The organism is Glaciimonas sp. GNP009 (assembly GCF_054343755.1).
In genome coordinates this window covers 115,344-230,686 of the sequence record NZ_JBTGUV010000001.1, presented here as the reverse complement: position 1 = coordinate 230,686, position 115,343 = coordinate 115,344, and the positions used below count along the sequence as shown (strand labels likewise).

The window sequence follows — 115,343 nt, the reverse complement described above, 5'->3', positions numbered from 1 at the left end:
TGCGCCCTTCACCCCAACTCTGCAGAGTATAGAAATGTGCATTGAAAAGAGAACAATTCAGGCCCTCAACGGCTCTATTTATTAACCCGGATTGGTACACTTTTAACGCGCCATTTGGTACATCTTTACTCCGGCATTGACATCGCCGTCTTCGCGCACCAGCAAATTGACTAACGTGTCCTGATCGGGGTTGCCGATTTCATGGAGTTTGCGCATCGTGTCGGCCAGCACATCGCGGCTATAGGCACACCATTGTTCTTCACTGGCGTCAATTTGCGGCCGTAGACAACAGTAAATTCGTCCAAATTTTTCACCCTGCTTTCATAGGAGAGTGCTCACACATTTGGACAAATTTACTTTTTAAATTGTGTGGGCAAATTTGTCCTTTGGCAGCATGAGAAAGTAAATCTGTCCTTACGCAGCTTGAAAAGCCTAAAAAGTATTCTATGCTGTTGAATTCATGGACAATTTTTCGCGATATCGCTCTGCGATGTTATCAAAAAGGTCGCGTGACGAACGTTTGATCGAAGCGTGCAGCCCGAAACTGGGTCGCCGCTTACAGTGTTTTGGCGAGCATGCCTTTAAACAATGGTTGCGTCTGGAATCCGATCCTGTCGTGCAGACGTTTTGCGAGCGACCTGCGATGATCGATTTTGCTGGCAAGTATCGCGTCGCTGATTATTGGGTGCGTCAAGCCGATGCTGAAATGTTTCTGATCGTTGGCGAAGAGCATGCATCTTCATCGGTGATGGTCGGTGATACCAGCGTAGTAGTGCGTGCAATTCCGTTGGCGGAACTCGCTGCAGCACGGATGTGGGTTAGCAACTGGGAGTTGATGATAGTGAGCATCGTTTCGTGTCAGCGATTGATTACAGAACCGCTCATCCGTTCGGTACTGCGGTGTGTAACGGAACCGATGCAGTTGTCCCGCATAGAACGTGAATTAGTGGTGGGTGACCCGACCTTGGTGCGTGCAACCGTGTATCACTTATTGCATCAAGGGCGATTAACAGCACCGCAGTTAATGCTGGAACCGTTATCATTTTTGACGCCCTTCGAACCTGTGTGAGTTTCCTATGATTCCTCGTCGATACACTCTGCAGGGGATGGATATCGATACGTGGTCGAGCATTGATGTGAATGCTCTTTCAGAAGACAAGCGCAAGGTATTTCAAGCGCGCCATCAAGCGATCGTGTTGTATGCAGGTGGGGAATTGCTGCATAAAATCCATGCCCAAACAGGCATTAGTGGTCGCCAACTCTATCATCTGATTCAGCGTTGTTTGAGCGTGGATGACGATGGCAGAATCTTTGGTTTGCGTGGGCTGCTCAAGCACCAACGCATCGGATCGTATATGCGAACCGCCGCATTGGCACCGGGTTGTAGCGTAACAGGCCAGGGTTTTGTGGGCGCGTTCAGTGCTCTGCTAGAACGCTATCCGGCACTCATGCAATGGTTACACAAACAGATTGATGAGCATGCTGTTGTTCTGAACCAGATCAGCACTGATGAGGGTTTAAAAACGCGCTTGAGCGGGATCGTCGCATTACAGGAATCATTCCTACGGCAATGTCGCAGAGCCGGCATCACCGCAATGGAATATCCTTTAAATACTGATCGCATGGGCATTCGCTCCCTCTCTGCCTATGTCAAGTCAGAAATACTCAAGAATTTCGGTGCTGCTGCGCGTGCTGCCGGTGCGCATCACCTCAAAGGCTTACCAACTTCACTCGCATCAGCTACGGCGATTGTGCGTCCATTCCAGTCAGTTGAATTTGATGGGCATCGACTGGACCTGCGCTTAAAAATTGTGATTCGCGATCCGCTCGGCTATGAACAAGAACTGGAGATCGAACGCATATGGTTGCTGGTGATTCTGGACGTGTGTACCCGCGCCGTACTCGGTTATCACCTGGTGATTGCGCGAGAATATAGTCGCTACGATGTGATCAAAACCATCGAGCAAGCATTGACACCGCACCAGCCACGCAGTTTTACCTTGCAGGGTGTGGGCTATGGCGGCGCTGGCGGATTTCCGTCGGGGAAGTTGCCAGAACTTGGCTATGCCATCTGGCAACGGATTAAACTCGATAACGCCAAAGCCAATCTCGCCAATGAAACCATCGCTGCGCTCTGTGAATTTATTGGTTGTGCCGTGGATGCCGGACCACCGTACCATCCCGATGACCGACCGTATATCGAGCGCTTCTTTGGCACGATCGCCAACGCGGTATCGTCACGCTTGCCCGGTTACACCGGGTCCGGGCCGGACGATGTGCGACGTGCATTAAGTTCTGCGAAAGGCGACCTGCGGTTATTCCTGTCGCTTGCTGAGTTGGAAGAATTGATGGAGGCGTCGCTGGCGACCTACAATGCCACGCCGCATTCCGGCTTAAATGGCCGCACGCCACTGGAAGCGATGACCTATCACGTGCGCGGCAAAGCCGCCATGATCTCCTGGTTACCGGAAGCGAAACGGCGCACGCTGTGCCTGATGCAAGAGGCGCGTCGCTGCCCAGTGCGCGGTTATCTGCAACAAGGCACACGTCCGCATATCAATTTGTTTCAGGTGCGCTATACCAGCGCGGTGCTGGCCAGCAGCGGCTCTTTGTTGGGAAGTCATTTACGCGTGTATTACAACAGCGATGATTTACGCACCGTGCGTGCATTTCTGGCCGATGGGTCTGAGCTCGGCATACTCAAAGCCCAGGGAGCATGGGGCGAGGTCAGCCACGATATCACTCTGCGGCGCGAGATCATGAAGAAGCGCGGTAACAAGCGCCTCAAGGTCACAATCGATCATGTGTTTATTGATGATTTTATTGCGGATAAAAAAATCAAAGCCAAGCGCAGTCGGCGTGCGGCCAGTGATCTGGAAAGAACCATGCGCATACTGGCGAAAGCCCCGACTTCCGCGACGCCGCCTGGACCACCGTGCGAGCATGGTAGCGCCCCAATCAAAACTGAGGCTCTATGCAATTTAGGTGAAGCAACAACCACAACACCGACGATACCGACCGACATCAACAAAAAAATCGTCCCGATACCACTCACCATCGGCAGTGGATATGGACCCAGTATTTAGCAAGTCGAATGCTGATTTTTTGCATCAAGGAGAGATCCTTTGTCTAGCCATAACAACCGCCTGACCCGTCCCATCAGCGAGGAATTACATCCACTCGCTACCGGCCAGTACCGGATCGCTACCCCGGCCATCCAGGCGTTTTACGAACTTATTTCTCGCTGTTTACGCTACCGCATTACCGGTGCATTAATTTATGGTCCACCGCGAATAGGCAAGACTAAAGCGATTGAATACATCCGCTTGTTACTCGCTGAAAAAGTGCCGACCATCACCACCTATCATGTGCAAGCTGAACATAAGCCGCGCCATGCAGAAGGCCCGTTCTTCGCCAATCTGCTGGAAGCCGTTGGTTACCCTGATGCGTCAGGCGGATCGAATTCTGCCAAGCGGCAACGCCTGATCAATAAAATTCGCGAAGCCTGTATCAAGGCCGGGCGCGGTACCGTCATCTTGTTTTGCGATGAAGCCCAGCGCTTCGATGAAAACGAATATGAGTGGTTACGCGACATTCACGATCATCTGGATCGCATGGAAATCAAGCTGTTCACATTTCTAGTCGGCCAGCAGGATTTGCTGTCGATTAAAACTAATTTCCAGCGTAGCGGCAAGATGCAAATTGTGGCCCGTCTGATGGTCGAAGAGCTGGCATTTTATGGCGTGCGCGATGTAAATGAAGTGGCCACCTGCCTGGCGGGATACGGCCAGACCTTCTATCCACGCGGCTCGGAATGGAGTTTTACCCGATTCTATTTGCAGCAAGCGGTGGATGCTGGCTATGTCCTCACTGATGATGCGCAGTTAATTTGGACAACCTTCGAGAACATCCATAACAAAGCCGGATTCAGCGGGGCGATGGATATTCCGATGGAATCGTTTACCCGCGCCGTCGAGATCGTCCTTAAGGACGCAGCGATTCATGATGCACCGGCTTATCGGCCACCGCCTGCGCTCTGGGAACAAGCAATACGACACTCCGGTTATACCCAAATCAGGATCGCTACCAGTCGTCTTAAACTGGCGCTGCGGGAGGCTTAGTGCGAGAGCGCGGCGAGATCAAGATTCCCGCGTTTGCTGCGTATCCGATTATGCTGGTCGATACGCATGCCCTAACCCCTGCACTGGGATACGTCTTTAATTCGACGTGGCTGGATCCGCAGGAATCTATCGTATCCATGCTCTGGAAGTTTGCGCGGATGAATCTGATCGCTGGCCATCTCATTGCAGGGCAAATTTCCAGAACGGTGGTAGATCCCTATGAGGGAATTAATCCCAGTAGCAGTGAAGTTGACATCCGGCGCGTACATCAGATGCTGTGCTTGCCATCGAAGCTGATTCGCAATGCATTGCTGCCAGATGGGTTGGGTTGCCCCGACTTTCGCTATTGTCCACGCTGCATGCGCCGCGGCTATCACAGTGTGGTGCATCAGATAGCGCTGGTCACGCACTGTCCGATACATGGCAACGCCTTGCAAAACGCATGCGTTCGCTGCGACAGCAAAACGCTATATCGGCTCAATGCCATTCTGTTGGATGCGCCATTTCGATGCGGATATTGCCAAAGCTATTACGGCACCTGTCATCCACGTTTTTTAGAAAGAACGCCACTAAATTTAAAGGCGCGGGTCGCCATCACGCGCATGCGGTTGCATTATTTCGCACATTGAATTGTTCATTTCGGTGAATTTTTATCAAAAAAACAGCTAAAACAGATGGACGAATTTGCTTTCCGCAATGCGCGAAATTAATTTTGGACAAATTTACTTTCTAAAACCGATAACGCATTGAATTTATTGGATAAATTTCTGATGCTTCAGAAAAAATCAGGATTTGGACAAATTTACCGTCACAATTTGGACAAATTTGCTTTCGTCTACGAATTTGTCCAATTTTTTACCCTCCTTTCATAGCTAAGCCTTCGCGCATTTGGACGAATTTACTTTCTTATTTATGAGTGCAGTTAAAACCGGAGGCAGCCGCCATCACCATCGTCAATTCGTGCCTCGATGATCATCCGCATGACAATCTCCACAATCGATCGTGAGGCAACAAATATATTGTGAAATCTGCCTTATCGGCTGCCTCCGGTTTTAACTGCACTCTACTGCCGCTGTGTCGAGGGAGTGTTAAAAAGGCTAGGGTTTTATGCCACCCGCTAGGCGTAGGCCCTTCAGAAATTGTGTTGTATGTTCTGGATACCCCAGCCTTTTTAACAGTCCCCTTTAGCACGACAGCCAAGTAGGAAATAGAGCCTCAATTCTGACTCTCGATGAGATCGAAAAGTCATAGGGTGGCGCTATCCTGAGACCGCCCATCAATTAGTTTGTGGTGGGCGATTATTTTCTGCGCTGGAAGCGTCCCTGGTTACAGCAATATGGATCCGGTCAGATGCATCGGCAGCACTAAAGCACGGCGTTAACGTATGAATATCGGTGTCCTCCATACCGGCTTCCTTGAATACATGACGCCAACGCGAAACTACTTCCCGCACTTTATGAATGATGTTCTGCGCTTCTTGCGTAGTCAGAAGAAACCGACCACATTGGGAAAGAGCGTTACGCATTGTGCTAGCGGCACCTTGGGCTCCTACTCCAATAGCCTGCGGCAGCGACATGGCGTCCATGTGCGGTACGATGTCGAATGCCGGTGACAAGACGAATTTCCCCTGCCTGGTCATCAGGAATGCATGATTGCGCATATGATCATCGACGTTGCCGACCAAGATGTTCAGTACCATGCGCCGAAACAGTTCGTGACTATCAGCCACGCCTTGCTTGCTCCGCGGCCGCATGGTTTCTGCAATGCCAGCGTAAGAATATTTAGTCTTGTATTCGCGCTGGTCTGAGCTCAGGACGTCGATATTGATTAATGACTTGGCGCTCATGTAGTGCAGCCGGTGACCGTCCTTAGTACGGTCAAACCGCTCAATCAAGAGCACCGACTTGTCCGCAATTTTTAGCAGCTCGAAATTAGGCACATTGATGCCGGCCTGGAAGGCGAGTTGCATAGTGGCATACTCAGCAGTGGGAACATCGAACTTGTCGTCCGCGCGGCTGAACTTGGCGATATGCTCAAAGCCATCGTTCATGACAACGGTTTTTGGGCGCACCCCACCTAAGCTTGCGCCCGGCTGCATAAGTCTCACGGCCTCTTCATCGAGGTCTGTGTCAATCTTTACGGCCAATTGACTGATGGTCGAAAGAAGCCGCTGGCTAAGAACATTAACAGGCGCCGCAAGCACGCCGATATCCGGATGAATGTCGCTCGACACAGAAAAACCCAGACAACCAGAGCCATAATGCCAGGACTGCAGAAACCATTCGACTGGTGTCGTGGGCAGCGGCTTATTTTCTTTGCGTAAAATGCTGCTGGTGAGCCGCACACCCCAGGCATTCGGACCGGCATCCGAAAGCACCCCATAAGAGCCATCCTGATGCCGAAGGATCATTTGCTGCTTGGCATCTAAAGGCAGATGCAACGGATCAATCGAAAATGCATCTTCGCGTTCAATGTAACGCAGACCGTAACCGAAGTGCCCATCCCCATTGACGTCTAAGCCAAAACTCGCAATGGGGATAGGTTTAGCTGGATCCTCGCAAATGAAAACCACGCACTCTGTCAAAGGGCCCATTAAAAATCCCGTTTCAAAATAGGGGGAGAAGCGACACGTTGATGCTTTGGCTTGTCGGGCTGACTTAAAATTAACTCCACGTCGCTTAGTTCTTGCAACGATTCAAGCACTGTTAGAAATACGCCTAGTGATACACCTGGTTCACCGCGCTCCAAGCGGCTTAATGTCGTGCGGTGGATACGGCAATTTTTTTCCAACTGCACAAGAGATAATTTCTGAGCCTTCCGTGTGTTGCGAATGCGTTCGCCCAAGCGTTCAGCTGTCTCCAATACAGGAAATGGCGTAAAGCTTTTATCATGTCGCATAGATGCATCCTTTTAAGGATAATGGTGGATATATACATCCTATACGAAATCAATTTAATAAATAGAAGGAAGATCGCAATCGCTGTAATTGTATAGGCATTTGTCAATAATATGTCGCATAGATACATCATTTATAAAATATATGATGTATCTATGCAGCTATTAATCGCTTGAAGTACCGCTATGATGATGTCAAGTAGACTACGGTTGCCGCCGCAATTGCGCGGCGGTTTAACCGCGGTTGAATTTTCTATGCGCGCCCCGCTAATTCTCCAGACAGACTTCATTGCGATTTTCTCCGATAATTTAGTAATACATTTTTTGCGATCGACACCTCATCGCAAATCAGCCAAGCCATCACGTATAAAACGATCATATGTCGTGATCTCTATTGTCCGTATGGAACCAGTCTTAACTGGTCGTTATCTGGTCTGGTAAGCAATTGCGCCATCGATCGGTTTTGCAACGCAAAATGGCTTAACCTGCGCAAAATTCCATTTCGTATGTCTTGTCTCCATGGAGCACTAAATTTCAGGGGAATCTCAAGTCGGCTTAACCCGGTTTCTCGTTCCGCTGCATATCAGATCCCCTTTACAACCTCATTGTTATTATTTCCAATAATGAAATAGTTAATTATAAATTACGCTGTTTATTGTTAAAGACGAATCCCGTAAACTTAGCTTCATCGATGGACGCAACACACAAACAGCCTCACATCAGCCCTCAGAACTGCCAATGTGCCGCAAGTGCCCGTTCACCGAGGCAGGACCCGACGGGCTGCATTTCGCCTATTCCGCCGAGCCCGGTGCTATCCCTAACTTTTTGGAGCAATATCATGAACACCAAACAATTGATCGCTGGTCTGATTGTCTTAGCCGCTGCTGGCAGCGCTTTCGCTGAAGCCCCATACCCGGCCGACGATCATTTCGTCTCAACCAAGACCCGTGCGCAAGTGATCGCCGAATTGGCCGATGCGCGCGCACAAGGCTTGATGAATTATAGCGATGCCACCTATCCAATTCTTGTGGCACAAAAAAGCAACTTGACCCGCGCGCAAGTGACACAGCAAGTACAGAACGAGCTGGACAACACTGTTTATAACGGCGTCTAATAGACAGTAACCATGCAATAAGGGACTGAGGTGTAGTGAAACAGTTATGGGGCTTCCGATAACTATTTCACTGCACCTCAGCCCCTCTTTTCTTGTGGTGATCACTTTTTGCTTCGCGCTCCCTATGAAAACGGCGATGTTACGCATTTACGCAGCGATCCTTACGGTAACGTAATCGTCTCAACGCCAGAAATTCTGGATTCTGATGCAGAATAAACACTCGCCAATCACCATCAATCTGAACACTCCGGAGCGTGCGCAAAGTGCTGCGCGGTACGAATTCCATCCAAGTTGAACAAAAACGGCTTGCAGAGGATTTGGAGCATGCGGGCTACCACGTAAAGTAAGTCCATCGATGGGCAACGAATGCGGTAGTCGTCAATCGAAGTAAATCTGGAAACAAACCAAAATCCGTAAGTCCCTGAATTTACAGGCCTAGCTTTTCTTTTGTTTGTACTTTTGCTTCGGCGATGTGCGAAGTAAAGTTGATACATCCTGGAAATTCGAAGTAAAACTGCTAAAATGTAAAAAAATAAGCCGAGAACCGCATCATTCCTCACTTTGTGCCACCACGTTTCACTTTTTCGATCGATAGCGCTCAGTCGAAAAGGCATCGTATTTCGCTGTGTGAGCACCCCAACAGGTGTAACAGGCGCAGCGCGTTAAACGAACAAAAGTTAGCGCTATCATTACATCGTATTGAAAGCGCATTTTGGGCGGACCTCTGAAATTTTTTCAGCCGCTTCTGGGTGAGCAGTTACGCTTGTGTCAGATTCGGCTTTCATTTCAATTTGCATCAGCTAAGACCATTATCAATGTAATTTTGCCGTCGCTGCGTGACGACGTTTCTGGCGGAAGTGTCACCCACAGTCGCTCTGCTGGCATCAGCGCATGACATGGTAAGGATGTATCAACCCTTACCTGCTTCGCCGCATTCATGGCCTGCCCTTTTATAGCATCGCTGAAGAGGAGGCTGCACAATAAGTTAATGAGTTTGACGAACTGATTTATCTGCATTTGAAGAGGCGCTGGAAGAGTCATGGCGCGAATGGCTGGTGTGCATCGATTTGCTCGGCGTAGAGATTTTAGAACGGGTTCCATGGCGCTTGCGCATCCGTCCGGCTGCCTACATTAATTTAGCTAGAAAGAAATAAAAACGCACCATCAACTATTTTGCATAATTACTTCGCAAAGTGCCGTAAGTATTTGTTTTAAAAAGAGGTGAGTCTTGAAAAACGACAGGGCGTCAACTTGTTACCACTTTTGCTTCGTTTTTTTATCACCTTTACTTCGGTTGACGTCCCCGCAAGGGCCGGTGATGAAATCGGCGGGGTGAACCGGAAAGACTAAAGGGTTCTCTCGACGGCATCAGATGTGCCAAAGTGGAGTTTCGAAGCTCACCAAACCATTAATCAGATGGCCAGCAATCAGATGCATCCGCGTAAGCTTCCATAGGATCGAGACGATGAATTATTGTGGATCCAGCGATGGGGGTGCGGCGTCAACACCTAAACACCTGGGTGAAAAATATCCACAGGCGATCAATAGTAAGTGATCCATTTTCAGCGCAACTTTACGCTATTGCTCTTTTTGTCGGTGCGGCATTACTGGAAAAATTTTTAACTCTGAATTCGTCTTAGCTGAAATTTTAAGCGGTGTGAAATATGCCTTAAAACAACTCAGAAAACCAAGCGGTGAGGTAACTACCGGTGATGATGCTATCGAAATCATGCCTGTTAGTCGGCATAGGGACCCGCTACGGCTCAGGCTGTACTAGCGGCCATGGTGTAAGCGGGCTGTCCAGGCGCTCACCCCGCTCCATCGTGGCTACTGTTGCCTTCATGTTTGCCGGGTTTGCGACAGTCTTTATCGCACGCCACGTTCTTGGTTAAAGGGAGTATGTATGACAATCTTTTCAGCTCTGTTGGCGGGCTTGTTGTTCGGAATTGGACTCATCGTTTCTGGTATGTCTGATCCGTCCAAGGTACTTGGGTTTCTGGACCTGGCAGGAAAATGGGATCCGTCACTTGCGTTCGTAATGGGCGGGGCGATCATTATTGGTTCCCTGGTTTTCCCTTTCGCAACCCAACGGAACAAATCAGTTTTGGGAAGCCCCATGCGCCTGCCGACGGCTACAACGATTGACCGTCGCCTTGTCTTGGGCGGATTGACGTTCGGTGTGGGGTGGGGACTAGCTGGCTACTGCCCGGGCCCGGCACTGGCATCGGTCACGCACGGTGGCGCTAAGCCTTGGGTATTCGTTGTCGCGATGCTTGGCGGAATGGCGTTGTTCGAACTTTCCGAGAGGTTGAAAGTTAAGGCCGAATTGAAGGCAACGTAGCGAACAGGGAACGCAATGGTACTTAGTCTTGCTTTAGGCGTTGTGGTAGGCATCATCATGGGATTGACTGGAGCCGGTGGCGGCATTCTGGCCGTACCGCTGCTGGTTTTTGGCTTGCACATGTCGGTCGCGCAAGCGGGGCCAATTGGTCTTCTCGCTGTCGGAATTTCAGCTACGCTCGGCGCCCTGATTGGCCTAAAAAACAGCATTGTTCGTTATCGCGCGGCCATGCTCATCGCCGGTACCGGGATCTTGGTGGCGCCGCTAGGGGTATGGCTGGCGCAACGACTCAACACAAACGTATTAAGTATTCTCTTCGCCGCTGTACTGGCGTGGGTGGCTTACAAGACATTGAAGGAAGCGAGGGCCCTGGACACAGGTAGCCAACAAATTCCTCTGGCGCCGCCTTGCTTGCGGGACGCGCAGGGAGGGAGATTTGTTTGGACATCTAAATGTGCCCAGGTCCTCACGCTGTCTGGCGCGATTGCAGGCTTCCTCTCTGGGCTGTTAGGCGTCGGCGGCGGTTTCGTAATGGTGCCTGCCCTACAACGGTACACCGACCTGACGACACGATCCGTGGTCGCCACTTCTTTGGCCGTTATCGCACTTGTCTCGCTCGCCGGGGTTGGCAGCAGCATCGCAACAGGGAAGCTAGACCTCGCAGTGGCACTGCCATTCGCGGTCGGTGGTGCAGTGGGGATGGGCGCAGGGACACTGCTGTCTACACGGCTGTCGCAAAAAAGCCTAAAACTTTCATTCGCAGCTATTTGCGTCGTGGTCGCAATAGGCATGGTCATAAAGTCAGTTGGCGCCATGATTAGGTAACCAGCTGGTGCCCTGGCAACCAGGCGTTTCGGGACTGGCATATCGCCATTCAGCGCTCGCTGTTGATTTTTGGAGTAATTTTTGGATGCGATTCAGTTAGGGCCACTTGTCGTGCCCATGCAGGTAGCCATACTGGTTGTGAGTGTACTGCTCGCTAACCTAGTTGCAGCCTGGTTTCATCGGTCCCGCGGTCTTGATCCTGGTCCCATTCTGTGGAAAATGACACTGATCGGTTTTGCAGTGGCCAGGCTTATTTTCGTATTGCGCCATAACGATGTCTACTTCAAAGTTCCCATGTCGATAATGGATTTACGCGACGGGGGATTTGATAGCTTAGCCGGTTTTGCCACTGCATTCGTAGTTGGGGCCGAGTTGACCAGGCGCACCCCGGTGTTACGTAGGCCACTAACAATTGCAACATTGTTCGGGTGCGTGGTCTTCTTCGGGGGTGCTTTGATTAACCAGGCACTCACGCCTATGGAGGCACCTATTCCGCCTGTGGAAGTCCGGCGGCTTGACGGGTCGACTCTATCCCTCAGTAGTCTCGTCGGTCGTCCATTGGTCGTCAATATGTGGGCCACGTGGTGCCCCCCATGCCGCAGGGAGATGCCCGTATTGAAGTCTGCGCAGCAAGCACATCCGGAAATCGAATTTGTGTTTGTGAATCAAGGTGAGTCCGCCGAGACCGTGGAACGCTACCTTGCAGCTCATGGATTACAGATGCGAAACGTCGTCATCGATCCCGCCAAGCAGCTCAGCGCTCGTACCGGTTCTTCCGGTTACCCAACTACCCTGTTTTATGATGCAAAAGGGCGCTTGGCGATGCGGCACATGGGTGAGCTATCCGCCGCAACACTGGAAGATAAAATCAATCACCTGCGCGACGCTCGCTAAGTATCGAATGATCGTACCCCGATGAGGTGCAAGGCCTGTATTCGAACCGATTTAGGGACGCTTGGAATTGCGTTTATTAACGCGAGGAGTGACCTGTTGGTGGCTCCGGCAGGTACCTTTTCCCTGCCTGCGAGCCACAATGGTTTATTCCTAATTCCACAATAATAAAATGCCCGTCAGCTTTCTCTCGAACGACCAGCGCGAAAACTACGGCCGCTACTTGGGCCCGCCGTCGCCCCACGACCTTGCCCGGTATTTTCACTTGGACGACACAGATCATGCGCTGATCGCGCAAAAGCGCGGCGCGCACAATCGGCTGGGCTTCGCCGTCCAGCTCGGGACGGTGCGTTACCTGGGTACGTTTCTGGAAGACCCTCTGGCCGTGCCCCAACCCGTGCTGTGGGCGCTGGCCAAGCAGCTACGCATTGAGGCGCTGGAGAGGGCAAGCGCCTACAGTGTCGGCGAGCAGCGCTGGCAGCACGCGACGGAGATTCGCGCGTCGTATGGGTATGTGGAGTTCACGGAACCCCTGATCGCGTTCCGCCTGACAAGATGGCTGTACGCCCTTTGCTGGACTGGCACCGACCGGCCAAGCGTGCTGTTCGAGCGGGCCACGACATGGCTGGTGACGCACAAAGTGCTGCTACCTGGCTGTACGACGCTCGAACGGTACGTTGCTCGCCTGCGCAGCCGCGTCGAGGAGCGCTTATGGCGCTCGCTTGGCAATGGGATCAGCCTGGAGCAGCAAACGCGCCTGGAAGGCCTCCTGGTATCTTCTGGCGGCACGCGGAACTCGCCGCTTGATCGCCTGCGTAACGGTCCGGTGGTGGCCAGTAGCCGGTCAATGAGCCTGGCGCTGATGCGACTGCAAGCCGTCCGTGAGCTTGGCATCCGGCTGCCGCCAGCCACGCGCATCCCCGCCACACGGGTCGCGGCGCTGGCGCGGTTCGCCGGCGCCGCCAAGGCCAGCGCGATCCTCCGTCTGCCTGTGCTGCGCCGCCTGGCCACCCTGGTGGCGTTCGTACACTGTCTCGAAGCAACGGCACAGGACGCCACTGCGATCGAGGAGCGCCACGCTGGCCAACTGCTCGCGCGCGACGAACGTATCAACGCATTGACCACAGATTTCGCCCGCAAAGAAACCGAATACGCGGCAAGAATCACCGAACTTGACGGCATACGTAAGCATACCTTGTTGCAAATTGACGAAGCACGGGTTGAGTCGCGTCACTGGAAAGCCGAATTTGATCGCGTCGATACCGAGAATAAATCCAGCGTTGTCACATATCGTCAGCGCGCGTCTGCACTCGATGCCGAGCTCGCGGGTGTCCGTGGGCGCCTCGGTGCCGTGGAAGAGTCTTTCGCTGCCTCACGGTTACGATGCGCACAACTGGAAGCCGCGGCTATGACTGCGCATCCGGCGATTGCTACGGCTCCCACGCTATCGCGCAAAGTGCGCCCTGGGGGCTTAATCAAGCGACGCCAATAATACGGTGCGAAAGCCTCACACTATGAGGCGACGATATCGAATTTTCTGCGTTAAAAGTAGTGAAAGGTTGCATTTTGATGTAATATAAAACCTTCGCTAAGGGGGTATTTATGGCAATAGCATTGAAGTTATCAGACGAATTGATTGACCTTGCAAAGCTTTATGCTACTGCAGAGCATCGTTCTGTCCCTAAACAAATAGAGTATTGGGCACGACTTGGGAAGGCTGTAGATGACAATCCAGAATTGCCATTTCAGTTCATCAAAGATACGTTGCTGTCCGTTGCTGAGGCAAACGCCGGGCAACTATTTGAATACAAGTTTGGCTCGTAATGCCGCTTAAAATCAGCGTCACGCCTTCGTTTAATCGTGTTGTCAAAAAAATTCATGCGAAAGACAAAACAGTTGTTGATGCAGCTGTGCGCGCAATAGCGACTGATCCAACGATCGGCGATGAAAAAAAGGGCGATCTGGTGGGTATATTCGTCTACAAATTCAAGCTCAACAAGCAGGAGATATTGTTGGCCTACCGGTTGGAACCAGATAAGTTTAAGCCGCAAGAAGTTGTTTTGATGGCGCTTGGTTCACATGAGTATTTTTATACCACCATCAAACACTAGGGAAACGCAGATCAATTCAATTTCTGCGGGTTGAGCGGTTTTGTCGCAATACGGCAGCCATGTTAGGCTTGTTCGATGCGCACTGATCAAAAACCGATGAACCAAACTCTGTGCCGTGTTTTCAAGCGGCTGCACTATCCGATTGAAGTGATGCTGGTTTGCGTGCGCTGGTACGTGGCGTACCCGCTGAGCTTGCGACATCTGGAAGAGATGATGGCCGAACGTGGCGTAGCGGTCGATCATTCGACCATTCACCGGTGAGCCATCAAAATGCTGCCCGTGCTCGCCGCTATTTGCCGTCGGCGCAAGCGTCTGGTCGGCACGAGCTGGAGAATGGACGAAACTTACATAAAGGTCGCGGGTCAGTGGAACTACCTTTACCGGGCCGTTGACAAGACCGGCGACACCGTTGATTTTCTGCTGCGCGCCAAGCGCGATCATACCGCAGCCAGGGCATTCTTCGAACGCGCCATCGGCCTGCACGGCATGCCCTAGAAAATAGCCATCGACAAGAGCGGCTCCAACACGGCCGCCATCGTCAGCATCTAGGCCGATAGCGGTCTGACCATCGTGGTGCGCCAATCAAAGTACCTCAACAATATCGTCGAGCAAGACCACCGGGCCGTCAAACGCGTCACGCGACCGATGCTCGGCTTCAAGACCTTTCGCTGCGCCCGAATTATCATCGCGGAGATTGAAACCATGCATATGATTCGCAAGGGTCAACTCGCAGACATCAAAGACCCAACTTCGTCGGCAGCCACTCAGTTCTACTCACTGGCATTCTGATCGCCGCCGATCCCGTACAGATATTTCGTCTCATTGCGCTATCGCGACAAAACCACATCAACACCGTGCCGCTGTGTGGTATCTTTGAGACCCGACTTATCAGAACAGCAATCTTCGACGACCGCCAGTTTTACCTGCTCGGAATATTTCCCCATAAAAACATCCTAAAATTTGATGTCTAACTTTTGGGGTGCAGTTCACAATCATCTGAATGGTCCGGCGCGCGGTGAATGGGCTAGTTCCTGTCGGGAGGATGTACGTCACCCATTTCAGTAAAAGAGACATCAGCATGAAAATTCTCGTGGTTGGCAGTTGGCCTGTATTTAGAGAAAAAGTTGTTTTTAGATTTTCTGATCAGCGGCTTTTTGCGAGAAAATTTTGAAACGAACACTAGTCTCATGTGGAAATGAACAGTACGGTCTCATCAATCTACTCCCAAGCGCGCACGACACCTGGCGGGGTAATCCCCCCAAGAAAATAGAGCGTTTAAAAGTTGGATGTCCTCAAATGCAATTTTAGGATTTTTTTACATGAAGACATCACGCTTTACCGATACCCAGATCTTGCAGATTGAAACAGGACTAGGCGGGCACACCTGCACCCGAACTATGCACTGCATAAGTACCGCTGCCTTCTATCGTTGCCTTCGAAACGTGTGATCCGGGCCTTTGATCAAATCATCGAGTGGCATTGGCAATCCCAAAGCGATCCGCTCTGATAACGGCCCAGAATATATCAGTGCCGTCATTTCAGGATGGCCGCCAAGCGGGCATCCAAATCCATTTCATTCAACCTGGCAATCCGCAGAGAACGCGTCTGTCGAACGTTATAATCAGATAGTGTGATATGACTGGCTGGGCCATGATCCGATTGATTCGATTGATGAAATTCAAAATTTTGCCACCAGCTAGCTATGGACTTACAATCATGACCGGCGCCACGTGGGCCTAGACGGCGTCACACCAAAACAAAAACTGGCCTTGGCCGCTTAACCTCTACTTTTATTGCATCTTAAATTCGGGGATTACCGGCGCTTTCGCCAATAAGCTCAGCGAGGACGAGCAGCAGCAGATTCTCTGATGGCTATCAATACTGAATTTGTCACCAGTCCGCCAAGTCAGATGGTGCCTTCGCTGGTGGACTGGGGTGAATATCTCGCATCGGATTTACCATCTTCCGGATATTGAAAGTGAAGGAGTAATAGCATATCGGGGGACGTGCCAAAGAGTCATGACAAGCTACTGCGCAACTGCGACGAACCGTTTGTGGGCGTGGGATATACCTTGGCTGTCGACAAGTGTAAAAGGCCTGTATTTTTGTAGGTATGTGCTCCACATTTACAGTCACAAGATTGTCGAACCCGAAGCACGTTTTAGGCTATTTTGAAACCGATTCCGTCGTTTAGCTTAGCAATTAAAAATATTATGGTCATTTCACTCCTGCTCCCGCTCCATAAAATTTCGATATTACGTTATTTAGGTCTTGCTCTGACGCCATGACCGGATCAATCCTAAAGTCCGTATAAAACGCCAACATGTGTAAAGCGTCCGACGCTAATGGATTTTTCATCGCGACCACTAAGCGCGAATCGATCAGATATAAAGGTATCAGGCTGTACTTACGTAAAAGCTCTTCCGGGATAGTCTTAACTAGGGCGAGGTCAAACTCGAATTTAGAAAGTGAAATAAATGGAATTCCAAGCTTTTGTACCAATATCCTGTCCATTTTTTCTTGATTGACTAAGCCCATGTTACAAAGGATTTCGCCCAGATGCATTTCCGCGTTCGTAACCTGGAGCTGGAGTGCTCGGACCAATTGTTCTTTAATGATGAGCTTCTCCTGAATCAATGTTTCTCCTAGCCTAAGATGGGGCATCGATTTTTGTTTCTGCAGGTCTATCTCAACCTGTTGTTTTGTAACGGGATGCCATAACTTGATAATATGCATTAACTTCTATCTTTTAATGTTTAAATAAAATTTGAATTCAATTTCAGGGTCTGTCGCATTAGCAGAGATAAATCGGACTGCTGGTAAGCTTTTGATTTACCTTCACACTGAACGTATTTCTACGGCCATACAATAAAATTAGTCGGCGAACGACACCGTATTCTCTGCTGTAACGATCATCTGTCCTTTGAAAATCATGAGCATTTAGTTTGATGTCGGCCAGTACGTTTGCGGCGGGTCGAAATGACTTAAAATCGAGCATGGGTTTAGTCGCGCGTTTCATAGCTCGGCAGTCCTGCTCAATGACACTGTCGAGCTATTTGATCTGCCAATGACGATCGGGATTTCTTTGCCGGCACTGATCTCATCGATCGCCGCTATGTTGGCGTTCTTTTTATCCAACGTGACTTTTGTAGGAAACTGCATGGCTTGTCGAAAAACGTTTCGCAGCCACTATGTCCCGCATGGTCGTCCATAGATATTCGGTCGTGTTACCTCCCTTGTACGCAGCCCTATAGAGAAACTTTTAGACGTCTTTGGCTTTGATATAGGGTCTTCTCCATTAGCCAGCTTGCGCCACCGGGACGCTTGTCTCTAAAATCTGATCGCCCAGCAATTGATCGATGAGTGATCGAAAACCACAACGCGTTTGTCCATCATCGCTTTCACGTGTCAGCAACTCAATGGGTCGGCTGCGTACCAGCGCATGCAGACTAAAATCACGTCGATCGGAAATCGCATCCGTTTAAAATTGACCATATGGATCAGTCCATTAGTCAGGGATGCAACTGCCTTCCCGACTGGTCCGTCGGTTTGGCTAACGCGACAAAATCTCTGCAATCAATTTGTCCGTAGAAATGAAAAAAAGATGGAAAGGGAGGTTCATATAGAAGGTCAACTTTTAGAAAATCATCGGTTCTGATTATTCTTCGCATAGAATCCCGGGCTACATCCCATATTTTTACGAAACACTTTACCAAAGTATCCAGACTCATCAAACCCAGATCGTTCGCCAATTTTAGCGACAGGAACATTAGAAAAATTTCTATCTTTTAACATACGAATCGCGGCTTTTATTCTCATTTTTTGCAACGTTCCTAGAAATGTCGAACCACCTGAAGACATTGAAAATTGACGATGGACCTCTCGTATTGATACATGAAATTGATTCGGTGGGAAAGACATTGCACATATTCTTACCTGCATATCGATTTGTAGCACCTACCATAACATACCGAAACGGAAGGCAGTATGACGATGAAGCCATAATTTACGGTAAATATGAGACGGAAATTTTAATGTAGTCGTACTTCGCCTCGCTTTAATAAGACGTGCTCTCTGGTGATCCCTCATTTTTAAGATGCGCTAAAAGTCGAGAGCGTTCCCCGAAGTCTAATTCTCCATAGGTGACGTAAACTAACGTTGCATTGGAAAGAAACAGAAATGACTAAATACCAAAACACGCATATACGATTGAGTTCAAAAACCTTGCGGGGAAGCGCTCGTCTGATGGATAAGCGGTTTCGTAGGTGGTCAAAGAATGAGGCTTGAGCGACCAGATATGGTTCTAATGGAATGGACGCCCTCTTTCGAACGGCATCAACGTGCCAAAATAGGAGTGGTATTTTCCTAAACGAAAGGAGCGTCCAAAATGAAGAATCTGCTTCCCTCGATATTTCGTCTGCCATGAGGTGAATTTTATGCGGCTATTTTTTTTTCTTCTGTTCACTTTCCCAACATTTCAAATACTGAATTGGTGATCGGTAGCCGAGCGTCGAATGTAGCCGCTGACGATTATAAAAAACTTCAATGTATTCAAAGCTGGCACCCTTCATGTCGGCGTGAGTCAGGTAGCGCAGGCCATGATACCGTTCGTTCTTAAAGCTATTAAACCAGCTTTCCGGTAAGCGTATTCCCACGGCCGTCTCGATAAATTCCGGCAGAGAAATTCAATCGGCAAGAATTAGCGGGCTATCGCCATCGTAGATGTGAAGTTCCACGGCAGGAAGTCATGGACCTGATTGACCGGGTGGTCGGCGATATGGGTGAGAACGTGGCGTAGCCAGGCTTCAGGATCAATACCGTTTAATTTCGCTGTGCCGATCATTGAATAAACAGCGGCAGCCCGCTCTCCACCGCTGTCGGCACCCGCGAAGAGATAATTACGACGTCCGATAGCGACGCCACGCAAGGAGCGCTCCGCTGCGGGATTATCGATTTCAATGCATCCATCGTCACAATAACGTTTTAGCGCAGGCCATAGATTGAGGCTATACATGATGGCAGCGGTCGTGTCTGACTTGCGCGATAGCAGCAGAAGCGTCGCCCGTAACCAGAATTCGAAGTCTTCGATAAGCGCGAGCGATTGTGCTTGTCGGGCTGCGCGACGTTGGTCCGGTGGTTGGCCGCGAATCTCAGCTTCAATCACATACAGTTCGCCGATCCGGCGCAAGGCTTCAGTGGTGACCGCAGATGGTCGGGCCACATGCAAATCATAAAATTTACGGCGTGCATGCGCCCAGCAAGCGGCTTCCACGACCTGGCCGCTTTCATAAATGGCGTTAAATCCAGCGTAGGCATCCGCTTGCAACACGCCACTAAAAGAGGCCAGATGTGTTTGTGGATGGATGCCTTTACGGTCCGGAGTATAGGCAAACCAGACTGCTGCTGGTTCAACAGATCCGGAAGGACGGTCATCCCGCACATAGGTCCATAGTCGCGCTGTCTTGGTCTTGCCATTACCCGGTGCCAGAACGGGTATGGGTGTGTCGTCGGCATGCAGTTTCGTGGCAGCCAGCACATGGCGTCGAATCGCGTCCACCAGTGGTCGCAGCAAACTGCTGGCAGCACCGACCCAGTCAGCCAATAATCCCCGATCCAGTTCGACACCTTCACGGGCATACATGACAGATTGCCGATAGAGCGGCAGGTGATCGGCATATTTACTGACCAGTACATGGGCCAGTAATCCGGGACCTGCCAGACCGCGTGTAATCGGACGACTGGGCGCGGCAGCTTGCAGGATGGTATCGCAGCACTTGCAGGCCAGCTTCGGACGAATGTGTCGGATGACTCTGAAGCTGGCGGGAATGAATTCGAGTTGTTCAGCAACGTCTTCGCCCAGTTGCCGCAGGCCACCACCGCAATCCGGACAGGCATTTTGTTCGGGCAAATAAATCTTCTCATCACGGGGTAAATGAAGGGGCAGCGGTTTGCGCGGTGCACTCTGGCGTGGCTTTCTGGTCGGAGGTTCTTCCATGGCAACAGCACTCTCATCGGCCTGCAAATCTTCCAGTCGCAGTTCAAGTTGTTCGATCTGGTGATCGAGCTTCTCGGATTTGCGGCCGAACTGCATGCGTCTGAGCTTGGCGATAAGAAGCTTGAGGTGTTCGATTTCGATCCCGCGCGTGGAAAGCTCTTCCCGCAACTGCGCCAGCGTTTCACTTTGCGCGGCAAGGGCGACGTCACGCTCCAGGATCATGGCCTGCAAGGTCGCGATATCGTCAGGAAGAGTGGTGTGCGTTGGCATGGTGCCAGTTTACGCATGTGTGGCGATGTTTACAAGCCTGATGAGGGCCGATTCGTGCGTTCCGGACGCCGCCAGTCGATCCCTTCCAATAGCATCGACAACTGCGCTTGCGAGAGCGATACCGATCCTTCCGTTGCCTGCGGCCAGATGAAACGGCCGCGTTCGAGGCGCTTGGCCAGCAGGCACAGGCCATCGCCGGTCTACCACAGAATTTTAAGGATATCTCCACGCCGTCCCCGAAAGACGAAGACATGACCGCTGAACGGATCTTCGCCCAATGCCGTCTGCACCTTGGCTGCCAGGCCATTAAAACCACAGCGCATATCGGTCATACCCGCTGCCATCCAGATACGTGTGCCTGCCGGCAGACCAATCATGCGAGCAACCGTTCCAGAACAAGGGCAAGCATGGCAGAGTCGACGACGCCTTCGAGTCGAAGCCGGGCTTTGCCTACTTCCAGAATAATGACCCCGGGGGAAACAGCGGTACTGGTAAAGACCGGTTGTGTATCTACCGGCAGGGGATCGCTGAGCACAACCGGCAATAATGTACTCTGCGGGCCCGAGGCAGTTTCAAAGGCTCCCACATGAAATAGCTTGCGCCATGCAAAAACCTGATTGGCATTGAGGTCATGCGCACGCGCCACCCGCGATACCGAAGTTCCTGGCACCAGAGATTCTTCGGCGACCCTGCGTTTAAATTCCGTTGAATGCTGGCGATAAGCGCCGCGCTTTGCTCGCGAAACCGTCCCAATATTTGTGTCCATAATGTGAATTTGTGGGCACAATTAATTTGTGCCTTCCCATTCAAATCATGCAGAAATTTGGTGTTTATTGGTAGAGGGTACTGAGGGAACGCTTACGGATATTACGTGGATGCCGGCAGCGATCAACGGACAGTATTTTTACTGGTACATGATGCTCGACGTGTTCAGCCGGAAGATCGTCGGACACGAAGTGCATGTGGCGGAATCGGCTGAACTGGCGGCAATGCTGATGCGCCGGGCCAGTCTGGCCGAGGGTCTTGCCGGTCGTCCGTTAGTGCTGCATTCGGACAATGGCAGTCCGATGAAGGGAGCGACGATGCTGGCGACATTGGAGCAACTGGGCGTGGCACCATGGTTTAGCAGGCCACGGGTATCGAACGATAATGCCTTCGCCGAGGCGCTCTTCCGTACTTGCAAATACCGGCCCGACTATCCTTGCAAGGCATTTACCACGGTCGATGCGGCACGTAGCTGGACGACGCACTTTGTGCGCTGGTACAACCATCAGCACAAGCATAGTAGATTGAAACTCGTCACGCCAGCACAACGGCATGATGGAAAGGCACAAACGGGATTGCAGCAACGTGAAAACGTCTATGAGGCCGCGAAAAAACGGACGCCCAAAAGGTGGTCAGGTGCCACCAGAAACTGGTCACTGCAAGACCGGGTATGGCTCAATCCGGAACGCAGTGAACCGGAATTAGTAAAGAGTGCTGCTTGAAATGACGCGACAGGTGACTTGACGGTTACCGTTATCAAAAAAAGATCAGTATTAAGTCACATATTTGATGTTGTTTTTGCGTAATTTTCATACCACATCCGATTTTTGGATGTTAACGTACAAAGTTGAAAATTAGGGTACTAAAATGTGTGCTTCAAACTTCGAAGACATTTTTATGTCTGAAAAATTTTTTTTTGAAAATTGGGCTGGCACCTTTCATAAAAAAGTGAATCCGATCTATTTGGATAGCAGCGATCGTGAAAAGTTTAACGGGTATGCGAGTATCCGTTCATTGGGAGATGCGACGTATGGCCTTTCTTTTGGTGGTGGTGGCATTATCAAAGCCGTAAGAAATACGTATCATATTGCAGAAGCAGAAAGTCACTTCTTTAATCTTATCGTTCGGCGCAGTGGCCGTAGTAGGGTCCTACAAGCAGGACGCGAGATAAATTACGGCCCTGGTGAATTCCTATTGATTGATACAAAACAAGAGCTAGTATTCGAAATGGCCGATGTAAATTTCTCTTATGTATCCATTCCTGATGACTTAATGAGAGCCTGGATTCCAAATCCCGAGGATTGTGTTGCTAAGGTATTATCGGGAGATAGAGGATGGGCAGCCGTTTTATTGAACTACTTTAGTACCTTAGAACTTGCTGTTATTGCTGAAATGACTAAAACGCAACACATGCAAATGCTGGAACACATTTTATCGCTTTATTCCTTTGCCCTAAAAGAAGTTGGTATCATTCCACAAATGGACCCTTTTATTGCTGCATATAAACAAACAAAGTTGTATGGCGTGATGTACGACTGGATGACTGAACATTATATGGATTCGGAACTGTCAGCCGGATATATGGCCAGTAAATTTCGTATATCGATACGAGAAGTTCATCGTCAATTTTCATTGTCTTCAAACGGTTCGACGTTCCTAGGGACGTTACACGCAATGAGAATGAGAGCCGCTATTCGTATGTTAAAAGATAAGAATTTTGCTAAGCTATCTATGGCCGAGATAGGTGGAAGATCAGGGTTCAATAAGTCAGCATACTTTGGTAAAGTATTTCGAAAAAATATGGGATGTAGTCCAGGAACCTATGCAAAAATTTACCAAAGAAAATAAGATGGCATAGATTTAGAGGCTGTACGTTATCCAATGTAAATGGAATAACGTCTGAGGCTGTACATAATTCTGTGTAACTGTCCGGCTTCAAATAAACGGTTTCATCCGTTCTTCAAACTGAATAATAAACCGACTCATGGCCAATCGCGGATCGGCATGGTCCATTTTTTTGCTGCTGCGTCGACCGCCAAATAAATGACCTTTCGCACTGAGTCATCAGTGGAAAAGACCTTGCGCTTGTTGATGGCGGGGCGAATCACGCTATTGAGCGATTCAATCGCATTCGTGGTGTAAATCGCCTTGGAAATTTCGGTCGGATAGGCGAATAGCGTATTGAGGTTATGCCAGTTGCTTGGCCACGATTTACTGATCTGTGGGTATTGTGGATTCCACTGCTGGACAAACTGTTCCAGCGCCAACAGCGCCTGTTCTTCGGTCGTCGACTGGTAAATCGTCCTCAAGCCTGCCGTGACCGCTTTGTAGTGCTTCCAGCTGACATATTTGAGGGAGTTACGGACCATATGAATAATGCAAAGCTGGATTTGTGTCTGCGGATAGACTGTCGCAATCGCATCAGGAAAGCCCTTTAAACCATCGACGCAGGCAATGAGGATGTCTTGCAAGCCACGATTTTTCAGCTCCGTGAGGACGCCTAACCAGAATTTTTCCCCTTCATTTTAAGCCAGCCACATGCCCAATAGTTCTTTTTTCCCTTGCAAATTCACGCCCAGCGCCAGGAAGACCGCCTTGTTAATGACTTGGTTATCTTGCCGACTTTGACCACCAGGCAGTCGGTAACCGTCAAGTCACCTGTCGCGTCATTTCAAGCAGCACTCTTTACTAATTCCGGTTCACTGCGTTCCGGATTGAGCCATACCCGGTCTTGCAGTGACCAGTTTCTGGTGGCACCTGACCACCTTTTGGGCGTCCGTTTTTTCGCGGCCTCATAGACGTTTTCACGTTGCTGCAATCCCGTTTGTGCCTTTCCATCATGCCGTTGTGCTGGCGTGACGAGTTTCAATCTACTATGCTTGTGCTGATGGTTGTACCAGCGCACAAAGTGCGTCGTCCAGCTACGTGCCGCATCGACCGTGGTAAATGCCTTGCAAGGATAGTCGGGCCGGTATTTGCAAGTACGGAAGAGCGCCTCGGCGAAGGCATTATCGTTCGATACCCGTGGCCTGCTAAACCATGGTGCCACGCCCAGTTGCTCCAATGTCGCCAGCATCGTCGCTCCCTTCATCGGACTGCCATTGTCCGAATGCAGCACTAACGGACGACCGGCAAGACCCTCGGCCAGACTGGCCCGGCGCATCAGCATTGCCGTCAGTTCAGCCGATTCCGCCACATGCACTTCGTGTCCGACGGTAATCCCCCCATTTTTAAGATGCGCTAAAAGTAGAGGTTAAGCGGCCAAGGCCAGTTTCTGTTTTGGTGTGATGCCGCCCAGGCCCATATGAGGCCGATCATGATTGTAAGTCCATAGCCAGCTGGTAGCAAAATTTTGTACCTCATCAATCGATTCAAACAAATGATGGGCCAGCCAGTCATAGCGTACGGTCCTGTTATAACGTTCGACGTACGCGTTTTGCTGCGGATTGCCAGGCTGGATGAACTCGATGCTGATGCCCCGCTTGGCAGCCCACGCCGATGTGACGGCACTGACATATTCCGGCCCGTTATCACAGCGGATGGCCCTGGGCTTGCCGCGCCACTCGATGACCTGATCCAGCGCCCGGATCACCCGTTCCGAAGGCAACGAGAAATCGACTTCAATACATAGCCCTTCACGGTTGAAGTCATCAATTACGTTAAACAACCGAATACTGGGTCCGTCAGCGAGCTGGTCATGCATGAAGTCCATTGACCACATGTCATTGATCTTGGTGGGCACTGCCAATGCCAGCGGCACGTCGCGCACGATCCGCTGGCGCGGCTTGATGCGCAGATTCAGTGCCAGAACCCGGTAAATTCGGTAGACCCTTTTATGGTTCCATTTGAAGCCTTTGACGTTGCGTAAATACAGAAAGCACAAACCGAAACCCCAATTACGTTGACTGGTGGTCAAACACACGAGCCAGTCGGCAATGACCGTGTTCTCAGAGGATAGCTTGGCGCAATAACGGTAACAGGTCTCGCTGATGCCAAAGGCCTGACATGCCACGCGAATCGTGACCAATCTGTTTACCACGGACCACTGCGCAATCTCTCTTCGTTTGGAGGGCGCTACCACTTTTTTGTGAGCGCTTCAGTAACGATATCCGCCTTCAACCGTTCCTCTGCGTACATCTTTTTTAGTCGCCGGTTCTCATCTTCCAGCTCCTTCATCCGCGTCATCAGGGATGCATCCATGCCGCCAAATTTGGAGCGCCACTTATAGAAAGTGGCAGTGCTGATGCCATGTTCGCGGCACAGGTCCGGTGCAGGACTGCCAGCTTCAGCCTGTTTCAAAATCTGCAGGATCTGGCTATCGGTAAAGCGTGATGTCTTCATGTAAAAAATCCTTAAATTGCATTTGAGGAAATTCTACTTTTAAACGCTATCTTTTGGTGGGGGGATTACCGCGACACTATTCATAAATTCGCAACTTACCTCATACCTCCTACCTCTGACTTGATATGTAGATATTTCGGTCACAATAATTTACAATTTTTGCCTAAAAAATACACATAAATGTGAATAATTTTATATCGTTAAAGATGGCATTCCGACTATATTGTGTCAGGTTTTAATTTGCTAAAAAAAATATATATTTGATGTGGAGTATCCATGCAAAATAATTACGATTCGGTTGTCGATAGTTATTTTTTACCAAAAAAAAATAAATTTGAATATTGTGTTGATGCTATAAAAAAATCCTCGAATCCTTTTAATATTACGAGCGACGAGAGTGAAAATTTTGACGCAAAAGTAAGTATTAAAAAATTGGGTGAAACACGCTATTTTTTATCGGAAGGCAGCAGTCCAGTGACTGCATGGAGGACCGGCAAGGATATTGCTCTTGTAGATGATCATCCTTTTCATTTAATAATGCCATTGACTAATTTTTGCGTCTTTACACAGCGCAAAACCGATGCGGAATTAGCCTTGGGTGATTTTGTATTAATTGATACCAAGCAAGAGTTTAAAGCCACTATGAGTGGCACTCAAGGGATTTTTTTATCAATCCCCGCATCCATCATTCGAACCTGGATTCCAAATCCAGAGAATTACGTTGCACACGCTTTGCGAGGTGATAAGGGTTGGTCCGGTCAACTTTCTTCGTATTTTCGTAATCTGAATGCTCTGATTTCCGGGAACGCAGACCGCCGCACACAAATTACTATGATTGAACATATTTTATCTATTCTTATGTTTGCATTGGAGGAGTCGCATTGTTTTTTTTCGCCAGGAGTAGGTATCTATTCGAAAAATAAAGGCCTCTATAAACTTATGCATAGCTGGTTGCGAGCAAATTATATGGATACAGAAATTACGACTTCTGGTCTTGCCAGCCGTTTCAACATTTCTACCAAAGAGTTGCATCGACAATTTCGAAACACTGAAGAAAAGTCGAGTTTTTTTAGTATTTTAAGTTCAATGCGTTTAACTGCGGCGATAGCTATGCTGAAGGACCCTAGTTTTTCTAAGCTCACCATCTCGGAGATCGGCTTTAGAGTGGGATTTATTGACTCCGCATATTTTGGTCGTGTTTTCAAGAAATTTTTAAAATGTTCACCGGGTAAATTTACGATGCAACTTACAAAAAATACTATTCTGTAAATTAATTTTGGTAGGCCTTTATATTTGTCCGTGATTAATTCATTAACTGAGTATTTAGGAAAAATCAAGCAGCTTAGATGTCCAGTCCCGTTTGATCATAAACACGTTTTAAAAACAGACTCGGCTTCTCCTGCTGCCATTTTTTTAGAGCCTGAATCGGCGTTTTTCCATCAATCGCCCGTTGAGGGATATGGTGGTTGTAGAGCTTCAGATAACTGTATAAAGTGGTTTCCAGTTTGGCGGCGTTGGCGAAATAAGTTTGCCGGATCAGCTCGCTGATACGACCGTTGAAGCGTTCCACCATGCCGTTCGTTTGTGGGGGGCGCGGCGGCGATAGTCGATGTTTAATGACTAACTCGGTACAGGCGATGTCGAAGGCATGCTTGTCGGTGCGTTTCTTGTCTCTTGCGGTAAAACGATCGGTAAACTGGGAACCATTGTCAGTGAACAGTTTGATGATCTTGATGGGCGAAGCAAGCTTGAGCCGGCGCAGGAAATCGACACACCTTTTCTCGCTCTGGTCATTGTAGATATGCATGAACACCCAGCGCGTGGCGCGGTCGATGGCAACAAACAGCTAACGGCGCGATGATTCATCGACCATCTGCGACAGGTATTTGATGTCAACGTGGACGAAGCCCGGTTCGTCGCTCTAGAAGGTTTTTTTGCGCTGGACTATCTCGTCCCCGGTCTTAAGAATGACGTCCTCCAGACGCGCCATACCGTTGCGCTTGAGGCAGCGTGCCAGTCCGGAACGCGACACCGCCGCGTTGATATATTCACGGGTGATGTAAAGCAAATCGTCGAGCGGAAGATAGAGCGTTTCACGCAGCGACAAGACAATGGCTTCCTGCGCCTCGGTCAGCGTGGTGTGTAACGTGTTGGCGCGGTGCCAGCAGTCCTGCATGTCATCGCGTCCCATCCACTTCGCCGCCGTGGCACGGGTGATGTTGAACACACGGGCCGCCTCGCGTTCGGACAGGCCCGAATGCTTGATTTCCTGTTGAATTTTAGAGGTTGTGCGTGCTTGTGGATGGATGGTAGAGCCCATGTTGTTATCTCCCGTGAGAGCAGTATCCGGTGCCAAATTATCGCACCGAAAACCGCTGATCAGGCCATCCAACAGAGCTTTTGCTCTGAAGTAAGGCCAACTGCGAATCGGAATATGATCGCCCGGTACTAAACACTTAGATACGCGAATATTTTTTCAATATTTTTTAAAAAATAGAAATTGAATTCACAAAAATAGCATAAATAACAATCGCAGTCCGTGCGAATTTTAGTCATCTTTTAAGTTTAAGATATTTTCACCAATAGCTCTTCGAGTAATTGCAAACAAGAAAAAATATTGTGCGTCAAGTGGAAAATTAAAATCGTTACAGGGACCATTGAATGTTCCTGGGCGTGAAGTAGAAGAATGTCGGAGAAGAGGATAAAAGGGAGCCCAGATCCCAGAAGTTCCTAATAGTTATTTTTTACCTTCTCATGATCAGACTGCTAGATCCTGCATAAAATTATCCAGTAGATAAAGTGAATAGTTAACCCCGATAGCTGTGGCCAGATCACATCGACGCTACGGAGGTAGGCTAGGCATGAAATCGAAAGTAGGGTTCTGCAGAGGCTAACTAAACGAACATTATTCAAAATTTATAGTTATCTTGCTGGGAATATGTAGTCCAATTTAATTGGTTTTCTACTTTAAAAGCTCGCCGGGCAGTTAGTCTTGGTACGCCATTTCTCTACTCTTCATATTCGTTGCGTGACTGTCAGCTATCTAAGCATGAGAAAACACACACTAGAAAAGTGTTGAAAAGCATCTTTGTCATTTTGTTCTGCATAGAAGGAAAATTTTTCAGAGGCTTTTAAACACATGTTGCAAGTCACTAAAGTCGGCGGATGTAATTTTTTGTTGATGGATATCAATACTGAAGTCGGTCCGAACATCAAAAAATTTGTACCGTTATCACCTAGGTGCCTGCTAAGTGTGACCTTGCCGACCGGAGTAAAAAAATAATTATTATCAGGTACCAAGCCTCTGTGGTTAATCCTCATACGTTTAATTCTCAAAGATTTATAGCGGCGCACTATTGGCAAATTAAGCCTTTATATGACGCCGCTTAGAAAACCTTACTTAAAAAATAAGTAGAATTTTCTTGTTTAGTTATGGTGCACCTAATTTGATGTCAGAAGGTTTGTGAATGAATCTTTTGGTTCTCTTTTTTTATACCAAATGCCTTATATCCATTAATCGTTAAAATAGAAAACTCATGAATCATACCTTTCGTCTCGTTTGGAATCGCAATATCGGCATGTTTGTAGCTGTCTCTGAGCTTGCGCGCTCATGCGGAAAAAAAACGGGTGGAAAAGCGCTAACGCGACCAAAAAAGGTAGCTCTTGAGAAAAAATCTAAATTTGGAACCGCCTTAAAGACGGTCTCGGTTGGTGTCGCCTTAGCGTTTTCTGCCCAGCTTGGTAATGCAACAACGCTGAATGTTTTATGGTACGGAGACTCCAGTTACAATACCACGATCGGTGCCTTATTTAGTCCAGGAACCGGTGATCCTTCGACAACCGCGTGGACAATAACCAACGATAATTCCCCCAGTTCGGCTCTGCCCGCCGCCGCGTCCAGTTACAACGTTATTCTCGTCGGCAGCGATATGGCAGTCGGGCCATTAACCAGCAGCATGTTTGGAAATCGTCTTTTTATAACCGGCCAAGATGCAGATTATCACTTGGATTATGGACCGGGACCCGCGTCGTTTGACGGGCCGCGTGGCTTTTTGCGAGATGCAGTGAATTGGGCAGGAGCGGGAATGGGAACGGGATTTGTGTTTCTGACCCCCGCAATGGGCACCTTGTCATCATTAGGACTCACTTCCTTGGGAGCAATGGGTGGCGGGAGTAATTCAGTTGCTATTCCAAGTGCGTATGCCGCTTATCCAATCAACACCAATCTAGACACAACCGGACTTAGTAATTGGAACTCGTCCTCACATGCAAGCTGGAGTGGATTTGATACTAGTATTTGGACCGGAATTAATACACTAGGAGGGAGTACAACCAGCTTTGTAACGCTTGTTTCCGCTGGTTCCGCTGGCGGTAGTGCAGCTGGCATTTCTACGCCACCTGTGGTCACTTCAACCCCGATTGATACAGCGGCGAGCTATTATTTCGCAAGTAACCTTGGTAGTACGGTTACCCCGACATTCCAGGGGGGAACCCTACGCGTCGATATGCCTTCGACAACCGTTACACAAAATTTCACTATTGATCGTACCGGGGGCACGATTGATGGGTTTGGCACAAACGCAATATTTTCAAGTGCTATTTCAGACTCAGCAGCGGGTGTCCACGGCGCGCTAACAATTGCAAACAGCGCTGGTACCCCAGCTATCGTTACGCTATCGGGCGCGAACACCTACAGTGGCAGCACAACCGTCAATAGCGGTGCCACATTGGCCTTGACCGGTGCCGGCAGTATCGTGAATTCCAGTAGTTTGATCGATAATGGTACTTTTGATATCACCGGTACTTCGGGCGCAACTATTCAGCGTCTGTCGGGCGCCGGTGCTGTGACCTTAGGTAATCAGACATTAACCCTAGCCAGCGCCGCCGATAACTTCAGCGGTAGTGTCAGCGGTACGGGTGGGTTGACAGTAGCCGGTGGTGCCGAGACGCTTTCCAGTGTTAACCGTTTTACAGGGTCTGCATCCATTAATAGCGGTGCGACATTGGCATTGTCCGGTCCCGGCAGTATTGCCAGTGCGAGCAGTGTGATCGACAACGGTACTTTTGATATCACCGGTACTTCGGGTGCAACCATTCAAAGTCTGTCTGGCGCCGGTGCTGTGGCCCTAGGTAATCAGACATTGACTCTAGCCATCGCCGCCGATAACTTCAGCGGTAGTGTCAGCGGTACGGGTGGGTTGACAGTAGCCGGTGGTACCGAGACGCTTTCCGGTGTCAACCGTTTTACGGGGTCTGCATCTATCAATAGCGGTGCGACATTGGCATTGTCCGGTCCCGGCAGTATTGCCGGTGCGAGCAGCGTGACCGACAACGGCACCTTCGATATCACCGGTACGGCTTCGGGTGCAACCATTCAGCGTCTGTCGGGCGCTGGTGCTGTGACCTTAGGTAATCAGACATTGACTCTAGCCAGCGCCGCCGATAACTTCAGCGGTAGTGTCAGCGGTACGGGTGGGTTGACAGTAGCCGGTGGTACCGAGACGCTTTCCAGTATCAACCGTTTTACAGGGTCTGCATCCATTAATAGCGGTGCGACATTGGCATTGTCCGGTCCCGGCAGTATTGCCGGTGCGAGCAGCGTGATCGACAACGGCACCTTCGATATCACCGGTACGGCTTCGGGTGCAACCATTCAGCGTCTGTCGGGCGCTGGTGCTGTGACCTTAGGTAATCAGACATTAACCCTAGCCATCGCCGCCGATAACTTCAGCGGTAGTGTCAGCGGTACGGGTGGGTTGACAGTAGCCGGTGGTACCGAGACGCTTTCCGGTGTTAACCGTTTTACAGGGTCTGCATCCATTAATAGCGGTGCGACATTGGCATTGTCCGGTCCCGGCAGTATTGCCGGTGCGAGCAGCGTGACCGACAACGGCACCTTCGATATCACCGGTACGGCTTCGGGTGCAACCATTCAGCGTCTGTCTGGCGCTGGTGCTGTGACCTTAGGTAATCAGACATTGACTCTAGCCAGCGCCGCCGATAACTTCAGCGGTAGTGTCAGCGGTACGGGTGGGTTGACAGTAGCCGGTGGTACCGAGACGCTTTCCGGTGTCAACCGTTTTACAGGGTCTGCATCCATTAATAGCGGTGCGACATTGGCATTGTCCGGTCCCGGCAGTATTGCCGGTGCGAGCAGCGTGACCGACAACGGCACCTTCGATATCACCGGTACTTCGGGTGCAACCATTCAAAGTCTGTCTGGCGCCGGTGCTGTGGCCCTAGGTAATCAGACATTGACTCTAGCCAGCGCCGCCGATAACTTCAGCGGTAGTGTCAGCGGTACGGGTGGGTTGACAGTAGCCGGTGGTACCGAGACGCTTTCCGGTGTTAACCGTTTTACAGGGTCTGCATCTATCAATAGCGGTGCGACATTGGCATTGTCCGGTCCCGGCAGTATTGCCGGTGCGAGCAGCGTGACCGACAACGGCACCTTCGATATCACCGGTACGGCTTCGGGTGCAACCATTCAGCGTCTGTCTGGCGCTGGTGCTGTGACCTTAGGTAATCAGACATTGACTCTAGCCAGCGCCGCCGATAACTTCAGCGGTAGTGTCAGCGGTACGGGTGGGTTGACAGTAGCCGGTGGTACCGAGACGCTTTCCGGTGTTAACCGTTTTACAGGGTCTGCATCCATTAATAGCGGTGCGACATTGGCATTGTCCGGTCCCGGCAGTATTGCCGGTGCGAGCAGCGTGACCGACAACGGCACCTTCGATATCACCGGTACTTCGGGTGCAACCATTCAAAGTCTGTCTGGCGCCGGTGCTGTGGCCCTAGGTAATCAGACATTGACTCTAGCCAGCGCCGCCGATAACTTCAGCGGTAGTGTCAGCGGTACGGGTGGGTTGACAGTAGCCGGTGGTACCGAGACGCTTTCCGGTGTTAACCGTTTTACAGGGTCTGCATCTATCAATAGCGGTGCGACATTGGCATTGTCCGGTCCCGGCAGTATTGCCGGTGCGAGCAGCGTGACCGACAACGGCACCTTCGATATCACCGGTACGGCTTCGGGTGCAACCATTCAGCGTCTGTCGGGCGCCGGTGCTGTGACCTTAGGTAATCAGACATTGACTCTAGCCAGCGCCGCCGATAACTTCAGCGGTAGTGTCAGCGGTACGGGTGGGTTGACAGTAGCCGGTGGTACCGAGACGCTTTCCAGTATCAACCGTTTTACAGGGTCTGCATCCATTAATAGCGGTGCGACATTGGCATTGTCCGGTCCCGGCAGTATTGCCGGTGCGAGCAGCGTGATCGACAACGGTACTTTTGATATCACCGGTACTTCGGGTGCAACCATTCAAAGTCTGTCTGGCGCCGGTGCTGTGGCCCTAGGTAATCAGACATTGACTCTAGCCAGCGCCGCCGATAACTTCAGCGGTAGTGTCAGCGGTACGGGTGGGTTGACAGTAGCCGGTGGTACCGAGACGCTTTCCGGTGTTAACCGTTTTACAGGGTCTGCATCCATTAATAGCGGTGCGACATTGGCATTGTCCGGTCCCGGCAGTATTGCCGGTGCGAGCAGCGTGACCGACAACGGCACCTTCGATATCACCGGTACGGCTTCGGGTGCAACCATTCAGCGTCTGTCGGGCGCTGGTGCTGTGACCTTAGGTAATCAGACATTGACTCTAGCCAGCGCCGCCGATAACTTCAGCGGTAGTGTCAGCGGTACGGGTGGGTTGACAGTAGCCGGTGGTACCGAGACGCTTTCCAGTATCAACCGTTTTACAGGGTCTGCATCCATTAATAGCGGTGCGACATTGGCATTGTCCGGTCCCGGCAGTATTGCCGGTGCGAGCAGCGTGACCGACAACGGCACCTTCGATATCACAGGTACTTCGGGTGCAACCATTCAAAGTCTGTCTGGCGCCGGTGCTGTGGCCCTAGGTAATCAGACATTGACTCTAGCCAGCGCCGCCGATAACTTCAGCGGTAGTGTCAGCGGTACGGGTGGGTTGACAGTAGCCGGTGGTGCCGAGACGCTTTCCAGTGTTAACCGTTTTACAGGGTCTGCATCCATTAATAGCGGTGCGACATTGGCATTGTCCGGTCCCGGCAGTATTGCCGGTGCGAGCAGCGTGATCGACAACGGTACTTTTGATATCACCGGTACTTCGGGTGCAACCATTCAAAGTCTGTCTGGCGCCGGTGCTGTGGCCCTAGGTAATCAGACATTGACTCTAGCCAGCGCCGCCGATAACTTCAGCGGTAGTGTCAGCGGTACGGGTGGGTTGACAGTAGCCGGTGGTACCGAGACGCTTTCCGGTGTTAACCGTTTTACAGGGTCTGCATCCATTAATAGCGGTGCGACATTGGCATTGTCCGGTCCCGGCAGTATTGCCGGTGCGAGCAGCGTGACCGACAACGGCACCTTCGATATCACCGGTACGGCTTCGGGTGCAACCATTCAGCGTCTGTCGGGCGCTGGTGCTGTGACCTTAGGTAATCAGACATTGACTCTAGCCAGCGCCGCCGATAACTTCAGCGGTAGTGTCAGCGGTACGGGTGGGTTGACAGTAGCCGGTGGTACCGAGACGCTTTCCAGTATCAACCGTTTTACAGGGTCTGCATCCATTAATAGCGGTGCGACATTGGCATTGTCCGGTCCCGGCAGTATTGCCGGTGCGAGCAGCGTGACCGACAACGGCACCTTCGATATCACAGGTACTTCGGGTGCAACCATTCAAAGTCTGTCTGGCGCCGGTGCTGTGGCCCTAGGTAATCAGACATTGACTCTAGCCAGCGCCGCCGATAACTTCAGCGGTAGTGTCAGCGGTACGGGTGGGTTGACAGTAGCCGGTGGTGCCGAGACGCTTTCCAGTGTTAACCGTTTTACAGGGTCTGCATCCATTAATAGCGGTGCGACATTGGCATTGTCCGGTCCCGGCAGTATTGCCAGTGCGAGCAGTGTGATCGACAACGGTACTTTTGATATCACCGGTACTTCGGGTGCAACCATTCAAAGTCTGTCTGGCGCCGGTGCTGTGGCCCTAGGTAATCAGACATTGACTCTAGCCAGCGCCGCCGATAACTTCAGCGGTAGTGTCAGCGGTACGGGTGGGTTGACAGTAGCCGGTGGTACCGAGACGCTTTCCGGTGTTAACCGTTTTACAGGGTCTGCATCCATTAATAGCGGTGCGACATTGGCATTGTCCGGTCCCGGCAGTATTGCCGGTGCGAGCAGCGTGACCGACAACGGCACCTTCGATATCACCGGTACGGCTTCGGGTGCAACCATTCAGCGTCTGTCGGGCGCTGGTGCTGTGACCTTAGGTAATCAGACATTGACTCTAGCCAGCGCCGCCGATAACTTCAGCGGTAGTGTCAGCGGTACGGGTGGGTTGACAGTAGCCGGTGGTACCGAGACGCTTTCCGGTGTCAACCGTTTTACAGGGTCTGCATCCATTAATAGCGGTGCGACATTGGCATTGTCCGGTCCCGGCAGTATTGCCAGTGCGAGCAGTGTGATCGACAACGGTACTTTTGATATCACCGGTACTTCGGGTGCAACCATTCAAAGTCTGTCGGGCGCTGGTACTGTGACCTTAGGTAATCAGACATTGACTCTAGCCAGCGCCGCCGATAACTTCAGCGGTAGTGTCAGCGGTACGGGTGGGTTGACAGCAGCCGGTGGTACCGAGACGCTTTCCGGTGTTAACCGTTTTACAGGGTCTGCATCCATTAATAGCGGTGCGACATTGGCATTGTCCGGTCCCGGCAGTATTGCCGGTGCGAGCAGCGTGACCGACAACGGCACCTTCGATATCACCGGTACGGCTTCGGGTGCAACCATTAAGCGTCTGTCGGGCGCTGGTGCTGTGACCTTAGGTAATCAGACATTGACTCTAGCCAGCGCCGCCGATAACTTCAGCGGTAGTGTCAGCGGTACGGGTGGGTTGACAGTAGCCGGTGGTACCGAGACGCTTTCCAGTATCAACCGTTTTACAGGGTCTGCATCCATTAATAGCGGTGCGACATTGGCATTGTCCGGTCCCGGCAGTATTGCCGGTGCGAGCAGCGTGACCGACAACGGCACCTTCGATATCACCGGTACTTCGGGTGCAACCATTCAAAGTCTGTCTGGCGCCGGTGCTGTGGCCCTAGGTAATCAGACATTGACTCTAGCCAGCGCCGCCGATAACTTCAGCGGTAGTGTCAGCGGTACGGGTGGGTTGACAGTAGCCGGTGGTACCGAGACGCTTTCCGGTGTTAACCGTTTTACAGGGTCTGCATCCATTAATAGCGGTGCGACATTGGCATTGTCCGGAGCGGGCAGTATTGCTAATTCCAGTCTTGTAATTGATAACGGCACTTTGGATATTACTGGCACATTGGGTTCAACGATCAAGTCCCTGGCGGGAACTGGCGCTGTGACCTTGGGCAGTAAAACGCTTAACCTGAGTAATGCAGCCGGTACTTTCTCGGGTGCTATCGGCGGCACGGGCGGCTTGACGTTAGCGGGTGGTACCGAAACCCTGTCGGGCACCAATACTTACACAGGTGCCACTATAGTCGGCAGCGGCAGTACGCTTCAAGTCGGATCGAATGCCAGTTTGGGGAATACTAGCAATAGCTTAATTCTCAACGGTGGAACGTTGCAAACCACAGCATCATTTAGTACAGCGCATAACACCATCCTGACTGGTAACAGTTTCTTCAGTACGGCTAGTGGTACGACGCTGACTGATAGCGGGAACATATCCGGCAGCGGTAGTTTGGCCAAAAACGGTGTCGGTACGCTTCTGGTCAATGGTGCGGCTTCGTATTCGGGTACAACTACTGTCAACAGCGGAACGTTGAACTTCGGCGGAATCAATCGCATTACCGGCGCCACCACAGTAAGCAGTGGTGCGACGTTGGCTTTGACTGGCGTCGGAAGTATTGCCGCCTCAAGCCTGGTGACAGATAACGGTATCGTCGATATTAGTGGCACATCTGGTGCCACTATCACTACGCTGGCTGGAAGCGGCACCGTCGCTTTAGGCAGTCAAACGCTTGCTTTAAGCAACGCAGCCAATACCTTTTCCGGTACCATCGGCGGCGCTGGCGGCGTGACGGTAGCCGGGGGTACTGAGACGCTGACCGGCAACAGCACATACACTGGAACCACAGCAATCACCACCGGCGGTATCCTCCGAGTGGCTGCAAATGCCAACCTCGGTAGCGCCAACAATAGTATTATACTAAATGACGGTACGCTTCAAACTACCGCTTCGTTTGCCACGGCCCGAGATATGGCTTTGGCTGGTATCGCAAGTGTGAACATCGCAAGCGGCACGACTCTCACCGACACGGGCACAATAACGGGGACAGGGCGCATGTATAAAGAAGGTACGGGTTCCTTAGTCTTGTCCGGCAATAACATTGGCTGGACCGGCGGCGCGACGATCAATGCTGGCTTGGTCCAAGTGACATCGTCTACGGGTTTGGGGACCGGAGATGTGTTGTTGAACGGCGGGATGCTCGAAACCACCGTATCGCTTATGACTAATCAAACAATCAGAATAGCTGGTAATACGACTTTCTATACCGATCCGAATACTACAGCGACCTTTTCGGGAAACATCATTGGTGTGGCATCAAGCCCGAATTCTTGTTTAACGAAGTCCGGCACCGGCACTTTGAATCTGACAGGAAACGCAACCATGGGCCAAGGCACCTGTATTACGCAAGGTACGGTGCGCGTTAATGGAGTTCTGAACAGCAATTTTTTGGCTGTAAATGCGGGTTCCATGCTACGCGGAACCGGTTTGATTAACGCTCCAATATACGTCGGAGGAAGGCTGGCTCCCGGCAATTCCCCGGGTACTCTGTCAACTACTGGCAGTGTGACGATGGCAGTCGGTAGTACCTATCAGGAAGATATCAATGGTCTTGGAACTGGTGCCGGTCCGGGTAACTATTCTCGGTTGTTTATCACCGGAGCAGGCAACCAGTTTATAGCAGGGGGCGCTAATTTGGTGGCGAATCTAACAAACGTTATCGGTACCGCAACTTACACGCCGTATGTACCTGCAATTGGTGATGGCTTCCGAATTATTACAGCGAAGGGTGGTATCGTGGGGCGATTTGCAACATTAGTTCAACCTGCTGGCTTAGCCGATGGCACGCGTATAGCTGCCTTTTATAATGTCAATGGCGAGAATAGTGTCGATTTGCGCGTGTTGCCGATTTCTTATGCTCGTTACATTGGGCTCAGCAGCACAAATATCAACAACCAAATGCTTGGAAAAGCTCTGGACCAAATTTCGAATGCTGATCAAGCTGGTACCGGAACTGCCCTTGACAGTAGTTTGCTTTACGCCCTGTCAGGGCTTACAGCGACGCAAATCGCGACTGCCGTAACCGCCCTCGATGGCGAGATTCACGGTGCACTGGCTGCCGTGGCGCCTATCGCAGGACAAGCGCTCCGGGGCGTAGTCGAACGCCGCATGAGTAGCGGTCCGGTAGGACAGGCAGCAACGGGGACACCATCCCTGACGAAGGACCATGCGTTATGGGTTGACCTCGCTGCCAATCGCAGTAGTTGGAGTGGCGATTCGACAGCGTCAGGCTTTACTACTAACCGTACCCAGCTCGTTCTCGGGATGGACATATTGCGGGGGACGTCGACTCTTTTGGGAGGGGGTATATCTCATTCTTCGACTAATGTGTCTGCTTTAGCCGGCTCCGGATCTGTCGATGACAACATGGTGTTCTTGTACGGTGAACAGGCGGTTGATAAAATTGTTCTGGATGGCATTGTTGGTTATGGCCGCAGTTCATGGGATAGCCAGCGTGGCGACCCACTCGGTATCAGCAAGTCGCTTGACAACAGCATTCATGGGAAAAGCACGCTGGTAAGCGCTGGCGTTCATACTCCATTATCTATAAGTGGCATTGTGATATCACCGTTTATCCGTGCACTATGGCAGAAAGTCGGACGCGATAGCTTCAATGAAGGTACGACAACTCCGGCCGCTTTGACGCTCTCGAACTACTCGGCGACCGGGACGCGAACGCTGATGGGTTTATCGGGCACCTCGGCGGTGAGTGATCCTTTGGCGACTTCCTACACCTATCAGTACAGTCTGGGTGTCGGTCGGGATAGCGGTGATTTGGTGCACCCGATTTTGAATGCGACGCTGGCTGGGGCTGGCACAACCATCCTGACGCCACAAATCAGTCGTTCTTTTGTCCAGGCAAATTTCTATGGAACAGCACGTATGAGCAAACAGATGTACGCTTATTACGGAGTATCCAGCGAATTGCGCAAAGAAAAGACCGATCTTGGCTTGACGGGTGGGGTACGGTTAATCTTCTAAAGATAATCCGATGGAGTACTATGTTTTCCCTGAAATTTCGTTCTCCATGGATGACGTAAAATAATGTTACATTTGGAAGAAACTGAAAGGGCTAAAATACTAAAACAGGCATATATGATCGACTTCAAAGAACTGGTCGTGAACCGGGTGGCTGCTGGGGAAGCTATTTCGCAAGTTGTCAAAGAACCAGGCTTGAGCGACCAGACCTTGCCCAACTGGATTAAAGCTTCTGCGATAGGTAAGTTTAAAGGTACCGGCAACAAAGTGGTCACGCCACAAGCGATGGAGTTGTCCCGGTTCTAATGGAATGGACGCCCTCTTTCAAACGGCATCAACGTGCCAAAATGGGAGTGGTACCCCCTGAACGAAAGGAGCGTCCAAAATGAAGATTACTACGATTGGAATCGATTTAGCAAAAAATGTATTTCAAGTTCATGGCGTCGATGATCATGGAAATGCCGTGCTTCGAAAGAAACTAGATCGCGTAAAAATGGCTGAGTTCTTTATTAAACTGGAACCGTGTTTGATTGGAATGGAAGCGTGTGGCAGCGCACATTACTGGGGCAGGAAACTGACCGCGATGGGGCATACTGTGAAACTGATTGCTCCTTAATTTGTAAAGGCCTATGTCAAGACCAATAAAAATGACATGGCCGATGCAGAAGCAATTTGTGAGGCCGTTTCTCGGCCTAATATGCGCTTCGTTCCAATAAAAACGGACGAACAACAAGCTGCTCTGTCATTGCACCGGGTGCGTCAGTCTTTTATCAAAGTGAGAACAGCTCAAGCAAACCAAATTCGCGGATTGCTGTCCGAGTTCGGCATAATTATTCCGCAAGCAATTGCGAACATCGCCAGGCGCCTCCAGGAAATCAGGGAAAAATCAAATTTGCCGGCAAGCTTTCGAGATCTACGGTAATCCCCCCACCAAAAGATAGCGTTTAAAAGTAGAATTTCCTCAAATGCAATTTAAGGATTTTTTACATGAAGACATCACGCTTTACCGATAGCCAGATCCTGCAGATTTTGAAACAGGCTGAAGCTGGCAGTCCTGCACCGGACCTGTGCCGCGAACATGGCATCAGCACTGCCACTTTCTATAAGTGGCGCTCCAAATTTGGCGGCATGGATGCATCCCTGATGACGCGGATGAAGGAGCTGGAAGATGAGAACCGGCGACTAAAAAAGATGTACGCAGAGGAACGGTTGAAGGCGGATATCGTTACTGAAGCGCTCACAAAAAAGTGGTAGCGCCCTCCAAACGAAGAGAGATTGCGCAGTGGTCCGTGGTAAACAGATTGGTCACGATTCGCGTGGCATGTCAGGCCTTTGGCATCAGCGAGACCTGTTACCGTTATTGCGCCAAGCTATCCTCTGAGAACACGGTCATTGCCGACTGGCTCGTGTGTTTGACCACCAGTCAACGTAATTGGGGTTTCGGTTTGTGCTTTCTGTATTTACGCAACGTCAAAGGCTTCAAATGGAACCATAAAAGGGTCTACCGAATTTACCGGGTTCTGGCACTGAATCTGCGCATCAAGCCGCGCCAGCGGATCGTGCGCGACGTGCCGCTGGCATTGGCAGTGCCCACCAAGATCAATGACATGTGGTCAATGGACTTCATGCATGACCAGCTCGCTGACGGACCCAGTATTCGGTTGTTTAACGTAATTGATGACTTCAACCGTGAAGGGCTATGTATTGAAGTCGATTTCTCGTTGCCTTCGGAACGGGTGATCCGGGCGCTGGATCAGGTCATCGAGTGGCGCGGCAAGCCCAGGGCCATCCGCTGTGATAACGGGCCGGAATATGTCAGTGCCGTCACATCGGCGTGGGCTGCCAAGCGGGGCATCAGCATCGAGTTCATCCAGCCTGGCAATCCGCAGCAAAACGCGTACGTCGAACGTTATAACAGGACCGTACGCTATGACTGGCTGGCCCATCATTTGTTTGAATCGATTGATGAGGTACAAAATTTTGCTACCAGCTGGCTATGGACTTACAATCATGATCGGCCTCATATGGGCCTGGGCGGCATCACACCAAAACAGAAACTGGCCTTGGCCGCTTAACCTCTACTTTTAGCGCATCTTAAAAATGGGGGGATTACCGAAACACTTAACAGCGCAAGCCATTCATACGGTAGACATTGCGCGTCACTGGACGAAGCAATTTGTACGTTTGTCCACCATCAATACAAGAACTGCGGTCTAATATTCTTCACACCGGGCTCCCCAATAAGGCACGCATTTCAATGAATGTTATGCCGAAAGTTTCATGAATACGTATCATCACTTCACCACTTATCTTAATCCTGCCATGCCGGACCTTACTGATTAAGGGAGCAGGAAGCTTTAATAAACGACATAATGCCGCATCGTTTTTTAGGGCCTTGAGATTAAGTAGTGCATCGAGCAAACGACTTTGATCATAGCCTCTACTATTATTTTTATCTTTTAAGATCATTTTAAAATCCCGGTTGATTGATATAACTTTGAAACGTTCGGTTCTTTAATATAAATATATTCCATCGTAATATTGTAGGGAAGCGCTGATCAATTGATGATCTTGATCATGGCGTCAGTTTTAAAAATAAAATTTTCACCCACGGTTGAGTTTCTGCAACCATGAGCGCAACAAACGTTTTTTTGAGTAAATATGGCGCTCTTATCGTCCCTTGCTTCACTCAGGATGGTTTTCGGGTGTTATTGATCACAAAGCGCCTGCCAGCGAGTACCAGATTGGCAAATCCGAACAGCGAGAACAACTGCGCAGTGTTCTTGGCCAGGCCCCGATAGCGCGTTTTACGATGCCGAAACAGGTTCTTGATGACATGAAACGGATGCTCCACTTTTGCCCTGACGCTGGCTTTGAGATACTCCAGTTTCTCGCGCATGCGCCCGAGTTTATTTTTCGGCAGCGCCTTGCGTTTGGAGCGGCGCATTGCGGCGTGCCAGGTAACGGAGGCGGTTTTATGTTCTTCGCGTTTTTCCACCCCTTTATATCCAGCACCACCCAACGCTGCAATCTCATCGCCATGCAGCAATGCATGCGCTTGCGTCACGTCAGACACATTGCCAGCCGTTCCGATCACGGTGTGTACCAGCCCAGAGGCAGCATCAACGCCGATATGGGCTTTCATGCCAGAGTGCCAGTCATTGCCTTTCTTCGACTGATGCATGTCCGGGTCGCGAGTCTTATCCTTGTTTTTAGTCGAGGGTGGCGCAGCAATCAAGGTGGCATCCACTATGGTCCCTTCACGCATAAGCAAACCTTTGGCGGCCAAATGCGCATTGATCACCTCAAAAATCCTGCGGGTCAGGTCATGCTTTTCCAGCAGACGGCGAAATTTCAACAGTGTCGTGGCATCCGGTGCCGACTCCCGGTTCAGATCGATACCGACAAAACCGCGGATCGCCTGACTGTCGCAAATCGCATCCTTAATGCCCTCGTCAGACAAACCAAAACACTGCTGTGCGACATACATCCGAAGCATCCGTGCAAGACCAATCGGCGGGCGACCAGGGCTTTGGCCTTTCGGATAAAACGGTTCAATTTCGTTATACGGTGCCGCCCAGGGCTTCGCTGTATCGATCTCGCTCAGGAAACGGCACGCCGTGTGCGTTTCTTTTTGCCGCGTACTCAAGGTCAGAGAAGATTTTTTGCATAAACGATTCGTCAATCAAAAGGGATACATTATTGTTTCAGCTTCTGTAAATCACCGAAACCATTTCTGTCGAATAAATCAGCGCTTCCTTAACGAGATCCTTAATCCGACCCGTTTTAACTCCATCGAGTAGCTGAAATCGACCTTAAGAAATTACCTGAAATCTATAACAATAAGATTCCTCAGCGCAGCTTAAATAACGCAACACCGAATCAGGCGATAAAAAAATGGTACGAGAGAAAAATCGAATTATTTGATAGACACTTCTATAGCCCAACGGTTCTCGACATGTAAGGAGCGCTCTTACATTTAATGTAACCATCGCATCTTTTCTCTTTATTTACGTTTTCGCCGTAAAAATGACTGTGCCAATACGAAATTTCTTACGGCGGTCTCCCATAAGATTGCGTAATTCGCTGATAGTCAATCCGGTGGCATCATGCATACGAATCAAGACTGATGAACTCAACGGTACTTTACGGTGGCGAATTCTACTAACAAGAGCAGGAGGGATTTCTAGCGCGCGCGCTAACGCAGCATCATTTTTCAAACGCAGGGTTCTAATTAAGGCATCGAGCAGCCTTGCCGGATTGTAAGAGATCAGGTGATCCATGCCATTAATATTTGAAACATTGTTGATATCGTCAGAAGGCATTATTGATTTATTTCGGCAACAGGTTTGAGGTTTCGGGTCCGCAACTCCAAACAGTGAGCGAGTACGAAGCTACATGTACTGGCTAAAAATTTACGAACTCATAAAAATTAATTTTTGATCAACTAATATATTATCTAACATTAATTTTATCTATGCGATCCATCGTATTTTAGGTAGATACAAAATATAAAGCAATTCAATCAATTTTAAATATGAAAATAATGGTTGATGATGTTAAATTTGCGCATGGAACGCGCGTCGCTCCGGTAACCGTCAAGTCACCTGTCGCGTCATTTCAAGCAGCACTCTTTACTAATTCCGGTTCACTGCGTTCCGGATTGAGCCATACCCGGTCTTGCAGTGACCAGTTTCTGGTGGCACCTGACCACCTTTTGGGCGTCCGTTTTTTCGCGGCCTCATAGACGTTTTCACGTTGCTGCAATCTCGTTTGTGCCTTTCCATCATGCCGTTGTGCTGGCGTGACGAGTTTCAATCTACTATGCTTGTGCTGATGGTTGTACCAGCGCACAAAGTGCGTCGTCCAGCTACGTGCCGCATCGACCGTGGTAAATGCCTTGCAAGGATAGTCGGGCCGGTATTTGCAAGTACGGAAGAGCGCCTCGGCGAAGGCATTATCGTTCGATACCCGTGGCCTGCTAAACCATGGTGCCACGCCCAGTTGCTCCAATGTCGCCAGCATCGTCCTCCCTTCATCGGACTGCCATTGTCCGAATGCAGCACTAACGGACGACCGGCAAGACCCTCGGCCAGACTGGCCCGGCGCATCAGCATTGCCGTCAGTTCAGCCGATTCCGCCACATGCACTTCGTGTCCGACGGTAATCCCCCCATTTTTAAGATGCGCTAAAAGTAGAGGTTAAGCGGCCAAGGCCAGTTTCTGTTTTGGTGTGATGCCGCCCAGGCCCATATGAGGCCGATCATGATTGTAAGTCCATAGCCAGCTGGTAGCAAAATTTTGTACCTCATCAATCGATTCAAACAAATGATGGGCCAGCCAGTCATAGCGTACGGTCCTGTTATAACGTTCGACGTACGCGTTTTGCTGCGGATTGCCAGGCTGGATGAACTCGATGCTGATGCCCCGCTTGGCAGCCCACGCCGATGTGACGGCACTGACATATTCCGGCCCGTTATCACAGCGGATGGCCCTGGGCTTGCCGCGCCACTCGATGACCTGATCCAGCGCCCGGATCACCCGTTCCGAAGGCAACGAGAAATCGACTTCAATACATAGCCCTTCACGGTTGAAGTCATCAATTACGTTAAACAACCGAATACTGGGTCCGTCAGCGAGCTGGTCATGCATGAAGTCCATTGACCACATGTCATTGATCTTGGTGGGCACTGCCAATGCCAGCGGCACGTCGCGCACGATCCGCTGGCGCGGCTTGATGCGCAGATTCAGTGCCAGAACCCGGTAAATTCGGTAGACCCTTTTATGGTTCCATTTGAAGCCTTTGACGTTGCGTAAATACAGAAAGCACAAACCGAAACCCCAATTACGTTGACTGGTGGTCAAACACACGAGCCAGTCGGCAATGACCGTGTTCTCAGAGGATAGCTTGGCGCAATAACGGTAACAGGTCTCGCTGATGCCAAAGGCCTGACATGCCACGCGAATCGTGACCAATCTGTTTACCACGGACCACTGCGCAATCTCTCTTCGTTTGGAGGGCGCTACCACTTTTTTGTGAGCGCTTCAGTAACGATATCCGCCTTCAACCGTTCCTCTGCGTACATCTTTTTTAGTCGCCGGTTCTCATCTTCCAGCTCCTTCATCCGCGTCATCAGGGATGCATCCATGCCGCCAAATTTGGAGCGCCACTTATAGAAAGTGGCAGTGCTGATGCCATGTTCGCGGCACAGGTCCGGTGCAGGACTGCCAGCTTCAGCCTGTTTCAAAATCTGCAGGATCTGGCTATCGGTAAAGCGTGATGTCTTCATGTAAAAAATCCTTAAATTGCATTTGAGGAAATTCTACTTTTAAACGCTATCTTTTGGTGGGGGGATTACCGTAGATCTTGGCATATAAGCCAGGAGAGTAATTAGTTTTTTCTTTAAACACGCGACCAAAATACGCTGGATCCAAAAAACCTGATCTATAACCAATTTCTGAAATTGTCAGTTCTAAAAAATTAGGGTCCTTTAGCATCTTCATAGCAGCCCCCAATCGCATGCTCTGCAAGGTTTCTAGGAATGTGCGTTCAGAATTTGCTAATTTAAATTGCCGGTAAACTTCGCGCGTCGAAACTCCGAACTCGTTTGCAATTTTATCTGCAGAAATTTCCGTGTCCATATAATTTAAACTTAACCAAGTATGAATCTGGTCGTGTAAATTATTTTTTTTGTAAAAGTAAAATTTATCACGCTCCCCATCTTTCAAATCAAGTTGATCGAGTGCCATCACATAAATAGAAAGAATATTTTCTATAATTAAATTATAGTGGGGCGAATACGTTTCGGATATATTTTTTGGAGTCAACTGGCGTATGTACGAAACTAACGTTGAAGCCCACCCTTTATCGCTGTGCATTGTATGAGCTACATAATTTTCCGGACATGGAATCCACGTATGAATTAAAGTTGCAGGGATTGTAAGAATTATAAATTTTGAGTCTTCCATCTGACTAAACAGTTCTTGTTTAGTATCGATCAAAGTCACGTCCCTCATGTGTAAATTTGCTTCAAATCCTCCTTGTCTAATTTTCCCTTTCCCTCCTAATTTTACAATCAAATGGTAGGGGTGATTTTCTGCTTGTGCAATTTGTTGGGTAGTTAGGTGGGCTGCGAAAGGGCTAGATCCTGTGGAGAGGGCATAAGTTACATTATGCATGTGGTAAAAAATTAAATCAGCTTGAAAATTTTTATCTTCGACACTAGTAATCTCAAATGGATTTGTGAGCCTGCTGATGATACTCTCCCAATATTGAAAGCGTTCGCATGCAGGCACATGGTTAGCGCAATATTTTGAGTATAGCGGGTGTTTAGCTAAAATTAGAGACCGATTTTGTATATTCATAATTTATTCTCAATATAAATTTACATGTTGATAAATTGAATTGATAAGTAATTTTTGAATCTTGTAAAATAAAAGACGTTTGAGGTTTCCTCAATATTTTGTTTGCCAGGAGGTGACTTTTATGCTGCTAATTTTTGCTGTTCCTGCTAACTCGCCCATATTTTCAAATGCTGGATTGGTGAGCAATAGCCGAGTGTCAAATGTGGCCGTATACGATTATAAAAAAAACTTTAATGTATTCAAAGCTGGCTGCCTTCATGTCGGCATGGTCTGGGTAGTGCAGACCACGATACCGTTCGTTCTTGGAGCTGTTGAACCAGCTCTCCGTCGGGGCTTTGTCCCAGCAATTTCCTTCCCGACTCATCGAACAGATCATCCCAAATTCTTTCAGATTTTCCTGAAATGCATAGCTGGCGTGCTGACTGCTACGATCCGAATAATGCATCACGCCTGATGCCGGCCTCCTGCGAAACCATGCCATATTAAGTGCGTCCATCATGATATCGGTTGTCCTACGGAGCTTGATTGACCAGCCAATTACTTGCCGATTGAACAGGTCAAGAACAACCCCCGGATACAACCATTCCTCATCGGTCCACAGATAGGTAAAATCGGATGTCCACACTTCCCTCGCAAAGTACGCCGCTGCCTTTTTTATGATGTCATTCTCTCGTTTCGGACGAGCGACTTTAGCGCGCAGACGGGAAAACTCCATAGCTTCTGGCCTGACCACTTTGCTGCCGGCACCTTTAAACTTACCTGTTGCAGAAGTTTTAATCCAGTCGCGCAAGGTCTGGTCGCTCAAACCTGGTTCTTTGACAACTTGCGAAACAGCTTACCCAGCAGCCACCCGGTTCACGACTGGTTCTTTGAACTCGATCGTATATACCTGTTTTGGTATTTTAGTCATTTCAATTTCTTCCAAATGTAACGTTATTTTATGTCACCCATGGAGAACGAGATTTCAAGGAAAGCGCAATTCGGTGTCAAGCTGAAAACCCAAAGCGGCTATTTTTACATCCGCACAACTTTATTTCCTCTATGTAATATAGGCCAAATATTTTCATAAGGAAAGACATTTTTAACTACCAATTTCCACGTGACCGGCTGCGTGCGGTCGGTGTCTGTCAACGTAGTTGGTAAGATTTGAGGTTTAGTCGCGATAGCGCAATGAGACGAAATATCTGTACGGGATCGGCGGCGATCAGAATGCCAGTGAGTAGAACTGAGTGGCTGCCGACGAAGTTGGGTCTTTGATGTCTGCGAGTTGACCCTTGCGAATCATATGCATGGTTTCAATCCCCGCGATGATAATTCGGGCGCAGCGAAAGGTCTTGAAACCGAGTATCGGTCGCGTGACGCGTTTGACGGCCCGGTGGTCTTGCTCGACGATATTGTTGAGGTACTTCGATTGGCACACCACGATGGTCAGACCGCTATCGGCCTGGATGCTGACCATGGCGGCCGTGTTGGAGCCGCTCTTGTCGATGGCTATTTTCTAGGGCATGCCGTGCAGGCCGATGGCGCGTTCGAAGAATGCCCTGGCTGCGGTATGATCGCGCTTGGCGCGCAGCGGAAAATCAACGGTGTCGCCGGTCTTGTCAACGGCCCGGTAAAGGTATTTCCACTGACCCGCGACCTTTGTCGGGTAGCCAGGCGCGGTTACCCGCGTCCAGCCCCCTAAGAACCGTGCATGCGGGTTTCCTTGCACACGGCTCAAGCCTCTGCAAAGGCATCTTGCGACACCCGATGACACAACTGTATTTTTCTGGCGTACTAACGATTTCCATGGCAACTGAAATGGTGCATAAGAAGGTTGCTCGCTGCATCCGACCCGCCTTCAGCTTTTTTCACAATATGGCGAACGCCCCAAGGAGTGCGCTTTGCGATTGGCTTATGACAGGCAGAACACATGCCATCTTGCCTTCGCCAGACACGGTAAAGCTTACCGCGACCTCTCGCCGAGTTCAGCATTTTCTTGCCCCATCGGGATTAGAAATACGGTTTTGTCGCAATAACGTCACTAGTTTAGAATTTGTATTTTGACAGACGACAAATATCTGCAATGAACCTATCTGTAATATCTAATGACGAGCTGATTCCTGAAATGACAACGGCATTGAAACGATTGCATTATCCGTTGGAAATAATGTTGATGTGCGTGCGTTGGTATGTTGCGTATCCGTTGAGCCTGCGCCATCTGGAACAGATGATGGCTGAGCGCGGCATCGAAGTAGATCATTCGACAGTGCATCGGTGGGCGCTCAAACTGTTGCCGATATTTGAAAAAAAGTTTCGCAAACTGAAGCGCCGAGTGGGTGCCAGCTGGCGTATGGACGAAACTTATATAAAGGTCAAAGGTAACTGGAAATATCTGTATCGTGCGGTAGACAAAGACGGTCAAACTGTTGATTCTCTATTGACAGCAAAGCGCGATAAGCAAGCCGCTATGCGCTTCTTTCGCAAAGCCATGCTCGACAATGGCATTCCTGAAAAAGTGGTGATGGACAAGAGCGGTGCCAATAAAGCAGCCATTGATACGATCAACATCAGCCATGGAAATGCCATCATCGTGCGCCAGGTGAAGTATCTCAACAACATCGTTGAACAAGATCATCGCGCCGTTAAACGCATCACCAAACCGATGATGGGATTCAAATCTTTTCGGGCTGCTAAAATCATACTTGCTGGTATTGAGATCATGCACATGATACGCAAAGGAAAACTAATGCACAGTGGCTTCCAGAAAATAACAGCAGCGCAACAATTTTATGCACTCGTTGGATCAGGCCGTCCAGCATAGGGGCGGGCAGACCATCCACGGCTTCACTTCAGCTTTTTTCCTTAATGCGACACAACCCACAATATAGCCTCAATTTATGCTCCAGCCTTTTTTCGAGATGAGAGGACCCAAGCGCTATCTAATACGCAACTAAATCAGTGGCTTAAGAGGGATAAGTTCGTCGAGCTTAACGTTAAATTAGATACATGCAAACAGTCTGATTTATCTTTTCCTAGAGTATCGAATTTCTTAGCGTCCGATACAACGGCAAACGCTTCCCTGAACGCAAAATCTGTGCGAAAGCTTCGGCGGAAAGGGGCTTGCTGAAGAAATAACCTTGCATTTCATCGCAGCCGTTGCGGCGCAAATAATTGAGTTGCTGGAGGGTTTCGACGCCTTCCGCAATAACCCTCAGTTTAAGGGCATGCGCTAGCGTGATAATCGATGTGACAATATAGGCGTCATCGCCATCTCCTGCACCAATGTCAGAAACGAACGTGCGGTCAATTTTTAGCATATCGATTGGCAGGAGTTTAAGATAGGATAGGCTCGAATAGCCGGTTCCGAAATCGTCAACTGATATTGCCACGCCGAGCGCCTTGATGTCGCGCAGTACAGCGATAGCCTGATCGACGTTGCTCATGATAAGGCTTTCGGTAAGCTCCAACTCGAGCTCCTTCGGTGAAAGCCCGATGTCGTCTAGTATTTCAGCGAAAGACTGGGCCAGATTTTGTTGTGTGAATTGACGTAAGGAGAGGTTAACCGCCACCTTAATGGAAGGAAGGCCTTCTTCTTGCCATTGCTTATTTTGTGTACAAGCCGCGCGCAGCACCCAGGCGCCAATCGGAATGATCAGCCCTGTCTCCTCTGCGATATCGATGAAGTCGGCGGGATACAGTAATCCCTGTTTCGGGTGCTGCCAGCGGATAAGTGCTTCCATCCCGTTAATGAAGCCCGAGCCTAGGTCTACCTGAGGCTGGTAATGAAGAACAAATTCTTCCCGTTCAATAGCCAGGCGCAAGTCGGCCTCAATGCGAAGCCGCTTGAGCGCCAGTTTGCTCATATCTACGGTATGAAATTGAAAATCATTGTCGCCTTTGCGTTTTGCATGGTGCGCCGCGATGTCAGCGCGATCAAGCAGCATGTCCACATGTTCGCCATCTTGCGGATACCGCGTCACCCCCATACTACAGTTGAGAAAAAATTCCTGCCCACCAAAAACGATAGCGCGATTGACAACCGCTATCATTCTCTGTAGTACCGCTATTGCTAACTTGCCAGCCGGTTTCTCTGGCATGACAATAACGAATTCGTCGTCTCCCCAACGCGCTAGAGTATCTGATTCCCGAATAGCATCCCGCAGTCGATGCGCAATAATCATTAGGACGCTGTCGCTGCCCTTATGGCCAAAGCTGTGGTTTACGGTTTTAAATCGGTTTAGGCTAATGAATAGCACCCATACCTGACTACTGTAACGCGCTGCTAATGCGAGGGCCTGCAGCAATCTATCCCGCAACAGTGCACGATTCGGTAAGCCGGTGAGTTCGTCGTGATACGCCATGCGCATCAGCTTAGCTTCGTTATTTTTGGCGACAGTGATGTCGTAGTGCGATGCGACGAAATGCGTCACAATTCCTTGGTTGTTGCTTACCGGTGCCACATAAAGATGATTCCAGAATATGCTTCCGTCCTTGCGATAATTTCGCAGGACTGAATTGCCTTCGCGCTGTTCTCGTAACGCAGCCCGGATTTCTTCCAATTCCGGCTGATTTTGGTCGGTTCCTTGCAAGAACTTGCAATTTTTACCGATCACTTCAGCGTTCCAATAACCAGTGATTCTTTCGAAAGCGGGATTCACGTATTCGATATTGAAATCCGGGGCGATGGCGCTGGTGACAATCATTGGATGAGCGCTTGCTTCGATTGCACTGTGGCGAAGCGTTAATGCGAAATTTAATTTCTCGAGAGAAATAATTATTCCAGGAAGTGAAAATGCATTTTTCTCCGACAGAACTTCGTTTTGCACTCCTTGAATGGTGCGCAAATTAGGCCGTGATATCGAAGCGCCCGTATTTTTTGCCATACTGAACCTTATTATTTATCCAAAGAAAGTAGTTCGAATAAAATGCACGCATATTTTTAAATTGGGATCGCGGTGTCGTAATGGGCATACCGGAGACCCCTCGCACAACGAACGATCTTTAGAATATGGTAGCGCTCATATTCGGCATCTTTTTTTCTATTCCAAAATATTTTTCCATCTTCAATCTGTCATTTTCTTCATCGAGTGGTCATGATTATTAGAACCTCTGTATTTCAAGAAGCTAGCGCAATTAAACGCATCAACAACGTCCTCAAAGCGCAAAATCGCAGAACGGTAAATTTTTAAAAATATTAAGTTGCATCTATTCGCTTTAATACAGCGTCAACCTTCAGGAGTTCCTCTCATTGGTAAGAATAAGCATGATTGTTAGTTGGTTTTTCGAACCGACTTCGAACTTGGTAGATTTGTCCCGACGAGTAGGCGGCGTAATCGCGAATGCCCCAGAACTGCATCGCTTTGAGATTAAGCATCTTAGTTACGTCTGTTCGTCAGTGTTAGTAAGTTATTTGAGCGAATTGATGACTTTACTGAATGCGACATATATGGATCCACTCAGTTTGCCAAGCATTCAATCGATGATGAGCATAAGGGTAAGATTGCAGCCATATATTCGGACTTTCATTGAGGTTTGCGCCTCTGTCCCTGATGGAATATGCTGGCCAGGTCCTAATCAGAACCACGCGCTCGAACCGCATGTCGCATTACAGGTTTTCCTGACCACGGTCTAACCTGGTTTGCCATCACTTCATCTTGCCTGCACAACCTGTGGAAGGTTTCTTCTTCCTGCATAAATGGTGTTATTTATTTCAATTATTTCCTGGATTTTTCTGGCCAGATTTGATTATGCACCAGCCAGACCTGGGCAATAATCAGATCGGAACCTTTGTTCTTCACGTGTCAATAACGCCCATACTACCCTCGCATTTTTATTTGCCAGAGCGACCGCAGCAACATTCTTATTTCGTCGACTGAGTAACTTATTGAACCAGGTAGTAGATGGTTTATTGTCGGCAAATCGAATCACCGCTCGTGCTTCATGAATCAATAGCGTACGTAAATAAGTGTCACCGCGTTTACTGATGCCTAAAAGCACGGATTTGCCACCACTGGAATGCTGTCGGGGAACCAGTCCTAACCAAGCAGCTAGTTGACGCCCGCTCACAAAATTCTTAGCATCTCCAATTGATGCCACTAATGCCGTGGCAGTGATGGGACCTATTTCAGGTATTTCTGCAAGCTTTCTGCTCATTTCTGAAGAACGGTGCCATTGTTGAATTTTCTCATCCATTTCATCGACCTGTTTATCCATGTCTTTCAAGTGATCATACAAACGTTGTAACAGATCTCGAAAGCTTGCCGGCAAATCTGATTTTTCCCTGATTTCCGGGAGGCGCCTGGCGATGTTCGCAATTGCTTGCGGAATAATTATGCCGAACTCGGACAGCAATCCGCGAATTTGGTTTGCTTGAGCTGTTCTCACTTTGATAAAAGACTGACGCACTCGGTGCAATGACAGAGCAGCTTGTTGTTCGTCCGTTTTTATTGGAACGAAGCGCATATTAGGCCGAGAAACGGCCTCACAAATTGCTTCTGCATCGGCCATATCATTTTTATTGGTCTTGACATAGGCCTTCACAAATTGAGGAGCCATCAGTTTCACAGTATGCCCCATCGCGGTCAGTTTCCTGCCCCAGTAATGTGCGCTGCCACACGCTTCCATTCCAATCAAACACGGTTCCAGTTTAATAAAGAACTCAGCCATTTTTACGCGATCTAGTTTCTTTCGAAGCACGGCATTTCCATGATCATCGACGCCATGAACTTGAAATACATTTTTTGCTAAATCGATTCCAATCGAAGTAATCTTCATTTTGGACGCTCCTTTCGTTTAGGGGAACACTCCCATTTTGGCACGTTGGCGCCGTTTGAAAGAGGGCGTCCATTCCATTAGAACCATGGAGAATCCTTACAAAATTACGCCTCGCCGTCGCTAACGCGCCACAACCAAATTCAGCGCTGTGCACTTTCCACTTCTTTATTTCCGTCATTCGCCGCCATACTCTGTGAGGACCATAGCTTAAACTGTTGTCTCATATCACGGGTCCACTATACAAGCGCACGCCGGTGAGACTTTCAAAAGCCCTTGGCTATTTCTACCCAGATACGTGTAGGTGAACTACTACCTACCAAGGGTGAGGTTGCCCCTAAAGGTGCCGCAACGAGCGCTTTAGCAGCCCATTGCGCCGGCCCGGTCCAGTTTAGGCCAACACCGGCACCACTCAAGTTGGCGCTTTTTTGACCTGCGACCCACACATTCTTGTTGATCGTCAGATGTGCGCTATCCACAAATGCAACTGCCTGCCAATGTCCACTCCACAGTGTGCCGAACTCGTGACGCAATTCGGCCGTACCCTGATATCCGGTATCGCCCGATAACGCACCCATGTCGTACGCACGCACCGAGTAAATCCCACCAACCGACATCTTCTCGGCTGCATCCAGATTGGTATTCGCCCATTGGCCGGTAAACGATAAAGACAAGGCATTGTTCTGACTCAAGCCTTGCAAGCGTGAGAAACTGACATTGAACTTTGAGAAACTGCCCTGGGTCTTGCTGGTGACATTATCGGCAAGCTGGGCAAAGTCGTTGTTAAAGCCCACGTGGCCACTGGTCCAGCCCATGTTCCAGCTACTGACGGCACCTGCGAGCAAGCTGTCACGCAAGTCGCCGTTCAAGCCCAGTGTCCAGTTTTCAACATGTCTGTCGGTGAGCGTATTGCTGGCATCAATATGATCGCGCAGGGTGAGCTGGTCATGCTGGAACTGCCAGGAAAGATTGAGATTGCGACTACGTATCAAGGGCTGTTTGAGCCACAGGCTACCAACTTGGGCGGTACCGTGTGCATTCAGTGACGCCAGTGATTCACCCAACTTGTAATACAACGATGAAAAGGAACCACCGATGCGCGTACCGTGGCCGTTCAACAGCGTTTCATAGGCGAGGTTAGCATAATTCATCTTACTGCCGGAAGACAGAACATTGGCACTGAGGACATCGCCCATATGCAAAGGATTGTTAACATTGACAGTCGCCCCAAGACGCGCCCGTCCGGTGTACCGGTTACCCGCATCATCGCCAACGGCATAACCGGACACCATAGGCGCGCTTGCGGCATTGATGATCAGGTCGGAAGTACCTACGTTCTCGCCGGGTGCCAGAGTGGCGCTGCTGGTCATTCCGGAAATATCCGATAGCAGCAATAGTGCATGATCCAGATCTGCTTGCTCGATCTCCTGACCGGCTTTTAACGGCGAGAGCGTTTTTTCCAGTAAGGAGGAGCGCACCCGACTATGATTATTCAGACTGATTTTCCCATAACGTGCTTCCAGCACCTCGATCGTCACCGTCCCACCGCTCAACTTCTGCGCCGGGATGAGCGTCTGCACCAACGGATAGCCGTGGCGATGGTAATAATCGGTGATACGCGCGGCGACCTGGCTCAGTTCGTTCAAGGTCAGCGTTGTTCCTTCGGCGCTTGCCACCAATGCATGCAAAGCCTCGGCAGGAAACAGCGTGTTGCCTGAAATCGCAATGGTTTTGACCAGAAACGGGGCGCTGAGGGCTAATGTAGCGCCAGTTTTCGGCGCAATAGCCAACCCTGTAGTTGACGGTTCCGACGGCACGACTGGTTGGACCTGCTGCAGAAGGTTACCTGCACCAGGAATGACAGGGCCCGCTGCATAGGCTGCCAGCGGAAAGTATGCCATCAACAAGACCGACAACAGCGGCTTCAATGGTTTTTGAAGATGTTTTACAGGAGAATTGTTAATCATTGATACTTACCAGATTGAGTGGCAGCTTTAGGCCGCCATTGAGAATTTCCAAACCGAATTTGGGAGCTGTGTTGCCGACTGCAGTATTGATTGGCGCATGGCCTGACGCATCGTCGGTATCTACTTTACTGGTACCGGAATGCACTACCGCAATGCCTGGTGCTAAGCGATGTGCATCAGCGTCAGGAGTGATGATCGACGCCAGTACGTCCGCCTCCAAATGTGTCATGACATTTTGAACCGGGGAATGTGCCCTGCCCGGCTTTACTGTCAACTCGGTGGCATTGTTGGCAGCCTGCGCAAAAATATAGTTTTGGGCACTCAGGCCATAGCCATTGATGGCATAGAGCGCCGGCAAACTATTTGCCGCTGCATTGGTTTGCCAGGCCATCACGCCAGTCGTTGCACCCGCCAGGGTATCGCTACCCATCAGGCCAGTCACCGAACCGAAAAGCACAGCAGGTATGTCTCCTGCGATATGCACCGCAGGCGTAGCAATATAGGTCAGCGTCGCAGGGGTAATACTGGCACTCAGGGTCGGCTCCACCAACAGATAGTTGCCTGCATGCGCGCCACTCAATGTATACCCTGTCACGCTGACGTTGCTGCTGCCAATATTCGGCTTAGCAAAGGTGGCCGTTGCGGTGCCAGTCAAACTCACTGCATCGCGCGCTAATGGCGCTACTGCAGCCACACCGCTTAAGGCTGCGGTATTGGTCGCATCGTAGACTTTATTGTTCGCCGTCAAACTGGTGATCGCTAAAGCGGCCGGAGTAACGACGAGCGTCCCGGCAGCATAATTGATCAGATAACCTTGTTGCGCCAATGAATACAAGCCACCGACGGTCAGCGAATAAGTGCCGGCATCGATTGCTGCAGTGTTATAGCTGAGTGTACCGAGCAAGATGCTGCGCGGTGGACTGGAGTAAGTTACGGCATTGATGTTGGTGTAAGCCAGCCCATCATAGATCTTGGAAGCGGCGTTCACTGTAATCGTCAGTGGCATAAAAAACGAACGCAATAATGGATTGGTTTGACCGTTATACATTAACCAGGTGTTGGCAAAATCCCAGCCAGGATTGAAGCTACCGCCATTCGCTGTCGTAGCCGAGGTGAAATTAGTCTGTTGTTGCATCTGGGAGGTAGTCATACCTAGCCCGCCGCCAGCTGAAGCCGCTTGGCCTGATTTCGTGGTATTCCAAAAGCTGTTAACAACCGGATTGCTGGTGAGATTGTTATTGCTGTTAAAAGTACTGACATTTTGGCTAGCTCCTACCAGCCCTCCCGTATAGGTACCGCTAACACTCCCAGTTGCGTACCCATCATTGATTGCAGTAATGACCGCCTTAGTGTTAGTGGTGCTGCGGTTATCACTAAAAATCGCTCCAGCCAGTCCGCCAATGTAAGAGCCACCCTGCACATTACCCGTTGCGTAACTATTGTTGACGGTAATCATATTGACGTCGGTATTATTGAAACTGTTGATATTTCCTATCAGTCCACCCACATCCGCACCCCCGCTAACATTCCCTGTGGCGTAGCTATTATTGATGGAGACGTGGTTCGAGGTAACCCTGGTGTCATTCGAAACGTACCCGACCAGGCCACCCGCGTTGTTGGCGATACCCGTCACATTGCCGGTAGCATAGCTTTTGTTGATGGTGCCGTCGTTTTCGCCCACCAGTCCGCCCACTTTGGTCGCCTGACCAACGTTGGCGCTGACGCCGCCGGTTGCATAACTGGAAATGATGCTACCAGCACCATCATTTTGTCCTACCAGGCCGCCAATGGAATTGGCACCGGTATTACTGGTGCTGGCATTGACGCCGCCGGTAGCATAACTGTTGGCGACAACGCCGCGGTTATAGCCGACTAACATCCCAACATCGGCAAAACCCGTCACGCTCCCTCCCACCAATCCAATATTACGGATGATGGAAGTGGCACCTGTATCACCAAACAAGGCCAGGTAACTGGTGGTGCCATTAATGGTCAAATTACTCACGGTATGTCCAAAACCATCTAGCGTGCCGGTGAACCAATTGTTGGCATTCCCAATCGGCGAAAACCCAGCCTTGGTATTCCATGCAGAGCTTGCGGTTGCATCAATATTGCTACCCAGAACGTAATAGCCGTTTAGGTTGCCGTTGATTCCTTGCAGGTCAGTGCCCGTCATACTGCCCGCTACGCCGAGGCTGTTAATGACTTTGTAATTGACGATCGCCCCATCGGAACCAAGTTTCGTACTGAAGTTATTTCCCGATTCCAGATTGATGACCGCAGCCACATTATAAGTACCAGGATTGGTCAATGCCAGCGCACCCTGTCCGTATTGGAATGCCAGACTGGCCGTGCCGGAGCCATTCAGATTGGCGTTAACATTGATATTATTTTGTGCATTCAGGGTGAGTTTGTTGGCGCTCCAGCTCACGACATCATTGACGTTTACGTTACCCGTTCCTATGCTACCGCTCAGTGTCCCGGCGCTGCTCTGTATCATCACATCAGTATTGGCCAGACTGGCCGAAAGGGCCGCCCCGGTGATATCGCCGCCACTGGCGGCAATGCTGTAGTCGGTCGGATCGATCAGCCAACTACCGGTGGTGCCGGTGGCGGCTATAGTGCTAATTTTTGCTGCATTGGCTACTTTGACATGGGCTGCTGAGGTTTCAATAAATCCACCATTGCCGCCGTTTGGTGCCGAGGCATCCAGACTACCGCTAACATTAACCGTACCCGTAGTCATGGCACCCAGCAGCGTAATGACGCCGCTATGATTCTCCACCGTGCGTGCTTCGATCACGCCGGTATTATTGACCACGCTGGCAGTCAGTGCATCTTTGGCGCCAGCGCTCATGACCACCATCCCACCGTCGGCTTGAATCAAGCCACCGTTTTCTACCAATGTATCGAGCAGACTCTGATCGACTTTCATGCTGACCAGACTATTGCCATTAAAGGTCAGGGTCGCCGCGCTACCAGCACCTAGCGCGACACTGCCGAGTTGGGCGGTGATAACACCTTGATTGCTGACGTGCTGCCCAAGCAACGCGACGTAACTGGCCGCCTTGATGTTGCCATCGTTGACGACACCAGCGCTGCTGGTGCCACTAAAAGTGCGGGTGTTGCCGCTGAGGCTGGCATCTTTCAAGTCCAACGTGGAAGCCACCAGGCCGCCGACATTGACTTGTGCGCCGGCACCAAACAAGAAGCCGTTAGGATTGATCAGAAAGACCTGACCGTTGGCGTTGAGATGCCCGAGAATTTGCGTGCCATTGACATCGGCGATACGGTTGACTGCAATCGCGCTGGCATTTGGCTGCACGAAGTTGACCGTTTCTTGTTTGGCGATATTGAAACTCTGCCAGGTCAGGCCCAAATTCTGGCTGCCCTGAGTAATCGTGGTGATTGCACCCGACTGCCCGATACTGCCCGCACCGTTCACTACCTGTCCAGCTGCAGGTGCAGCCTGTACCCCCGCCGCCGCCAGTGCTGCAACTGCCAGCGCTGCTGCTCGCATCAGCTTACCGGAATTGCGTGCGGAGCCCTTACTCCGGCCCCGTTTTTTTTCTGCCACCGCTACCCAAGCGTTCAGTACGTGACTCCATACCAGACGGAATATGTGATTCATTGATCCATGACGTTTCATAATGATGACTGACCTTTATTCTTATACAAGTGGTTGTCGACTTCCTCTTTTGAGAGGAAGCGCCCAGCCAATGGCTGCACGACGCATAGCGACGCAGGTCCACCGACCTTTTTTTTCGTGCGAGATACACTACCCGCGCCAGCTACGCGCGAGGAGACTTAGCTTGCGCTGGAACGTTGCTTAGATTTTTTTCGACCGTCGTCGGTCAGATCGAGATTGATGGCATTAGTGCAGATTTTATCCAGCGCTGAGCATGTTGATATCCACGCCATTTTCTACGGTACGCTCTTCTGCCCATCTTCAAACTTCACTTTGGTTGATGAATACCGAATATTTGCGAGTGTATCCAAAAAATAAAACATTTAATTTACAAAAACATCACATGGCACGATAGTATTAAATTGAAACTGCGATGAGCATGTTCGTCATGTCCGAAAGTGGCGCAGAAACAACGTAGCGATCCACTCAACGGTGCCTGGGAAAGAAAATTAATTACAAAAAAGAGACCCAGTGCAAATACCGCTATTTAATCAATGAATATTTTTCAAAGTGAGCAAGGGAGTACCCTCCTTCCGTAGTAAAAAAGTTTAGATAAAGTAGGAGCATTTTGCCGTTAGCAGCGATGAAATTGATCTGTAACGCTGTAGCATGCTTCGGCACTCAACGAGCGCCGCAGGCCGTATTCGTCCTTATCAGATTCCTGGCACGACCTATTGATATACCATGGTAAAGGTAGCCGCCGCATTGACCGTTCCCGGCAACACTGTGCCCGTACTGATGTACTGAGACACCAGCGGAATCGACACACTACCGCTATACAATCCTAAAAACTGTTGCGCAGGATTTCCAATGGATGTATCTGAACTAAATTTGATCAGATTAGAAAACTGATCCAGGATTTGATACCCTATTCCGGAGGCCGTGGAACTCGGTGTAAGGGATAAAGTCGTTGTATTGTTAGTGGTAGTAGTAGCATCCGACAGCGTAACGCTGACATGGGTGGACGCCGAACAATTGATGCCTAGGTTAAATTGCTGACTCCCCCCGGTATTTCCCACCGCTGAAAATCCTGCAGTTGAGAGGGTGGGCATAGTCACAGTAATCGAGGGCGTTGTCACATTACAGGAAGAAGTAGTAACTGCTGGAAGCGTGAACGAGACTACCCCGCTTTTTGTTCCGACAGCATTGCCAGCATTCACGGGATAAATCTGAAATAGAGTGACCGTCGAAGACGAAGTCGGTTTGATGGCAGCAGTTTTTACTAACTGGAAAGAGAAGTTTACGGAATACGTCACTGTACTACCAGCTGGTATGGTGGTCCCGGTCAGATAGGGAAGCGATGAGTTCGCCGTCAGGGGACCACCAATATTACTGATGACCGTGCTGGAGTTTGTCAGGTTAATCACCTTTATACCAATTCCGGCGACACCCGTTTCCCACACAGTCCCCACCGCGGTTGACAGCGCCAGCGCAGGGTCATAACGTATGGTTACGGCGGTGACGTCAGAAGTGCACACATACTGATACGCTTGGCTGACTGCAGGTCCAAGATTATCTCCTACCGCTGCGCTCGGGGAAACCGTGAGTGTCTGAAATCCGGTGTTACTTCCATAGAAAGAACATACTGGTGGCGGCGAGGAAAATGCTGGCAGTATGCATGAAAAGAAGAGGGTAAAAGCAAAAAAAAATTTCATATGTGTTCCGTTGGATCATTCTTTGTGTAACCAGAAAAATGGAGAGTATTGCTCAACTTTTTCTTCTGACTATTTTTATAGCCGCTTTTTTTGCACATAACGTTTCGCATCAAAAATATTCCTTCCCCTGCAAAACTTTCCAAGTTACCTTCTGGGAAATTTTTCCGTCAACGCATTACGCCGCTCCATACCGATTTCAATCCGCGGCAATATCGACACAAATCCCTTGCGCTACAGGCATAAATCCAGTTGCTGGTTTCGTCACTGGCGTAGGGATCACATAATTCAAACTGCAGCTACCGCGTAAACCATGATTGACTTTTAGTACACCTGATGCCGCTGTACTACGGAATAAAATTTTACCGCCATAGCCTACCGTTCCTAACGATTGACCATCCATATCCAGTATTTCTGCCCCAAACGGCATGACATTTCCGCTGCCGTCAATCACCCGCAAGAATACCAATTGTCCTTGGACACGCTTGAATTTCAATAACGCTATGGAACCCGAATGAGGAGCTACACGCTCTTCTGTCGAGGTAAACTCGACGTCTGCAGGCATGCCTTCCGTATTTAAGAGCACGGTGTTAAAGCTATAAGGAGTCAGGTAAGGGACGACCGCACGACCATACGTATTAACTTTTAATCCGGGTGAACTGCCAATTGCCGTTCCTACTCCGCCATCGGCTTCAACGATGCCGAAAGTATCCCCCACCGGGCCAGATAGAATGGCACCGCCGCTATACGCGATCAATGAACCCGACACGCCAACTGATTCTTGGGTATATCCCTGACCTTGACTTGCCGATGCCGACAGCGTGCCAATTGGACCGCGATACTGCCCATTTGCCTGAAATATATTGCGCTGGCTTCCTTCTGTCGCATCTAGACCATAACTGAATTGATTGGCGTCTCCGAGCGAAGAAGATAATGTTTGCTGCGCATATGCAGCGCCACCGGAAAAGATGGTGTTAGAGCCGATCGATGTAACACCATGCCCTAACGGGATTGTTAGGCCAACCATAATCTGCTTTCCGGCAGACTGGTGGCTATTAATCGATTTGACGTTCGACACTGAAACGTTGTATCTGATTTGCCGCCAGGAATTATTATATCCAAATTGGAACTGACTACTTGCATTGTTATGATTCCAATAATTCTGGGTGGAGCCGGAAATAAAGACCGACCCATAGCGATTTGGAAGATTCTGATTAAATATAAATTGAATTTGATTTTTACGCTGCAGCAGAGAGTCGTTTCCTTCCGCGGAAGAATTCACGATCTTCATTTCCCGGTACGCCACAGCCTGCTCCAGCGTCAAATAACCACTTGACGCGTAGCGGTAGGCACCGATCAAAAGATTTGCCCCCAATTCTTCAAAACCTTTGCTATACGTAGCGCGCACGGCAGTACCTTTCAGAGTGGTCTTTTTTACGTCGGAAATAGCTGACGCCAAATCCATGCCAAGAGCGCCCCAATGGGTATTGAGTGCAGCGCCCATCATCATCGCCCCGTAACCGGCTGAAGCTTCCAGACTGCTGTAAAGACTGATGCTACTTGTAACTCCATACTGGTATGCCGCGGTAAAAACAGGCGGATGTGCGCTCACCACCGGGTCACGCAAAGTACCTAGTGAGGCACTAAAGTGCTCTCCATCTTTGCGCATCAGCAGCGGCACCGTTGCAAAAGGAACGATAGCCGTAGTCTGATGACCATCCGCTTCAGTGACTGTAACAAGATAATTTCCGCTAGTGCCGGTTGGATACAGATCTTTGATCTCAAATGAGCCTGGCGACACGGTGGTTTCGTAAATCGTATAACCGTTCTGGCTAATGGAAACTTTGGCATTCGAGAGCGCAGTGCCACGAATAACCGGGGCATAACCGCGCAAGGAACTGGGTTCCATGAGTTCATCGCTAGCCAGCGTTACTCCCCTCATTCCAAAGGCGTCAAAGAAACGCCCATCGGTAAACGAGTCACCGATTACAAGCTTGGATCCCAGGTCGGGAATATCCCGTTCCAGATACGTGGCTATTGCCTGCATTTGCAGTGGTAAACCAGCTGCCTTGACGACTGTGGAGCTATTGCGGAAATGCCACTCACCAACGTTTACACCACTGTTCAAGCTGAGATATTGACTTTGATGTTTTACCAGCCCATTCGAAAAAAATGCATTTCCCACATAATTCAGAAATCCACCATTGACGCCACTATTCCAATATTCCTTAGGAACATATCCACGCGGATTTTGCACCACGAATTTCTGTGGAATAAACACATTTAACCGTTGCTCCGATGCATCAAAGGAAATCGACGCACCATCCACCACCGAAGAAATAGTTTGGCAAACGCCCGCTAAACTGGTGGCAACAGGTTGTTTGACGATAGTCCAATCAATATTCATCAATTGCAGAACACTTGTTACAAAACAAGGTTCAATCCGATCCGCGTCAATATTTTCAAACGAAATTTGTTGTCTACCGATCTGTACATTGTTGACGTACAACTCTACCGAATAGCTGCCCGGCGGAACACCACCGGCAAATGAAAATCGTTTCATATCGACGTCTTTTCCCCCATGCATGAAAACGGGGTTGAATGCGTAATCTTGAGCGGACGTCGTAACACATGCCCCGAAGCAGATCATTCCAAGAATGAGCGATGAGGAGGAGGAAAATGTACGCATATTATTTGGCGCGCACCACGCTGGCTATACCGGCTACTGACGCGCCATAATCGTCGAGGAACTGATAGCTCAATTCGCCCTCTTTGTTATCAGGTAGGGGCGCGCCAGTATTTTTTACCAGCGGAAAATCCCTGCTAGAAAAAGGCGCGATCATGCCACCACTTTTGTCCTCAAAACATATGCCTGAAGTACATGTCATAAAAGATATGAACGAGAGATAGTAAGGAGTGGGGTTGGCTGCGTGCAACTGATGATCGTTGATGGTCCAGGTAACTAAGCCCGGTGCTGCGCTCGGATCGCCCTTAAGGCCGATCGGTCGAAAAAATAGTTTTATTTTTGAATGAATCGAAAACTGGAGGATATTTGCATCAGCCTGCTTGGGACTCAACGCCGGTATTTCGTTAATATTGAACCAGAACAGGGTTTCTTCGGTCTGCGTTAAATCGCGCTCATGGGAAAAAAATATTCTGATATTCTGGGCCTTTTTTGGGTCGATACGAAACATCGGAGGCGAAATGACGAAGGGAGCATCACTGCCATTGGCAGGATTTCCTTCTTCAATCCAGGCCTGCACTAATGCCGCTTCGCTGACCTCACCTTCGTTACTCAGATGTACCGACACATCGCTCTTATCACCAGCATAGATGATACGGGTACGATCAATAATCACGCTGGCATGTGCTTGCCCTAGCAGGAAAGTTTGCAATAAAAAGAGAGTCAGTAATCTCATAGAATCTTGGCTAAAAAGGGGAAGAATCCGGAGGGTATCGATCAGATCGTTACCCGCTCGGTGTAAGACGTATGGATTCGTTAAAACACGTACGTTGATTTGGATATGAACGACAACCAGCCAATTGCGGCATTCAGCATGCGGCTGCTATTAGTCTTACTCTTACCCGCTGAGAAACAAAAAAATGATATCTTTATGTTTCTCTTGGGAGCGAGTAAAAACGGTTTATCAAACCTCTATCCATTCACCTGTATTACGGATAAACGACCGAGTAGCTAACTGTTGATGCGACCGTACCTGCAGTCGAGGCTCCGCCATTGGCGTAGTAGGCGGCTATGTAATACATAGTTCCCGCATTTGAGACCGTAGTGATGGCATTCGAATTCTGGGTAGAATCAGGAAAGCCGACCAAAATAGCTGTGCGGTCTTTGTTCATCAGCGCCACTTCCACATTTGTAGCAGTTGCCGACGCAGCGTTATACAAACGTCCAGTTACAGCGTCTGCGGTAGAGGCAGCTTCAAAATAGGTATGCACAAGCTGCGAGGGGGTGCTACATGCACTTAAGGCGATGTTGAATAAGGTGTGACCAGCGGTCGCGCCAGCAACGTTGAGGGCGGTAGTGCTCACGGTAGGGAGCGTCAATGTAAAAGTGCCCGTCGCGGCGCCATTTCCACTCACTACGCAGGTTGCCGCAGTAATTTTACCGTTGATCGTCATCGTGCCATCTGATGCGAATGCTGATTGCGTCAATGCCTGACTCGCACAAAAAGCGAAGATAGCAAATACTTTCATTTTCATTCAATACTCCATTAAATTAAAAAGTTACTACAAAAAAATCCAGATACTTTTGGAAAATACGAAGTTTAATTTCTTCAAAAAGGCCAAAGGCAGAGCCCCAGCCTTGAAGTTAATTCCCTCTCTGGTGTTCTTACTGTGCCGGTTTTAAGCGCCTCCTTTCTGATACATACCTGCGTCCTGTCTTTTACAAAACTTGCGCCTGCGTATTCATGGCATTGGATTACTGCCGGACATACCGATTTCAATACCCCCACAAGGTTCGCACTTGCAAGTGCAAAAGATCTGCGCACTATACGCATAGCGCAACCACAGATTTGCTCCGACCAGACAACGATCTGGCGCTTGCTCTTGACTGATTTCGTCGACTACCCGATGCTCTGAAAATTGCCAAAAATATACTTCAAAAAAAAAGTTCCCTGTATGATAAAGGCTAAAGAAAAATGGGAATTTGATGCCAGCAATATGAAACTCGGACTTAATATTTTGAGTGACATCGCAGTGGCGTTTTTATAAGGGAATAAAAAAGGGCGCCTTTACGTCACGTCACCTCGATGTATTGCTAACGCTGTTAGTTGTTAAGTAATCGACCAATTAACCACGTCCCTTGCGGAAGAATTGTTTTATGCAGGGAACCGACGAGTTGGTTGTAAATTCCAAGGCAGCAGCGCTTCGTAATCATCGGCAGTATTGGCATAAGGCAGCGCCGTGAACATCTCGGTGAGATACTGGTAAGCGTCACTATTTCCGGCCTTACACGTTTCGATCCACAAATATAAATTGGCGCTGACTTTTGTGTCCCCGACGGTATCGGTAAATAACCAACTCTTGCGATCGATCATAAAAGGGACGAATCGCGTTCTCGGCCACATTATTATCGATGGGCCAGGGGCCGTTCTCGACATAGCGCGTGAGTTTGGACCATTGCCCAGCCAGGTGCTGCAATGCCTTCCCCAGCAATCCACGTGGCGCAGTCGTTGCCAGATAATGGTCGAGCAAGGCTTCGGTGACAGCCGACACCGCCGTGCTGTATTTCATGCGCAAACGCTGGCGTTGGAGCGTCGTGAATGCCCTGGTACGGGTTTCTGCTGCGTACAGTTTGCCGATCAGGGTAAAGAATTTGGTAACTGGCTGCTGCGCACTGCGCGCCTCCTTGGGTAGCACCGCTTCGGCTTCAATAAAATATCGTCATACATGCGCCCAGCAAGCCAAGTGGACAAGTCCATTGACAACCGATATCGTGTTACACGGCGCGTAACTGTCAGTCATGAAAGCCGCGCCTGCGCGTACGCCAGCCCAGAGATCGGCCACGTGTTGGGTACTGCGTCCCGGCGCATAGCCGAACAGACGCACCGGCTGGATCGCAGCCGCCGTTCATCTGAATCCACATATAACTCTTGGTTTGCTGCGCGCCAGGGCTCCTAGAGTACCTGAACCACCGTTTCATCGCCAAATACGACCTCACTGTCGAGCAAATGATCACGCAGTAAATTAATCAGCGGTTCGATAGCAATCCCAATGCGCACCACAATGGCGGCCAGGGTATTGCGCGAGATGTCGCCGCCAAAGCGTTTGATTAACGCGGCAATCCGGTACAGCGGCGGTCCGTCGGTGAACTTGGCGGTAATGCACCGTGCCAGTGCGGCTTCAGTGAACAATCCCTTCGGAATAATGCGCAAGCGGGCCGGCGTGACTTTGATACTTTGATCACAGCAAGGACAGGCATATTTCACTCGCTCATGCCGGATCGCGCGTACTTGCTGGGGAATAATATCGAGTTGCTCGCTCACTTCCACGCCTATTTCCACCAGTACCACGCCATCATGCGCGCAGATGCGTGCCGATTCTGGTAGCGTGGTGCGAATGACTTTCCGTGGCAATGCCGGGTCCAGTGGCTTGCGGCCCGATTGCTTGCGCTGATGACCTGAAACGGGAATGTCTACTTCGCTCTCTTGCGATAGCAAGGCAGCACGTACGGCCAATGCCTCAGCCTCATTGAGAAACAGGTCGCGTTCTCGGCGCTGCGCGCTTCGCTGTTGGTGCCGAAGAGTCGACGCTGAAAGGCTTTGAGCTATTCCTTGAGCAGATCGCGCTCAACTTGCATGCTCCGTAGCCCGCCGCGCACCGCATCACGGTCGGCCTATGCGGCATCGCGCTCGGCGATGAGCGTCTGAAATTCATCAGCGGTAAGGCAGGAGTGCTGGGTAAGTGCCATGCCTGACAACATACCGGAATGTCGCGCCTAATAGGTGTACGTCATTTTAAATAATGCCATCAGCTATCGTTTACCGACAACAACCGGGTGAAATAATCCTATTTTAGTCAAGGAAAGGAATTAGCTAGCGCGTTCATAGTAGCGCTGTGGATGTTTGCGCACAGCCCCCAGGTCAATGCCATCAAGCAGCCAGTGCAATGGTTCGACTGTTAGTTCCAGCACTGCCACCTCAGGCGGCCATACGAACCGATCTGCTTCCAGACGTTTAAGCGGCAGCCAAAATCCGGTACGGTCCCAGCCCGATAGCTTAATCGGATCGCGTCGCCTATTACTAAAAACATAGGTAGTGGCGGCAAACGGGTCCATTCCCAGTCGCTGTTCTACCAAAGTTGATAGTCAGTTGATACTCTTACGAAAGTCAACGGCTTCCCGGTTGAAATAAACCTTTAGTATCGGATCAAATCTGAACACGGCAATCTCCCTGGCGTTTCGATGAAGGAGACCATCTGTTTCACATCCGCATTCTCCAGCGCAACCTATACGCTGTTGAAAAGATGGGCTTCCAGACGCACAAGTAACATGGGCGTCTGGAGGACGGGGGCGATCTGGACCGGAATAAACGTCGGCAACTGATGGGGTACCGACTCCTTTAACCTGACCAGGCCGATGTTCTGAGGCCGGTAGCGGTTAATTCACTTATGTACTAGATTGGCATTGAGTCCAAACTTAAGAGCCAGCCCTGCAATCGAAACGTCTTGCGTCCGACAGGCTTCTATCAACGCTCGCTTGACCTCCTTGTCACAGATACGTACGCCATTACTTTGTTGTTTGACGACCAGACGACACAACAACTCCGGTTTATTCTCCAGCATGGTTATCCACTCATTGAATGAGGTTGGACACCATCATCTTCACTCAGCAAGAGAAAAATAGGCGTCAGTCACGGACCGCTTACCATTAATGAGAGCCGGGTGCGCGCGAAAAGTGCACGGACATGCCGCTATTGAAAAAATCCAGAAAGGAGAAGATGCCAGCAGGAAAAATGCCCTGTCAGGCCCATGCGCAGAATATGCAAAGGATAGCTTACCGAAGGTATCGATGAGCTATCCTTTTTGCCGACTTGGCGCTGACCAGGCCGAAATGAACGCGCGTGTTAATTCAAGGCGTTGCTTTGAATCTTCACCTTGACACATTTCTATGTCATTTAGGAGGGGAATACCCCTTCCATTACTTGCGTTAAAATAAGAGTCTGAACGGCCATGGAATGCTCTGCCTTCTTTGAGCCGCCGCATCTTGCGTACGCAAAAGCGCATTATTTCCTACTATTACCGTATGCGCATCTACAGCTTGTGCATGAGTAGCGTCAATTACCGCATTCCTCTGGTTGGCTGCCGCAATGTCTACCAAGTTTTGGTTATACAGTACCATCGCTGTCGCATGATCAATTACCGCCTGCTGATGGTCCAGCCCCGCCTGGTTATTCGCATTGGTAGTCTCCACATTCTTCGCCAACGCATCATTATGAGCGGTTAGCGCCTGGTTATAATTATTTATTGCCTGCGAATGGTCCAGTCTCGCCTTGTTATTAGCAGCGGTAATCCCATCATTGGTTGACGTCGCCGTATTATGATCAATTAGCGCCTGGTTATAATTATTTACCGCCTGCGAATGGTTCAGTCTCGCCTGGTTATTAGCAGCGATAATGCCATCATTGGTTGACGTCGCCGTATTATGATCAATTAGCGCCTGGTTATAATTATTTACCGCCTGCGAATGGTCCAGTCTCGCCTGGTTATTAGCAGCGGTAATGCCATCATTGGTTGACGTCGCCGTATTATGATCAATTAGCGCCTGGTTATAATTATTTACCGCCTGCGAATGGTCCAGTCTCGCCTGGTTATTAGCAGCGGTAATGCCATCATTGGTTGACGTCGCCGTATTATGATCAATTAGCGCCTGGTTATAATTATTTACCGCCTGCGAATGGTCCAGTCTCGCCTGGTTATTAGCAGCGGTAATGCCATCATTGGTTGACGTCGCCGTATTATGATCAATTAGCGCCTGGTTATAATTATTTACCGCCTGCGAATGGTCCAGTCTCGCCTGGTTATTAGCAGCGATAATGCCATCATTGGTTGACGTCGCCGTATTATGATCAATTAGCGCCTGGTTATAATTATTTACCGCCTGCGAATGGTCCAGTCTCGCCTGGTTATTAGCAGCGGTAATGCCATCATTGGTTGACGTCGCCGTATTATGATCAATTAGCGCCTGGTTATAAGTCTTTAACGCGTTAGGATAATCCTTCCACGCCTGCTCATTAGCCACGCGAATTTTAATACCGTTATTGAGATTAAGCTGATTCTGGGCTATCTGCTCTTTATTGTTACGTGGTTGCTGATACGGTTTAGTCACTTTTTCAGGAACACCGCCCGACGCACCACGAACCACAACTTCGCGGCTTACCTTATCAAAAGGCTCTGCAGTGAATCTCATCGTCATGGTCTGATCCATGTTGTTCTGATAGCTTTCTCCGACCAATACCTTGTCTTTATACGCATCCGCAAACTCCTTAGCCGAGTGGATAGGCGGCGGTGTAAAGGGGCCGTCTGCCGTTCGTACCCTCGGCAGTGGCATACCATCGCGCTTCAAAATTTGAAGTTCCTCCTTGCTCATATTGTTAATTTTTTGCAATATATTTGTCAATTCGACCGTTGTTTTATCGTGTACGGCGTAAACTGGGTCAGTGATGGGTTTACTTGACGATTCCGGTTTTACAGGCTTGACAGGCGCCTTGGTCTCGATCAAATCATTCTGTTTGAGTTTCGGCGGCTCGACAGGCGCCTTGGTCTCGATCAAATCATTCTGTTTGAGTTTCGGCGGCTCAATAGGCGCCTTGGTCTCGATCAAATCATTCTGTTTGAGTTTCGGCGGTTCGACAGGCGCCTTGGTCTCGATCAAATCATTCTGTTTGAGTTTCGGCGGTTCGACAGGCGCCTTGGTCTCGATCAAATCATTCTGTTTGAGTTTCGGCGGCTCAACAGGCGCCTTGGTCTCGATCAAATCATTCTGTACGAGTTTCGGCGGCTCAACAGGCGCCTTGGTCTCGATCAAATCATTCTGTACGAGTTTCGGCTCGACAGGCGCCTTGGTCTCGATCAAATCACTCTGTACGAGTTTCGGTTCGACAGGCTTATCAACAGGAACAGGGACCGGCTCGAGGCCTGGATGAACTGGGGGTTTAGGGTCTTCAAGCTTGAGGGGCTTCTTAGAAGGAGCAGCGCCCGCCGAGATATCCATGGTACTCCCTGCAATATGACGATCATCGGTCACTACAGAGAGCTTGGTGGCGTCGGTGTTAAGTGTGCCCTTGTTCGCATCGGTAATTTTCACACCGCCAACTGTCAGGTTGGTGACCCCGATCGTGGCGTTTTGTACCTCGCTACGATGGATCTGATCATCCTTGGTATAACTAACGTCGCCACTTGGGATACCATCGGCTGCCATACCGATCTGTCCACCCCCTCCATTCCCATCCTTGTCCACCGTGTCGACCAGTTTGGTTGCCGTGACCTTACCGCCCACCGTTACCTGGCCATTTCCGGTATCGGATACAAGATGCGCACCGCTCAGATTGACATTGCCGGCCAGATTGGCATTCAGCGTTTGGGTTGCTTCGATACCGGACTGTTGTTTGGTCGTGCTACTGTTATCCCAGCTATGCGTGCCCGATGCGCCCACACTGCCCATCGGCATCAACCCATGGTCTCCTATGGAAGCACCGCCCGACAGATTGGCACTCCAGCCGGTCGTGGTGGAATCCGCCACATCCTGCACGCTGGTGATCGTTGTATTGCCACCGACTTTGAGAGCCACGCTGTCACCTTTGACATTGGCACCGGTCAGGTTCAAATCGTTCTTGGCAGTGATGGATACATTCTTTGACAGCAAATTACTGTTGGTGTAAGTCTGTCCTGACGTATCGGTCTTTGAATCGCCACCGGCCACCCCCCCCGTCACCCCGACACCGGCTGACCCAAATGCCGCATTGGTAGACAGAGAACCAGTGACATTCGCGCTGATATTGAAATCATCACTATGGCTGGTACTGGTGCCTTTGGCAGCCGTGATATTCACATCGCCGGCTGAATCGAGTGCCAGGTCATTGCTTTTCGACTGGACGCCATTGAGATCAATATTCCCTTTGGTACTGGTAATGGTAATTTTTCCGGCATTCAGATTCGTGGTATTTTCTTGCGTAGTACTCTTACTGGTGGTGGTCTGCTCGTAGCCCACTTTCAGATTCGCGCTGGCACCATAAGTATCACCAAACACCAGATTCGTCGCATCACCAACATAGGTACCTGCTTCCAGCGCACCGGTACCGGCATCTTTGGTCTGACCACTTTTCATCTTCTGCGCTAATTCCATCGTATCATCGGCTAATTTCTTGATGGAACTATGCTGTTCTTGGTTATAGCCAAGTGTAACCGAGCTATCCTCATGGGTCGCCGACATCGTGTCGACATATTTGGTCGAGGCAACGTTACCGGCCGTAATAGTGATGGAACCGGTATCCGCATCGGACGTCAGATCGGCGCCACCGATATCGACCGTATTAGCACTCTTGAGAGTAATACTGTTTCCAAAACTCAACGTCGCGTTGTGATTCGTCATTTGACTCATGGTATCTGTGCTGTTCTTGAACTCCAAGCCTTCGGAAGCATTCCCCAGCGATCCTTGCGCATTGGTGGTGCCGACCGGTGCCGACTTATTAGTACCGTCATTCATACTGGCGCTCGTCGTTCCCCCTACGCCAGGAATCGTACTATAGGCCGCACTGGCACTGGCATCCCCCACCCCTGCTTGCGCGCTAGCTACAAAGCCGACACTCGATGCGGTCTTGTTCTCGTAACCATAATCCTGAGAAGCGGCGATAACCAGGTTGCCATCCTTCGCATCGATCACCGCATTGCCGCCGGTGTACGTCCCGCCCGTGAGCGTGATGCCCTGGCCGGTCATATTAAGGGTACCCGTCTTACCAGCCGTAATCGTGGTGCCGGCTGCATTAGACTGACTCTCGGTATCGGTATTATTGACGTTATAACCTGTACCCTGTTTGTGTTCGCTGGTGTAACTCGAACTCACGATATTGAGCGTCTTGGTTTCGACCTTCCCGGCACCGGCATCGATGTTGATATTATTGCCGCTGAGGTTCGCGGCCGTCAGCGCAATGCCGTTACCGGCATGCATATTCAAGGTGCCAGCCGTACTGTCAGCGCTGATGGTGCCCTTGTTGACAATGGCGACCTTGCCTTTGGCGTCATAGCCGACCTGCGCCGTATCGGTGATCTGACCACCGGCACGCAAGCTCACGTCGTGACCCACAATGCTCGCACCGGCATTGGTGATATTGCCCAATGCCTTAAGGGACACCCCTTTATTGCTCGTGATACCGCCATTGATACCGCCATCGGCGATGTTGGTGATGTTGCCGGCAGACTGTAATATCACCCCATTGCCGGCATGGATCGAGCCGTTGACGTTGGTGATGCCATTAGCGTTGGCAGACAGACTGATCACGCCCTGAGCCGACAGGGTCGCACCGCCGGTCGACGATGCTGCATTTTCTGCATCCACTGCGGCCTGGCTTAGATAGACTTCCGGTATCAGCACCGATTGGTTATCCAGCATTTCACTGACATACCAGACGATGTTTTCGGTTAATCCTTTTAACTGCGCCGCAGTCGGTGCCACACCGACCGTCAGTCCAAGCGGACCCGCCACCGTACCGGCGTTATCCATCAGATTTTCGACCAGCGCTGCTCCGCTCAAGGTTTCCGTCTGACTCAATTTGCTGCGGACCAGCCGGCTGATATCCTGGGTGGTCGTATAGTTATCAAACGCCGTTGCCACCTGCACACCCGGGTTATACCCGACGCTGGCAAAAAAGTAGGCGGTGCCATAATACTGCGTCTGATCGACGTAAGCGAAACTCGTCGAATACACTGGAAATATCAGCGGAGCGACGGAGGCCACACTGACCTTGGCGCCCAGGGCGACCAGCGGCGCACTTTTACCGCGTAAATAGGTCGGCAAGGTATTGACGGTATAGGTGTGGGTATTGCCTAAAAATGCCTTCAGATTCTCGATGGTATAGACCCGCACATTACCTTTGGAAATATCCGCTTTGGCGCTGCCTGTGGTATGCGTATCCCCCGAAGAAACGTCGCTACTGTCGAAAGGACTCAGGCTTTGCGTGAGCGCCACATGATTGATCGAGGCAGTTAACGCACCGGTCACCGTTGCCACCTGATTGATCGGGGCAGTTAACGCACCGGTCGTCGTTGGCAGATTTTTGGGGCCTATCGTCGCCGTACTGGACTGCATCATATGCTGTGCCGCACCATCGCCATTGTTCACCGCACCGCTCCCTGCATCCAGGACAATATTACCGCCGGCGTTAATCGTGACTGGCTGTGCCGGTAAAAATTCCTGGCCAGGCAGCGTCGTCGCATTGAGGACCGTCGTCGCCCAGCGCGAACGCAAGGTATTGTAATCCTGGGCGTTCCAATCTGCCCCTAATGCCGTATTGAGGATGCTCGTTAACGTGCCGTTTCCTGTGGCTTGCGAAAGAGCATGCATGAACTGAGAGTTATAAGCCTTATACGCACCCCAGAAATAATAACTCGAAGGACCCGCCAACAGAGAATTAAGCATCTCATACACGCTGGAAAAGTTCGGCTGATAGGCGCCTGGAAGCTTACCGAAAAGTGACTTCTGAACCACCGTCAATTGTATCTGTGTCGGGCTCTTCAACAGGTCCAGTAACGTGAGATTGAGGGGCTTGCTCAGGTTATTGATATTACCGTTGATCTGCACACTGCCGCCGGCGAGAATGTTTCCACTATTATTTAAGGTGCCAGACTTTCCTTTTTGCACACCTTCGTTCAAGATAATATTGCCATCTGCTTGCAAAACTCCCTGCACTAGCTTGAGGGTCGATGCCAACGTTTGAATACCTTTCAGGTCCACTTGATAATCTGTGCCTCCCGCACCATTATCATCATAATGTTCACCATTCGCGTTTCCGGTACTGCCCGCCGTGTAGGAACCACTTTCAGTACTGTTATTGTTCAATACATTGGCGTCGACAATCAGGTTACCACCTGCCTGTATCGTTCCCGTGGCCGAATTCTCCAGGGTTCCCGGGGTCTGAATCTTGACATCCTTAATCCCCCACAGCAATCCGTTGGCATTGTTAGTCACGTCGCCAGCTGCAGTAATGCCCAGCGTAATGCCACTTTCAAGGGCTTGATTATTCACCACCGCGCCACCGGCATTGACCTGAATCCCACCTGGATTGGCAACGACGATATCGACCGTCACTTTATGCGCATTGAGGGTCAGTAAAGTGTCGGCGATCGGCAGAATATTGAGGTTCGTCAAATCGACATCTTCGCCACCCTTGAAAGTCACCGTCGCATTGTTTTGTGAAGACTCGGCACCGACCGGGGCCACGTTGCTATAGTTATCGGTATTCACAGTCCATTCGTTGCCCGCCTTGATCGTGCCGGTCGCCGTGTTGGTAAACGACGTCGTATTCATCAATACGGTGTCTGTCGCATTGATGGCCGCCGCATTAGTCAACGTCTTGGCGTCGACCCGGATCATGTTTGCCGCAATCGTCCCCTTGCTGCCGGTATTGCTCACCGTAGCTGCAGTGGCAGTCACACTGTCGGTAGCCGATAGGGTCGCATTATCGTTCGTGATGGCCACGCCAGCGACCAGTTCAGCCGTCGTCCCTTGTATCGTCGCCCCGTTGAGATTGCTGATACTGCCTTTACTGGCGTTGAGACTCAGGTCACCGCTGGCACTAATCATTCCCGCGTTGGTATTCGACAAAACACTCTGGGTCCCGTCCACACCACTGGCATTGATCGTCATGTCACCCACTTGCACCATGCCCGTCGCATCCACGCCACCGGCCTGTATCGTCGCACCGTCATTGACTACCGTCACTGCGCTCAGGCTCACCGCCTTGATACCTTGCATCCCTGCACTCTTGAGATTGCTGATACTACCGTTCTGCGCTGCAAGCGTGAGCGCACCGGTTGCAATAATAACCCCTGCATTAGTATTTTCCACAGCGCTCAAGGCCCCGTCCACACCACTCGCGCTCACCGTCAGGTTGGCCACTTGCACCACGCCCGTCGCATCTGCGCCACCGGCCTGTATCGTCGCACCGTCATTGACTACCGTCGATGCGCTCAGGCTCACCGCCGTGATACCTTGCATGGTCGCACCCGTGGTATTGGCGATGCTGCCGTTATTCGCAGTGAGCGTCAATTGCCCGCCGCCTTGTATCTGGGCCTTGCCAGTATTGGCAATGCTGCCCCGCTGTGCGGTCAACGTCACATCGCCATTGGCATTGAGAATGCCGGCATTGGTATTGGTCAACGCACTTTGCGTGCCATCGGTACCACTCGCGATCACCGTTAGGTTACCCACTTGCACCACGCCCGTCGCATCTGCGCCACCGGCCTGTATCGTCGCACCGTCATTGACTACCGTCGATGCGCTCAGGCTCACCGCCGTGATACCTTGCATGGTCGCACCCGTGGTATTGGCGATGCTGCCGTTATTCGCAGTGAGCATCAATTGCCCGCCGCCTTGTATCTGGGCCTTGCCAGTATTGGCAATGCTGCCCCGCTGTGCGGTCAACGTCACATCGCCATTGGCATTGAGAATGCCGGCATTGGTATTGGTCAACGCACTTTGCGTGCCATCGGCACCACTCGCGCTCACCGTCAGGTTACCCACTTGCACTGCGCCCTTGGCATCCTTACCACCGGCCTGTATCGTCGCACCGTCATTGACTACCGTCGATGCGCTCAGGCTCACCGCCGTGATACCTTGCATGGTCGCACCCGTGGTATTGGCGATGCTGCCGTTATTCGCAGTGAGCATCAATTGCCCGCCGCCTTGTATCTGGGCCTTGCCGGTATTGGCAATGCTGCCGTTATTCGCAGTGAGCGTCAATTGCCCGCCGCCTTGTATCTGGGCCTTGCCAGTATTGGCAATGCTGCCCCGCTGTGCGGTCAACGTCACATCGCCATTGGCATTGAGAATGCCGGCATTGGTATTGGTCAACGCACTTTGCGTGCCATCGGCACCACTCGCGATCACCGTTAGGTTACCCACTTGCACTGCGCCCTTGGCATCCTTACCACCGGCCTGTATCGTCGCACCGTCATTGACTACCGTCGATGCGCTCAGGCTCACCGCCGTGATACCTTGCATGGTCGCACCCGTGGTATTGGCGATGCTGCCGTTATTCGCAGTGAGCGTCAATTGCCCGCCGCCTTGTATCTGGGCCTTGCCAGTATTGGCAATGCTGCCCCGCTGTGCGGTCAACGTCACATCGCCATTGGCATTGAGAATGCCGGCATTGGTATTGGTCAACGCACTTTGCGTGCCATCGGCACCACTCGCGATCACCGTCAGGTTGGCCAACTGCACCACGCCATTGGCATCGGTTCCGCCCGCCTGTAATGTGGCGCTGTCATTGACCACGTTGGCTGCCGTGAGCGTCAATTGCCCTATGCCCTGGATTTTTGCGCCGCTGTCGTTGGTAAGGGTACTCCCAGAAGTGATCGCCACCGCCGTATTACCACTTAACAATCCGTTAGTGCTGTTATGAACGCTTGTGCCCGCTTGCAAGGTCAGACCCGCGCTGTCAGATATTATCTGCGCGGCCGTATTAGTGATCGCTGCCGTGGTCGTGACATTTACAGCGCCACTGGCTTCTATTCCCGCTCCCCCTGTATTGGACACATTCTGCGCTGATACATTGACAGTGGTGCCATACACATAGGCACTTTTACCCATGCCACTGTTGTTACCGGTATTATTGACATTCTGTCCGGCAGAAATGGTTGCAGCCTTGCCTGCCTGAAGCTGACCGCTATTGTTCGTGTTGCCGTTCTGGGCGGTGAGCGTCAGTAACCCGCCCCCTTGTATGGTCGCGCTGCTGCCATTGGTGATGTCGGCATTCTGTGCGCTGATCTTCATGTCACCGCTTGCGGTGATGCTGCCGCTGCCCGTATTCGCTACCGCATTGGCGCTCGCACTCGGACCATTCGTGGTGATCGTCAGGTTGGCCAGCTGCACCACGCCATTGGCATCGGTTCCGCCCGCCTGTAATGTGGCGCTGTCATTGACCACGTTGGCTGCCGTGAGCGTCAATTGCCCTATGCTCTGGATTTTTGCGCCGCCCGTATTACTGATTCCCCCACTGGCGCTCACATTGACATTACCTGTCTGAACGTCCCCATTGACATCAAGACCACCCGCCCGCACTAAAGCATTATCATTGACCACATTCGCTGTGGTCAGTGTCACCTGGCGCACCCCCTGGATTGCCGCAAGGCTATCATTGAGAATACTGCCAGTCGCATTCATGGCCACGGTATTGCCACTGACGATGCCTGCTGCGCTGTTATGGATGCTGGTACCCGCTTGCAGAGTCAGCGCACCGGCGTCGGACACTATTTGCGAACCCGCATTCGTGATTCCCGCGGTAGTGACCACATTCAAGCCAGCGGTTGCTTCCACCTCTGAGCCGGCCGTATTGACCAGATTCTGCGCTGACAGATTCAACGTCGCTCCGTACACATAGGCAGTGCTGCCGACGGCGGTGTTACCGGTATTATTAAAATCCTTGGTTGCCGATAGGGTCGCGGCTCCAGTGGCATTGATCTGCCCACTATTGTCAATACTCGCGGCCTGAATCAGCATATCATTGGAAGAGGAAATTGCCGCACCCGCGCCATTGTTTAGCGCCGTAGTCGTCACTTTCAAATAAGCTGGTTTTTGATCGGCCGCTTTTGCGGCTGCGATCGCATTCGTGTTAGTCACATTTTGAGCGGTAATGCTCATCGCACCATAGGTCAGCAGGTTACCGGTATTGGAAAGTACAGTATCTGGCGTTGAATAGTTAGCCAGTTCCCCGCTGATGGTATAAGTCGCAGTACCCGACGTATCACTAGTTCCAGTGATGATATTTCCATAGTTGGTCAAGTCATCCAGCGTAATAGTCAGATTTTTCGTCGTATTGATGCTACCTGAAATCTTCTCTAGCAAGCTGGCTGCGCCGCCACCGGAGGAGGTAATACTGACCTGATCACCGTTCAGTGCGCCAGCGTTGATAGCCGCGCCACCTAACGCTACATTCAGTTTGCCGCCCGCGACGATACCGCTGCTCCCCTCATTGAGCAAGGTTTTTGTGGTCAAGTTAATATCGGCCGTCGAAGCGATCGAAAATGCGTTGTCTAGGCTCGAAGACGTGATATTCACAGCACCGTTAGCAGCGTCAATCGCCCCGGTATTATTGACTGCACCCGCCGCCGCGACCTGCACATTAGTGCCCGCCGAAATGACGCCCCCAAGATTCGATACGCCGCGTGCAGCCTGAATCGATACGCCACTGCGGGAAACCACACCACCGGTTGAATTTATGGAGTCGCCGAGGACGGGCTGTAATTGCGCATCGACTATCACTAGGACACCATTTTGTATCATTGCTGAGTCCTGGGGAATAACCGTACCACTGCTATTGACCACCCTGAGCTTTCCGGTAATGGCGACATCACCCTGGCTGACGATAGTTACTGCATTGCCAGCTTGCGTGCTGGTACCGCTCAGCACTGCTGTGGTGAGCGTGACGTCCTGTGCGGTGATCAGGATCGTCGATGCGGTCGCATCGCTATTGAAGAGGGCTGCTTTGGTCGCAGTCACAGTCAGTGCCTGTCCCGCTACCAGGCCATCTTGCGCGCCTCCCCGTCCCGCTGTCACCGCTTGTCCCGACAATGTCAGGTTGCCACCGGCATTGGCTCGAGCCACCATCACGTCGCCATTGGCGCTCACCTGAATATCTTTTTGGCTCTTGATCAGGCCGCTTTGATTTACCCCGGCCCCCGCTTCGGTGCTCACCAGCAGCACATTATTGCCGTACATCGAACCCGCATCCGTACCGGAAATGCCGGCAAGCGGCGCAGCTGATGCACCCGGACTCTGGGCGATATACTTGCCCGTGTTCGCATCGTATTGATTGGTCCCGGCAATCAGTTTCAGATCCGCTTTTCCAGTGCTGTCGGTGATAGGACCGCTCACGGTAATACTGCGCGCGATCAGCGCCAGGTAGTCCAGACCGGTGGTGTTGATCCCTTGCGTGCCCACTGTCAATGCGCCGCCGGTGACGTTCAATATCGGCTTGGCACCACTAACGTCGCTCGGTTGCCCGGTACTAAAGGTGGCGTTCGATATATTGACTGTCGATACGCCATTGAGACTCAGACCAGCTGGACTCGATACAAACAAATCCAACGGTTGACCAAAACTCTCCACCGTCCCCGCTATCGCGGCAGCGGTCGATCCCACATTCTGCAGTAATACGACACTCGACGAGGAAGTAATATTCGGGTTCTTCATCACCTGCCCCCCTGTTTTTGAGATGGCGTTGACCAGACTGTTATTAATGATGACGCCGTTGGTCACATTCATTTTACTAAACTGATTGACCGACAGACCACCGGCATTGGCCTGGGTGATATTGACTACCGGCTGGCCGTTTTGAGAAGCGGTGACCGTCGGGCCACTCACCCCCGTGGTCGGTGTCAATGTCGTGGACCAACCGAGCATGGGCAGCAGCGTCGTGATCGCAATCACCTTGCCCATGACACTGGCAGTCTCGCCAGACGATTTGCCGCTGATCGTGCAATTTTCACCAACCGGCACCAGGCACTTTTGATGACGACTCCACACAAGTTTGAATGTATTTTTATTCATATTTATATTCCCTTATGCAACAAATTCGTCACAAATTAAATGTGCCCGAAGGCTAACGTTGCGATTAAACAAACGACTTTTTCGCATTTTTGATCACTATCAAAAATTGCACCGAATGGCATTTTTGGTATTAATAAAACAAGTAATTACTGAGGCGAGGCATGTAAATTGATTCCGCTATTGTTGACTCGGTGCGGAACATATTTGGCGGAGTTGGACCAGGCATGGCCAAGTTCCGTATCGCAAGTACGTGATTTATTTGCAAAAAAATTGCGATGTCTTCAACGGATGGAATCCTTCGACGATACGAAAAATCGCCTGTTTCTGTATTCAATCCAACAAGAAGGTGACGAACTAGTTGCATCTTCTGCAGCCGCGTCGCACACACCACAGATGTACTTGCCAAAAATATACGCTGGAATAATTATTTTCTACAGGACGGAACTTAATGAAAATAGGAATTTGATGCATATGATATAAATTAGGCAACTAAAGTTACTGCTGCCCGGGGTTAAGCTCATGGCAGGATGGGTCGAAAAAAGACCGTGATTGAAGAGAAGGATTAGTTGCCCTTTGCTGAGCAGTTTTATACCTGTGCAGGAGCATACATTCCAGTTTTAAGGGAGAACAATACTATAGGTAAAAAATTCCAGCATCTCTTTGCCAAGTTAATCTCCGGCAAAAGAGCGCGTTTAAAATTGAAGATTACTTAATTACCATTTGAGGATTTTTTTATAGAAAGACGCCCTATTTTATTGATAGCCAGACTCTGCGGAAATTGAAATAGAGCGCAAAAAAAATGATCTGACAATTACCAACGTTAAGTCGGTTAACTGTCAGATCAAGTCTGTACTACTCCCTCTTGATAAGAGGTGGCTTAGCGTGCTGCCGCATTATCATCCCGTATCTTCTGGTTTTTCGCTACCGTATCAGCGTGATCATCTGCCGCTTTCTTATTTGTGTCTGTAATTTCCACATTCTTCTGTTTCGCTTGCGCAATATCGCTCACCCTTTTGTCATAAGTATCAAGGGCTTTCGTATAAGTCTTTAGGCGTTCCTTATGCGTCACTTCCGCAGCCGCATTGGCAGTGGTGATCTCCACATTTTTCGCCGTCGACTCATTATGAGCGGTTAGCGCCTTGTCATAAGTCGCTGTCGCTTCGTCATGGTCCGCCTGCGCCTTCGTATTCGCAGTGGTGATCTCCACATTTTTCGCCGTCGCCTCATTATGAGCGGTCAGCGCCTTGTCATAAGTCGCTGTCGCTTCGTCATGGTCCGCCTGCGCCTTCGTATTCGCAGTGGTAGTCTCCACATTCTTCGCCGTCGCCTCATTATGAGCAGTTAGCGCCTTATCATAAGTCGCTGTCGCTTCGTCATGGTCCGCCTGCGCCTTCGAATTCGAAGTGGTAGTCTCCACATTCTTCGCCGTCGCCTCATTATGAGCGGTTAGCGCCTTGTCATAAGTCGCTGTCGCTTTGTCATGGTCCGTCTGCGCCTTCGTATTCGCAGTGGTAGTCTCCACATTCTTCGCCGTCGCCTCATTATGAGCGGTTAGCGCCTTATCATAAGACGCTGTCGCTTCGTCATGGTCCGCCTGCGCCTTCGTATTCGCAGTGGTAGTCTCCACATTCTTCGCCGTCGCCTCATTATGAGCGGTTAGCGCCTTGTCATAAGTCGCCGTCGCTTTGTCATGGTCCGTCTGCGCCTTCGTATTCGCAGTGGTAATTTCCACATTCTTCGCCGTTGCCTGCTTATTATCGCTTACCGCTTTGTTATAAGTCGCTGTCGCTTCCTTATGCGCCGCTGTCGCCTTCGTATTCGCAGTGGTAATTTCCACATTCTTCGCCGTTGCCTGCTTATTATCGCTTACCGCTTTGTCATAAGTCGCTGTCGCTTCCTTATACGCCGTTGTCGCCTTCGTATTAGCAGTGTCAATATTCGAGTTAGTCTCCTTCGCCTGACTATGATCAGCCAATGCTTTGTAATAAGTCTTCATGTCTTGCTTATAATCGTTCTGTGCTTTTTCAACCTTCTTCCCCCCTCTGTTAACAAAGTCTTAGCCACGGTTGAGGATGTTATCCCGGCTCCTCTCCCCTCACCCACTACTTTGAAATTCAGGCCGACAGTCTGAACTGAGTCGGCTACCGAAACACTGTTTGCGACAAAGCTCTTATCTTCATACAACTTCGTGAACTCTTTAATACTATGGACAGTCTGCTTTGGAATTGTAACAATAGTTCCAGTCGTTGGGTCCATGTAATCTATTGGTTCCACTTTTATTCCTGCGGCAAGTTCCTGGACGCTGGCACGGTTAATTTTTGTCATAACAGTTTTCAACTTGTGATCTACGACAGTATCCACAGAAACTATTGCCCCTGAGTCCGGGCTCTTGAGCTTCGGAGGTTCGACAGGTTTGACAGGAACGTCAGAGACAGGAACCGATTTTTTCAAGACAGGAATCTCTGGCTTAACAGGCACCTTGGTCTCGATCAAATCATTCTGTTTGAGTTTCGGCGGCTCAACAGGCGCCTTGGTCTCGATCAAATCTTTTTGTGTGAGTTTCGGCGGCGCGACAGGCGCCTTGGTCTCGATCAAATCATTCTGTTTGAGTTTCGGCGGCTCGACAGGCGCCTTGGTCTCGATCAAATCTTTCTGTGTGAGTTTCGGCGGCTCGACAGGCGCCTTGGTCTCGATCAAATCTTTCTGTGTGAGTTTCGGCGGCTCAACAGGCGCCTTGGTCTCGATCAAATCATTCTGTTTGAGTTTCGGCGGCGCGACAGGCGCCTCGGTCTCGATCAAATCATTCTGTTTGAGTTTCGGCGGCGCGACAGGCGCCTCGGTCTCGACCAATTTTTTCTGTGTGAGTGTCGGCGGGACAGGCACCGTAAGTTCAGCAGGGACTTTGACATGTGGAACAGGGGGAGGGTGTATAGGGTCGACCGGGTCTTTGGGCTTCTTAGAAGGAGCAGCGCCCGCCGAGATATCCATGGTACTCCCTGCAATATGACGATCATCGGTCACTACAGAGAGCTTGGTGGCGTCGGTGTTAAGTGTGCCCTTGTTCGCATCGGTAATTTTCACACCGCCAACTGTCAGGTTGGTGACCCCGATCGTGGCGTTTTGTACCTCGCTACGATGGATCTGATCATCCTTGGTATAACTGACGTCGCCACTTGGGATACCATCGGCTGCCATACCGATCTGTCCACCCCCTCCATTCCCATCCTTGTCCACCGTGTCGACCAGTTTGGTTGCCGTGACCTTACCGCCCACCGTTACCTGGCCATTTCCGGTATCGGATACAAGATGCGCACCGCTCAGATTGACATTGCCGGCCAGATTGGCATTCAGCGTTTGGGTTGCTTCGATACCGGACTGTTGTTTGGTCGTGCTACTGTTATCCCAGCTATGCGTGCCCGATGCGCCCACACTGCCCATCGGCATCAACCCATGGTCTCCTATGGAAGCACCGCCCGACAGATTGGCACTCCAGCCGGTCGTGGTGGAATCCGCCACATCCTGCACGCTGGTGATCGTTGTATTGCCACCGACTTTGAGAGCCACGCTGTCACCTTTGACATTGGCACCGGTCAGGTTCAAATCGTTCTTGGCAGTGATGGATACATTCTTTGACAGCAAATTACTGTTGGTGTAAGTCTGTCCTGACGTATCGGTCTTTGAATCGCCACCGGCCACACCCACAGTCGCGCCGACACCAGCCGACCCCGTTGCCGCATTGGTAGACAGAGAACCAGTGACATTCGCGCTGATATTGAAATCATCACTATGGCTGGTACTGGTGCCTTTGGCAGCGGTGATATTCACATCGCCGGCTGAATCGAGTGCCAGGTCATTGCTTTTCGACTGGACGCCATTGAGATCAATATTCCCTTTGGTACTGGTAATGGTAATTTTTCCGGCATTCAGATTCGTGGTATTTTCTTGCGTAGTACTCTTACTGGTGGTGGTCTGCTCGTAGCCCACTTTCAGATTCGCGCTGGCACCATAAGTATCACCAAACACCAGATTCGTCGCATCACCAACATAGGTACCTGCTTCCAGCGCACCGGTACCGGCATCTTTGGTCTGACCACTTTTCATCTTCTGCGCTAATTCCATCGTATCGTCGGCTAATTTTTTGATGGAACTATGTTGCTCATCGTTATTGCCAAATGTAATCGAGCTATCCTCATGGGTCGCCGACATCGTGTCGACATATTTGGTCGAGGCAACGTTACCGGCCGTAATAGTGATGGAACCGGTATCCGCATCGGATGTCAGATCGGCGCCACCGATATCGACCGTATTAGCACTCTTGAGAGTAATACTGTTTCCAAAACTCAACGTCGCGTTGTGATTCGTCATTTGACTCATGGTATCTGTGCTGTTCTTGATTTCCATTCCATCGGAAGCATTCCCCAGCGATCCTTGCGCATTGGTGGTGCCGACCGGTGCCGACTTATTAGTACCGTCATTCATACTGGCGCTCGTCGTTCCCCCTACGCCAGGAATCGTACTATAGGCCGCACTGGCACTGGCATCCCCCACCCCTGCTTGCGCGCTAGCTACAAAGCCGACACTCGATGCGGTCTTGTTCTCGTAACCATAATCCTGAGAAGCGGCGATAACCAGGTTGCCATCCTTCGCATCGATCACCGCATTGCCGCCGGTGTACGTCCCGCCCGTGAGCGTGATGCCCTGGCCGGTCATATTAAGGGTACCCGTCTTACCAGCCGTAATCGTGGTGCCGGCTGCATTAGACTGACTCTCGGTATCGGTATTATTGACGTTATAACCTGTACCCTGTTTGTGTTCGCTGGTGTAACTCGAACTCACGATATTGAGCGTCTTGGTTTCGACCTTCCCGGCACCGGCATCGATGTTGATATTATTGCCGCTGAGGTTCGCGGCCGTCAGCGCAATGCCGTTACCGGCATGCATATTCAAGGTGCCAGCCGTACTGTCAGCGCTGATGGTGCCCTTGTTGACAATGGCGACCTTGCCTTTGGCGTCATAGCCGACCTGCGCCGTATCGGTGATCTGACCACCGGCACGCAAGCTCACGTCGTGACCCACAATGCTCGCACCGGCATTGGTGATATTGCCCAATGCCTTAAGGGACACCCCTTTATTGCTCGTGATACCGCCATTGATACCGCCATCGGCGATGTTGGTGATGTTGCCGGCAGACTGTAATATCACCCCATTGCCGGCATGGATCGAGCCGTTGACGTTGGTGATGCCATTAGCGTTGGCAGACAGACTGATCACGCCCTGAGCCGACAGGGTCGCACCGCCGGTCGACGATGCTGCATTTTCTGCATCCACTGCGGCCTGGCTTAGATAGACTTCCGGTATCAGCACCGATTGGTTATCCAGCATTTCACTGACATACCAGACGATGTTTTCGGTTAATCCTTTTAACTGCGCCGCAGTCGGTGCCACACCGACCGTCAGTCCAAGCGGACCCGCCACCGTACCGGCGTTATCCATCAGATTTTCGACCAGCGCTGCTCCGCTCAAGGTTTCCGTCTGACTCAATTTGCTGCGGACCAGCCGGCTGATATCCTGGGTGGTCGTATAGTTATCAAACGCCGTTGCCACCTGCACACCCGGGTTATACCCGACGCTGGCAAAAAAGTAGGCGGTGCCATAATACTGCGTCTGATCGACGTAAGCGAAACTCGTCGAATACACTGGAAATATCAGCGGAGCGACGGAGGCCACACTGACCTTGGCGCCCAGGGCGACCAGCGGCGCACTTTTACCGCGTAAATAGGTCGGCAAGGTATTGACGGTATAGGTGTGGGTATTGCCTAAAAATGCCTTCAGATTCTCGATGGTATAGACTCGCACATTACCTTTCGAAATATCCGCACTGGCGCTGCTTGCGATATGCGTATCCCCCGAAGAAACGTCGCTACTGTCGAAAGGACTCAGGCTTTGCGTGAGCGCCACATGATTGATCGAGGCAGTTAACGCACCGGTCACCGTTGCCACCTGATTGGTCGGGGCAGTTAACGCACCGGTCGTCGTTGGCAGATTTTTGGGGCCTATCGTCGCCGTACTGGACTGCATCATATGCTGTGCCGCACCATCGCCATTGTTCACCGCACCGCTCCCTGCATCCAGGACAATATTACCGCCGGCGTTAATCGTGACTGGCTGTGCCGGTAAAAATTCCTGGCCAGGCAGCGTCGTCGCATTGAGGACCGTCGTCGCCCAGCGCGAACGCAAGGTATTGTAATCCTGGGCGTTCCAATCTGCCCCTAATGCCGTATTGAGGATGCTCGTTAACGTGCCGTTTCCTGTGGCTTGCGAAAGAGCATGCATAAATTCGGCACTATCAGCAGTATACGCGGCCCAGATCGTATGCGTCTGGGAACCCGTCAAGAGGAAGTTAAGCATGTCATACACGCTGGTAAAGCGCGGCTGATACGTGTCGGCAACCAAGTTGCCAAAGGCATCTTCCTGACCGGCCGACAGCTTGATGCTTGTCGGGATCTTCAACAGGTCCAGTAACGTGAGATTGAGGGGCTTGCTCAGGTTATTGATATTACCGTTGATCTGCACACTGCCGCCGGCGAGAATGTTTCCACTATTATTTAAGGTGCCAGACTTTCCTTTTTGCACACCTTCGTTCAAGATAATATTGCCATCTGCTTGCAAAACTCCCTGCACCAGCGTGAGCGTCGAAACCAGCGTTTTAATATCATTGAGCTCGACTGAATAGGCGACTTCCCCGAATGTAAAATTGTGTACTTTACCGCCACTCGCGTTCCCGGTACTGCCCACCGTGTAGGAACCACTTTCAGTACTGTTATTGTTCAATACATTGGCGTCGACAATCAGGTTACCACCTGCCTGTATCGTTCCCGTGGCCGAATTCTCCAGGGTTCCCGGGGTCTGAATCTTGACATCCTTAATCCCCCACAGCAATCCGTTGGCATTGTTAGTCACGTCGCCAGCTGCAGTAATGCCCAGCGTAATGCCACTTTCAAGGGCTTGATTATTCACCACCGCGCCACCGGCATTGACCTGAATCCCACCTGGATTGGCAACGACGATATCGACCGTCACTTTATGCGCATTGAGGGTCAGTAAAGTGTCGGCGATCGGCAGAATATTGAGGTTCGTCAAATCGACATCTTCGCCACCCTTGAAAGTCACCGTCGCATTGTTTTGTGAAGACTCGGCACCGACCGGGGCCACGTTGCTATAGTTATCGGTATTCACAGTCCATTCGTTGCCCGCCTTGATCGTGCCGGTCGCCGTGTTGGTAAACGACGTCGTATTCATCAATACGGTGTCTGTCGCATTGATGGCCGCCGCATTAGTCAACGTCTTGGCGTCGACCCGGATCATGTTTGCCGCAATCGTCCCCTTGCTGCCGGTATTGCTCACCGTAGCTGCAGTGGCAGTCACACTGTCGGTAGCCGATAGGGTCGCATTATCGTTCGTGATGGCCACGCCAGCGACCAGTTCAGCCGTCGTCCCTTGTATCGTCGCCCCGTTGAGATTGCTGATACTGCCTTTACTGGCGTTGAGACTCAGGTCACCGCTGGCACTAATCATTCCCGCGTTGGTATTCGACAAAACACTCTGGGTCCCGTCCACACCACTGGCATTGATCGTCATGTCACCCACTTGCACCATGCCCGTCGCATCCACGCCACCGGCCTGTATCGTCGCACCGTCATTGACTACCGTCACTGCGCTCAGGCTCACCGCCTTGATACCTTGCATCCCTGCACTCTTGAGATTGCTGATACTACCGTTCTGCGCTGCAAGCGTGAGCGCACCGGTTGCAATAATAACCCCTGCATTAGTATTTTCCACAGCGCTCAAGGCCCCGTCCACACCACTCGCGCTCACCGTCAGGTTGGCCACTTGCACCACGCCCGTCGCATCTGCGCCACCGGCCTGTATCGTCGCACCGTCATTGACTACCGTCGATGCGCTCAGGCTCACCGCCGTGATACCTTGCATGGTCGCACCCGTGGTATTGGCGATGCTGCCGTTATTCGCAGTGAGCGTCAATTGCCCACCGCCTTGTATCTGGGCGTTGCCAGTATTGGCAATGCTGCCCCGCTGTGCGGTCAACGTCACATCGCCATTGGCATTGAGAATGCCGGCATTGGTATTGGTCAACGCACTTTGCGTGCCATCGGTACCACTCGCGATCACCGTTAGGTTACCCACTTGCACCACGCCCGTCGCATCTGCGCCACCGGCCTGTATCGTCGCACCGTCATTGACTACCGTCGATGCGCTCAGGCTCACCGCCGTGATACCTTGCATGGTCGCACCCGTGGTATTGGCGATGCTGCCGTTATTCGCAGTGAGCATCAATTGCCCGCCGCCTTGTATCTGGGCCTTGCCAGTATTGGCAATGCTGCCCCGCTGTGCGGTCAACGTCACATCGCCATTGGCATTGAGAATGCCGGCATTGGTATTGGTCAACGCACTTTGCGTGCCATCGGCACCACTCGCGATCACCGTTAGGTTACCCACTTGCACTGCGCCCTTGGCATCCTTACCACCGGCCTGTATCGTCGCACCGTCATTGACTACCGTCGATGCGCTCAGGCTCACCGCCGTGATACCTTGCATGGTCGCACCCGTGGTATTGGCGATGCTGCCGTTATTCGCAGTGAGCGTCAATTGCCCGCCGCCTTGTATCTGGGCCTTGCCAGTATTGGCAATGCTGCCCCGCTGTGCGGTCAACGTCACATCGCCATTGGCATTGAGAATGCCGGCATTGGTATTGGTCAACGCACTTTGCGTGCCATCGGCACCACTCGCGATCACCGTCAGGTTGGCCAACTGCACCACGCCATTGGCATCGGTTCCGCCCGCCTGTAATGTGGCGCTGTCATTGACCACGTTGGCTGCCGTGAGCGTCAATTGCCCTATGCCCTGGATTTTTGCGCCGCTGTCGTTGGTAAGGGTACTCCCAGAAGTGATCGCCACCGCCGTATTACCACTTAACAATCCGTTAGTGCTGTTATGAACGCTTGTGCCCGCTTGCAAGGTCAGACCCGCGCTGTCAGATATTATCTGCGCGGCCGTATTAGTGATCGCTGCCGTGGTCGTGACATTTACAGCGCCACTGGCTTCTATTCCCGCTCCCCCTGTATTGGACACATTCTGCGCTGATACATTGACAGTGGTGCCATACACATAGGCACTTTTACCCATGCCACTGTTGTTACCGGTATTATTGACATTCTGTCCGGCAGAAATGGTTGCAGCCTTGCCTGCCTGAAGCTGACCGCTATTGTTCGTGTTGCCGTTCTGGGCGGTGAGCGTCAGTAACCCGCCCCCTTGTATGGTCGCGCTGCTGCCATTGGTGATGTCGGCATTCTGTGCGCTGATCTTCATGTCACCGCTTGCGGTGATGCTGCCGCTGCCCGTATTCGCTACCGCATTGGCGCTCGCACTCGGACCATTCGTGGTGATCGTCAGGTTGGCCAGCTGCACCACGCCATTGGCATCGGTTCCGCCCGCCTGTAATGTGGCGCTGTCATTGACCACGTTGGCTGCCGTGAGCGTCAATTGCCCTATGCCCTGGATTTTTGCGCCGCTGTCGTTGGTAAGGGTACTCCCAGAAGTGATCGCCACCGCCGTATTACCACTTAACAATCCGTTAGTGCTGTTATGAACGCTTGTGCCCGCTTGCAAGGTCAGACCCGCGCTGTCAGATATTATCTGCGCGGCCGTATTAGTGATCGCTGCCGTGGTCGTGACATTTACAGCGCCACTGGCTTCTATTCCCGCTCCCCCTGTATTGGACACATTCTGCGCTGATACATTGACAGTGGTGCCATACACATAGGCACTATTGCCCACGCTGGTATTATTGCCGGTATTATTAAAATCCTGGGTCGCAAAAATGGTCGCAGCGCCGGAAGTTTCAAGGACATTGCTGTTGTTAATCCCGCCATTTTTCGCGATCAGCGTCAACAGCCCGGTACCTTGCATTGTTGCGCCGCCCGTATTACTGATGTTGGCGTTCTGAGCGATCAGGGTCACGTCGCCATTGGCGGTGATGCGCCCACTATTGGTATTGGCTACGGCATCCTGGATGCCATTCCCCCCACCGGCACTCACATTGACATTACCTGTCTGAACGTTCCCATTGGCATCGGCACCACCCGCCTGCACTAAAGCATTATCATTGACCACATTCGCTGTGGTCAATGTCACCTGGCGCACCCCCTGGATTGCCGCGAGGCTATCATTGAGAATACTGCCAGTCGCATTCATGGCCACGGTATTGCCACTGACGATGCCTGCTGCGCTGTTATGGATGCTGGTACCCGCTTGCAGAGTCAGCGCACCGGCGTCGGACACTATTTGCGAACCCGCATTCGTGATTCCCGCGGTAGTGACCACATTCAAGCCAGCGGTTGCTTCCACCTCTGCGCCGGCCGTATTGACCAGATTCTGCGCTGACAGATTCAACGTCGCTCCGTACACATAGGCACTGCTACCGACCCCGGTATTGTTACCGGTATTATTAAAATCTTTGGTTGCCGATAGGGTCGCCGCGCCGGACGCAAGAAGCTGCCCGCTATTGTCAATACTCGTGGTCTGAATCAGCATATCGTTGGAAGAGGAAATTGCCGCATTAGCCGCATTGCTCAGTGCGGTCGCAGTTAACGTCAAATCACCGTTGAGTGCGCCAATCGTATGCGTGTTCGTCACGTTTTTGGCGGAAATGCTCATCGCACCATAGGTCAGCATATTACCGGTATTGGAGGCGGCAGTACCTGATCCCATATAGTTAGCCAAATCGCCGCTCATAGTATAGGTCGCAGTACCCTCTGTGGACGTATTCCCACTGATGATACTTCCATAGTTAGTCAAGCCATCAAGTGTCACCGTCAGGTTAGTCAAGGCATTGATGGTCCCTGTATCGCTCATCAGCAAGTTGGCTACGCCTCCACCGGAAGAAACGATATTGACCTTGTCGCCATTGAGGGCACCGGCGTTGGTAGCTGTACCACCTAACGATACATTCAGGTTGCCGCCCGCGGTAATACTGCTTGCCCCCTCATTGACTAACGTCGTTGTGGTGAGGTTAACATCGGTCGCGGCAAAGATCGAAAGAGCATTATCGAGGCTCGAAGACGTGATACTCACAGCGCCATTCGCAGCGTTAATCGCTCCGGTATTCTTGACTGCGACACCGGCCGCGATCTGCACATTGGTACCCGCCGAAATGATGCCTCCAAGATTTGATACGCCGCGTGACGCCTGGATCGATACGCCGCTACCGGAAACCACACCACCGGTTGCACTGATGCTGCCACCCACCACCGGATCGCCATTCGCATTCAGTACCACAAGAACACCGTCACGCATTACAGGCGAAGCCCCGGGAATGATGCTGCCATCAGCATTGAGTACGTTGAGCTTTCCGGTAATGGAGACATCACCCTGGCTCACTATGCTGACCGCATTGTCAGCTTGCGTGCTGGTACCGGTTAACACCGCATCGTTGAACGTGACGTCCTGCGCGGTCAGCGCAACTGTCGAGCCAGTCGCATTATTATTGAAAATGGCTGCTTTGGTCGCAGTCACGGTCAGTGCCCCTCCAGCCAGCAGACCGTCGTTTTTTCTACCCAATCCCGCTGTCACCGCTTGTCCCGACAATACTAGGTTGGCACCTGCATGTACCTGCGCTACCACCAGGTCACCATTGGCGCTCATCTGAATATCATTTTCACTAGTGATTAACCCGCTTTGTCTTACCCCGGCCCCCGCTTCGGTGCTCACCAGCAGCACATTATTGCCGTACATCGAACCCGCATCCGTACCGGAAATGCCGGCAAGCGGCGCAGCTGATGCACCCGGACTCTGGGCGATATACTTGCCCGTGTTCGCATCGTATTGATTGGTCCCGGCAATCAGTTTCAGATCCGCTTTTCCAGTGCTGTCGGTGATAGGACCGCTCACGGTAATACTGCGCGCGATCAGCGCCAGGTAGTCCAGACCGGTGGTGTTGATCCCTTGCGTGCCCACTGTCAATGCGCCGCCGGTGACGTTCAATATCGGCTTGGCACCACTAACGTCGCTCGGTTGCCCGGTACTAAAGGTGGCGTTCGATATATTGACTGTCGATACGCCATTGAGACTCAGACCAGCTGGACTCGATACAAACAAATCCAACGGTTGACCAAAACTCTCCACCGTCCCCGCTATCGCGGCAGCGGTCGATCCCACATTCTGCAGTAATACGGCACTCGACGAGGAAGTAATATTCGGGTTCTTCATCACCTGCCCCCCTGTTTTTGAGATGGCGTTGACCAGACTGTTATTAATGATGACGCCGTTGGTCACATTCATTTTACTAAACTGATTGACCGACAGACCACCGGCATTGGCCTGGGTGATATTGACTACCGGCTGGCCGTTTTGAGAAGCGGTGACCGTCGGGCCACTCACCCCCGTGGTCGGTGTCAATGTCGTGGACCAACCGAGCATGGGCAGCAGCGTCGTGATCGCAATCACCTTGCCCATGACACTGGCAGTCTCGCCAGACGATTTGCCGCTGATCGTGCAATTTTCACCAACCGGCACCAGGCACTTTTGATGACGACTCCACACAAGTTTGAATGTATTTTTATTCATATTTATATTCCCTTATGCAACAAATTCGTCACAAATTAAATGTGCCCGAAGGCTAATATTTCTAAATAAATGGCTCTTGACTGCCTTAACCAGACGTACAAGCAACCTGTAATGTGTCAAGCGCTAGCTCCCATCAAACGGAGGAGAAGACGATAAGTCGCACTTTATTCGACAAAGTTGATACACCATCCAATGCATATTTCTTGCCAAAAATATACGTGAGGAAAAAGCTTCTTTATATGACTGAAATAAAAAAAAATGTGAATATAATGCCTACAATATGGAATTAAAAACTTCACACGAAAAGAGATGCACGAGCACAAATGGAGCGAACTGGAACTAAGTTGACAAGGTCGTAGATCACGCTACAAAACGTGACTTCGAGCCATATAGAAGTGTAAAAAGAAAGATCCAATGTGGCTTAGTCGATAGATACCGTTCACGCCATGCATTGATAAGGCCCTTGCAAGGCAATCACCCATTTTGGACAGACAATTTAGTACAGCTTGACCATCCTGCTGCGACACACCCTAAACCATCAGGTGGAAAAATTTGCAATGAGATGAACGACATTATTTTGGGAAATGCCCGGCTGACTTGTGCCGGGTGTACAAAGGGGACGCCCAATGACAAATAAAATCGAATTTTTCCCATACGCCGCAGTGACGCCCACAGCAGCACCAAGAAGCAGTTCTGACTGCCTAAGCTTTTCAGCATCTTTTAAAATCGCGAAATCGATACCGATAAAAGGACTTAATGTCAAATTAATCGCTTCAAACTGCACAGGACGCGTCATTGTGTTGGATAGATATAAACCATTGTCGGCCGAATACGGCGTGCCGTAATAAGCTCTGACCGTGTAGGCGTTACCGACAGAAAATTTATAGGCGGGTATCAACCCTGTTGGTGAATACTGGCCGCCAAACTTGAGTTGGTAATTCAAATTTTGGGAGGCAATCGTTAAATCGCGTGACCACGCACCATTGAGAGTAAAACGATTAATTGGCTTCTTATTGTCATTGCCGTCCACAGAAGCATCCAACGAACTTGGCCAAGTCAAGCCACGATCAAATTCGGTATTGCTAAAAATTGACCCCCCGAAAACGGATGTGCTGTACTCCGCTCCTACACCTATATTTGTATATCTTCCGCTACTGGCAGTAAGCTTCTGTCCTGCCAAATAATTGTTGATTTTTTTTGTTTCCATATTCGCATACAGAACCAGCTTGCTGCTTGCGGAACGATTAGCAATAGTATCCATTCGCGCGCCCCAAGTATTCTGGATGCCACTAGAAAGATAGTCACCATACAGGGCATGCAATAATCTTTTATTGTTACTATTGTTATATTTAATACCAAAAGAAAAAGCCCCGACGGGAACGTGATAGTCCATACCGTATCCGACTAATGCGTTATTTGTTGGGTCACTGTACACACGATCGGTGAGGGAAAGTTTTAGTGAATCGTTGAGGCCTGTTAAATTATAAAAGGAGGCATCAATCTCGCTGCCGTCGCGCCCACTATTATCGGTTCCCGCACCTTCGTTATCGAAGGAAAATGCAAACTTCGGTGAATTTATGTCAGCGAAGTGCACGTCCAGAAATGAGCTACCGAGTTCTTTCCCAGCTACTACTTTAACGGTTGCCTTGCCGTCGCCCCCCGCGCCCAGATTTTCGATGGCTTGGTCGACATCTTTAATATTTAAAATTTTCCCGACAACACCAGGCAACGCAGCGTTTAGACGCAACCGTTGATGCCAGTTCGCCGGTGCATTGCCATCGACTAGCCAGTCGGCAATACGTCCCCAACGGAGCGAAAGTTTTAAAGTACCAGTGCGAAGATCACTTTGATCCACGGTAACGTAGGTAGTGACGTACCCCAACCCAAACACCAGGTTGGTTAAGTCTTTGACTAAGGAAAATATTTGGCTTTTATCCAAATTCTTTCCTTCATATTTTTCTAATATCGGACGGCTGTTGATTGAGGGCGAATTTGGTCCGCTGTTCAATTTAATGGTGGAAACAAAGAACGATTCTGTAGTACTTACTTTGGCAACATGCAACTTTTCGTCAATTGAGATATTTTTATCTTGTTCCTGGTCTTGCTCTTGTTTATGAATTTCTGTGTTGATGTGAGATTGTATGTTTTTTTGATTTTGAATCTCGGCGGCACGATCCAGATCAGTTTGACAGAAAGCGGGTATGGCATAATTTAACAAGCATAAAAATAGCGCTAACTTGCTGCTACGTTCTTGTGCTGATTGCAATATATTGCGATGTAACGGTTTATTGTCCAACATGAACATCCTCGGAAATTAGTGTTCGTAAAATTTTTACTACATACTTTTGAGACGTCTTAACTGGAATGACGAACAAAGACCCAGCAAAAAAGCCTGATGAGAGATTTTTTGAGGACATCCACTTAGACGCTGATCAGAATGACTTCGCCGCGTTTGAGCAAAAATTTCAAAAAACTTGAAAAAATGTCTGTTTACCGTCGACCACAATACAACGTCAAAAATTCTTGGTTCCCTGGAGAAAAACAAAACTGAGGAGCTCCCGCCCGGTACCGTACTTAATATGAGGCCCATAAAGAACATTAAAACCGAAGCCCATGCGACGCTCTTCAAGGTGAAAAATCGGTAAGGGGGCTGCCACCAATTGCCTATGCCCTCCCATTCCAAGGTTCGCCACATCCCAAAGAAGCCGACACCCATTTAAGCTCGCACTAACGGTGTGTGGATCAGCTCTTTAATTCGATTACCCCTACGTAAACACCGTTCACCCCCAGTGAATCTTTCAGACTGACTGCCGCATAGGCATGCGACCAGGTGGACTCCACGTCTCTTTCTTGATATTGCACGCTGAGGCCCCAATTAGCTTGATTCCACTTATGGCCCAACGCAAGAGGATGTTCGAAGTGGTGCGTAAGCCCAGAGACTTCAATAGACCAAGGGCTTTCTAAAGGTGCTTCCTCGCTTGCCGATGCAGAGGCAGCTAAAATTGCCAGGCTCAGCGATAATATAAATTTATTCATTCGTCGTTATAGCAATCTGATTGGGGCAAAAAACTTACGACTACAGCCGCAATGCTTGCCATCATTTATCTGCACTTCCAGCACATCAATCCTTTTCGGATCAATCACGGAAATTGTTAGTAATCCTTGTTCAATAGCGCTCGCTGCACAGTCCTGAATAACTTCTTCTCGATGCCAAAATTTTTCTCATCAAACTTCGCAGGCGTGCAGACGCCCATCGCTGCCAGCAACCAACGCGGCAATGATGAAGAGCTAAATTAGCCAGCGATCATGGAGTGCACCTCGAATTCAACGACCTGCGCCCATACCATTGGATACAATGCGTCGTGAATGCACCACTTCCGATCAGTTCTTCGATATAAAAAACCACATTGAAAGGCCTGGAACAGGGTACGCAGCGCAATTCGATCTCGGTAAAATCGTTGTGTACCTTTTGATGAAATGGTACAAGCCTGGAAGCGGACGGCACACCGGTAACAAGCACATGGCTTACCAGTTTCCCCGAAAGGAAGCTTCCATGCTGCCTCGGCAAAGTCACCGAAAATTCCTCTCAAATCTTCAGAATGAACTGTGACGCAATATCCGGCTACCTTACCGACACCATGAGCGATTACAAAATCGATATACAGCGTCGCCCAGTCTGATGTTGATTCGCAGGAATGTCTTTCATGCTATGATAAATGTGCTCACCAAGATAGTTTTTTGCCTGAGTTTAAGCTATGGTCTTGACCCTGCATGTAGCTGATTGGCGCTGCCCCGTCTTGCTGAATTTCAGCCACCTGTGAATGTCGGAATCATGCTGGCTGGTTCTTGCTCCGGTAAATTTCCCTGCGGTTCCACACTTATTGCTGCTAGCTCTTGTTTTGCCTGATGCGTTTCCTCGGTAGCCACGCTGCCATATTTATCGAGGATCATCACGCTACCGCCTTCACCACTTTCGTACACTACATCCGGCGTCTGATAGTTCAACGCCTGGCGTAGCCGCTCGCCATTGTAAAACGCGAAATACCGCGTCATTCCAGCATGCAGATCACCCATCGTCGCGTAGCGGTATTACACATCCCCGTACTTGACGTTGCGCCATAGGCGCTCGACAAAGATGTTATCCAACGCACGACCCCATTCATGCTGACGGCAATTCCTGCACGCTTCAAGACTCCGGTAAATGTCATGCTCGTGAACTGACTGCCCTGGTCGGTGTTGAAGATTTCAGGCTTGCAGTGATCGATCAATGCCTCCTCCAGACAGTCACCCCGAAATGACGCATCCCTGCTATTGCTAATACGCTAGCTCAGCACGCATCGCGAGTACCAGTTAAGGATCGTGACCGGATACGCAAAGCCCCGCGCCAGTCGGAAGTACGTAATATCTGTACTCCAGACATGGTTAGGTAGCAGGATAGCCAAGCCCCGTAGTAAATACGGATATATCTTGTGGCCGGAATGCTGAACTACTGCCGCACCCGGGGGCATTCCCGCCAGCCCGAGCATGCGCATCAGCCGTTGCACATGCTTGCGGTTTATCAACCAACTTTGCCGTTTCAGAATCACCATCATCCGCCGACTTCCATAAAATGGATGTCGCGTGAACTCTTTATCAATGAGCCCACACAAAGGTCAGCTCATCATCGTCAAAGCACGCAACTTCGCGGGGGCGATACACGGTCGCTTTTTACCTACCGGCCAGCTCGCACTACCGCGACAACGATATCTCGCCAGCACTCTCAACCCATCCCAATCGCACCGCGCCGCTTGCAGGCCTGACTTTTTTTAGGCCTATCCAGTTCCATCTTGAGACGGCCAATTTCGCCATACAGCCGGTCCTCATCTTCATGCACAGCTTCGGCTTTGGGACCACGCTTGCTCTCGAATAAAGTACCAGCACGGACAAGGATCTCTTTCTTCCACTGGCTCCCCATCACCGGATGAACGCCATGCTGCTGAGCGATCTCGTTGGCCGTTTTAATGCCACGCACCGCTTCAAGGCCGACCTTTGCCTTAAATTCAGCGCTGGGCACTTTCCGCTTCTTTATTTCCGTCATTCGCTACAATCCTCTGTGAGGACCATAGCTTAAACTGTTGTCTCATATCTCGGGTCTACTATATTTTCATAGTGCCTCGCGCATCTCATCAAGATTTAAGAATAGCGCGACTATGCTCATATTAAGTATGACAAAGACAACCAATTTATAAGAAGATTGAGCAACTTAATTTCCTAAAGCCCCATTTTTCGAGGAGCAGCGTAAAGAGACGGGGCGTTCTCAAAAACCAAGTGCAACACCTTTTGCTGTAAGGGGTTCTAATGGAATGGACGCCCTCTTTCAAACGGCGCCAACGTGCCAAAATGGGAATGTTTGTCGTGGTCAAGTTAAAACAGACAGCTCCATAAGTTTTTCTGAATTTTTCTGCTCAAAAGCAGCGGGCGACAGATATCCCAAAGTTGAATGCAATCTGTCGCAGTTATAAAAGCCGACAATGTAATCGGTAATATCGCGTTCAGCCTCTGCGTGATTGGCATACTCTTTTTGCCATACACGTTCCATTTTAAGATTCAAAAAGAACCTCTCCATCACAGCGTTGACGCTCCTATGTCAAGAATTGTTCGCTGCGGTGCCCAAATCGGCAAGGATGAGCGGATAGAGTTCCCGAATAATATAGCGCTTCAAACACCGTTGAATTTCTTTCGCCGAGAGTCCCTCAGCAGTACGACGCGCCACGTAAGCACGTGTGCGCGGCTCACTGCGCATTCGTACCATGGCAATCGTCCATAAAGCGTTGTTTGCTGATCGGTCACCACCACGATTGAGTCGGTGCCGAATTGTTTTTCCTGATGACGCTGGTAACGGACTGGTACCGCATAAATCAGCAAGTGCTGCTTCGCTACGTAATCGCTCAGGATTATCTCCGGCAACGGCAATCAATGTCGCTGCGGTCTGTGGTCCTACCCCAAACTGCTCTCGCAGATGGGGTGCCGACTGACGCGTTAACTGTTCCAATTGGGCATCGAACTCTTTCAATTCCGCTGCCAGCATGCGCCATCGGTTTGCCAACAGACGCAACGTACTGGTCAACGCCTGCAAGTGGATCGTTGGCCCCAAATTTCGGAGGTGCGCACATCCGGCAACGCATTGGTCCGGTTTCGTTTTCCAGAGCCGTTCGCGAATGTCTTGTGGGGCATTCACCAAAATTGCCCGTAACTGGTTGATCGTTTGCGTTTTTGCTTTGACTGCGCTACGCCTGGCAACAGAAATAATGCGCATCGCTTCTGCAGCGCCAGACTGTGTCTTTGGAATAGCGGTAGCTTCTCCAGCCAGCACGGAACGTGCCGCATTCTCTGCATCGGTGGGATCCGACTTGCCCTGCAACCGGCGTTTGGCGCGGTTAGGACGGTTCACTTCCATCACTTCAATTCCTTGCTCACGTAACACGCGAGCAAGGCCTGCTCCATACGTACCGGTACCTTCAACGCCGGCACGCCGAATGTTGCCCAGTGAACGCGCCCACGCCAATAATGTCAAATATCCGGTGGTATTGGTCGGCGTCGCGAGTGTTCCGAGCAACTTGCCTGTGTGACTAATGACTGCTGCAACATGTATATCCAGATGGGTATCGACACCCAGGATCACTTCATTTTGTATCGAGTGCGCGTCCATTTTTGGACTCCTGTTCAAGGTGGGCGCATTACCAACCTCGATTCCCGGACAGGACACTCACGGTGCAGAGCAAAGCTCCTATTAGGTCACAAGTAACGAGCCCAGCAACGCTTGGGGAACGCCAGGACCAGATCGACAGGTCAATGCAAAGGCAGCTTTGCCAGTCCCAGCACGGGTCAGATCCAGCGAGGCGTTCACCATTATATTAACTGAGTGTCCCAGCAATTTGCACGGCGACTCATGCTGCAAACGATGCCATGCTGGACCAATAAAGTCTGATAATCGGCACTGGCATATTGACTGCCGCGGTCCGAGTGGAGAATCAATCCTGGCGCTGGCTGGCGCAGTTGTATAGCCTTCGACAAGGCCCGCGAAATCAAGTGCGTCTGCATCGGGTTGTGTCGCATTAAGGAAAAAAGCTGAAGTGAAGCCGTGGATGGTCTGCCCGCCCCTATGCTGGACGGCCTGATCCAACGAGTGCATAAAATTGTTGCGCTGCTGTTATTTTCTGGAAGCCACTGTGCATTAGTTTTCCTTTGCGTATCATGTGCATGATCTCAATACCAGCAAGTATGATTTTAGCAGCCCGAAAAGATTTGAATCCCATCATCGGTTTGGTGATGCGTTTAACGGCGCGATGATCTTGTTCAACGATGTTGTTGAGATACTTCACCTGGCGCACGATGATGGCATTTCCATGGCTGATGTTGATCGTATCAATGGCTGCTTTATTGGCACCGCTCTTGTCCATCACCACTTTTTCAGGAATGCCATTGTCGAGCATGGCTTTGCGAAAGAAGCGCATAGCGGCTTGCTTATCGCGCTTTGCTGTCAATAGAGAATCAACAGTTTGACCGTCTTTGTCTACCGCACGATACAGATATTTCCAGTTACCTTTGACCTTTATATAAGTTTCGTCCATACGCCAGCTGGCACCCACTCGGCGCTTCAGTTTGCGAAACTTTTTTTCAAATATCGGCAACAGTTTGAGCGCCCACCGATGCACTGTCGAATGATCTACTTCGATGCCGCGCTCAGCCATCATCTGTTCCAGATGGCGCAGGCTCAACGGATACGCAACATACCAACGCACGCACATCAACATTATTTCCAACGGATAATGCAATCGTTTCAATGCCGTTGTCATTTCAGGAATCAGCTCGTCATTAGATATTACAGATAGGTTCATTGCAGATATTTGTCGTCTGTCAAAATACAAATTCTAAACTAGTGACGTTATTGCGACAAAACCCGCTTTTGGTGCTGATAATAACCAGCACGGCCAGCGGTGAGTACGCGACAGCACTGCATCACTGTAAAAGCCTCCTTCGCCATGGTATGAATGAGCTTGTATTTCACTTCAGCTCGCGGGCAAAGAAGGCTGACGCTTTTTTTAATAGGTCATTGTCCGATTTCAGTTGCTTGTTCTCTTGTTCCAGTTGCCGTATCCGTTGCTGATCCGTCGTCAATGGTTTGCCGATTCCGCAATGACCTTTTTGCTCAGCGGTGACTTGCTCTAACCAGCGCCGCATAGCGGTCGGGCCCAAACCGGTGCTTTGGCATACTTGGGCTATGCTCAAACCTTGATCCTGCACCATCTCCACTACTTCGAGCTTAAAACCAGCGTCAAACGTTCTGCGTTTCTTGGTCATATTTTAAATACCCCTCAATAGTCGAATTATCACCTAATGAGCTGTCTGTTTTTATTAGACCACGACACTTTAAAGCCAGACAATTTTGCGTACACTGATTGCCAACTACCCTAGGCGGATGTCATGACCCAAGCCCTGCACAGCCAAGCCCGCACCACCCACCTGATTCGGGAAGAAATTCGCTCTTCCAAACTTCCTCAGGCGGAGCTTGCCCGGCGCTATAACGTTACCCGGCAGACCATCAGGAAATGGCAAGACCGGAACAGTCCCCTGGATGGCTCGCACTGTCCGCATACGCTGCGGACAACCTTGACGCTGGTGCAGGAACTGATTGTCATAGAGCTGCGCAAGACGCTCCTGTTGCCCACCGATGATTTGCTGGCGGTCACACGTGAATTCATTAATCCCGCCGTCTTGCGTGCTGGCCTGGGGCGTTGTCTGCGCCTTCATGGCGTCTCCAGTTTGCTGGAAATGGCCTCACAGGACAGTGCCCGGCCCGTTACCAAAAAGTCCTTCAAGGATTACTTGCCCGGCTTTTTACATCTGGATATCAAGTGTTTGCCGCAGATGCCCGACGAGAGCACGCGCCGCTATTTGTTCGTCGCCATTGATTGGGCTACCCGCTGGGTCTTCATGGACATTTATGCCGATCAGTCCGAGAGCAGTAGCACCGACTTTCTGATCAAGGTCAAAAAGGCCTGTCCGGTCACCATCGTCAAACTACTTACCGACAACGGCAGTCAGTTCACTAACCGCTTTACCAGCAAGAAGAAAGATCACCGGAGCGGCGAACGGCCTCCTACTGGCAAGCATGCTTTTGATATTTTATGCAAGCAACTGGCCATTGAGCATCGCCTTATTCCGCCACGTCATCCACAAACCAACGGCATGGTTGAGTGCTTCAACGGCCGCATCCGCGAGATTGTTCAACATACCCGATTCAACTCCAGGGCCGAACTCGAAGCGACGCTACGAAATTATCTCCATGCCTATAACCACCACATTCCGCAGCGCAGCCTGAATAACGAAACACCCATTCAGGCCATGAAAAAATGGCAAGAGAAAAAGCCCAAATTATTCGTTAAACGCGTCTATAACCAAGCGGGTCTTGACACCTAGCATCTTATCAACTTCAATCAAACGATACCCATAACCATAAACCGGTACTAATTTATAGCCATTTTTTGGAATTAATAACAATTTTAGACGAATACGGGCTATGTAAGAATCGATTGATCGAATATTGTCACTACTTCCCGACCTCCATATTTTTCTTAAAATATATTCTCGAGATAGAGGCCTACCTAAATTACAAAATAGGAGCAGTGCAAGTTTAAACTCTTTAGGCCTGATTTCTATGAAATCGCCCGAAACCGTGACACGATTCATAAGTGGTTCGAATACGTAGTTATTCACTGTTATTATTGCATTTTCATTACTATAAAGATAACTCCTCCGGAGTAATGCCTTGACTCTTGCTATCAACACTCTGGGTCTTGTGGGACTCACCAAAAAGTCGTCAGCACCGGCTTCAAAGGCTCCAACGACCTCTCCTTCTGTGGAGTCATTGGAAATAACAATGGCAGGAATTAGAAAATATAGTTTAGTTCTTATTTCACTTAAAATATTTTTATATCTTAAGATAAAGTTTTGCACATGCATTATTAACATGTCATAACCTTCTTTATCTAACCTCTTGAACAGATCTTTTTCATTGTTAAAAAAATCATATTCATATCCACAACAGAGAATTACTTTGCAAATAATTTGGATGTCTGTATTATTATCAGAAAAAACAACTATTTTCATAATTTTAATCATATTAAATCGAAAAATCAATTAACTGAAGAATACTTTTCTATCCAATCCAAGCCCCGAGGGTGTTTAGAATCGTTTGATCATGTACCCATTCGAAGCTGGCCTCTCTTTAAAGCCAGACAATTTTGCGTACACTGATTGCCAACTACCCTAGGCGGATGTCATGACCCAAGCCCTGCACAGCCAAGCCCGCACCACCCACCTGATTCGGGAAGAAATTCGCTCTTCCAAACTTCCTCAGGCGGAGCTTGCCCGGCGCTATAACGTTACCCGGCAGACCATCAGGAAATGGCAAGACCGGAACAGTCCCCTGGATGGCTCGCACTGTCCGCATACGCTGCGGACAACCTTGACGCTGGTGCAGGAACTGATTGTCATAGAGCTGCGCAAGACGCTCCTGTTGCCCACCGATGATTTGCTGGCGGTCACACGTGAATTCATTAATCCCGCCGTCTTGCGTGCTGGCCTGGGGCGTTGTCTGCGCCTTCATGGCGTCTCCAGTTTGCTGGAAATGGCCTCACAGGACAGTGCCCGGCCCGTTACCAAAAAGTCCTTCAAGGATTACTTGCCCGGCTTTTTACATCTGGATATCAAGTGTTTGCCGCAGATGCCCGACGAGAGCACGCGCCGCTATTTGTTCGTCGCCATTGATTGGGCTACCCGCTGGGTCTTCATGGACATTTATGCCGATCAGTCCGAGAGCAGTAGCACCGACTTTCTGATCAAGGTCAAAAAGGCCTGTCCGGTCACCATCGTCAAACTACTTACCGACAACGGCAGTCAGTTCACTAACCGCTTTACCAGCAAGAAGAAAGATCACCGGAGCGGCGAACGGCCTCCTACTGGCAAGCATGCTTTTGATATTTTATGCAAGCAACTGGCCATTGAGCATCGCCTTATTCCGCCACGTCATCCACAAACCAACGGCATGGTTGAGTGCTTCAACGGCCGCATCCGCGAGATTGTTCAACATACCCGATTCAACTCCAGGGCCGAACTCGAAGCGACGCTACGAAATTATCTCCATGCCTATAACCACCACATTCCGCAGCGCAGCCTGAATAACGAAACACCCATTCAGGCCATGAAAAAATGGCAAGAGAAAAAGCCCAAATTATTCGTTAAACGCGTCTATAACCAAGCGGGTCTTGACACTTAGCTAAGTCTTTATAAAAATAGGATTGCCAAATATAGATGCTGACTGATAAAAAATTTAGCACCCTGTTTGACATCTTATTTCCAACGGCATGGCTATTATTTTATTTTTGTACTTATTAATATGCAGCGTTTACCTTGATGGCAGTTATAGTTACAGCAGATAGGACTTGAATTAAATTTAGCTCGATTCTTTGGAAGTTGCGCCTGCCTCACTTCATCGATAACAACTACCGCTAAGATAGCAATAATCATTAAAGAAAATATCAGAACAATACCGTAAAACTCCATCATTTTTTTCCTTTGTGGAAATTAGTACTAAAATATAATAATTTTATATCGCCATACACAATTTCAAATAAATAATTTTTTAATTAGCAGGTGTTTAATTTAGATCAAGCATTGATTTTGAATAGAGTTTAATAAATTTACTAGTCTTTATATATTCATAAAATGGTATTAATTTAAAGCGCAATATTAAAAATTATCATAATTTGTATTAGCGATTTTTAATTTTATTAATAACTATTCATTTATTATTAAGACCATATTCGAATAGTTGAACAAAGAGAACTTATACAACCCACCAAAGCCTTACTAAAAAATAAATTTTTATCGTAATATTTATAAGCTATTATAATAAAACTGTAGTCTAGGACATATGAATATTTGAGCTAATTAAGGGGTAATCGTGCCAATTCTTGCGCCACAGTTGGGCGACAGATAACTCATAGTTGAATGCAGTCTGGAAGGTTTAGTTGTCAAGACCCGCTTGGTTATAGACGCGTTTAACGAATAATTCGGGCTTTTTCTCTTGCCATTTTTTCATGGCTTGAATGGGTGTTTCGTTATTCAGGCTGCGCTGCGGAATGTGGTGGTTATAGGCATGGAGATAATTTCGGGTTCTGTCGCATTAGCGGAGCTGTCAAGGGGACCAGGTAGACTTTGAAGCCCATAACTGTGGACGGCCTGCCATGCTCAGCTTCAAAGGAATGCGTTTCCCGATCGACGTCATCCTGGTCTGTATCCGGTGGTATGCGGCTTACCCGCTGAGCTACCGGCACATCGAAGAAATGATGGAAGAGCGTGGCGTGTCGGTCGACCATTCATCGATCAACCGGTGGGCGATCCGCTTCCTGCCGCTCATCGAGGAAATGGCTCGCAAGCACAAGCGTCCGGTCGGCGGCAGCTGGCGGATGGATGAAACGTACGTCAAGGTCAAGGGCGTCTGGAAATATCTCTACCGCGCGGTCGACAAGCAGGGCAAGACCGTCGACTTCCTGCTGACAGCCAAGCGCGACATGGCCGCGGCAAAGCGCTTTTTCGATAAGGCCATGCAGATGAATGGCGAGCCCGAGAAGATTGCGATGGACAAGAGCGGCGCCAACAAGGCCGCCATCGATACGATCAACGCAGGACGTGACGTGCCGATCGTGGTGCGCCAGGTCAAATATCTCAACAACATTGTCGAACAAGACCACCGCGCCATCAAGCGAATGACCAAGCCGATGCTCAACTTCAAATCGTTTCGCTCCGCTCGCTGCGTACTTGCCGGCATCGAGCTCATGCACATGATCCGCAAGGGCCAGTTCGCGACCAATGGCGCAAATGAGATGTCATTCGCCGACCAATTTTATGCGCTGGCAGGGCAAGTCCGTCCAGTGTAAGCGGGGTCATGTTCAACATGGAAAATCCGTGTCAGGCTCAACAATGCGACAGAACCGCCGGTAAGACCACCCTCCTGTCGGCCTTGATTACGATGGCCGACAAGGCCGCACCCCGTGTGTTCTGGTTCGATAACCGGCACGGGGCCAAGGTATTTATGGCGGCCATGGGCGGCCAGCATACAACCTTGTCGGTGATGGGCAACAGCGGCTGGAATCCGTTCAAGCTGCCCGATACGCCTGAGAACCGGGCCTATTTGATTGAACTCTTGTCGCTGATGCGCACCTGTTACGGCGGGCTGATTGCGCCCGACGACATGCGGCGCTTTCACAAGGCCGTGGAAGAAAATTACACGTTACCAGAGGCCGACCGGCGCTTGCGCAATGTGGCCTGGTGCTTTGGTCAGGGCAGTCTCTGCGACGCGATGGCAATCTGGCATGGTACACAGGGAGTGCCGGGCGCGAACTGGGGCGTGTTTGATAACCCGAACGATGGCATTGATCTGAGCACCTGTCGCCACTACTGTTTTGAGATGCAGCAACTGATCAAAGGGACCGACGCGCGGCCCGAGCTGCCGGTGATGCTGAGTTATCCGTTTCACCGCATCGAGCAGGCCATGAACGGAGAACCGTTCATTCTGGTACTGGAAGAAGGCCAAAATCTGGTCAAGCACGCGTACTGGCGTGAAAAAATCGATGCCTACATCATGCAGATCCGGCGCAAGAACGGATTGCTGATTTTTGTGACGCCGGACGCCAAGTACCTGTTTTGTGAAACCGATTCGATCCAGAAGCAGACCGCCACCAAGATTTACCTGCCAAATGGCGAAGCCAGTCACCCCGATTACGTGGGTCAGCTGGACCTGACAGAAGCCGAATTCACGTTTATCCGGGAAACACCGCTGGAAGCGCGCAAATTTCTGATTCGGCGCGGCAATGAATCGATTAAAGCGGTGTTTGATCTGTCGGAGTTGCCAGAATTCATCCCGGTGCTGTCGTCCAACGACAAGGGCGTAGCACTGATGGACACCATCATTGCCGAACTGGGTAGCAGCGCGCCCGAACAGTGGGTGCCGGTGTTCATGCAACGCTCACTGGCAGAAAACACCCACAACTTAACCCCCAAAGGAACCTGACCATGAAAAAACTTTTAATCCTCAGTGTCATGGGGTGGCTCCTTTCTCTAGCGAATTCAGCGTTAGCACAGATTCCAACCATTGCCGACGACCAACTTGCCGGTGCGCTCACGGGTGCTTTTCCCCTGCATTTTTTTACGGGCTTCTGCCAGCTTCTCGACTTCTTCCACCGCCCGGCTGACTGCCGTGTCGTGGGCCAGTGTCACGGCGAGATCGCCACCAACCAGGGCCTGCATGGACACCGATTTGGGCGCAGAAAACGTGACGTCCAGCGCCATGCGTTTGATTTTTTCGGCCGGATCAAAGGCGGTCTGGATGTGCTCGCCGTTGGGCAGTTCGCCGTTGAGTAGGCGCGACAGCTGCGCTTGTTCTACCGGGCCAGTGAGGCCCAGTGCAGTCGCGCCCTTCCCCTGCCAGGTACCCGGATTTTCTTTGCCGTAATAATCATCTGATGAGGAAAAATAATGGGCTGCGGCATATTGATTGTTGCCCCGGATCGGCGTGAGATTGATCATGCGCTGCCTTTGAGCACGATCCCGACCGCGCGCTGCGGATAGGCGCGATAGGGCACGGTGATCTTCGCAATGGGATTGTCTTCGGCAAACAGGACGTAACCGGTCAGGTCGTTCAGATTCGAGACTTCCGAATCCAGGACAACCGGTTCTGGTGCGCTGGCAACGATATTGCGGCTGGCCCCATGGGCGGTGGTGGTGAGTTGGAGCCGTTCGACGTGCTGCTTACCCAGGATTTCACTGGCCTTGTCGGCATTGAGCGCATTCGATGCCCCGAAGATGATGTAATTACGAAAGCAGGACAACAAGGTCTTGGTGGCATCTTTCCCGTAGTTTTCGTCCAGTTGCGCCCAGTCCTGAATACTGCCGACGATGCGTAACCCGTGCTTGCGTCCCTTGGTCGCGGCTGAGACAAACGATTCGAGCTTCCCGAGCGACTCCAGTTCGTCCAGGAACAACCAGAGGCGGGTGTCCACCGTGGCGGACAACGGTTCATAGCTGAGGATGGTGCGGCAAATACTGTCGATCCAGGTTGCCACCAACGGCTTCTGGGTCGAACGCATGTCTTCGCGCCAGGTAATGAACAGGTTCCCGGCGTCGGGGTTATGCACCCATTCGTGGATCGAAAAATCCCCCTTGCTCATGAAGCGCAACGGGCGCACATACTTGTTGAGCATGAACTGGATGCTGGCGACGGCCTTTTCGGCGTTCTCGCGGAAATATCCTTGTGAATCGGTATTCGCCAGAAAGGCTTTAATCACGTCGCCGTCTTCGCGCACCAGCAAATTGACTAACGTGTCCTGATCGGGGTTGCCGATTTCATGGAGTTTGCGCATCGTGTCGGCCAGCACATCGCGGCTATAGGCACACCATTGTTCTTCACTGGCGTCAATTTGCGGCGGAATGACGCTTTTTGCCACACTGTCGTAGTCGTGTACCCCTTTGATCTCATTAAACAGCGACCAGCCGACCGAGCGTGCATCGAAGCCGTTGAGCAAAATATCGCCGGGAAAGCTGAATTTTGAGTAAAACGTCCCATTCGGATCGATGATTGCCATCTTGTCGCGTCGGCCAATCGCCGACGCAATCATGCCTTCCATCGTGACCGATTTACCGGAGCCGACCGACGCGCAGATCATCGTATTGCGGTTTTCCAAATGCAACGGCATCGGTAACGCCCCGATCATGATCGGGGCCAACGGCGGCTTGCCCTCCTTCTTGCGCCGGGCATTTTCCTGCCGGTTGGCGGCCTTGACCTTCGCTTTGACGCTGTGCCAGTTCGCCATGCGGGAGCCGCGTAACCAGCGTCTATACGGTGCACCGCGATAACCATCGTCGCCATACTCACGCAAGAGATAAGCCGCACTGGCCGCTAAACCGAGGCCAGCGACCAGCCCGCCGAGGATAAAAGGATCGCGTGGCGTGGCATGTAACGCGTCCGTGATGGCATGCGGAAACGGTGATAACGGTATTTTTCCGGCATACGTGCCGGCAATCCAGCCGGCAATAGGAAGCGCGATGCCAAACAGGAGGGTCGCATTTTCTGCTTCTAATTTCTGCATGGGACTACTCCGCTTGTAGTTGCTGGATTAATTTACCTAACACCGGCGCGATCTTGTCGAGCGTGCTGGCAGAGAGGCCGGCGTGTTCCACGGCGGCCTGTAAGTCCTGCATGTCGCCGGTGGAGGCCTTGCGATGCACGAGATACAGCAGCGTGGTGAGCATGGCATTGGCCGCGTGTTGCGTGCGTTCGATTTCCGCTAACCGGCCTGTCACTTCTTGTCGTTCAGACCAGGCTTCCACGCCATCACGAGCGCTGTTTGATAAGCCGATTTTATCCAATGTCTTGTCACGCAGATAAGGCGACAATTTGGCATAACCGGCGATGGCGGCGGCCTGTTCGAGCCGGTTGAGTTCGTCGTCGCTGTAGCGTATGGAGACCGTTTTTCCGTCGCGCATGGTGTCCTCTCTAATGTATGACGATTGTCATACGGTTGTTTGAGTAGAGATAAGGCGTTCAGACAGTTTTGTCATACATTTGTCGGAAGCGAATATACGAATATTTCCATGTGGCAATGGTATTGTACGGTGTTTTATCCCTCGGAAGGGGTGCGTTTTGTGTATTGAGATTTTGCTCGGGTTAAAGAGCACAATCTCCAGGGGTCAGGGAGTGCTTATCACTCAGGACGCAGTCCGTAGGCATTCAGGAGACTATTTAACGACAAATAGCGACTAAAGCGAGAACATAAGAGAACTAAAAAGGCATCAACTCATCATCAAAAATAAAACAAAGAGGATACAAAAAGTAGACAAACCGAGACAGTTGCCGTAAAGTATTTCTTTCGCGACACGAAAGAAGTAAAAAGAGGGACAAAAATGGATATCAAAGACGCTCTGACGAAACTACAACCCACCACTAAAGCCGCCCGGCTGCGTGCCCTCCTGCCGGACATCGAACGGCAACTTGCCGCCGGTGTGCAACTCAAAGCGATCCAGGCCGCGTTACACAGCGGGGGTCTCGAATTGACGCTGGCGACCCTGAAAACGTATGTGTACCGGTTTCGGCAAGCAGCGCACCACCCTGCCATTGGCGTCACCAATGTCGTCGTTGCTTCGCCGGCATCGACGCAAGAGCCGGTCACAGACCAACCCGTCTCAGTGCAGGATCTCGCACGCCTCATGCAACCGGACGCGCAACAGGAAGCAACGGACATCGCCCATTACGAACGGATAGCGAAACAACAACGGAAAGAGAACAAACCGGTATGAACTCCAAAATTGCGATCATCAACTTTTCGGGTAACGTCGGCAAATCGACGTTAGCCAAACAACTCTTTGCGCCGCGCATGCAGGCCCAGGAATTTGCGGTGGAAACCATCAACGCCGGTGCCGGAGAAAGTACCGCATCTGAGCGCCTCAAAGGCAAAGACTTCGGCCATTTACAAGAAGAAATGATGCGCACAGACGCGGCCATTGTCGACATCGGGGCTTCCAACGTCGATGAATTTGTCAAATTGATGGGGCAGTTTGATGGTTCGCATGAAGAATTCGATTATTTTATTGTTCCCGTAGTTAGCGACAAGAAGCAACAAACCGACACCATCAATACGATTAAAACGTTAGCGGGCCTCGGCGTGCCGCCTCAGAAAATCCGCGTGGTCTTTAATAAAGTGGCGATCGACGATGCGGACGATGTCGCCAACCACTTCAGCCTGGTCTGGGGCTTTCATGCAGCGGAAAAGAAATTTACCTTGCGCCCCGAGGCGGTGGTGTTCACCAACGAGATCTTTGATCGCCTGCGGGTATTGAATATGTCGGTCGGTGCCCTGGTCGCCGATGACACTGACTATCGTGCGCTACTCAAAGACGCCAAAGATGACGAGACCAAAGATGTGGCGATCAGCATGATTTCGGCCAAGCGACTAGCGAAGTCGGCGAACAAGAATCTCGATGACGTGTTCAAGATCTTATTCAAGTAAGGAATAACAATGGGAATTGCAACAGCCCGGGAAGCGCTCCTGGCAGAACTGATGATCGATGTAGACGGCTTAATTGGGCGCGTGGAAGAATTGGATGCGTCCCTGGCAGAGAACGTTGAACAAGCCATAAAGGAGGCAAGTGGCAAGGCATTCCTAGCGGCGCGCATGGGCTTCGAGTCCATGATCACGGAGCAGGAACGAAAACTCGTCGCGGCAGGCCGGAACGCGTCTGCCGCAATCAGGGTGCAACTGGGCACTGGCGTAACGCAGTTAATCGCGGTCAATGAGGCGCTGGAACGCAAATTATGGCGACTCATTGCCCTTCTGGCCGGGCTTACAGTCATTGGCGGGGCCATTGGCGGTGTTGTAGCTGTAAAGATGTTAAGCCTCTGAGAGCCCTTCTTATATGCGGGTAAGGGTATGCAATCCACGTTGGAGTCGTTGAGGATAGAGATTTTTAGACGGCACCCCTTTCTCAGGGCGTGTTCAAAGTTTTCTGGATATGTCGATGGTAAAAAGATGCCGCCCTTGGCAATCTCTAGCCTGTTAAAGGAAAAAATAATCGCATTCGATTATTAAGACTAGCTAGGATTCGACAATCAATCAGCAGGTCAACGGATAAAAAATAGTCCAGGCTTTGCGCCCAACGTTGCCCCGAAAATGCCGACAACGTTATCAAACGTTGAACGATTTCGGCGTTGCGGTTTTTCACGTCAGACGGCCGGTCTTACGATGGAAGACTGATTTCTCTCTCTCTGCTAACATTCCGGGCTGCTTCGCGGCTTGCTGTACTCCCTATTTTTTCTAATCTTGCGGTGATAGAGACCTCACTACGCGTAAATTGTTTGGACAAATAGTTAATCGTCGTCGTTGGCAAACACCATATGTCGACAATTCAGCGTCCTCTTCTTCTGTCCATTTTTTGCCGTGCTTTGCCGGCTTAATTGTATGCGCGATTTGTTCAGCAACATAAAAATCGACTTTGACGTTGAATGTTTGTGGATTAATATGGGCCTCGATGACGCCATCAGAAATGATGGCCCTGCCTGACTGTAAATCATGCTGATTTTCTGCAATAAGCAAAAATAATAACGATTTAGCGTGGGGAACCGCCTCCATTGGCGTGAAAGTCAGAAATCCCAAATTTGCTAATTTTTCACGCACCTCCGCGAGGATTTTTTTTGCTTCACTATTTTTGGTAATCGGATTTGCCATTTTAGCTTTCAATATTCTGACATCAATGTACCATCGGCAAGGCGCTTCATGGCGCCTGCCTGGGGACTTGGTTACGTGCGGGTTCTACTTCCGAAAAAGTTGAAAAATCCTTCCATATGTCTTCGTCATCGTGGCCGGGATTCCTCACGATAAGCCACGGGAAAAGATTTTTTCTTGGTCATTGGTTGGCCTCCTTACCGATGTTGTGGGAGTGAGAACAGAAAAAAATTTCTGTTCCATCCCATGGTCGTTAGATTTCTGCGTGCTCCGGTTGTTCCCGAGTTGCTTTAGCAAGAATAAACTCGTAAGCGTTGCTGGCTTGTTTACTTGCTGTAAAAATCGCGGTCTTATCGTTTTTCAGAACAGTTAGCCAGCTTTCGACATAGCTTGCATGATCTTCCATCATCACATCAACAAAGCCCATATGTCCCGAAATAAAAGCAGCTCCGATCTCGGCAACCAATTCCTCAAAAGCATAAGCATTGTCCCCAAAACGCTTTCCATGTTCACGGTTTAAGCGGCTTTCGTGGCCGGTCCAGTGGGTCAACTCATGCAACGCTGTGGCGTAATAAGCCTCGGGAGACCGAAATTGTTCACGGTTCGGCAGAGAAATGGCGTCTTTGCTACGGGTGTAAAAAGCGCTATCAAAACCATGATTAATAGTCGCACCAGTGGAAATAATCAGTTGTTCGGCGGTTTCGTTAATCGAAAAATTTTTAACCGGGGCGGCTTGCGGTAACAAAGCCTCTGGAACATTGTCCATTTGCGCGATATTAAATAAAAAAAACGGTTTGCACATGGGGAAAAACCCTTTGCGCGAATCTTCCCCGCTGGCTGGGACTTCATCGGTTTTTGATTTCATCATTTCAAAGTACGCGCACATAGTCGATTTTTCGCCTTTACGCACTTGCGCGCCAACGCTTGCGGCTTGCTTGTAGGTCATCCAGCGGCTTGATGTATAACCACTTTCTGCAGCAGCTGCCCATAACAACAAAATATTAATCCCATTGTAAGCAACGTCAGTACTTGCATTTTTTGGCAACCCACCCTGCCCTGCAATAGTCCAGCGGGAGTTTGATTGTGTCGTACCGTTTTCGAGCATAAAAATGATTTTATCTGTGATGACTTGGCGAATATCCATGATGTTTCTCCTGTGGTTGCCCTGCACATATCGGGTTAAATAGATTTGAAGCGGGACCTGGTTGTTGATGGTGACGTTGTTTTGTCGGGTAGCCTCTTTTGCTCTTTTTGTGAGCATCGGTTCAAATGAGTTTTCGCGGTATGGCTGGCGGGGCCTGGTGCATGAGGTGCTTGTGCAATGCCAATGGGGAGGCCGCATGCTAAGTGAGCGCAGCGAATCTGAACGGGGGAGTCATTGAGCGTAGCGATGCATTGCACAATCGCCGTACCAGGCTATTTTTGCCAGTCTGCGAAAAACTCTTTTGTACGCGATGGTTAGAAAAAGAATGCTACCCATCAAACAGACGGCGCAAAGCGCCGTCTGTTTCTCTGTTTGTGAATTGCTTGTGTAATAACGCCGATCGAACGGCGTCTGGTGGATTTGTTTTTGCTGCACTGGGATTGTGGTGTTGCTCCCGATAGGCGTTTATAACGGCTTTTAACGGCTGTGCACATCTTTAAATGTGGCCTTATAAAGATTCAGAAAATAAATCGCTCAATTGAGCGATTTATTTAATTTCAAATTTTGTCAGGTTTTTGACGGATCATTTGACGGACGTATAGTCTGGCCTCGGTTAGCTGGCGAAGGACGTTGAACGCCTCTGAACGGGGTAGTCATTGCGCATAGCAATGCATTGAATTGCACACGCGGCGCCTAACTATTTTTGCCAGTCTGCAAAAACTCTTTGTACGCGATGATTTGAAAATAAATGCCACCCATCAATCAGGAGGTGCTTAGGCCAACTGGGAGGGTTGAAGTGCTAGGCACTGGACTCGTGCGCAATCGAGTTAAGCGCAACGGAAGTAATGTGCTTATGCGTATTAGCTCAAGTGCCCGGTAGTCAGGAGACAGATATAAATCTGTTGATATTTGGAACATAAAGCATAAAAGGAATCGAATTACGCTGCAATAAGCTGAGCAGTCGACTAAGTTTGCACTTGCCACGTTAAATACATAGTGCAATAATGATGCATATATAGTGCATACGGAATGTGAGGCTACGATGGCTATTCTTGAGGTAATCCCTGTATTCGAACGTAATTTTGATGGATTCATGAGTTACTTACACGATGTCGATACTAGTCCTGCTTCGATTTCTCCTAAGAGGTATGGTTTAGCGTTACGCGTGGACATGCAAACGCTTGCCGCAAAAGCACATGTTCATCGTAATACGATCCGCAGGGCACCGGATGCAGAAAGCGTACAGCACTACCTGCGTGAATCGGTACGCGTGATGCGTGCTGCCGCTGATATAGCGGGCAGCGTCGAACAAGCAATTTATTGGTATAAAAATAATCCACTTCCGCTTTTTGACTACAAAACACCGCAAGATCTCGTTTCCGAAGGGCGCACTGAAGTGCTTATTCGATACATTCAATCGCTTCAAGCCGGGTTCGTTGGATGATTTTCACAACACTCAATACTGTCGCCTATCGGATACATGACCCGAAATGGGCTTATGCGCCGACAAGCGGAGCCGGCGCGGGTAGGTATGGTGGTCGCGCAAATCGTCCGGGCATCAATGCACTGTATTTGTCACTGGAACTCGAGACTGCACTCGCCGAATACAAACAGATAGATGCCCTTTTGCCCCCCGCTTTGATTGTAAGTTATCAAATCATTGTCAATTCAATGGTCGATTTTCGTAACGGTTTTACTGCTACTTGGGATTCTCTTTGGCAGGATTTTTATTGCGATTGGCGTAAGATGCACTTCAACGAAGAGATCGAACCACCCAGTTGGGTTATTGGAGACCAAGTGTTGGCGGCTGGAGGCCAAGGAATTATATTCAAGTCCGTTATCACGGGCGGTACGAATCTTGTGGTGTACAACGATACTTTAGGAGCTTTCGACTCGATCGTCACCTACGATCCGAACGAGGCACTACCAAAAAATCAAAGTTCGTGGACATGAGCGTCAAGCAGCGTTCGATATTTTTCATCACTCAACGCGCATATTTGGCGGTCTCATCTTATAGATCCTCCTCCTGATCATGATGGGATCCTGATTTTAACAAATCCTTCTGAAAAAATATGAGCGCGCCCTGCTCTCTCTCTCAATGCGAGCCTGTTTCAAAGTATCCATCTCCTAAACATAGACCGTTGCCTTGTTAAATCTGAGGCTGCCATTTTTCAAGTTTCCGCTAATGTGGTCTGAAACAAGGGAAGAGATATCTTCAAAAACCCGTTATGTACAAAAAATTTGGTGCTCCAAAGGGCCACTAAAGACGCAATTGAATGCCTAGACAGATTTCTTTGAAATGGCTTGTCGGAATGCTATATTTTTGGCTAATCTTTTTTATTTTAAAAACATTTTTTTACTAAGCTTACTCCCAATACATTAAAACGTGCACCCGGGAGTCATATCCCTTATGTTTTTTGACAGTTAAAAAAGAAGGGTAGCTAAATCATGTCATGTTCACGGTTCAATTGTGAATCGCTTTCATAGTAATACCGCAGATCGAGGCTAGATGCGTCCGAACTCTCCTAAGCATCAAGATGCAGCCGCTAT

The 115,343-nt window shown here is 50.3% G+C and carries 63 protein-coding genes and 19 pseudogenes; 30 read left to right on the top strand and 52 right to left on the bottom strand.

What is annotated here, in order from left to right:
* Positions 1 to 460: 460 nt before the first annotated feature.
* The 4 genes from ACXX82_RS00690 to ACXX82_RS00675 are packed head-to-tail and all read left to right on the top strand — an operon-like array spanning position 461 to position 4,750.
* A complete protein-coding gene (locus tag ACXX82_RS00690; protein ID WP_322240832.1) occupies positions 461 to 1,069 on the top strand; it encodes a hypothetical protein in 609 nt (202 codons plus the stop codon).
* A gap of 7 nt (positions 1,070 to 1,076) precedes the next feature.
* Positions 1,077 to 3,086: a TnsB C-terminal domain-containing protein gene (locus tag ACXX82_RS00685; protein ID WP_458562017.1), complete on the top strand. Its 2,010-nt coding sequence runs from the start codon at positions 1,077 to 1,079 to the stop codon at positions 3,084 to 3,086.
* 39 nt (positions 3,087 to 3,125) lie between these two features.
* On the top strand, positions 3,126 to 4,121 hold the full coding sequence (locus ACXX82_RS00680) for an AAA family ATPase (protein WP_458562016.1): 996 nt from the start codon (positions 3,126 to 3,128) through the stop codon (positions 4,119 to 4,121).
* The gene (locus tag ACXX82_RS00675; RefSeq protein ID WP_458562015.1) at positions 4,121 to 4,750 is read left to right on the top strand and encodes a TniQ family protein; all 630 of its coding nucleotides are present in this window, start codon (positions 4,121 to 4,123) and stop codon (positions 4,748 to 4,750) included. The genes ACXX82_RS00680 and ACXX82_RS00675 overlap by 1 nt, the downstream gene beginning before the upstream one ends.
* Positions 4,751 to 5,397: 647 nt before the next feature.
* Here the strand turns inward: ACXX82_RS00675 and ACXX82_RS00670 are convergent.
* Together ACXX82_RS00670 and ACXX82_RS00665 are read right to left on the bottom strand one after the other, a co-directional pair.
* Positions 5,398 to 6,714, bottom strand: a complete 1,317-nt coding sequence (locus tag ACXX82_RS00670; RefSeq protein WP_458562120.1) for a type II toxin-antitoxin system HipA family toxin — start codon at positions 6,712 to 6,714, stop codon at positions 5,398 to 5,400.
* Entirely contained in the window at positions 6,714 to 7,019 is a 306-nt protein-coding gene (locus tag ACXX82_RS00665) for a helix-turn-helix domain-containing protein (RefSeq protein ID WP_458562119.1), read from the bottom strand. The genes ACXX82_RS00670 and ACXX82_RS00665 overlap by 1 nt, the downstream gene beginning before the upstream one ends.
* Before the next feature lie 835 nt (positions 7,020 to 7,854).
* Here ACXX82_RS00665 and ACXX82_RS00660 point away from each other — a divergent pair.
* The 9 genes and pseudogenes from ACXX82_RS00660 (at position 7,855) to ACXX82_RS00620 (ending at position 15,087) form a co-directional block, all read left to right on the top strand.
* On the top strand, positions 7,855 to 8,130 hold the full coding sequence (locus tag ACXX82_RS00660; protein ID WP_458562118.1) for a DUF4148 domain-containing protein: 276 nt from the start codon (positions 7,855 to 7,857) through the stop codon (positions 8,128 to 8,130).
* A gap of 1,733 nt (positions 8,131 to 9,863) precedes the next feature.
* Positions 9,864 to 10,022 (top strand): annotated as a pseudogene (locus ACXX82_RS00655) (YeeE/YedE family protein); the annotation flags it as partial.
* Between the two features lie 11 nt (positions 10,023 to 10,033).
* Positions 10,034 to 10,471, top strand: a complete 438-nt coding sequence (locus ACXX82_RS00650) for a YeeE/YedE family protein (RefSeq protein WP_458562117.1) — start codon at positions 10,034 to 10,036, stop codon at positions 10,469 to 10,471.
* A gap of 15 nt (positions 10,472 to 10,486) precedes the next feature.
* Complete coding sequence (locus tag ACXX82_RS00645) at positions 10,487 to 11,296, top strand: sulfite exporter TauE/SafE family protein (RefSeq protein ID WP_458562116.1); 810 nt, start codon at positions 10,487 to 10,489, stop codon at positions 11,294 to 11,296.
* Between the two features lie 117 nt (positions 11,297 to 11,413).
* A complete protein-coding gene (locus ACXX82_RS00640; RefSeq protein WP_458562115.1) occupies positions 11,414 to 12,190 on the top strand; it encodes a redoxin family protein in 777 nt (258 codons plus the stop codon).
* 169 nt (positions 12,191 to 12,359) lie between these two features.
* Positions 12,360 to 13,241: pseudogene (locus ACXX82_RS00635) on the top strand (DUF4158 domain-containing protein); the annotation flags it as partial.
* 548 nt (positions 13,242 to 13,789) lie between these two features.
* A complete protein-coding gene (locus ACXX82_RS00630) occupies positions 13,790 to 14,011 on the top strand; it encodes a TA system antitoxin ParD family protein (protein ID WP_458562114.1) in 222 nt (73 codons plus the stop codon).
* A complete protein-coding gene (locus ACXX82_RS00625; RefSeq protein ID WP_458562113.1) occupies positions 14,011 to 14,298 on the top strand; it encodes a type II toxin-antitoxin system RelE/ParE family toxin in 288 nt (95 codons plus the stop codon). Before ACXX82_RS00630 ends, ACXX82_RS00625 begins: the two co-directional genes overlap by 1 nt.
* A gap of 96 nt (positions 14,299 to 14,394) precedes the next feature.
* Positions 14,395 to 15,087 (top strand): annotated as a pseudogene (locus tag ACXX82_RS00620) (IS6 family transposase).
* Positions 15,088 to 16,515: 1,428 nt separating this feature from the next.
* Here ACXX82_RS00620 and ACXX82_RS00615 read toward each other — a convergent pair.
* The 7 genes and pseudogenes from ACXX82_RS00615 to tnpA form a co-directional block, all read right to left on the bottom strand.
* Positions 16,516 to 17,034, bottom strand: coding sequence for a GspE/PulE/PilB domain-containing protein (locus ACXX82_RS00615; protein WP_458562112.1), 519 nt, complete (start codon positions 17,032 to 17,034; stop codon positions 16,516 to 16,518).
* Positions 17,035 to 17,313: 279 nt separating this feature from the next.
* Positions 17,314 to 17,460 carry a hypothetical protein gene (locus ACXX82_RS00610; protein WP_458562111.1) on the bottom strand — a complete coding sequence of 49 codons (147 nt, stop codon included), beginning with the start codon at positions 17,458 to 17,460 and terminating at the stop codon, positions 17,314 to 17,316.
* Positions 17,461 to 17,943: 483 nt separating this feature from the next.
* Complete coding sequence (locus tag ACXX82_RS00605; RefSeq protein ID WP_458562110.1) at positions 17,944 to 18,219, bottom strand: helix-turn-helix domain-containing protein; 276 nt, start codon at positions 18,217 to 18,219, stop codon at positions 17,944 to 17,946.
* A gap of 521 nt (positions 18,220 to 18,740) precedes the next feature.
* A pseudogene (locus ACXX82_RS00600) lies at positions 18,741 to 18,935 on the bottom strand (IS3 family transposase); the annotation flags it as partial.
* A 62-nt stretch (positions 18,936 to 18,997) separates the two neighbouring features.
* A complete protein-coding gene (tnpC, locus tag ACXX82_RS00595) occupies positions 18,998 to 20,563 on the bottom strand; it encodes an IS66 family transposase (RefSeq protein ID WP_458562109.1) in 1,566 nt (521 codons plus the stop codon).
* A 29-nt stretch (positions 20,564 to 20,592) separates the two neighbouring features.
* Positions 20,593 to 20,907: pseudogene (gene tnpB, locus ACXX82_RS00590) on the bottom strand (IS66 family insertion sequence element accessory protein TnpB).
* 29 nt (positions 20,908 to 20,936) lie between these two features.
* Entirely contained in the window at positions 20,937 to 21,329 is a 393-nt protein-coding gene (tnpA, locus tag ACXX82_RS00585; protein WP_416186780.1) for an IS66-like element accessory protein TnpA, read from the bottom strand.
* Positions 21,330 to 21,426: 97 nt separating this feature from the next.
* Between tnpA and ACXX82_RS00580 the strand changes: the two are divergent.
* Both ACXX82_RS00580 and ACXX82_RS00575 read left to right on the top strand, forming a co-directional pair.
* Positions 21,427 to 22,050 (top strand): annotated as a pseudogene (locus ACXX82_RS00580) (transposase); the annotation flags it as partial.
* A gap of 175 nt (positions 22,051 to 22,225) precedes the next feature.
* Positions 22,226 to 23,176 carry an AraC family transcriptional regulator gene (locus ACXX82_RS00575; RefSeq protein WP_458562108.1) on the top strand — a complete coding sequence of 317 codons (951 nt, stop codon included), beginning with the start codon at positions 22,226 to 22,228 and terminating at the stop codon, positions 23,174 to 23,176.
* An 87-nt stretch (positions 23,177 to 23,263) separates the two neighbouring features.
* On the opposite strand, the pseudogene ACXX82_RS00570 reads toward ACXX82_RS00575, so the two are convergent.
* From ACXX82_RS00570 to ACXX82_RS00560, 3 genes and pseudogenes are all read right to left on the bottom strand, one after another.
* A pseudogene (locus tag ACXX82_RS00570) lies at positions 23,264 to 23,969 on the bottom strand (IS256 family transposase); the annotation flags it as partial.
* Positions 23,970 to 23,999: 30 nt separating this feature from the next.
* Positions 24,000 to 24,542 (bottom strand): annotated as a pseudogene (locus tag ACXX82_RS00565) (transposase); the annotation flags it as partial.
* A 39-nt stretch (positions 24,543 to 24,581) separates the two neighbouring features.
* Positions 24,582 to 25,669, bottom strand: a protein-coding gene (locus ACXX82_RS00560; protein ID WP_458562102.1) for an IS3 family transposase whose coding sequence is annotated in 2 segments (ribosomal slippage) — positions 24,582 to 25,417 and positions 25,417 to 25,669 — 1,089 coding nt in all. Because the reading frame shifts where the segments join, the coding sequence is not laid out codon by codon here.
* 276 nt (positions 25,670 to 25,945) lie between these two features.
* Here ACXX82_RS00560 and ACXX82_RS00555 point away from each other — a divergent pair.
* Positions 25,946 to 26,938 carry an AraC family transcriptional regulator gene (locus ACXX82_RS00555; protein ID WP_458562107.1) on the top strand — a complete coding sequence of 331 codons (993 nt, stop codon included), beginning with the start codon at positions 25,946 to 25,948 and terminating at the stop codon, positions 26,936 to 26,938.
* Between the two features lie 73 nt (positions 26,939 to 27,011).
* On the opposite strand, the pseudogene ACXX82_RS00550 reads toward ACXX82_RS00555, so the two are convergent.
* Positions 27,012 to 27,989 (bottom strand): annotated as a pseudogene (locus tag ACXX82_RS00550) (IS481 family transposase).
* Between the two features lie 1,216 nt (positions 27,990 to 29,205).
* Between ACXX82_RS00550 and ACXX82_RS00545 the strand changes: the two are divergent.
* The 4 genes and pseudogenes from ACXX82_RS00545 to ACXX82_RS00530 all read left to right on the top strand — a co-directional run bounded on the left by ACXX82_RS00545 (position 29,206) and on the right by ACXX82_RS00530 (position 41,066).
* Positions 29,206 to 38,994 carry an ESPR-type extended signal peptide-containing protein gene (locus ACXX82_RS00545; RefSeq protein WP_458562106.1) on the top strand — a complete coding sequence of 3,263 codons (9,789 nt, stop codon included), beginning with the start codon at positions 29,206 to 29,208 and terminating at the stop codon, positions 38,992 to 38,994.
* A 63-nt stretch (positions 38,995 to 39,057) separates the two neighbouring features.
* The gene (locus ACXX82_RS00540) at positions 39,058 to 39,297 is read left to right on the top strand and encodes a helix-turn-helix domain-containing protein (protein ID WP_458562105.1); all 240 of its coding nucleotides are present in this window, start codon (positions 39,058 to 39,060) and stop codon (positions 39,295 to 39,297) included.
* Between the two features lie 79 nt (positions 39,298 to 39,376).
* A pseudogene (locus ACXX82_RS00535) lies at positions 39,377 to 39,901 on the top strand (IS110 family RNA-guided transposase); the annotation flags it as partial.
* Positions 39,902 to 39,978: 77 nt separating this feature from the next.
* A protein-coding gene (locus tag ACXX82_RS00530) for an IS3 family transposase (RefSeq protein WP_458562102.1) occupies positions 39,979 to 41,066 on the top strand; the annotation gives its coding sequence in 2 pieces (ribosomal slippage) (positions 39,979 to 40,231 and positions 40,231 to 41,066; 1,089 coding nt in all).
* Positions 41,067 to 41,214: 148 nt separating this feature from the next.
* Here the strand turns inward: ACXX82_RS00530 and ACXX82_RS00525 are convergent.
* The 9 genes and pseudogenes from ACXX82_RS00525 to ACXX82_RS00485 all read right to left on the bottom strand — a co-directional run bounded on the left by ACXX82_RS00525 (position 41,215) and on the right by ACXX82_RS00485 (position 48,269).
* Positions 41,215 to 41,460, bottom strand: a complete 246-nt coding sequence (locus ACXX82_RS00525; RefSeq protein ID WP_458562104.1) for a hypothetical protein — start codon at positions 41,458 to 41,460, stop codon at positions 41,215 to 41,217.
* 220 nt (positions 41,461 to 41,680) lie between these two features.
* Positions 41,681 to 42,662, bottom strand: a pseudogene (locus tag ACXX82_RS00520) (IS5 family transposase).
* Between the two features lie 339 nt (positions 42,663 to 43,001).
* Positions 43,002 to 43,316: a helix-turn-helix domain-containing protein gene (locus ACXX82_RS00515; protein WP_458562103.1), complete on the bottom strand. Its 315-nt coding sequence runs from the start codon at positions 43,314 to 43,316 to the stop codon at positions 43,002 to 43,004.
* Positions 43,317 to 43,611: 295 nt separating this feature from the next.
* Positions 43,612 to 44,153, bottom strand: a pseudogene (locus tag ACXX82_RS00510) (transposase); the annotation flags it as partial.
* Between the two features lie 39 nt (positions 44,154 to 44,192).
* Positions 44,193 to 45,280, bottom strand: a protein-coding gene (locus ACXX82_RS00505; protein ID WP_458562102.1) for an IS3 family transposase whose coding sequence is annotated in 2 segments (ribosomal slippage) — positions 44,193 to 45,028 and positions 45,028 to 45,280 — 1,089 coding nt in all. Because the reading frame shifts where the segments join, the coding sequence is not laid out codon by codon here.
* A 46-nt stretch (positions 45,281 to 45,326) separates the two neighbouring features.
* On the bottom strand, positions 45,327 to 46,355 hold the full coding sequence (locus ACXX82_RS00500; protein ID WP_458562101.1) for an AraC family transcriptional regulator: 1,029 nt from the start codon (positions 46,353 to 46,355) through the stop codon (positions 45,327 to 45,329).
* A 146-nt stretch (positions 46,356 to 46,501) separates the two neighbouring features.
* Positions 46,502 to 46,983: pseudogene (locus ACXX82_RS00495) on the bottom strand (IS3 family transposase); the annotation flags it as partial.
* Positions 46,984 to 47,559: 576 nt separating this feature from the next.
* Positions 47,560 to 47,997, bottom strand: a pseudogene (locus tag ACXX82_RS00490) (IS6 family transposase); the annotation flags it as partial.
* Positions 47,998 to 48,131: 134 nt separating this feature from the next.
* Positions 48,132 to 48,269: an HNH endonuclease gene (locus ACXX82_RS00485; RefSeq protein ID WP_458562158.1), complete on the bottom strand. Its 138-nt coding sequence runs from the start codon at positions 48,267 to 48,269 to the stop codon at positions 48,132 to 48,134.
* A gap of 193 nt (positions 48,270 to 48,462) precedes the next feature.
* On the opposite strand from ACXX82_RS00485, the gene ACXX82_RS00480 reads away from it, so the two are divergent.
* Positions 48,463 to 49,158 carry an IS6 family transposase gene (locus ACXX82_RS00480; RefSeq protein WP_458562156.1) on the top strand — a complete coding sequence of 232 codons (696 nt, stop codon included), beginning with the start codon at positions 48,463 to 48,465 and terminating at the stop codon, positions 49,156 to 49,158.
* Between the two features lie 211 nt (positions 49,159 to 49,369).
* On the opposite strand, the gene ACXX82_RS00475 is transcribed toward ACXX82_RS00480, so the two are convergent.
* The 22 genes and pseudogenes from ACXX82_RS00475 to ACXX82_RS00370 all read right to left on the bottom strand — a co-directional run bounded on the left by ACXX82_RS00475 (position 49,370) and on the right by ACXX82_RS00370 (position 100,673).
* Complete coding sequence (locus ACXX82_RS00475) at positions 49,370 to 51,220, bottom strand: putative bifunctional diguanylate cyclase/phosphodiesterase (protein ID WP_458562100.1); 1,851 nt, start codon at positions 51,218 to 51,220, stop codon at positions 49,370 to 49,372.
* 862 nt (positions 51,221 to 52,082) lie between these two features.
* Positions 52,083 to 53,111, bottom strand: coding sequence for an IS110 family RNA-guided transposase (locus ACXX82_RS00470; RefSeq protein ID WP_458562099.1), 1,029 nt, complete (start codon positions 53,109 to 53,111; stop codon positions 52,083 to 52,085).
* A 263-nt stretch (positions 53,112 to 53,374) separates the two neighbouring features.
* Positions 53,375 to 55,075 carry a ShlB/FhaC/HecB family hemolysin secretion/activation protein gene (locus ACXX82_RS00465; RefSeq protein WP_458562098.1) on the bottom strand — a complete coding sequence of 567 codons (1,701 nt, stop codon included), beginning with the start codon at positions 55,073 to 55,075 and terminating at the stop codon, positions 53,375 to 53,377.
* Entirely contained in the window at positions 55,068 to 58,706 is a 3,639-nt protein-coding gene (locus ACXX82_RS00460) for a two-partner secretion domain-containing protein (RefSeq protein WP_458562097.1), read from the bottom strand. Before ACXX82_RS00460 ends, ACXX82_RS00465 begins: the two co-directional genes overlap by 8 nt.
* 728 nt (positions 58,707 to 59,434) lie before the next feature.
* Positions 59,435 to 60,418: a fimbrial protein gene (locus ACXX82_RS00455; RefSeq protein WP_458562096.1), complete on the bottom strand. Its 984-nt coding sequence runs from the start codon at positions 60,416 to 60,418 to the stop codon at positions 59,435 to 59,437.
* 196 nt (positions 60,419 to 60,614) lie between these two features.
* Positions 60,615 to 63,065, bottom strand: coding sequence for a fimbria/pilus outer membrane usher protein (locus ACXX82_RS00450; protein ID WP_458562157.1), 2,451 nt, complete (start codon positions 63,063 to 63,065; stop codon positions 60,615 to 60,617).
* Between the two features lie 40 nt (positions 63,066 to 63,105).
* Positions 63,106 to 63,834 carry a fimbrial biogenesis chaperone gene (locus ACXX82_RS00445; RefSeq protein ID WP_458562095.1) on the bottom strand — a complete coding sequence of 243 codons (729 nt, stop codon included), beginning with the start codon at positions 63,832 to 63,834 and terminating at the stop codon, positions 63,106 to 63,108.
* A 253-nt stretch (positions 63,835 to 64,087) separates the two neighbouring features.
* Positions 64,088 to 64,633 (bottom strand): fimbrial protein, encoded by a 546-nt coding sequence (locus ACXX82_RS00440; RefSeq protein ID WP_458562094.1) that lies wholly within the window; start codon positions 64,631 to 64,633, stop codon positions 64,088 to 64,090.
* Positions 64,634 to 65,253: 620 nt separating this feature from the next.
* Positions 65,254 to 66,845: pseudogene (gene tnpC, locus ACXX82_RS00435) on the bottom strand (IS66 family transposase).
* 120 nt (positions 66,846 to 66,965) lie between these two features.
* Positions 66,966 to 67,232 carry an IS66 family insertion sequence element accessory protein TnpB gene (tnpB, locus tag ACXX82_RS00430; RefSeq protein ID WP_458562093.1) on the bottom strand — a complete coding sequence of 89 codons (267 nt, stop codon included), beginning with the start codon at positions 67,230 to 67,232 and terminating at the stop codon, positions 66,966 to 66,968.
* 305 nt (positions 67,233 to 67,537) lie between these two features.
* Complete coding sequence (locus ACXX82_RS00425; protein WP_458562092.1) at positions 67,538 to 67,717, bottom strand: hypothetical protein; 180 nt, start codon at positions 67,715 to 67,717, stop codon at positions 67,538 to 67,540.
* A 364-nt stretch (positions 67,718 to 68,081) separates the two neighbouring features.
* Positions 68,082 to 79,694 (bottom strand): hemagglutinin repeat-containing protein, encoded by an 11,613-nt coding sequence (locus ACXX82_RS00420; RefSeq protein WP_458562091.1) that lies wholly within the window; start codon positions 79,692 to 79,694, stop codon positions 68,082 to 68,084.
* A gap of 877 nt (positions 79,695 to 80,571) precedes the next feature.
* Positions 80,572 to 81,690: a hypothetical protein gene (locus ACXX82_RS00415; RefSeq protein WP_458562090.1), complete on the bottom strand. Its 1,119-nt coding sequence runs from the start codon at positions 81,688 to 81,690 to the stop codon at positions 80,572 to 80,574.
* Positions 81,687 to 92,333, bottom strand: coding sequence for a hemagglutinin repeat-containing protein (locus ACXX82_RS00410; protein WP_458562089.1), 10,647 nt, complete (start codon positions 92,331 to 92,333; stop codon positions 81,687 to 81,689). The genes ACXX82_RS00415 and ACXX82_RS00410 overlap by 4 nt, the downstream gene beginning before the upstream one ends.
* A 538-nt stretch (positions 92,334 to 92,871) precedes the next feature.
* The gene (locus ACXX82_RS00405; protein ID WP_458562088.1) at positions 92,872 to 94,632 is read right to left on the bottom strand and encodes a ShlB/FhaC/HecB family hemolysin secretion/activation protein; all 1,761 of its coding nucleotides are present in this window, start codon (positions 94,630 to 94,632) and stop codon (positions 92,872 to 92,874) included.
* A 443-nt stretch (positions 94,633 to 95,075) separates the two neighbouring features.
* The gene (locus ACXX82_RS00400) at positions 95,076 to 95,369 is read right to left on the bottom strand and encodes a hypothetical protein (RefSeq protein ID WP_458562087.1); all 294 of its coding nucleotides are present in this window, start codon (positions 95,367 to 95,369) and stop codon (positions 95,076 to 95,078) included.
* 879 nt (positions 95,370 to 96,248) lie between these two features.
* A pseudogene (locus tag ACXX82_RS00395) lies at positions 96,249 to 97,410 on the bottom strand (IS3 family transposase); the annotation flags it as partial.
* A 321-nt stretch (positions 97,411 to 97,731) separates the two neighbouring features.
* A pseudogene (locus ACXX82_RS00390) lies at positions 97,732 to 97,947 on the bottom strand (IS3 family transposase); the annotation flags it as partial.
* A gap of 12 nt (positions 97,948 to 97,959) precedes the next feature.
* Positions 97,960 to 99,021, bottom strand: a complete 1,062-nt coding sequence (locus ACXX82_RS00385) for an IS110 family RNA-guided transposase (protein ID WP_458562086.1) — start codon at positions 99,019 to 99,021, stop codon at positions 97,960 to 97,962.
* A 215-nt stretch (positions 99,022 to 99,236) separates the two neighbouring features.
* Positions 99,237 to 99,413: pseudogene (locus ACXX82_RS00380) on the bottom strand (DDE-type integrase/transposase/recombinase); the annotation flags it as partial.
* 59 nt (positions 99,414 to 99,472) lie between these two features.
* Positions 99,473 to 100,168, bottom strand: a complete 696-nt coding sequence (locus ACXX82_RS00375) for an IS6 family transposase (RefSeq protein WP_458562156.1) — start codon at positions 100,166 to 100,168, stop codon at positions 99,473 to 99,475.
* 208 nt (positions 100,169 to 100,376) lie between these two features.
* Entirely contained in the window at positions 100,377 to 100,673 is a 297-nt protein-coding gene (locus ACXX82_RS00370) for a transposase (protein ID WP_458562085.1), read from the bottom strand.
* 123 nt (positions 100,674 to 100,796) lie between these two features.
* On the opposite strand from ACXX82_RS00370, the gene ACXX82_RS00365 reads away from it, so the two are divergent.
* On the top strand, positions 100,797 to 101,792 hold the full coding sequence (locus tag ACXX82_RS00365; RefSeq protein WP_458562083.1) for an IS481 family transposase: 996 nt from the start codon (positions 100,797 to 100,799) through the stop codon (positions 101,790 to 101,792).
* Here ACXX82_RS00365 and ACXX82_RS00360 read toward each other — a convergent pair.
* Complete coding sequence (locus ACXX82_RS00360; protein WP_458562084.1) at positions 101,748 to 102,482, bottom strand: response regulator transcription factor; 735 nt, start codon at positions 102,480 to 102,482, stop codon at positions 101,748 to 101,750. The genes ACXX82_RS00365 and ACXX82_RS00360 overlap by 45 nt on opposite strands.
* 172 nt (positions 102,483 to 102,654) lie before the next feature.
* Here ACXX82_RS00360 and ACXX82_RS00355 point away from each other — a divergent pair, with 172 nt between their 5' ends.
* Complete coding sequence (locus tag ACXX82_RS00355) at positions 102,655 to 103,650, top strand: IS481 family transposase (protein WP_458562083.1); 996 nt, start codon at positions 102,655 to 102,657, stop codon at positions 103,648 to 103,650.
* Positions 103,651 to 103,745: 95 nt separating this feature from the next.
* Here ACXX82_RS00355 and ACXX82_RS00350 read toward each other — a convergent pair whose 3' ends face one another.
* Positions 103,746 to 103,940, bottom strand: coding sequence for a hypothetical protein (locus tag ACXX82_RS00350; RefSeq protein WP_458562082.1), 195 nt, complete (start codon positions 103,938 to 103,940; stop codon positions 103,746 to 103,748).
* A gap of 460 nt (positions 103,941 to 104,400) precedes the next feature.
* Positions 104,401 to 104,547 (bottom strand): annotated as a pseudogene (locus tag ACXX82_RS00345) (IS481 family transposase); the annotation flags it as partial.
* A 73-nt stretch (positions 104,548 to 104,620) separates the two neighbouring features.
* On the opposite strand from ACXX82_RS00345, the gene ACXX82_RS00340 reads away from it, so the two are divergent.
* Positions 104,621 to 105,313 (top strand): IS6 family transposase, encoded by a 693-nt coding sequence (locus ACXX82_RS00340; protein WP_458562081.1) that lies wholly within the window; start codon positions 104,621 to 104,623, stop codon positions 105,311 to 105,313.
* A gap of 8 nt (positions 105,314 to 105,321) precedes the next feature.
* Positions 105,322 to 106,446, top strand: a complete 1,125-nt coding sequence (locus ACXX82_RS00335) for a VirB4 family type IV secretion/conjugal transfer ATPase (RefSeq protein ID WP_458562080.1) — start codon at positions 105,322 to 105,324, stop codon at positions 106,444 to 106,446.
* A 62-nt stretch (positions 106,447 to 106,508) separates the two neighbouring features.
* Here the strand turns inward: ACXX82_RS00335 and mobF are convergent, their stop codons facing one another.
* The 3 genes from mobF to ACXX82_RS00320 are packed head-to-tail and all read right to left on the bottom strand — an operon-like array spanning position 106,509 to position 108,917.
* Positions 106,509 to 106,961 carry a MobF family relaxase gene (gene mobF, locus ACXX82_RS00330; protein WP_458562079.1) on the bottom strand — a complete coding sequence of 151 codons (453 nt, stop codon included), beginning with the start codon at positions 106,959 to 106,961 and terminating at the stop codon, positions 106,509 to 106,511.
* Positions 106,958 to 108,520 carry a type IV secretion system DNA-binding domain-containing protein gene (locus ACXX82_RS00325; protein ID WP_458562078.1) on the bottom strand — a complete coding sequence of 521 codons (1,563 nt, stop codon included), beginning with the start codon at positions 108,518 to 108,520 and terminating at the stop codon, positions 106,958 to 106,960. The genes mobF and ACXX82_RS00325 overlap by 4 nt, the downstream gene beginning before the upstream one ends.
* A gap of 4 nt (positions 108,521 to 108,524) precedes the next feature.
* Positions 108,525 to 108,917, bottom strand: coding sequence for a conjugal transfer protein TraA (locus ACXX82_RS00320; RefSeq protein WP_458562077.1), 393 nt, complete (start codon positions 108,915 to 108,917; stop codon positions 108,525 to 108,527).
* A gap of 417 nt (positions 108,918 to 109,334) precedes the next feature.
* Here ACXX82_RS00320 and ACXX82_RS00315 point away from each other — a divergent pair, with 417 nt between their 5' ends.
* The 3 genes from ACXX82_RS00315 to ACXX82_RS00305 are packed head-to-tail and all read left to right on the top strand — an operon-like array spanning position 109,335 to position 110,830.
* A complete protein-coding gene (locus ACXX82_RS00315) occupies positions 109,335 to 109,727 on the top strand; it encodes a hypothetical protein (RefSeq protein WP_458562076.1) in 393 nt (130 codons plus the stop codon).
* On the top strand, positions 109,724 to 110,437 hold the full coding sequence (stbB, locus tag ACXX82_RS00310; protein ID WP_458562075.1) for a StbB family protein: 714 nt from the start codon (positions 109,724 to 109,726) through the stop codon (positions 110,435 to 110,437). The genes ACXX82_RS00315 and stbB overlap by 4 nt, the downstream gene beginning before the upstream one ends.
* Positions 110,438 to 110,446: 9 nt before the next feature.
* Positions 110,447 to 110,830, top strand: a complete 384-nt coding sequence (locus ACXX82_RS00305) for a hypothetical protein (protein WP_458562074.1) — start codon at positions 110,447 to 110,449, stop codon at positions 110,828 to 110,830.
* Positions 110,831 to 111,241: 411 nt separating this feature from the next.
* Here ACXX82_RS00305 and ACXX82_RS00300 read toward each other — a convergent pair whose 3' ends face one another.
* Both ACXX82_RS00300 and ACXX82_RS00295 read right to left on the bottom strand, forming a co-directional pair.
* On the bottom strand, positions 111,242 to 111,652 hold the full coding sequence (locus tag ACXX82_RS00300; RefSeq protein WP_458562073.1) for a hypothetical protein: 411 nt from the start codon (positions 111,650 to 111,652) through the stop codon (positions 111,242 to 111,244).
* Positions 111,653 to 111,902: 250 nt separating this feature from the next.
* On the bottom strand, positions 111,903 to 112,793 hold the full coding sequence (locus tag ACXX82_RS00295) for an ArdC family protein (RefSeq protein WP_458562072.1): 891 nt from the start codon (positions 112,791 to 112,793) through the stop codon (positions 111,903 to 111,905).
* Between the two features lie 1,042 nt (positions 112,794 to 113,835).
* On the opposite strand from ACXX82_RS00295, the gene ACXX82_RS00290 reads away from it, so the two are divergent.
* Entirely contained in the window at positions 113,836 to 114,237 is a 402-nt protein-coding gene (locus ACXX82_RS00290; RefSeq protein ID WP_458562071.1) for a DUF2384 domain-containing protein, read from the top strand.
* Positions 114,234 to 114,746 (top strand): RES family NAD+ phosphorylase, encoded by a 513-nt coding sequence (locus ACXX82_RS00285; RefSeq protein ID WP_458562070.1) that lies wholly within the window; start codon positions 114,234 to 114,236, stop codon positions 114,744 to 114,746. The genes ACXX82_RS00290 and ACXX82_RS00285 overlap by 4 nt, the downstream gene beginning before the upstream one ends.
* Positions 114,747 to 115,343 lie beyond the last annotated feature (597 nt).

Bases quoted from the DNA above. Each gene is read 5' to 3' on its own strand.
- ACXX82_RS00690 (WP_322240832.1), top strand. From the start codon at position 461: ATGGACAATTTTTCGCGATATCGCTCTGCGATGTTATCAAAAAGGTCG.
- ACXX82_RS00685 (WP_458562017.1), top strand. From the start codon at position 1,077: ATGATTCCTCGTCGATACACTCTGCAGGGGATGGATATCGATACGTGG.
- ACXX82_RS00670 (WP_458562120.1), bottom strand. From the start codon at position 6,714: ATGGGCCCTTTGACAGAGTGCGTGGTTTTCATTTGCGAGGATCCAGCT.
- ACXX82_RS00665 (WP_458562119.1), bottom strand. From the start codon at position 7,019: ATGCGACATGATAAAAGCTTTACGCCATTTCCTGTATTGGAGACAGCT.
- ACXX82_RS00660 (WP_458562118.1), top strand. From the start codon at position 7,855: ATGAACACCAAACAATTGATCGCTGGTCTGATTGTCTTAGCCGCTGCT.
- ACXX82_RS00650 (WP_458562117.1), top strand. From the start codon at position 10,034: ATGACAATCTTTTCAGCTCTGTTGGCGGGCTTGTTGTTCGGAATTGGA.
- ACXX82_RS00645 (WP_458562116.1), top strand. From the start codon at position 10,487: ATGGTACTTAGTCTTGCTTTAGGCGTTGTGGTAGGCATCATCATGGGA.
- ACXX82_RS00640 (WP_458562115.1), top strand. From the start codon at position 11,414: ATGCAGGTAGCCATACTGGTTGTGAGTGTACTGCTCGCTAACCTAGTT.
- ACXX82_RS00630 (WP_458562114.1), top strand. From the start codon at position 13,790: ATGGCAATAGCATTGAAGTTATCAGACGAATTGATTGACCTTGCAAAG.
- ACXX82_RS00625 (WP_458562113.1), top strand. From the start codon at position 14,011: ATGCCGCTTAAAATCAGCGTCACGCCTTCGTTTAATCGTGTTGTCAAA.
- ACXX82_RS00615 (WP_458562112.1), bottom strand. From the start codon at position 17,034: ATGCATATTATCAAGTTATGGCATCCCGTTACAAAACAACAGGTTGAG.
- ACXX82_RS00610 (WP_458562111.1), bottom strand. From the start codon at position 17,460: ATGCAGTTTCCTACAAAAGTCACGTTGGATAAAAAGAACGCCAACATA.
- ACXX82_RS00605 (WP_458562110.1), bottom strand. From the start codon at position 18,219: ATGTCTTTCCCACCGAATCAATTTCATGTATCAATACGAGAGGTCCAT.
- tnpC (WP_458562109.1), bottom strand. From the start codon at position 20,563: ATGCCAACGCACACCACTCTTCCTGACGATATCGCGACCTTGCAGGCC.
- tnpA (WP_416186780.1), bottom strand. From the start codon at position 21,329: ATGGACACAAATATTGGGACGGTTTCGCGAGCAAAGCGCGGCGCTTAT.
- ACXX82_RS00575 (WP_458562108.1), top strand. From the start codon at position 22,226: ATGTCTGAAAAATTTTTTTTTGAAAATTGGGCTGGCACCTTTCATAAA.
- ACXX82_RS00555 (WP_458562107.1), top strand. From the start codon at position 25,946: ATGCAAAATAATTACGATTCGGTTGTCGATAGTTATTTTTTACCAAAA.
- ACXX82_RS00545 (WP_458562106.1), top strand. From the start codon at position 29,206: ATGAATCATACCTTTCGTCTCGTTTGGAATCGCAATATCGGCATGTTT.
- ACXX82_RS00540 (WP_458562105.1), top strand. From the start codon at position 39,058: ATGTTACATTTGGAAGAAACTGAAAGGGCTAAAATACTAAAACAGGCA.
- ACXX82_RS00525 (WP_458562104.1), bottom strand. From the start codon at position 41,460: ATGATCTTAAAAGATAAAAATAATAGTAGAGGCTATGATCAAAGTCGT.
- ACXX82_RS00515 (WP_458562103.1), bottom strand. From the start codon at position 43,316: ATGCCTTCTGACGATATCAACAATGTTTCAAATATTAATGGCATGGAT.
- ACXX82_RS00500 (WP_458562101.1), bottom strand. From the start codon at position 46,355: ATGAATATACAAAATCGGTCTCTAATTTTAGCTAAACACCCGCTATAC.
- ACXX82_RS00485 (WP_458562158.1), bottom strand. From the start codon at position 48,269: ATGTGTTCTGCCTGTCATAAGCCAATCGCAAAGCGCACTCCTTGGGGC.
- ACXX82_RS00480 (WP_458562156.1), top strand. From the start codon at position 48,463: ATGACAACGGCATTGAAACGATTGCATTATCCGTTGGAAATAATGTTG.
- ACXX82_RS00475 (WP_458562100.1), bottom strand. From the start codon at position 51,220: ATGGCAAAAAATACGGGCGCTTCGATATCACGGCCTAATTTGCGCACC.
- ACXX82_RS00470 (WP_458562099.1), bottom strand. From the start codon at position 53,111: ATGAAGATTACTTCGATTGGAATCGATTTAGCAAAAAATGTATTTCAA.
- ACXX82_RS00465 (WP_458562098.1), bottom strand. From the start codon at position 55,075: ATGATTAACAATTCTCCTGTAAAACATCTTCAAAAACCATTGAAGCCG.
- ACXX82_RS00460 (WP_458562097.1), bottom strand. From the start codon at position 58,706: ATGAATCACATATTCCGTCTGGTATGGAGTCACGTACTGAACGCTTGG.
- ACXX82_RS00455 (WP_458562096.1), bottom strand. From the start codon at position 60,418: ATGAAATTTTTTTTTGCTTTTACCCTCTTCTTTTCATGCATACTGCCA.
- ACXX82_RS00450 (WP_458562157.1), bottom strand. From the start codon at position 63,065: ATGATCTGCTTCGGGGCATGTGTTACGACGTCCGCTCAAGATTACGCA.
- ACXX82_RS00445 (WP_458562095.1), bottom strand. From the start codon at position 63,834: ATGAGATTACTGACTCTCTTTTTATTGCAAACTTTCCTGCTAGGGCAA.
- ACXX82_RS00440 (WP_458562094.1), bottom strand. From the start codon at position 64,633: ATGAAAATGAAAGTATTTGCTATCTTCGCTTTTTGTGCGAGTCAGGCA.
- ACXX82_RS00425 (WP_458562092.1), bottom strand. From the start codon at position 67,717: ATGCTGGAGAATAAACCGGAGTTGTTGTGTCGTCTGGTCGTCAAACAA.
- ACXX82_RS00420 (WP_458562091.1), bottom strand. From the start codon at position 79,694: ATGAATAAAAATACATTCAAACTTGTGTGGAGTCGTCATCAAAAGTGC.
- ACXX82_RS00415 (WP_458562090.1), bottom strand. From the start codon at position 81,690: ATGAAGACTTATTACAAAGCATTGGCTGATCATAGTCAGGCGAAGGAG.
- ACXX82_RS00410 (WP_458562089.1), bottom strand. From the start codon at position 92,333: ATGAATAAAAATACATTCAAACTTGTGTGGAGTCGTCATCAAAAGTGC.
- ACXX82_RS00405 (WP_458562088.1), bottom strand. From the start codon at position 94,632: ATGTTGGACAATAAACCGTTACATCGCAATATATTGCAATCAGCACAA.
- ACXX82_RS00400 (WP_458562087.1), bottom strand. From the start codon at position 95,369: ATGAATAAATTTATATTATCGCTGAGCCTGGCAATTTTAGCTGCCTCT.
- ACXX82_RS00385 (WP_458562086.1), bottom strand. From the start codon at position 99,021: ATGGACGCGCACTCGATACAAAATGAAGTGATCCTGGGTGTCGATACC.
- ACXX82_RS00375 (WP_458562156.1), bottom strand. From the start codon at position 100,168: ATGACAACGGCATTGAAACGATTGCATTATCCGTTGGAAATAATGTTG.
- ACXX82_RS00370 (WP_458562085.1), bottom strand. From the start codon at position 100,673: ATGACCAAGAAACGCAGAACGTTTGACGCTGGTTTTAAGCTCGAAGTA.
- ACXX82_RS00365 (WP_458562083.1), top strand. From the start codon at position 100,797: ATGACCCAAGCCCTGCACAGCCAAGCCCGCACCACCCACCTGATTCGG.
- ACXX82_RS00360 (WP_458562084.1), bottom strand. From the start codon at position 102,482: ATGAAAATAGTTGTTTTTTCTGATAATAATACAGACATCCAAATTATT.
- ACXX82_RS00355 (WP_458562083.1), top strand. From the start codon at position 102,655: ATGACCCAAGCCCTGCACAGCCAAGCCCGCACCACCCACCTGATTCGG.
- ACXX82_RS00350 (WP_458562082.1), bottom strand. From the start codon at position 103,940: ATGATGGAGTTTTACGGTATTGTTCTGATATTTTCTTTAATGATTATT.
- ACXX82_RS00340 (WP_458562081.1), top strand. From the start codon at position 104,621: ATGCTCAGCTTCAAAGGAATGCGTTTCCCGATCGACGTCATCCTGGTC.
- ACXX82_RS00335 (WP_458562080.1), top strand. From the start codon at position 105,322: ATGTTCAACATGGAAAATCCGTGTCAGGCTCAACAATGCGACAGAACC.
- mobF (WP_458562079.1), bottom strand. From the start codon at position 106,961: ATGATCAATCTCACGCCGATCCGGGGCAACAATCAATATGCCGCAGCC.
- ACXX82_RS00325 (WP_458562078.1), bottom strand. From the start codon at position 108,520: ATGCAGAAATTAGAAGCAGAAAATGCGACCCTCCTGTTTGGCATCGCG.
- ACXX82_RS00320 (WP_458562077.1), bottom strand. From the start codon at position 108,917: ATGCGCGACGGAAAAACGGTCTCCATACGCTACAGCGACGACGAACTC.
- ACXX82_RS00315 (WP_458562076.1), top strand. From the start codon at position 109,335: ATGGATATCAAAGACGCTCTGACGAAACTACAACCCACCACTAAAGCC.
- stbB (WP_458562075.1), top strand. From the start codon at position 109,724: ATGAACTCCAAAATTGCGATCATCAACTTTTCGGGTAACGTCGGCAAA.
- ACXX82_RS00305 (WP_458562074.1), top strand. From the start codon at position 110,447: ATGGGAATTGCAACAGCCCGGGAAGCGCTCCTGGCAGAACTGATGATC.
- ACXX82_RS00300 (WP_458562073.1), bottom strand. From the start codon at position 111,652: ATGGCAAATCCGATTACCAAAAATAGTGAAGCAAAAAAAATCCTCGCG.
- ACXX82_RS00295 (WP_458562072.1), bottom strand. From the start codon at position 112,793: ATGGATATTCGCCAAGTCATCACAGATAAAATCATTTTTATGCTCGAA.
- ACXX82_RS00290 (WP_458562071.1), top strand. From the start codon at position 113,836: ATGGCTATTCTTGAGGTAATCCCTGTATTCGAACGTAATTTTGATGGA.
- ACXX82_RS00285 (WP_458562070.1), top strand. From the start codon at position 114,234: ATGATTTTCACAACACTCAATACTGTCGCCTATCGGATACATGACCCG.